Source organism: Nitrospira sp. Nam74, assembly GCF_965152615.1.
In genome coordinates, this window is the sequence record NZ_OZ224220.1 from 4168096 (window position 1) to 4283438 (window position 115343).

Below are 115343 nucleotides of genomic sequence, written 5' to 3' on the forward strand. Positions count from 1 at the left end.
CCTGACAGTCGGACAGCTCTTAAGCGGGCAACGCCTTGCCACGTCTGCGATCGATCTCTCTGATGGCTTATCGGGGGATGTACGGCATATCTGTGAACAGAGCCGTGTTGGGGTGAAGCTGGATATGGACGCCCTACCGATTTCCTCTGCCCTTCGTCGGTACGCAGACACGAACAAAGTCAACTCAGCCGATATCGCGCTACAGGGAGGCGAGGACTATGAACTGTTGTTCACGGTCGCTCCCGCTCGCCGCGGGAAGGTAGAAGAGCTTCGCGGCCAGGTCGACTGTAAGCTGTCGTGCATCGGGATCGTCAAACCGCAAGGATACGGCGTCCGTATCAAAGACCATTCCGGCTCAGTGCATCGATTGCCGATACTTAGCTACCGACATTTCGACTCCAATCCCCATAACCGTCCAGAGGGATCGTGGTCTCGATAGCCCGAATTCGCTCACGGCTTCATGACATTCTACACCTGCACGAATCACCCCATCGTACTGCACTGGCATTCTCCGTCGGTGTGTTAATCGCCTTTTCACCCACGTATGGGCTGCATACGCTGCAAGTGCTGTTCTGCACTTGGGCATTCCGCTTGAATTTTCTAGCACTGATGGCCGGTGCGTTCATTAACAATCCCTGGACCATCGTGCCGATCCTTGGTGCCACCATCTGGACAGGATTTCTCGTGCTGGATATGCCGGAGGCCGCCCCGTTTAACTGGAGCGATCTGAGCTTGATGTCGCTCTACCATCAACTTCTGCCGTATCTTCTCCCCTTTTTCATCGGCGGAGTGATCTTGAGTGTGGGGGGGATGCTCATCGCCTACCCGATTGCCTATTGGCTCATCTCCAAGTATCGCGCGCAGCGATCGTCCGTAGATGAACGATTGCCGACCTGAAGCAACTGAGATAAGATGCGGTCATCCAAACCGGCCCGGCAGATCATGAGATCCCGCACACTTGCCCCACAGGCCTTGTATGATGGATCGGCGCTTATTGCCGATCCAATTCATGAATACATTTCATTCACCGTCCCCTACTCGTCTCCGGACGCGGGGGAGCGGACCGAAAAGGATCTCATCGATTCCACGTGGGTCCAGCGTCTTCGCTATATCTTTCAACTCCAGAGCGCACGGTGGGTGTATCCATCGGCGGAGCACAGCCGGTTCGTCCATTCCTTGGGCACGATGCACGTGGCCGGTCGTTTTGCCCGCCATCTGTACCCGTTTTTAGCAGCACAATTTCCCTACGTCCCCTCCATGAATTATGTGGAAGAACTATTACGCGTTACCGCGTTGCTTCATGATATCGGTCACGGCCCTTTTTGCCATTTCTTCGATGATAATTTCCTGAAGACTTATCAATTGACGCATGAAAAGCTCGGGCAGGTCATCATCCGCGACCATCTGGGCCCCATCATCCAGAAGATTAGGAGAAGTCCGAGCGGACCATTTGCAAAAGGGGAATCGTTAGACCCTGCTCACATCGCGCACCTTATTTTGAAGGAGAAGGGAAAAGACAACTCCCGTATGCCGCCCTGGCTCAATGTGCTGCAGCCGGTGATCTCGGGCAGCTACACCGGGGATAACCTGGATTACGTCTTGCGCGACGCCTATATGTGCGGCGTGGCGGTCGGGCCCGTCGATCTCACTCGACTGATTCATTACACCCTGATCACCGACAAAGGCTTCACGATCCACAAAACCGGCCTCCCGGCCCTGCAAATGTTTCTCACGACGAGGATGTACCTCTATTCGAATGTCTATTACCACCGGACCACTCGAGCCATCGATATTCATCTACGAGAAATATTCGGGGACACGATGCGCCTGGTCTTTCCGGATAATCCGCTCAAGAACATGGACCGCTATCTGACGCTGACGGATTGGTCGTTGCTCGAAGAGGTTCGTAGCTGGAAAACATCACGGCATGCCGGGCGGCGTGCACTTGGCGCCGAGTGGGCTCGGATTCTCAGCCGCGATGTCAAATGGAAAATGGCCTACAACACCGTGCTGAAAGAAAAAGGGCAAGCCCGTGGCATGGGTTTTCCTAGTTCGGTCCATTTTGAAAAACATGTCCGAAAGGAGCTGCCGCCGAGGTTCACGAAGCTGCCGTTCGCCGTTGACATGGCGCCGCTCGATCCCCGTCCGGATCCAAAAGACACCCGTGCCACGCCGCTCTTCGTGTACGACGCAGGAAGCAAGACCGTGTCGACCGAGCCGTTGGAGGAGTTCTTAGATTTGCTGCCGACGCGTCTGGTGCAGTTCAGACTCTATGCCTTAAATCATGACACCGATGCCGAATTGTCCCGGGCTGCGGCTGCCGTCCTTAACGCTGCGCCCTCAAGTATCCATACCAACGTGTAACAGTGATGGAACGGTGGCCCGGAGGGAGGAAGGGTACGGCTGTGAGGGAGAGACTACTGAACGGTTCGAATGGGGCGATCAAACGACAGCCTGATCAAGGACAGCGGGTCCACCCGGGCGCCGTTCAGATTGACTCCCCAATGAAGATGCGGACCGGTCGCCCGTCCTGAGGCGCCCACCTTCCCGATGACCTGGCCTCTCTTGACGGCCTCTCCATCTTTGACGGACACTTCTGAGAGATGGAAATACATCGAATAAAGGCCGAGACCATGATCGACAAAGACGCCCTTGCCTGAGAAGAAGTGATCCGCGGTCAAGCAGACCACCCCGTCATTCATCGCCACCACGTCGGCGCCAAGCGGGGCCGCGATATCTTCTCCATTGTGGGGATTCTTGGCCTGACCATTGATAATTCGCTGACGACCAAACGCGCCGGTGACGGGCCCTTGAACAGGTCGAAGAAAGTCGCTTGCCCACAACCGTCGGTCGGACACGGCCTCCAGCACCGTGCGTACCTGCGCCTGCTCGGCCTTCACGCGAATCAGGCTATCTTCATCTAGGTCCACCTTATCCTTGGGGAGCGTCAGGCGCTGAACCGCCCGCTGCTCTTTGATGACCAGCACGTTATAGCTCAATCGGCGATGGCCCGCAGCCGACACCATATCGAGAACCAGCTCGTGGGTACCGGGGGCGTCTTGTAGATCGACGCCGACCAGACCGACATACGACGGTGCGGAGCTTCCAGACGCATCCTGGAAAAACGGGATCTTGCGATTCAGAAATCGTCCCGTCACTCCCGTGACGCGTTGATCGGCCGGCACGCGCACCACGACGATTTCACCTTGTTTGCCGCTGAACTGACCATCGATGCCGCTTGGCTCGGGCGGCGCGCTGGTGAGCAGGTCAACGGGAAAGATGCTGGTGAGAAGCACCACTGCAATGATGACGAGTCGATCCTTCCTGATACTCAAAACTCGGGTAAACATGCTCATCCTTCAAAGAGAGAATGTTTAAAAAGGTCTCACGCCACCAACCCGCCACAGTCGCGCCAAGACGTCCTCCTTGCCGAGAAGGCCCCAGCAAGCGAAGAGGAAAGGAGTACTCTGAGCATATTGCGCCCCTGAACGAAGCTCGGGAAAAGTGTACGTCTCGGCGTGTATGGACTGGGCGGGTGTAATGTGGCCTTGTTCAGCATTCTGCCTCACCGATAGAAGCGAGGGCCCGCAACCTGCGCCACCAATTCTTCCACGCGCCGGTTCACGGCGCTGAATGGATCCATACAGAGGATCGTTTCTTCCCAATAGCCATTCAGTTTGAGGTACGTCCAGTCCACCGTATACGAACGATTCTTCGCTCGAGCGAAACGGATAAAATCGCCCCGTACTTTGGCTCTCGTCGTCTGAGGAGGGACGGACATGGCACGCTGCACATCCTCCTCCTCGACGATGCGTTCAATTAAGTTTCGACTCTCCATCAGATAGTATAGCCCACGCGTGCGCTTCACGTCGTGATACTGAAGATCCATAAGAAACACGCGTGCGTCGTCCCACCCACAGCCTTTCTTGTCGATGTAGGACTGGATGAGATGCCGCTTGCTGATCCAGTCGATTTCCCGAGTGAGTTGAGCCGGATCTTCCTCCAGACCATCCAGGACTCGGCTCCATTTGGCGAGAACGTCGTCCAGCACCGGGTCGTGCGAATTGAAACTGAGATAGTCGTGGGCTCGGTCCAGATAGACTCGTTGGATTTCGATGGCGGTGAGCTGACGTCCGTCATCTAATCTCACTTTTTTCTTGAGCGTTGGATCGCGGGACACCTCCCGGATAGCCTTCACGGGATCTTCGAGTTCCATTCCGCTCACCGTATAGCCGTCTTCGATCATCGTCAGAACAAGCGCCGCCACGCCGACTTTTAAGTACGTGGCATACTCGGACATGTTGGAATCACCAACGATGATATGCAGGCGGCGATACTTTTCGGCATCGGCATGCGGCTCGTCCCGCGTATTGATAATGCTGCGGGAGGATGTTGTCGAGGAGGAGGTCTTTTCGTGAATATGCTGTGCCCGCTGCGAAATGAAAAATTGCGGTTTGCCGGAGACCTTTAAGACCTTCCCCGCGCCCGAATAAATTTGGCGGGTCACAAAAAATGGGATCAACTGCTCCGTCACTTTCCAAAAATCCACGTCACGGCGCATGAGAAAGTTCTCATGGCACCCATACGTATTCCCCAGTGAATCGGTATTGTTTTTAAAGATATAGATCTCCCCGGATAACCCTTCTTCTCTTAACCGTTCTTCTGCTGCCGGCAGACACGCCTCCAAGAGTCGCTCGCCCGCTTTGTCATGAATCACAAGATCCATAATATTGTCGCACTCGGGAGTCGAGTACTCGGGGTGGCAACCGGTATCCTGGTAAAATCGAGCGCCGTTGATCAGAAAGGCATTCGATGGCCAACTATTGGGAATGAGGCCCTCGAAAATGTATCCGAGCACCTTCTCCATGGGTAAATAGATGCGCCCATTCGGCGAGAAGATAAGCCCGTACTCGTTTTCAAGACCGAAAATGCGTGTTCTCATAGGATAACGGGACGACAAGGACAGGCCTTCAGCATACACCCCACATGTGGGTTCTTCAACTTGACGGGCACAGAAGAGAACGGCTAGGCAAGTACCTGGCGAGATTCTGCAGTTGAGATTCGACGAAACTTGCGTCCGACACGACTCCGGTCGAGTGCAGCAACTTCCAACCCCTCGAGCGGAAGCTTTTGGTTGGTGATGTTTTCAAGTGCCGAGGTGCACAGCGCGAGCGCGGCTTTCAACGATGATTCCTCAGGCTTGTATCGTTCCTTGAGAAATACTTGTAATGCCTCGGAACGCCCGCCGATGACGGCAAATCCCCGTTCATCAAAAATGCTCCCGTCAAAAGAAATCCGATACATCTCATTGGGACGATCGGCCTCTCCGACTTGCACCACCAGGATCTCGACCTCCAATGGTTTCAATTCCTGGCTGAAGATGGTGCCGAGGGTCTGCGAATAGCCGTTTGCCAAGGACCGCGCCGTGACGTCCTCCCGGCTATACATATACCCCTTCAAGTCGGCGTGTCGGATTCCAGCCTTGCGAAGATTTTCGAATTCGCTATATTTTCCGGCCCCAGAAAAGGCAATACTGTCGTAGATTTCTGAAATCTTATAAAGCGACGCACTCGGATTATCGGCGACCAATAGAATGCCGTCTTGATATTCCACCGCAATAATAGACCGGCCCTTGGCGATGCCTTTTTTGGCATACTCCGCCTTGTCCTGCATCATTTGTTCCGGTGACACGTAATAGGGCAGCGGCATGGTCAGCGCTCCTTCTTCCGTTCGGCAATCAATTCGGCATACAACGATGCAATCCGTTGATCATCAACGTCCACGATCCCGGCTTCCGTCACAACCTTGGCCGTCGGGTAAATCCCCCGGATGAGATCAGGTCCTCCGGTACCGACATCCTCTTCCGCCGCATTGTATAGGGACAGCAGCGCGAGTTTCAGCGATTCATCCTCCGATAAACTCTTCCGGTAATGCTCGCGCATGGTGTTGCGAGCATCCTTGCCACCTGACCCGATTGCATGATACTCGGATTCTTCATATCGGCCGCCGGTAATATCGTATTTGAAGATCCGCCCCTCATTCCGCCGGAGATCGTACCCGACATAAATCGGAATTACGATCAGCCCGTGAAAGACCATGGGCAAATTCGCCTTGACCATCTGACCCAGTTTATTGGCCTTCCCCTCATAGGATAACTGGACGCCTTCCAGTTTTTCGTAATGCTCTAACTCCGTCTGAAACAACTTGACCATCTCAATGGCAGGCCCCGCGGTGCCCGCGATGGCCATTGCAGAATATCCGTCGATTTTAAACACCTTTTCCATTTGGCGTCCGGCAATCTGAAATCCCTCCGTCGCGCGGCGGTCCCCGGCAATGACGACGCCATCGCTATATTTGATCGCCAGTACGGTCGTCCCATGTGTGGGTGGCGGGATATGATGCGGGCTATTCAGGTCCAAGAGAGGACTTCCGTCACTGTTCCAGTTCCGCTTGGCCGGCATAAGATCCGGACGGTGGTGCAGTAGGTAATCAAAAAAACTGGAACCATCGTGCTCAGGGAACCTATGAGATGATGACATGCTTCTCCTTAATCAACACCCTGCCGGTGGGGGAGGAATGGACACCGCAATCTGTCGAAAAGCAGAAGCCGGCTCGTGGTGGGCCACATCTATGCGGTGAGCTTGGCAAGCAATGATTCCGCCGAGTCCGATCCTTCCAAGAGCTCACGCGTCAAGGATTCGGTTCCGCGCACGGGGTCCATCAAGGGAATTTTCTTAATGGTCGTATTCCCGACATCGAAGAGGACGGAGGTCCAACTCGCCGCGTAAATCTCGCGACCAAATTTCTTTAAACACTGACCGCGGAAATACGCTCTCGTTCCTGTGGGAGGATGCTGTTCCGCTTTGGCGATGTCACTGTCCTGCAGCAAACGGTCGATAAGATTGCTACGTTCCAATGTATAATAGAGGCCCTTCTCGGGCCGCACATCGTGATACTGCAAATCCATCAGCCTGATGCGCGGATCGTTCCAGTCGCATCCTTTACGCTCCACATAGGAGTAGATCATCTGTCGTTTGGCGACCCAATCAAGATCGCGCACCAACAGCATAGGATCCTGCTCGAGCTTATCCAGAACCTCTTCCCAGCGCACCAAAATATCTTTGGTGACCTGATTCAGCTCGTGACAGGCATAGAAATCGAGTGCCGCCTTTAGATAACTTCGCTGTATCTCGATTGCGGTCGTCACTCTCCCATCGGCGAGTTTCAGACTCTTTTTCATCTCGAGATCGCGCGAGACCTCTTTAATCGCCCGGACAGGATCGTCAAGCTCAATCGTCGGAACGTCAGCCCCCGCTTCCAAGAGATCGAGCACGATTGACGTGGCCCCGAGCTTCAGATAGGTGGAAAGTTCAGCCATGTTTGCATCGCCGACAATCACATGAAAACGACGGTATTTCGACGGCTCTGCGTGCGGCTCGTCGCGCGTGTTGATGATAGGGCGTTTGACCATCGTATTGAGATCGACGAGGCATTCGAAAAAATCAGCACGCTGTGAAAGTTGGTAATTGGCCGGATGGCCTTGGTTTTCCGCACCGACCTTGCCTGAGCCGGCATAGATCTGTCGAGTCACGAAGAAGGGAATCAGCACGCGGACGATCCGATCGAAGGGAACGGACCGTTCCAGGAGATAATTCTCATGATAGCCGTAACTATTGCCCTTGCCGTCGGTGTTGTTCTTGTACAGAACAAACTTTTCCCCGCCACGTGACTGGGCCATGGCACGCAAACACTCTGCGGCGACGCGTTCACCGGCACGCTCGAAGGCGACGACCTCTCGGGCATTGGTGCACTCCGGTGTCGAGTATTCAGGATGGGCCCCGTCCACATACAGACGCCCCCCGTTGGCGAGCACCTTATTCAAGAGACGATTATAGTCGGGCCCGGGACGCTCACGTTCCCCTTCCGCTTCAAAGCCACGAATATCCAGCAGTGGGTTCTCATGCTCATAGTCCCAAAGGGCCTGAGGCGAGGGCAATAGCGGATAATGACCGATGAGTTGAATGGAATTGGAAACCGGATCGATGGACTCGGCATCCCGGGTAGCGATGCCAAACTCCGTTTCCGTCCCCAGTACTCGTTGCGAAATCACTGATCCTCCCGCTGCCGGACCGTATGGTTAGAAATAATGGCCGGTGGTAATCGTCTCGATTTGGCGGGATTCCGTCGATCCCGTCGTGATCGTTCGGACATGAATAATCTTCTCGCCCTTTTTGCCGGCGATTTTCGCCCAATCATCGGGATTGGTCGTGTTAGGAAGATCTTCATGCTCCTTGAATTCCTCTCGAACCGCCCGCACCAGATCCTCGCTACGAAGCCCCTTGCCTTCGTTGGCAATGGCGCGCTTGATCGCATACTTTTTGGCGCGAGAGACAATGCCCTCAATGAGTGCGCCGCTGGCAAAATCCTTAAAATACAAAATCTCCTTTTCACCGTTGGCGTAGGTCACCTCGAGGAATTTATTCTCTTCCGATGTGGCATACATTCCTTCCACGGTCGACTGAATGAAGCGATCCACCATGGCACGGCGATCGCCGGTATGGCGCGTCAACTCTTCATCCGCATAGGGCAATTCCACGGCGAGGTACTTTGAAAAAATTTCACGGGCGGCATTCATGTCCGGGCGGGAAATCTTGATTTTGACATCCAAGCGGCCGGCGCGCAACACAGCCGGATCGATCAAATCCTGGCGATTGCTCGCCCCAATGACGATGACGTTCCGCAATCGCTCGACGCCATCGATTTCAGAGAGAAACTGAGGGACGATCGTCGATTCGATATCCGATGAAATCCCTGTCCCTCGTGTTCGGAACAAGGCATCCATTTCATCGAAAAAGACAATGACGGGATGTCCTTCGGCCGCTCGCTCTTTTGCCTTCTTAAATACCTCTCGCACTTGCCGCTCGGATTCCCCCACGTACTTGTTCAACAGCTCCGGTCCTTTGACATGGAGGAAAAAGCTCCGCATCTCTTTGCCGGCCAGATGTCCAAGTTTCTTAGCAATGGAGTTGGCCACGGCTTTCGCAATCAGCGTCTTTCCACATCCGGGAGGACCGTATAGCAGCACGCCTTTCGGAGCGCTCAACTTGTGTTCGGCGAACAGATCGGGATAGAGGAATGGAAGCTCCACCGCATCCCGCACCTGTTCGATCTCCTTGGACAGGCCGCCAATGTGCTCGTAATCGACATCGGGAACTTCCTCGAGCACCAATTCTTCAGCCTCGGATTTCGGCAATTTCTCGACGACATAGCCTGACCGCGCGTCATACAGCAAATGATCGCCCACGCTCAGCCGCTGGGAAGCCAGCGGCTCGGCCAGTTCAGTCACCTTCTCTTCATCGAAATGCAGGGTGACCAGCGCCCGATTTCCCTCTAATAAGTCTTTCAACCGCACCACTTCGCCCTGCCCATCGAATCCTCGGCTTTCAATGACGTTGAAGGCTTCGTTGAGAATGACTTCCTGCCCCTTCCGCAACTCCTGAGGCTTAATGGAGGGATGCAGGCTGACCTTCATTTTTCGCCCGGACACGTAAATAGTGGCCGTCGAATCATCATTCATGCTTGAAAAAATGGCATAGGTATTCGGCGGGGCGGTCAATTTTTCTACTTCGGCGCGCAAGGCCTGAATCTGCGCTTTCGCTTCCTGTAACGTCGCCGTCAGTTTTTCGTTCTGCTTGTGCGCCTGGTCTAATTGAGACCTCGAGTGATACAGTTGACGCAGTTCCTCCTGCATCGTTTCAATCTGAATCTGGAGTTTTTCAACTTCTCGTGAATGCTCGTCTTTTTTTTGCACGGCTTCTACATCTCCGTCTGACAAGCGTTGAGTGATTTTCTTAACAGATTCACGGAAGGAGCTGAGCCGGCCCTGACTCCGCTTGGAATCGGCCATTGAATCTTCTCCCGATCAATGAGAGCTGATAACGCATGCTCAACGTGAGCAAATCTTATCATCGATTCTCGAAAAGGGTCAACTGCACCACAGCAATCCTTCATCAGTCTAAGCACACGAACCACGATGATTGTAGCATTACTCACTTGCCTGCAAGGCGTTGAGGAGAAGACGTGTGGCGGATTCGACATCTGTCGCCTCGAGGACGGCCGAAATGACGGCCGCGCCGCGTGCGCCTGCTTGCCGCACCTCTTGCACGCGTGGGAGAGAAATCCCGCCGATAGCAAAGATCGGGATGCGACTCTGCTGAGCGGCTTCTTCAAGTGGGTGCAGCCCGATAGGGTCTCCATACGCACGTTTCGATGGCGTGTCATACACAGGACCAAGAACGGCGAAATCCGCCCCATCAGCCTCGGCCTTCAGCACTTCAGCGACGCTATGGACCGACGTCCCGATCAGGCGGTGAGGGCCAAGGACACGACGTGCAGCCCGGATAGGCATGCTATCGGATCGAAGATGGACACCATCGGCGCCAAGAGCACGTACGAGATCGACACGATCATTAATGAAGAGGAGACCGCGATGTTGGCGCGTCAGTGCCAGGACTTCACCTCCCAGCTGAGCGAGAGACCGGATATCGAGATCCTTTTCGCGCAGCTGCACCGCTCTCACGCCGGCGGACAACGCCCGATCAAGAAGCGGAAGAAGCGGCCGCCCTGCAGTCTGATGGCGATCAGTAATCAGGTAGAGAGAAAAATCAACGCGGGACATGAAGGAAAGACATGTGGATTCTCCACTGGAGCCAAAACAGGATGCTCAAAGAGGTCATCCAACAAGGCCGCAGCTGAGGAAAAACCGGAGGCGTAGCCTCTCCGCTACGTTGAGGATTTTTCAGAGGCGAGAACGCCGTTGGGGGACCTTTTTCAGCATCCGACTACAGCATACCTTCGATTGGGCTACTCGCCGTTGCATACAACTTCCTTGCAATGCGGCCGGCCTTATACGCCAACCGTCCCGCCTCAACGGCATATTTCATAGCTTCCGCCATCATGATCGGATCTTTGGCACCCGCAATAGCTGTATTCATCAAGACTGCGTCGGCCCCATACTCCATGGCCAACGCAGCATCGGACGCCGTCCCGACACCGGCATCTACAATAATCGGAACCTTTACGGTCTCGAGAATGATTTTGAGGTTGTAGGGATTGCGGATACCGAGCCCGGATCCTATCGGCGCAGCCAGGGGCATCACGGCTGGACAGCCGATATCCACCAACTTCTTGGCCACAATTGGATCATCGTTGGTGTAGGGAAGCACAATAAATCCCTCTTTGATGAGGATCTTGGCCGCTTCAATCAAGCCCGCGGTATCCGGAAAGAGCGTTCTCTCGTCCCCGATGACTTCCAGTTTCACAAGATCAGACACGCCGGCGGCACGCGCCAATCGGGCATAGCGTACCGCGTCTTCCACGGTGTAACACCCGGCCGTATTCGGCAAAATGATGTACCTCTTCGGATCTAAGTAGTCTAAGAGGTTCTCCTTAGAATGATCGGTGATATTCACGCGGCGCACGGCCACAGTCACCACATCGGCGCCTGAGGCATCAATCGCTTTCTTCGTCTCGACAAAATCCTTGTACTTCCCCGTTCCGACCCACAGCCGAGATTTGAATTCGCGCCCGGCAATCACCAACCGGTCATTTTGTTCATTCATAGGTACACCATTCATGGCTATCCTCGGGGTTACCACTACCAATACCGGGATAGTTGGGGTTGCTCCACTGCGCGCATCGAACGAGCACAGTCTGATGTGCGGGTTCTGAGAGCACAGAGGCCTCCCTAACTATCCCTACTCCATCCACTTCCTCCGCCGATAAAACTGATAATCTCAACACGGTCGCCTTCTTGAAACATCTGTCGGTCAAAACACTGCCGGTCCACGATCTGAAGATTCACTTCAACGGCGACACGGTCAGGGCGAATCTCCAATTGATTCAGCAAGGCGGTGACTGTAGACCCTGAAGCGACTGCCCGAGACTCACCATTGACGTGGATATGAATTGATGTGCCGGGACTCACGCTTGCCAATTCTTCACTCGATTGACGGCTAAATTGAAATGGTCTTTGCTCTCAGCCGCGGCGTACGGTCATCGTATGAGACGGTTCACGCGCTTGTCAACCAGCTGTGATGGTTGAATTGGCTGGAACGGTTACGGCGTCTTCTGTAGCATAACGACGAGGAGAAGAGAAAATGAACGATAGGAATCGAACATTAGCCATCCTGTTTCAATCAATGGCGGAGCAATTGGAAGCAAGAAAAGAGAACCCCCACCGCATCCGAGCGTACCGCCGCGCCGCTGAATCGATCCTACGGCTTAATGACGATATCGCCGTCATTATCGAACGCGGGGAATTAAAGAACATTTCGGGAATCGGGAAAGACCTCGCCGCAAAAGTTCAAGAATTCCTTAAGACAGGCTCTATACAAGCGTACGAGGAACTCAAGCGACCGCTTCCGCCTGAAGTTGCAGCCTGGACCAGGTTGCCGGGATTGACCGACGCCGCAGTCCAACATCTGTACTTCCGTCTCGGGATCTCGACACTCGAAGATCTGGACACCCTGGTGCGCTCCCACTTATTGCGGACGCTGCCGGGCGTGATCGTGACGGAAGAGGAACTGCTATCAGCCATTGTCCGTTTGAAGGCTGAGGCCAAGGTTGAGGCTAGAGGCGAGGTCACACGATAACCTCTCTACTTTCCCAAACCTTCGCCTTAACATGAGCCTGCTTTTTAACTCGGCCTCAGGTCCTTGAAGATCTTCCATGTCTTCAGCAACTCGACCGCCTTTTGAAGTTGCGGATCGTCTTCGATCGAACCTTCGCCCAACGGCTCGTTCAGCGCCCCATTACTTTTTGGCGCCTGCTCATCCGGCTTCGCCGCCGGAGGTGTCTCTTTCGGCTTGGCCGATTTCACCTCAGCGTCCTTTTCTTTGTCTTTATCCTTGTCTTTATCTTTCTCTGCCGCCTTCGCAGCAACCTGTTGGGCTTTGACGACGATGTCGGGCGTGATGCCTGTCGATTGAATGGATCGTCCCTTGGGCGTGTAGTACTTAGCCGTCGTCAATCGCAGCCCGGACCCGTCCCCTAACGGGAGAATCGTCTGGACCGATCCCTTCCCGAAACTTGTGGTTCCGACGATGACCGCCCGACCCCAGTCTTGCATGGCGCCGGCGACGATTTCAGAGGCGCTGGCTGACCCTTCGTTCACTAAAATGATCATGGGATGATCGTCGAGCTGATCTTTAGCGCGTGAAAAATACTCATCCTTTTTCCCATCCCGGCCCTTGATCGAGACAATGAGCTTGCCCGGCGCGACAAACTGCTCCGACACCTCCACGGCAGCGGTCAGCAAGCCGCCGGGATTATTGCGGAGATCGAGCACCATGCCCGTGAGCTTCTGTTCTTTAAATTGCTTAAGGGCCTTGTTGAGGTCCTTCCCGCTCTGTTCCTGAAATTGCGTCAATCGGACATACGCGATGGTATTCTCGATCACCCGGGAGCGAACACTTTCGATCCGGATGGTATCGCGAATCAGCGTGAATTGCAGGGGATCCGGAGCTCCCTCTCGCTGGACCGTGAGATTAACCTTCGACCCTTTCGGGCCGCGCATCTTCTGAACCGCCTCCATGAGGGTGAGGTCCTTGGTTGTCTCGTCGTTGACCTTGATAATAAAGTCGCCGGACTTGATTCCCGCTTTTTGCGCCGGCGTGCCCTCGATCGGGGCGATGACGGCCAAGCGATTGTCTTTAATACCGATTTGAATCCCCACGCCGCCGAACTCTCCCTTGGTCTCGACCTGGATCTCCTTGTACATCTCGGGCGTCATGTACGCCGAGTGAGGATCGAGCGTGGACAGCATGCCACGGATGGCCCCCTGCACCAGCTCTTTGACCTTGGCATCCTCGACGTAATGTTTTTGGATTTGGGTGAGGACTTCAGAAAAGGTCTTCAGTTCCTCATAGGTCTCGGTGGCGTGGACGGTTCGCTCCCATCCCTTGCCGATGAGCACCCCCATGACCACCGCCATCACGATGATGACTGACCCGATGTACCAGGACTTGCGCGGCCGTTCGTATTCCATGACGATTGCGTCCTTTCTCAGTAATGATCCAGCTGCTCAGTATTATCTCGGCGTCTCAGATTTCAGGGGAGCCTCAAAACGGTGATTATAACACCCGCCCGGACCAGGCGCGCCAAGACACGCCCCTTCCCGAAACGAGGCTCGAGGCGAAACAAGCGCCGGAGGTGAGCCTCCGGGGTACCTCGAGGACGCTTGCGAGCCGAGACCGAAGCCCGGGAAAAGCGCGTGTCTTGGCGCGCATGAGGATGGGTGGGTGTAATGAGGCCATTTTCGGCATCTCCTAGCTACCGGCGCTTTGCGAGCCATGTGAGAGGATCCACCGGTTGAGCCCCTTGCCGCAATTCAAAATAGAGGGTGCTATCGCCGGTAAGCCCCGTATCGCCGGTTTCGCCGATCACATACCCCATTGCAACCTGCTCCCCTACCTTGACCAGCAGCTTAGAGGCGTGTGCATACAGCGAGAAAAATCCGTTGGCATGATCCAGGATGACGACCTGCCCATATCCTTTCAACCAGTCCGCGAAAACGACCACACCGGACATCACGGATCGAATGGCACTCCCTTCGTCCGTTCGGATTTCGATTCCCTTTCGCTGAACATAGGTGTTGAAGGTGGGGTGTTTCTGCCGTCCAAAAAAGGAGACGATTTCTCCATCTACGGGCCAGTGCATTCCACCTTTGAGCGGGTGCCCGCCTTTTAAATCTTTCGGGAGTTGGAATGCGGCTGTTTTGCGTCGCGCTTCCAATTCTTTTAACAATCCGTCCACGCGGGTTGCGGACCGCTCCAGTTCCGCTAAGGCATGTTCATACGCTTCCTTTTGCTGCGTGATACTGGCAAGAATCACGTTCTTCTTTCGCTTGAGGCCCTGGATCTCACCCACTTTCCTGTCCGTATGATACTTCATGACGAGCATTTCGTCCCTCGCCACCGCCCGTTGACGCTCCATATGCTGGAGTCGATCGAGGTCCTCGCGATAGCCTTCGATCAAATCATACTCTCGTTGGGAAACTGCAGACAAATATTGTAGGCGCTGTTGAAAGGCCTCATAGTTGTCCGCCGCCAGTAGGGCCCCGAGATGTCTAAACCGTCCTTCCATGTATTGAACCCGAAGGCGAGCTAAAATCGACTGACGTCGATTGGCGATGGTCCTGCGCACGTCGCCCAGGCGATCGTTGATGCGCTCGATCTCCTGGTCTTTTTCTTTCAGTTTCCGATTGATTACCGTCCGTTCCTGCCGTTTTAGGAGCAGTGTGTCATCCAAATCCTGAATCGCCTGCAAGACGGACTCTTTCTTTTTTTCTGTTTCTTGAGCGTGCTTCTTTTTATTCTCGATTTCTTGTTGAAGCTTCTCCAGCGTCCGTCGCTCCCGCTCGATTTTTTCAGCCAGGGGATCCTTCCGATCTTTTCCGGCATAAACGGGGGCGGTAATCATAAGCCCACATACGATCATGACCGCCATTGCGCGACAGGGCATCGTGGTCACGAGTGCGTCCTTTCAAAGGCCAGAAGCGAGACGAAACTGCTCACGGAACCGAGCAAAAATCCCGTCAGCACAATGAGAAGAGACACCTGCCCGGGAAAAAACGTCAATGCGACGCCGCCTCCAAGAAGAGGGCTTTGTGCTCCCAATCGGAGTTTCAAAAACTCAAAGCCTAACTTGAGGAGCGATAATGAGAGCGCTCCGCCCAGGGCGCCGAGAATCGCGCCTTCGATCAGGTAGGGAATGCGAATAAACGTGCCGGTCGCGCCGATGAGACGCATGATCTCGATCTCATGCCGTCGGGCATACAAGGTCAATCGGGTCGTACTGCCGATGATGGTTACCGAAGCCGCGGCCAGAATCGTCCCCACCGCAATTGCAATCCATTCAATATACCGGACTATACCTCCCACGCTCTCAATCCACTCTCGATTGTACTGTACTTGCGCGACGCCCGGCATCGCCTTGAGGCGTTCAGACCAGCGCTTTACCGCTTCAGAGGATCGAGATGCATGGGCCATCGTCACAAGCAACGACGCCGGAAGAGGGTTTTCGCCCAACCCCTGAAGTAAATAACTTTCTGAAGGGAACTGCTCTCGAAATTCTGCTAGGGCTTGCTCTTTCGAGACGTAGGCGACTCCCGCCACTTCTCGGTCGCCTTTGATGTGGGTCAGGAGATCGGTTAACCCCTGCGGAGAGATTCCATCAGTCACATAGACGACCACTTTAATATCATCCTGCAATGAGGTGGTCAGTCCGTGCAGGTTGAGATAAAGAAGGAGAAACACGCCAAAACACGCCATGGTGAAGGCCATGGTGGCCACGGCCACAATGGTCGTCGTCTGATTGAGACGAATAGTGGCGAGCGCTTCTTTCAGAAGATACATGGTCCGTTTCATCGGCCGGCGCCTTCATCAGAAATCATCTTACCCTGGCTCAAAGTCACAACCCGACGCTTGACCTGGTTGGCGACCTGTCGGTTATGGGTAGCAATCACGACCGTCGTCCCACGGGCATTGATGAGTTTAAAGAGGTCAATGATTTCTCCGGCGAGTTGGGAATCCATATTTCCCGTCGGTTCGTCCGCCAACAAGACCATTGGTCCATTGACGACGGCTCGGGCAATGCAAACCCGTTGCTGTTCGCCGGCCGATAGCATGGCCGGCCGACTTTCTTTTCGATGCTCCACTCCGACCGACCTTAACGCTTCCAACACTTTTCGTCGGGTCTCCTGCTGCGAGGCACCCTGTACTAAGAGCGGCATGGCCACATTGTCAAACACAGTTTTTTGGGGCAGCAAACGGAAATCCTGAAAGACGAACCCTATTGTGCGTCTCAAGTAAGGCAGTTCCGACGGTGTCAGGCGCGCAATATTCCGGGATTGAAGAAGAATCTGGCCCTCATCCGGACGGTCTGTGCCGAACAATAACTTCAGTAGTGTGGTCTTGCCGGCTCCGCTTGCCCCCATTAACAAGACAAACTCGCCCTTTTCGATCTGAAGATTGATGCCTGAGAGTGCCAGCCGCCCGCCATAATACTTTGACACGTGGAACAGCTGAATCATCACGCCTCACACTCCATACCGTCCCGTAATAGACAGTGTCCGCTGAGCGTGGGGCTCCCGACGCGCATCCATCGGACACCGGCTTCCCTCACCACTGCAACTGTTCTCCCGGCACATCGAATGCATTCTCGATATGCTCAATAGCTCCCGGGTCAGCAGATTGGCCGGCGCACAGGAGGACGTCGAACCGGCATGCTTGATTCCGCATGCCATGTTGGGCCAGATACTGCGCAGCCAGGCGGATGATGCGGGCCTGTTTCCGGATATCGACGGCATAGGGTGCCCCGCCATAGGAATCCGTCCGTCGTGCTTTTACTTCAACAAAAACCAAGACACCGTCCCGCTCGGCAACCAAATCCAATTCACCATACAGGGAACGCACATTCCGGTCTCGGATACGGTACCCTTGGCCGCGTAGATACTGTTCCGCGGCCGATTCGGCTTGCCGTCCAAATAGCTTGTGTTCCAGGCTCACCCGAACATCTCCCAGCCATCCTCCTCGGCTTCTGCAACGGGCCGAAAATTCTGACGATGGGCAGAACAGGGACCATATCGCGAGAGGAGGCGGCGATGCTCGGGCGTACCGTATCCTTTATGGGAAGCAAAATTATACCGAGGGAAACGCCGGTGATACTCGCGCATCAGACGGTCTCGGGTGACTTTGGCAAGGATGGAGGCCGCCGCAATGGAGACGGAAAAGGCGTCTCCCTTAATGATGGGTCGTTGTGGCACACCAAGAGAGGGCAGGGAGACCGCATCCAGGAGCAAAAAATCGGGGGTGACCGTCAATGCCCCCACGGCTCGACACATGGCCTGCCTGGTGGCTTGAAGAATGTTCAGGGTTTCGATTTCCCGCTCGGTAGCCATGCCAACACCCGTGGCGATGGCCTGCTTGATGATCGCCTGATATAGGCGCTCCCGAACGACTTCGCGCACCTGTTTCGAGTCGTTGAGACCAGGCAAGGCAAAGCGGCGTGGCAAAATCACGATGGCGGCCACAACAGGGCCCGCCAGGGGGCCTCGGCCGGCTTCATCCAGCCCTCCAATAAGCTGATAGCCACACCTCCGCGCTTCTATTTCAAAGAAGTCGGTGGGCTCCACAGTACCTAGGAAGATGAAGGTTGATGTTGAGGCTCAGGTTGAAGATACAGAAGACACGACAAACGAGCGAATGAAAGGCTCAACCTTAACCTCAACCTTAGCCTTCGTTATGTCGCGGCTGGAACCGGCTCGACGACAGTCTCGGCTGATTTTGCCCGCTTGCGATCCGCTGCCAGTTTGGCATCCGGCGAGTACTCGCGTTCGCTGACCTTCGCGTTCTTTCCCTTCTTGGTGCGGAGGTAGTACAGTTTCGCGCGGCGGACCTTGCCTTGACGCACCACATCGACGCGGGCAATCGTCGGTGAGTGAACCGGAAAAATGCGCTCCACCCCGACGCCATAGGACACTTTACGCACGTTGAAGGTTTCGCTGTTGCGCGCGCCCTTGCGGGCGATAACGAGACCTTCATATACCTGAATCCGCTCTTTTTCGCCTTCGACCACTTTGACGTGAACACGGACCGTATCACCGATTTCGAACACCGGCATGGTCTTCTTGGTCAACGATCGTTGGATTCGCTCTAATTGGTTCATGGATCATTCCTCCTCTAGGCACAACGCAGACGGTCTATTCGTTTTTTCCTGCACAATCTCATCCAACAATCGACGGTCCTCTTCGCTGAACAATCGATCCTGCAATAACTCCGGCCGTTTCATATAAGTACTACGGAGCGCTTCTTTTCGCCGCCATCGTCTAATGGCCTCATGATTTCCCGACAGAAGCACATCGGGCACCACCATCCCCCGCACCTCCAGAGGACGCGTATAATGCGGAAAATCCAACGTGGCATCCACGAATGAATCCCGCTGGGCAGAGTCCGGGTCGCCTAGAACGCCGGGAATCAGCCGCACGGCGGCGTCCAGCATAACAAGAGCCGGCAACTCCCCATTGGTGAGCACATAATCCCCGATGGACACTTCTTCCGCATTCAGACCTTCCCGCACGCGCTCATCAAATCCTTCATAATGTCCGCAGACAAAGACGACCCGACGCGGATCACGCTGTAATTCCTCGGCCAGCTGATGCGTGAACGGCCGCCCCTGCGGGGAGGGAATGAGAATACGCATGGACGCATGCTCACCCTCGCCGGATTTCACCCGAAGGGCATCGATGGCGCAAAACACCGGCTCGGCCTTGATGACCATCCCGGCACCTCCGCCATACGGCGTGTCGTCGACAATACGATGGCGGCCCTGCGTGTAATCACGAAGATTATGCACAGTCACTTCGAGCAGGCCTTTTTCTCGGGCACGCTTCAGCATACTCTGACCCAGCACCGGCAGAACCATGTCGGGGAAGAGTGTGATGATGTCACACCGCATGCTCATCCCCCACAATGTCTGCCCGCCGAACCGTCATCGTGCGTTGGGTCACGTCCATAGATGCGATCACCGCCTGTCGCCCGGGGACCAACCACTCACGACCCGATCCACGCACGACAAATACAGGATGGCTGCCCGTTTCCATGATTTCTTCAAGGGTACCTAATGACTGCCCGTGCTCGTCCTTCACGGCCATCCCGATCAATTGGAACTCATAATACTGGCCCTCGGGCAGCACCGGTACCCGTTCCTCTGGAATCTTCAGAAGACTGCCTCGATACAACGCCGCTTCTTCGGGTGAAGACACCGCCTCCAGGCCGATTACATAGGAGTCTAGGTCCTTGCGTACGCGACTGACAACAGTGTCGAAAGTCTTGCCGGACGGCATTTCGATCGTCACTTCCCGCAACCCTTCAAACCGTCCCGGGACGTCACTGAGCGACTTCACGCGAACATCACCCTTGATTCCGAAGGATTTGACGATCTGTCCGATAGCCACAAGCTCAGGCATCTGACCACCCCCGACCAACCGACAGCAGTCGAGCGGCAAGCGCTTATTTTTTCGTGTCGACTTTTTCCTTCGTCAGGAGGCCGGCGCGCCGGAGCACGGTGCGCACCGTCACGGAAGGCTGCGCCCCCTGGCTGAGCCAATATTCAACGCGATCAGACTTCAACTCCGCCAACGGAGGGTTCCTGAGCGCATCATAGGTACCGAGGATCTCCAGATACCGGCCGTCACGCGGCTTTCTGGAATCCGCCGCAACTACGCGATAAAAAGGCCTTTTATGTCGCCCTGCTCGTGTTAACCGCAAATGAACTGCCACGTCGTATCTCCTTCTTCCCGGTCTGTGAAAATGCCCTGCCCTTAGCGCGATTGGAGAAGTTGGGCAAGTTGTCGTCTACCGCCGCCGCCGGCGAGTGCTTTCATCATCTTTCGGGCGGTCAGAAATTGCTTGAGCAATCGATTGACCTCCGGCACGCTGGTTCCACTGCCGCGCGCGATCCGCTTCTTGCGACTGCCGTTAATAAGGGTATGATCCCGGCGTTCTCTGAGCGTCATGGAGTCAATGATGGCCGCCACACGACCGATCTCTTTCTCGGGCACGCCCCCTCCCGCCATTTCTTTCAAGCGCTGCCCACCTGGGAGCATCCCGATAATCTGATCCAGCGAACCTAAACGATTCACTTGCTTGATTTGATCACGGAAATCTTCGAGCGTCAGCGTCTTCGATATGAGCTTTTTCTTGACTTCTTCAGCTTGTTCCGTCGAGTACGCCTGCTGCGCTTTCTCGATCAGGGAGAGCACGTCGCCCATGCCGAGAATGCGGGACGCCATTCGATCGGGATGGAACACTTCCAGCGCATCGAGCTTTTCGCCGACGCCTAAAAACTTGACCGGTTTGCCGGTGGCCGCGCGAATCGAGAGCACGGCACCACCACGGGCGTCGCCTTCCACCTTCGACAGCACGATCCCGGTCAAACCCAAACGCTGATTGAATCGGTCGGCCATGGCGACCGCATCCTGACCGGTCATGGCATCAGCCACCAGCAGGACCTCATGCGGCGTCACCGACTGCTTGACCTCGACTAACTCTTCCATCAACTCTTCGTCGATATGCAAACGCCCACCGGTATCCAGTATCACGACGTCATGACCCTGCTCTTGCCCTCGAGTCACGCCCGCGACACAGGTCCGAACCACATCAGCCTTCGATGTGCCTGGCCGATCCGCCCGGTAAACCGGCACATCCAAGTCGGCGCCGAGACTGATCAACTGTTCCGTAGCGGCGGGACGCCGAGGATCTGCGGCGACTAACAGGACTCGCTTCCCTTGGCTCTTAAACAGCCGCGCCAACTTTCCGGAGGTTGTCGTTTTTCCGGAGCCTTGCAGGCCCACCATCATGATGACCGTCGGTGGGGCAGAGGCCAGGCTCAACCCTGCCTGTCCTTGGCCCATCAACTGGCACAGCTCTTCCCACACCACTTTCACGACTTGGTGACCCGGCGTGAGGCTGTGCAACACTTCCTGGCCGATGGCCCGCTGCCGCACCCGGTCCAGAAAATCCTTCACGATTTTAAAGTTCACGTCCGCTTCCAACAGCGCAAGACGAACTTCCTTCAACGCCTCGGCGATGTTGTCTTCAGTCAGCACCCCGTGCCCGCGAAGCTTCTTTAAAATCTTCTCAAACTTTTCGCTCAATGCATCCAGCAAGGAAATCTCCTAGGTACTAGAAAAAGCTGAAAAAAGAGCAGCGTGGAAGTGTAAACAACGCATCCTTGGAAGTCAAGCCAACAGACGCGATACTACTCCATCACCGTAGAGAGGCTCATCCACATCTCATATTATCGACGCTGGGCGGCCACACGAAGCGCATTGTGGTCATTTTCTTGACTTCCTATGTGTCTTTCGCTAAGGTTCGCCGCAACTTACACGCGGGCCTGCCCCGTAGGCAGGGAGAGGTACTCGTGCGCAAATCCCCATGGTTACTGTTGCTTTTTATCTTGCTCGGAGGATTGCTGGGTGGGATACTAGGTGAAATTTTACGAGTGATGGCCCCAAAAGGGACCATTCAAAATATCTTCACCACGGCGCTCACACCCGGAATCAATCCACCCGTGACACTGGACTTGATCTTGCTGAAATTGACGTTCGGGATCGTGCTGAAAATGAACTTGCTGAGCTTCCTCGGCATGTTTCTTGGTATCTATCTCTACAAGCAAGCGTAGTGCAGATGTTGAAAAAGCCCTCCAGCTTGGTTCTCGCTCGCGCAGACCCTGAAACGTACTTGATATACTACACTCAGCTCTTCGCTTCGCTGACAAGCTATTTGAACGTCTGCAAAGTCTGGAAGGTTCAGGCTTTATATCTGGACGCTCGACCTTAGCCTGGGCCTCAACTTCTTCAGGCTACACACCTACCTCGAGTTCTTTCAGCTTCAGCGCCTTGATTCGATCGCGCAACTGCGCGGCCTTTTCAAACTCCAATAGCTTGGCTGCAGCTTTCATCTCTTCTTCCAATTGCCGAATGGTTGTCTCAAGCGCCTCAGGTCGTTCATAGGCGGCCTGCGCCTCGGCTGCCACAGGAATGGTGAGATAATCCGCTTCGGCCATTTGATACTCCAATGTGCCGATGCTCTTCTGAATGCTCTCGGGTGTGATGCCATGTTTGGCATTGTAGTCGGCCTGAATCTTACGGCGTCGCGCCGTCTCCTCGATCGCCATGCGCATGGAATCCGTTATCGCATCACCGTAGAAAATGACCCGGCCCTCGACATGGCGGGCCGCACGGCCAGCCGTTTGAATCAACGAACGATGGGAGCGCAGATAGCCTTCCTTGTCGGCATCAAGAATCGCCACCAAACAGACCTCTGGAATATCCAACCCTTCGCGGAGGAGATTGATTCCGACGAGGACATCGAATACACCGAGCCGAAGATCTCTGATGATTTCTGCCCGTTCCAAGGTCTTGATATCCGAATGAAGATATCGCACTTTAATGCCGAGATCGTGATAATACTCGGTCAGATCTTCGGCCATCCGTTTGGTCAGGGTCGTGACCAGGACTCGGCCGCCGCGCTGGACCGTCGCTCGCACCTCCCCTAGCAAATGGTCGACTTGGCCTCGTGCCGGCCGCACCTCAATTTCAGGATCCATCAGGCCGGTCGGCCGAATGATCTGTTCAACGATGTGCGAGGCGCCATGTTTCAACTCATACGGTCCCGGTGTCGCCGAGACATATACGACTTGATGCATGAATTGCTTAAACTCCTCGAACCTCAGTGGACGGTTGTCAAAGGCCGACGGCAGCCGGAACCCATAATCGACCAAGGAGCGTTTGCGCGAGTGATCTCCTTCATACATGCCCTGTACTTGTGGAAGACTGGCGTGAGATTCATCGATGACCAGCAAAAAATCCTTGGTGAAATAGTCCATGAGCGTCGGCGGCGGCTCTCCCTCATGACGCCCGCTCAAATGCCGCGAATAATTTTCGATACCATGGCAGTAGCCCATCGCCCGGATCATCTCGAGATCGAACCGGGTTCGCTGTTCGATCCGTTGCGCTTCCAACAATTGGCCCTGCCGCTTGAAATGGGCGATCCGCTGGTCTAACTCGTCCTCAATCCCGTTCAGCGCACGCTCATAGCGATCGGGCGCAATCAAATAGTGTGTGTTCGGATAGATCGGCACTTTAGGCAAGCGCGCCAGGGATTTTCCCGTCAACGGATCGATCTCGTGAATCGCATCGACCGTATCCCCGAATAGTTCAATTCGAACGGAAATGGCATCGGATGAAGCCGGGAAAATCTCGACCACATCGCCCCGGGCGCGGAAAGTGCCCCGGTGAAAATCAGTATCGTTCCGCGAGTACTGAATCTCAACCAACTTCGACAAGATCAGCTCACGCCGAATCTCCATCCCTTCTTCTAGATACAGCAACATGCCGTGATAGACCTCAGGCGATCCCAAACCGTAAATGCATGAGACCGATGAGACGATCACTACATCGTTGCGCTCCAGCAGCGATCGGGTCGCGGAGTGACGCATCTGGTCAATGGCATCATTGATGGACGAATCTTTGGCGATGTACGTATCGCTTTGCGGGATATAGGCTTCCGGCTGGTAATAATCGTAGTAGCTGATGAAATATTCGACCGCATTATGCGGAAAGAACGCTTTGAATTCCTGGTACAGTTGGGCTGCTAACGTCTTATTATGGACCAGCACCAATGTCGGCTTCTGCACGCGCTCGATGAGATTCGCCATCGTAAAGGTCTTGCCCGATCCCGTGACGCCGAGCAAGACCTGATGTTGCAGCCCAGCTTGGACGCCGGCAGCGAGCTTTTCAATCGCCTGGCGCTGATCACCTTTAGGCGTAAATGGCGCTTCGAGTTTAAATGGCGGCATATCCCCTTCCGTGGCGAACGACACATGGTGATCTGTGGCGTGCTCGGCCTTGCCTCTAACCCCGTCTCCTTCGCCTTAGCTCTTACCTCTGTACTTGGCGGTTATCTTACCATAGTCATGCTTGTTGACAGGAAATAGCCAAGGGCGAGATGGTCTCTCGCTGCGTAAATGAAGACCTAAGATAGACATTTTAGAAAAACCAGACCCAAATCCACCTCACATAGGAAAGATTAACACCTAGCTTCTACGAGCGGCATAATTGAGAAACTTTTGCCAAACATTCACCATAATGAGCACTACACTTACCGGTAGCCAAATCCACACCACCTCGCTGATCAGCACGCCAAGACCATAGTGACTCATGAACGGCACGATGCCGATCGGACTGACGAGAACTGGCCGCCACGGAAAGAAATAGCGAATATTATCGAATGGGGCGAAGAAGGCGACGCCGAGACCACCGTCGGTCATGGCGTCGAGCACGCCATGGGAGGCCGTCACGGCGAAGAAGTGCGCGACCAGCAGCCACCACATTGGCGTCCATGTCTGCACGTGTCTAAACGAGAGCTGCACAACGATCAGCCCTAACACGAACGCGAAACTCAACGAATGCGTCAGGCCTCGGTGACCTAATAGGTCGCCATAATCAATGCCGAACGTGAAGCTCAGGACATCGATATCCGGCAAAATCGAACAAAGGATGGACAGCCACCAAAATCTTGGTGGCATCGAGTGAGCTTTCGAAAGCTTGCCGAGCGCCAGTGCGACAACGGCATGTGAGAAAACGGAGGCCATGAGACAAAGCCGCTTACGCTTGGCGCACCAAAACGGGCCGAGTCGTACAGGCGCGGACTAGGTCAACACCGGAGGCGCGCACTGGGCTCTGGAGAACAAAGCCCGGGAAGGGCGAGTGAAATTGGGCCCTTTTCAGCGTCCGGCTAATAGGCGGCAGGACCCGAGAGTGGTTTCTGGGAATAGAGCGGCGCGGCGGTAAGATTATCGAACTCCGCCGTGGCGGCCCCCCGGGTGACAAGGCCGATTTGGCCGGTCCCAAATGTCTTGTCTTCCACTGAGAATACCTGCAAACCGTCAAAGAAGACCTCGATGTACTCCTTGCTAATGATGGTGTTCCGGCGAACACGCAGAAGGTGCCAGGCGACTTTTTTCGGTGGGATGTCGGCGTGCGCCAATGTCGTGGCCTTCCCGTCCTGCACACGAGTGACCTGCATATGCATTCCGGTCGGCTCGACCGTCACAGCATAGTAATTTTGATGGTCGCGAGCCCCAAAAACCACGCCCGCCGAGCCATTGGACTTGCCGCCGGACGTCTCAGCCAACCGCATCCGGACAATGAGATCAAGGTATTCGTACTGTAATGCATCGACAAGCAAGACCTGAAAACAATCTTCGGTACAAGTAGCCGACTGCTTGAGAAGATGGGGAGGTGTCTGCGCCGTAGGATCCTGTACGACTACCCACGTGGGCGCGTCCGCACTCCCGACGCTGAACGAGGAAAACCCTGCGGGCGTCTGTTCAGGTTGCTCCTTGTCGAAGTTCCATGTCTTGAACAGATCAAATGGTACTCGTGATTCAGATGGCGGCTGCTTCGCAGCCATAGATTCACCTGCCCATGCGATTCCCACGTACCCAGGCGCCCCTGAGACAGCCAGCATAACGCCGAAGCACAGGGCACCACACCGAAGAACCCTAGAGCCTAACGACTTCATCAACAGCTCCCATTAAACGACTATGTTGCAGAGTTTTTGTGAACAGGGCGATACCCACAGGCGTTTCAACTGATCGCCTCACTTCCATACACGATACGATATGGCACGGGGAGGTGAACTGGCCCGGCTATTTCGAGGACGGCTTTCTAATCTGCACGATATCCTGGACCCGACGATCACGTGCAGCACGGATTTGTTTCAGCCGCTCACTACGGTTCAAGGTCCACCAGCGGAGACGGTCAAGGAATGACACCTTCGGCGGGGGAACATTGCCGGTTGGAGCCTGCTGAAACTCGTACCCATGTGCGTGCTCGCGAGCTTTAAAAAAAGCACGATATTTGTTCAGATACAGGTTTTCGTCGCTCATCCTCACCCTGTTGCTACCAAGGCACGTTTGCCGCCCGAATAGTACCCGGATCGCGCCGCCGGGTGCAACTGTGCACGCGACAATCTACTCCATAGTTAGGGGCATTGAAAAGCAGGCGGCTGTATACTGTGCCGGTGATCCTCAGGTTCGATTGACATGACGAGCCTGAATCGCGCGACGGACCGAGGCTATGAATGCTTCCCGCTCAATGGGCTTATGAACAAAATCAAAGGCACCAGCTTGAAGTCCGCGATTGACTAATTCCTCTTCTCCATGTCCGGTCATGAGAATGATCGGGATATTGGGCCACCCTGATTGAATCTTCCCTAACAGCCCCAGGCCGTCTAAGTTGGGCATCTTAATGTCGCTGACAACCACGTCATAGTCGGAGATTTTCAAACGCTCGAGTGCCTGCAACCCTGAAAGGCAGGTATCGATCATCAACTCGGGTATGCGCAGCCGTAGCGTTTCCGGAAGCACTTGCAGTAACACCGGATCGTCGTCGACGAGCAGAATGCGAGGCAGCGTCATGCCCCACTCCGTAGATATGACCGGGCTCCCTTCATCTGTAAGCGGTCATCCTACAGCGGTTTACCAAAAGCGGTCAACAATGCCTCGTAGTGCCTAATTATATTAATGTAGGACTTGTGCTTACCAAGCGTCTCTCCGTCTTTTTATCCGTGAATGGAAAAACGCCTACGCCCGGATCCTGATTGACGGGTCTCATACGCAAGCGTAAGGTAAAAGATTATGTCTAATGGTCGCCTGCTTATTATTGACGATGATCCTGCCGTCTTAAGCGCACTCCCCGAAACCATTCGGTTATGGATGCCCGGATCTGTCGTGGATCTTTGCGGCACAGCTCGACTTGCGCTAGATCGCGTTGAAGCCATAGACTACGATGCGATCATTAGCGATATTCGTATGCCGGATACTGATGGATTGACCTTGCTAGAGAGAATCAAAGCGTGCAGGCCGGGCACGCCGGTCCTCTTGATCACGGGGTATGGCGATCAAACCTTGGCGACACAGGCCCTGCGGGGCGGCGCCTTCGATTATATTCTCAAGCCCATCGATCGGGATTACTTTCTGAGCTCGCTCGGTCGAGCACTGCATTTACGACATCTCAGCCGGCAAGCCGAAGAACGTCTGCGGGCAGAAGCGGCCCTTCTTGAAAGCCAACAATCGCTGCATACCCTCCTTGAGACGGTACCGTGTCTGCTCGTAATCACCGATCCAGAAGGACGAATCCTGCTGTTCAACCGTCGCTGCGAAGAACTAACCGCCTATACACGAGAGGAAACGCTTGGCAAATTGATTTTCGATATCGTTATGCCCAAGACCTGGATGGACGAGGTGAGGCAGCGGCTCAATAGTCCGGCCTGCGGCACGCCGCGTCAAATTCCGTGGACGACGAAGGCAGGCGAGGAGCGTCTCATTGAATGGCGATGTGCAGAGATCACTTGGCCGAACTATGCCGATTCGTGTATTCTTGAGGTCGGCATCGACGTCACGGAACGGCGGCACGCAGAAGAAAAGATCGCCTGCCTGCATCGTGAGTTGGATGACCAAGTGATGGCCTACGGCAAAGTGGTGCAGGACCTGGAAGCCTCCAAAACACAATTACAAGAAAAAATCGTCGATTTGGAAATGTTTCAGGATGTCGTAGTCGGACGGGAATTGAAAATGATCGCTCTCGAGAAACAAGTGGCCACGCTCGCGCGTGAATTAGACGCCTTGAAAGCAGGACGGCCGCACGCTTGAGGCCCTGGCTCGGTTGCTGCGGCGTCGTACTGATCGTCTTACTCACCCTTTCGGCTCAATCCCACGAAGAATCAGCAGGTCTCGTTACTGCACTTGAACATGTCTCGACAACAAACCTGATCGCCGATGTGTCGCACCTGAGCGGATCTGATTTTGGAGGCCGATTGACCGGAAGTGCCGAGGACCTCCAATCCGCACATTTCGTCGCGACGCGATTGTCCGCACTCGGCTTGCAATCGTCTCCTTCGCCGCCGGCCTGGATGATGACGACCAGCGTGCAAGCAACCCATATCGCCGACAATCCTCCGCCAGAACTTCTGATGCAGTTCCCAACCTCTTCTCATCTCATTCGCATCGGCCTCGACTATCTCCCGATTCTCGATTCACCTTCCATCAACGTAACCGCCCCTTTGGTCTTTGTCGGATATGGCATTTCCGACACCTCGCATGGGTTCGACGAGTATGCGGGAATCAACGTGCGTGATCGAATCGTTGTCTTTCTCAGGGGAAAACCTGAGTCCTATGTCCACCCCGTCAGCCACGCGGACAAGGTTCGCGCGGCACGTCAGCATGGCGCCTCGGCGTTCCTGACATTCACTGGCCCCCTCATGAATCCCTATGAAACGCGCCGTGGTATGACGCATGCGCCGCTGGCTTTCTATAATCAGACCGGCTCAGATGCACCGTTTCCCGGTGCCTGGATTCACACGGATCTCGCGGAACGCTTCCTGGCGCGTGACTTGTCCCGAATAGGCCGATCATTGCGTGAAGTCCAGCAACAGCTTCAGACTTTGATACCCCAATCGTTTGAAACCGAGACCCCCGTTCGGATGACATGGCACGCTACTCAGGAGAAGGGGACCTTGAACAATGTCCTAGGGCTGTTTCAGGGTAGCGATCCTTCATTAGCTCACGAAACGGTGATCATCGGGGCGCATCGCGATCATTTCGGGCGCCAGGCCGGCCTGCTATTTCCGGGGGCCGATGATAATGCGTCGGGTACGGCGGTCCTGTTAGAGGTGGCCCGCCTCTTCGCCGAATCCGGCTTGTCGCCGAAACGTTCCCTCCTCTTCGTCTCGTTCAGCGGAGAGGAGCAGGGGCTACTGGGCTCACGGCTCTATGTGGAGCAACCGACTCGGCCACTCACGAAGACGGTGGCGATGATCAATATCGATCACGCGGGGGTGGGAAATGGTCGGCTCGCGGTCGGTGTCACGGGATTGGACAAATCGCAAGCGGCACAAGCCGGCGAACATGCCGGCGTACTGAACAACGTGGATCTCTTCGGCTTCTTCCCCGGAGGCGATCATGTGCCGTTTAAGGAAGCTGGGGTTCCGACCGTGACAATCGTCAGTGGCGGACCCCACCCTCATTTCCACCAACCCTCTGATAACTCGGAGACTATCCGTCCTGAGATTTTAGAACTGACTGTCAGGTATGTCGCAGCCTTAACCTGGCAGTTGGCAAACTAGCGATGGGATATTCGAGTCAGGGAAGATTGAGGAGGCTGGATTCAATATCCAACGGCTCGGTGGACCGGCCTACCGGCTGAACGAGAGGAATGGACCGCATCAATCCTGAGGAACCTTGGGCAGGGACAGAAACCGCCGCAACCGGCTGGGTAGGATCTCCAAAGTGCAAGACCGGCGTGATTGGAACGCCGAGGGGATTGACCTGATTCAGGCTAAAGGGCGTCACCAAGTTCGTACTCACATCACGAGGCGGCGGCACCAACACCACCCCCGTCCCGGTCTGGTTAGCGCCTTGAATGATGCCGATCGATAACTGCGGACCGAGCGTCATGATAGCCCCGCTCCAATACTGCCCGGTTGACGGATTGCGAAAGTTGTACGATTCAAAGTTATTGCCGGGTGTATACATGTAGCCCTGAGTACCCTGATTATCCAGATAGAGGTTGCCAGGCCCCACGAGACCGAAGAACGGAGCAACCCCCCCACCGAACGCCCGCACTCCGGACACCGACTGTGCTGCTACGATACCGTGCCATCCGACCATCATGATCGACAGAAGCAGGACTCGCCGCATCATTATCATGATCATGGAATAATCCCCATGCTGAACACTCAGCACCAGATGACAGTCCATCCGAATTCCACTAGTATTATACAGCGATTGCATGCTCTGATCTAGGAGGCCCCATGTATCCTTTATGCGTTCGATTGAGTGGATGGTGTGCCGCGACATTGGCCTTGTGCATGTTCCCCTTATCCCTCGTCGCATCGGCCGCTGAACCGTCTCCCCCCCTGGGCGAGCAGCGCCGCCCCGTCTCTCTGAAAGACGCCGTGCTGGAGGCTCTGGAACGTAATCTCGACATCACCATCAGCCGGCACACGAAGGAAACACGCGTCACAGACATCCTCTTCGAACAAGCAAAGTTCGACCCGACCGTGAGCCTGAATGCACAATACAATCGCCTCGTCTCCCCACTGAACCGTCCGATATTGGGATTTTCCGGCTCAAACGTCACCGCTCCATCTGGGGAGCCCACCAAATTTGATCAGAACACCAGTACCGTAACAGCGGATATGACGCAAAATCTCCTGACCGGTGCCAATTACGACATTAACTATAGTCCGCAACGCACCTTTGTGGGCGGTCCCAACAGCTTTCTATTTAACCCATCGTGGACCGGCGGTTTAGCGTTTACGCTGACCCAGCCGTTGCTGCGCAATGCCGGCGTGGAGGTGAATAAGACCTTCATCCGCATCGCCCAGAACAATGCACAGGTCGAGGAGCAGACCTTTCGCGATCGCGTCCTGACGGTCGTGGCGACGGTCGAGCAGACATTCTGGGAGCTGGTCTTCGCCAACGAGAACATGAAGGTGGGACAATCTGCATTAAAGGCCGCCGAAGAACTTCTGGCGGGGAATCGTGCAAAGGCCAAGGCGGGCGTCATGTCGGCGGTGGAGGTCCTCCAGGCAGAAGCCGGCGTGGCATCGAGAGTGGAACAGATCCTGATCGCTGAGAAGGCGATTTATGATCAAGAGGACCAGCTCCGCCGGCTGCTCAATCCGACTGAACCGGATCTGCGCCAAGACGTTCGCCTGCAGCCGATAGATCAACCGTTGCAAGCGTTGGAACCGATCACGCTCGAAGAAGCCATTGATGTGGCGATCGAACGTCGGCCGGAAATCTTGCAGGCGATGAAAAATATTGAGACGAGCGACCTGAACATGAAATTTGCCAAGAATCAGTTATTGCCTACCCTCTCGGCCCAAGGGACGGTCGGCCTTTCAGGGCTGGGAGCCGGCACCAACGATATGCTCCAACGAAACTTCAGCGGCGATTTTTACAACTATGGCGGCGGATTGGTTTTGAGCTATCCGCTCGGCAACCGCTCGGCCGTCAGCCAATTCAATCGCCGGCAACTCGAAGCTCAAAATGCCCAGGCAACGCTGCAAAGCATGAGGCAACAGGTGATCGTGTCGGTCAAGGAAGCCGTGCGCCGCGTGCGAACGGATTTCAGGCGGATCGAAACAACGCGATCTGCACGAATTCTCGCGGAGAAGCAACTGCAGGCTGAACAAGAGCGATTTAAAGTCGGCTTGAGCACCACGATTTTCGTCCTCCAATTTCAGCGCGACTTGGCCATTGCCCGTGGCAACGAACTCAGGGCCATCGTGGATTACAACAAGTCGCTATCCAATCTCACGCGCAACAAGGCCATTACCTTGGAACGATACAACATGGTCCTTCAGTAGACCATGCCGCAGACGACCCAGCGAGCATTACAGCCGCAGGTCGAACAGTGGTCCGGACTGGCGTTCATTCCCGTGATAGCGACGGCAGGCTACTACGCACTGCCTTCCGGGCTTCAGCAATACGCACCGGTTCAGTTTCTTCCTCAACTCCTCGGCTACCTCTCGCTTGCGCTCTGGGCAGGCAAACATGATGCCATCTCCTTCCGACTGGGGCTCAACTCCTCCAAACTTGTTCAAGGGCTGCAGTGGGGGGTGCCGGTCGGAGTTGCACTGGGAGCGGTCAATGCGATCGTGATTCTTTGGGTCGCGCCTTGGCTGGGAGCCGACATCGAGTTTCTGCACCACACGCCTCATGCGCACGCCCCTGTTGTGCTGATGCTCCCTTGGGCGATTCTGTTCATTGCCATCGGCGTCGAACTGAATTTTCGAGGGTTTCTTCTCGGCCGGCTGCTGGCTTTTTCTCATGATATCCCGCTGCGCGACCATCCGCATCTTGCAAGCGCTACAGCCATCGTTGGCTCGGCTCTCGTATTTTCGTTCGACCCCTTCATGGTGATGACATTCAAACATCTTCATTGGATCGCTGCCTGGGACGGACTCGTGTGGGGTATGATGTGGGTGAGATTGAGAAATCTCTACGCGACCATCACCGCCCACGCGGTTGAAGTTATCGTGATGTACACCGTATTGAAAACGGTTTTTAACACATGAAATTCCAGGGGCGAAGGAGACGTGGCCAGATGCAAGGGCATAGGTGAGACAACACCAGCGGCGTACCATCCATACCGCCCAGCCGTCCAGTTCTTTAGCCATGGAGTACGTTGAGGGACTTTTTCGACTGCAGAACCCCGCAGACGGCCTCGTATCATTCGTGAAGCATGACGCCTTCGTTTTCCAGCTACCTCATCAATGAGCCTTTCGGCGATCCGGGTCTCTACGTCGAAATCAAATGGGCACGCCGGGCGTTGTTATTCGATTTGGGCGAGAACGAGGCCCTAAGCCCAACCCGCCTTCTTCGTGCCACCGATCTGTTCATCTCGCATACGCACATGGATCACTTCATTGGATTTGACCGCGTGCTCCGGATTGCACTCGGCCGGGGGAAGACGCTTCGCCTGTACGGTCCACCGAGCCTCATTGAGAATGTCGGTGGAAAACTGCGAGGGTATACCTGGAATTTGGTGGATGGCTATCCCTTGACCATTGAGGCACACGAATTCCACCCGCATGAGACACGGACGGCCGTGTTCCGGGCCACCGAAGGCTTCCGCTCACGCGAGACCGTCTCTCCCGCGCGCACGCGGCACAGGCCTACGGCTCCATTTCCCGTGCTCGAAGATCCCATGTTTTCCATTACGGCCACTTCGTTGAATCATCGCATTCCATCATTCGCGTACGCCCTACAGGAACAATTTCACATCAACATTAATAAGGAGCGCCTTCATGCGGCAGGGCTGCCGGTGGGATCGTGGCTCAAGGAACTGAAGCAACACATCTGGCAAGACCAGCCGGACGACTTCTCCTTCACCGCGACGCTGTACTTCGAGCACCGAAAAGAGGAACGGACCTTCCGATTAGGCGATGTAAGAAGTCGCTTCGTCACGATCACGCGGGGCCAGAAAATCGCTTACGTAGTTGATGTCCGTTACGATGACGACAATGAAGCCAAGATCGTCGAGTTGGCCCGTGGCGCCGACACCTTCTACTGCGAGGCGCCATATCTCGATCGCGATGCAGATAAGGCCCGGGAGCGATATCACCTCACCGCGCGGCAGGCCGGTCTCATGGCCGGCAAAGCCGGGGTGCGAAATCTCGTTGTCTTTCATTTTTCGCCGCGGTATACCGGGCAAGGACAGGAAATTGTAAAGGAAGCGAGAGAGGCATTTCTGGATAGCCGGTAAAATTGCGGCCATCCGAAGAGGGACGGTGGGGAATCGCCTCGCTCGTTTGAAGAAAAGAGTGACGAGGAGACGAGAAGGAGCGATGAATGAGTGACTTGGTGAAGTACGCATTATATTTCTTGCTGGGCGGCGTCTTGGTCAGCGGCTCGACCTATGTCGGATCAATGGGACGAGGGTTTATCGCAGCGTTCGCCAGCACATTTCCCGCAATCACGGGGATCACGTTCATTCTGATCTATCTCAATGGCGGCACCGATAATACCTTGTCCTATGCCAAACACCTGCTGCTGTTCGTGCCGCCGTGGACAGCCTATGTGCTTTTTATCATCTTTGTGCTCCCACGCTTCGGCTTCTGGCCCGCGATGATCGGCGGCCTTGCCCTCTATATGACGTGTGTGGGCCTGCTCAAGTTGACGCTGCAATAATGTCAACCATTGCAGTTGCAACACCCCGCTTGGTACGATTTTCTGTTTTATCTCCATCTGAAAGGTTTCGTGACACACCCTATCTCCTCTCACGCGGGCGGCGACCTCATCATCGAAGGCGCGCGGCAGCATAACCTCAAGAACATCTCGCTCACGATTCCCCATAATGCCGTCACGGTGATTACCGGGGTATCCGGATCGGGGAAGTCGTCGCTGGCATTCGATACGCTATTTGCGGAGGGGCAGTGGCGGTACGTGGAGTCCCTCTCCACCTATGCCCGCATGTTTTTGGAAAAGGTGGATCGGCCCGACGTCGACCGACTGATCAATATTCGTCCGGCGATTGCGATCGAGCAAAAAAATTCGGTTCGGACCGCGCGCTCGACCGTCGGGACATCGACCGAGATTTCAGATTTTCTCCGACTGCTCTTTGCGAAGATCGGTCGTCCCACCTGTCCGGACTGCCAACAAGAAGCACGCGGCTACCAGCCGGCCGACATCGTCGACGAGTTGCTGAACCGCTTCATGGATAGTCGCGCCATGATCTTGTTTCCCGTGGATGATGCCCGCGGGGACGACGCGGCGCTCGTTCAGTCTCTTTTGACAAGAGGATACATCCGCGTCAAATGTGGCGAGGACCTTATCGATCTGGAGCCTGATCTGGCCTTACCTACGCACAATCTCACGGATCTGTATGTCGTGCTGGATCGGCTGGCGCTCCGTGCTGACAATCGCGGGCGATTGATGGAAGCGGTCGAAAGTGCCTTACACGAAGGCAACGGCACATGCCGCGTGGAGGTGATCGGCCATGGTCCCCACAACTACAGCACTCGGTTCATGTGTCAGCGATGCGAGCGGACGTTTGAACCGATCCGGCCGGTCATGTTCTCCTTCAATCACCCCCTGGGTGCCTGTTCGGAGTGCAAGGGGTTTGGGAATATTCTGCGCTACGACGAGGAGCTGGTCGTCCCGAATCGAACCTTGTCATTGGGCGACGGAGCCATTGAACCCTGGATGAAACCCGGCACTGACTGGTGGCACAAACAGATGCTGACCGCCATGAAACGCCGCCGGATCAGCGTGACGACCCCATACGATCAATTGACCGAACATGAGCGGGCGCTGCTGTGGAAAGGCGACCGTGCCTTTGAAGGGATCGATCAATTCTTCGCGCACCTCGAGCGTAAACGGTACAAGCTTCATGTCCGAGTCTTCCTCAGCCGATACCGCAGTCCGGTTCCCTGTCCGTCCTGCCATGGCTCGCGGCTGAAAGCCGAAGCGCTCCACGTCAAGATCGGGGGACACGATATTCACGGAGTCTCGATGTGGACCATCGAGGAGCTGGGGCGTTGGCTCGGCGAGCTGAAACTGTCCGATTTTGAAGCGCGTATCGCCCATGATATTTTACGGCAACTTTCAATGAAGCTCGGCTTTCTCCGTCGAGTGGGCCTCGGTTATTTGACGCTCGCCCGCCAGACCCGCACACTCTCCGGTGGAGAGGCGCAGCGCATTACCCTCGCCAATCAGCTCGGCTCCCGGTTGGTTGGAACCCTGTACGTCCTGGATGAACCGACCATCGGGCTACATGCCCGCGACACCGCCATGCTGGCTTCCATCATGAGAGAACTGGCCGATGCCGGCAACACGGTGGTCATCGTCGAGCACGACAAACAGATGATGCTTGCCGCCGATCACATTATCGAAATGGGTCCGTTTTCCGGTGAGCGAGGAGGAACGATCGTGGCGGCTGGACGTCGGGATACATTCCTGGCTGATCCGATTTCTCTCACCGCTCGCTATGTCCGGGGAGATGAACGTATCCCGGTGCCTTCGGTGCGTCGTCGCGGCAACGGCAAAGCGCTCATTCTCACGGGCGCGCGGGAACATAACCTGAAAGATGTCACTGCGAGATTTCCGCTCGGCATGCTCATCTGCGTGACAGGAGTCTCCGGCTCGGGTAAGAGCACGCTGGTGCGGGACACGCTGTATTGCGCCGTCGCGCGCGCCTTCCGAGTTGCCACGCTGCCGATGGGTCGTTTTACGGCGATGAAAGGCTTGGAACATCTGTGTGGCGTTCGACTGATCGATCAAGAACCGATTGGGCGAACCCCTCGATCGAACCCCGTCACTTATTTAAAAGCCTTCGACGACATCCGCCGTCTCTTTTCTACGCTGCCGGAGGCGAGGCGACGCGCTCTCACGCCGGCACATTTTTCGTTCAATACAACAGGAGGGCGCTGCGAACGGTGCCAAGGCACCGGTTATGAGAAACTGGAGATGTATTTTTTCGAAGATATGTACGTCACATGCGAAGCGTGCAATGGACACCGTTTTAAGCCGGAGGTCCTTGCCGTACGCTATAAGGGAAAGACGATTCGAGATGTGCTGAACTTGACCGTCAGCGACGCCATGTCGTTTTTCGCGGACTCCCCTCGCCTTGGCGCGAAATTCCATCTGCTGGCGTCCATCGGTCTCGGCTACCTCCGACTAGGCCAGCCGGCGACGAGCCTCTCGGGCGGCGAAGCTCAGCGCCTCAAGATTGCGGCGGAGCTCAAGGACCGCTCATCTCGCGAGACTCTCTATATCTTGGATGAACCCACCACGGGGCTTCACCTGGAGGATATCAAGAAATTGCTCAGCGTCCTTAACAAACTGGTCGATGCCGGACATACCGTCTTGATCGTGGAGCATCATCTCGACGTGATCAAGGCTGCCGATTGGATCATCGATCTTGGCCCCGAAGGCGGTGAGGCAGGGGGCCACATTGTGGCTGAAGGCCGACCCGAACAGGTGGCCGCGGTCAAGACGTCACATACCGGACGTTTTTTGCGATCCGTACTCAGTCAAGAAAAAGCATGAAGCGGAGTCAATGCGGCGGGCAAATAAGAGGCGTTGTCGGTCCGCCCTTAGTTTAAGCTTGGATCGATCGGCATGTCTGCGTACATTTCATACGACTTACCAAGGGATCGAACAATGTCCGGCCAAATGCTGCCTGGATCTTTTTGAAAGACGACGGTGGGATCGGCAGGCAACGTGATCCATGAACCAGTCTTCATTTCCTGCTCGAGCTGACCGGGCCCCCACCCTGAATAGCCTGCATAAGCGCGAAAGGCCTCGGCCCCGGTCGGCGTGGTCAGGACCCGTTCGACGGCGGCCAAGTCCCCACCCAGGTACACTTTGTCAAAAACATGATGCGTCTCGCTCGGCTCCTCCGCTAATCGATACAGAATCAGAACCTGGTTCTGCTGGACCGGGCCTCCCGAAAAAAGCGGATGTCGCTGCCCTTCTAGGATAGGAATTTGGGGCAAGGCTTCGGTAATCGACATGGCCGTTGGACGGTTGACGACGACCCCAAGCGCGCCCTCCGGTCCATGCTCGCACAGCAGGACGACGGTTTGTCTAAAATTCGGATCTCGCAAGGCAGGAGTCGCCACGAGAAAGATGCCTTTTCCAAGCCCTTCGTTCATCAACTCATCCTACCACTGTGTTCCTGTCAGAAGTAAGGCCGAATCGGCGGAGGGCAAGGGCTAGCTTTCGTAGAATTGCGTTCGGCGGCCGCGGAGCAAATCATTGTATGGATTGAGAGACTTATTGCGAGCCTCGTACGGATCGATGTCCAGCACACGGAGACTGTCCTGATCAGACGGTGCACGGGACAGAATTGCGCCCTCTGGACTGACGATTTCGCTCTGGCCGATATAGGTCAGCCGTTTCTTTCCTCCCCGCTCTTCCGATCCTATTCGATTGGCTGTGATGCTGAACACCCGATTCTCCAGAGACCGCGTCACCATGGCCTCCGGGCAGTGGGGCAGAACAAGATTCGACGGATGACAAATGATGTCGGCGCCTCGGAGCGCCAGCGTCCGTGCCGATTCCGGATAGAACCAGTCAAAACACACCATGATCCCGATTCTGGCTGATCCAATGTCCCACACCTGAAAACCTGTGTCGCCCGGAGAAAAAAAGAGGGTTTCCTCATAAAACAGATGTGTCTTGCGGTAACAGCCGAGAAACCCTGACGGCGCGACGATCACCGCTGAATTGTAACAATGCGCCCCATCGCGTTCCGGCAGCCCTCCGACGAGCACCATGTGTCGATCCCGCGCCACCTGGATGAGACGCTGAGTCGTCAAACCGTCCGGCACCGGTTCGGCTAATTCTTCCACTTCTTGTTTTGAAATGAATTGATAGCCTGATGCAAAGAGTTCAGGAAGTACCATGAGATCACAGTGTACCTCGCTCAGACGGTTCGACACCGTGTCGAGATTTCGCTTGACCTCGCCGAAGATTGGATTGAATTGATAGAATCCGACGTTCATGTGCTGACGCGGCAAATAAAAACGGGCAGGGACATCGTCCCTACCCGTTCGTGTTGCGAACCGACCATTACTTCGCTTCAGACAGATGCATGACCGCTCCCTCAGCGGACTTTGTCGCGACATCTGCATGACCCGCCTTGCCATGTTCGACCGCGTCTTTCAATCCCTTCACACCTTCGGCAACATGCGGATTATCTTTCATGTCCTTCTGGGCGGCCTCGGCATGCTTCAATGCCACCTCGGCATGCTTCACCAATACATCTGCATGACCTTTCTTCCCATGCTCAATTGCTTCTTTCGCATGTTCTACGGCTTCGGAGACGTGTTTATTCTCGGCCGCCAAGGCCACACCCGACGAAACCGACACGCTTATAAAACCGGTCGCCACGCTCAGGGCCAATGCACCAAGAAGCCATTTTCTCCGCATGCCGCACCTCCTCATAATCTAGGTTAGAATACAATATCGATGTGACCTTAACACGCGATTTTTCGGGGTGTCAAGCCGAGAGCTAGGAAGGTCGCGGGGCATCCTGATTGATGATTTTATGCAGTAATTTTGCATCGGTTTCAGTGGGTGCGGCAAAATCCCGGCTCCATTCCCACCACGATCCCGGATAATTTCTCACCCGCGGATAGCCGACTACCTTGAGTACGAAATATACCCAGGCAGACCGCACGCCGCCTGTACAATAGCACACGACCTCCTGTCCCTGGTGCAACCCTCGTTCTTCAAGACTTGCCTTGATCGCATTTGCATCTTTCAGCGTGGCATCGGGATTGAGGAACCCGTTCCAGGGCACACTGACCGCCGAGGGAATATGGCCCGGGCGAGGGATGCCCGCGATCTCCTTCCCGACGTATTCTTCGAGGCTACGCGCGTCCAGGAGCATCGTCTCCGGATGGGGACGCTTCACCATTTGCTTGAGTTCATCCTTCACGGCAATACGGTCGGGGCGTGGTGACGCCTTGAACGTGCCTGGTGGCGGGCTATTGACGCCATGTTCATAGCGCCGTTTCTCCGCCACCCACTTCACCCAGCCGCCGTCGAGAATCCGCAGCTTGTCCAGTCCGAGATATTCCAGCATCCAGAACATCCGTCCTTCGTCGCCCCAATTATCAAAAGGATTGGAATAGATCACCACATCGGTGTCCTGACTAATCCCCAACATTCTGATCTTTTGCTCTATGGCAGAAAGATCGGGGTTGAGCAAACCCTTTGCGACCGCGTTGGGATCGCTATAGTCATGCCAGGTGGAATGGACTGCGCCTGGGATATGACCCCCGAATGCGTAAGCGGCTTTGCCTCGCACATCGAGGATCACGAGGCCGGAACGGCCCAGATTCTGCTCAAGTGTTTCCGTGTCGATCAATAATGGATGCTTCATGACAATGCCTCGTCGTCTGCTTATTCAGATGAACTCCCCAACCATGCCCTCCGACCTCATTTACTGAGGCCCGCTCCGGCTCCTTCTATCCGACACCCCCCAAGGACACGCCATGCTCGTTTAGCTTGGCTCGTTCATTCTGTAAAATATGGCACGACAGCCACGTTTTCAAGTACAAGTAGCCGCTATGCCAGCCTAAACTCAGACAATTATGAATCAAGCAAGGCGGACACGTGCCGTTCCACCGACGCGGACAACGCCTGCAGGTTATAGCCGCCCTCCAGGGATGACAGAAGACGACCTTGGCTATGACGCCTGGCGATAGAAACGACCATGCGTGTCAGGTCCGCATAGCCTTCTTCAGTTAACCCCATGCTTGCCAGCGGATCATCTTTGTGCGCATCGAAGCCCGCCGAGACAATAACAAAATCAGGTTGAAAGGCATCGGCGGCAGGGATCAAGAGTTTTTGGAACACCTCACGATACGCATCATCCCCTTGGCCGGCCTTCATGGGCACATTGATCGTCGCTCCCGCCCCGCGGCCGACCCCGGCTTCCGTTCCATGACCCGTCCCTGGATAATAGGGATACTGATGAGTGCTGAAGAAGAGTACCGAGGGATCATCGTCAAACGTGTGTTGCGTGCCGTTTCCGTGATGCACATCCCAATCGACAATTAGGACGCGCGCCATGGCATGGCGCCGCTGAAGATAGCGCGCTGCAATTGCCACATTATTAAACAGACAAAACCCCATCGCGTGATCGCGCTCGGCATGGTGACCGGGTGGCCGCACGGCGCAAAAGACATGCTCGACGGAACCGGCCACGATCGCATCGGCTGCGGCCAACACCCCACCGGCTGCCAAATAGGCAGCGGAGAGCGATCCAGCGGACATCGACGTATCGGGATCGAGGGACACGCGCCCGCTGGTTGGAGCCCGTCGCTTCAAGCTTTCCACATACGACGCCGTATGGACTTGCGTAATCCATTCGTCGGAGGCACGGGACGGCTCGATCCGGACGAGGCGATCGAGCACGCCGGCGTGTGCAAGACGAGAGATGATTGCCCGAAGACGGTCAGGTGATTCGGGATGGCCGGCGCCCATATCATGCTCAAGATACTGCGGATGATAGACAATCCCAGTGCGTCCCATGACCTCTCTCTTCCATTTTTGTGAGTTGTCGGCCACGCCACTAGGAACGGGAGGCTATCGTAACACGGGGTTCAGATGATAGACAATTGTTGGGTGAGCGTGATACGGTCCACGAGATAATCATGCTGTGAGTGGAGCACGAATGGCAAATCCTCGTATTGAGCCTTTGAAAAAAGTATTGGCGATCGATCCGAACGACGAGGTGGCATGGTTCGGCTTGGGAAAAGCCTATATGGAGGATGGGAATTTCGCCGATGCTGCAACTGCACTTGAAAGCTGCATCCGAGCGAAGCCGACCTATTCAGCCGCCTATTACGCCTTGGCCCAATCACTTCAGAAGCTCAGCCGTATCGACCGATGCCGGGAAATCGTCGATCAAGGCATCGAGGTCTCGACCAAGAACGGCGATGCCATGGTGACCAAAAACCTTGAACTGTTAAAGCAGAGCCTGCCGGCCCAATAGTCCCTTCTGAACGGGATCCCGATGCACTATTTCGCGACGTGATGTGATTCCTAGTTTACCCGTGCACTTCCTTCCAGCGATCCGCTGAAACGCAGTGCTAGTTTTCGCGGCCTTTCAGCAACTCGGGATGCTCCCGCGCGAGCTGTTCGTAGAACTCATCTAACCACCGCCCTGCGCAGCTAAGCACTTCGCGAACCAGCGGCTCCGGTTGGCCGGTCTTGGCGATCGTCCATTGACAGACGTATTCAAGTAATGTCTCTCGTTCAAACCGCTGGGTGCTCGTCCCAGCCAGAGCCCCCAGCTCGGCAAAGCCTGTCACGATAATATCCTTCACCAGATCGCGGGCATAGGACGTGCTGGCCGTGACATATTGCACCGCGCGGTCCAGTTCCTGCTCTGTCATCACCCGGTCCTTTCTCTCACGAAACGTTTCACAAACTGCTCCCCCTGCTCACCGCTTGTCGCCGCGACCCGCGACAAAACGCTTAAGGACACCCAGATCTAAGCCATTGAAACATTATGCTGAATTATTTCAATTTCAGAATAGTCCGAATGTTATCATGAAAGGGTATCGAGAGGGAGCAGTTATGAAACGAACGATTACGAAGCGCCAGAGTACGAAAACATCATCTCGCCATATGGAGTCTCAAGCCTTATCGGACCAGTGGGATCTCACTCATTTGCTGACCCAGCCCCAGGAGGAATTTGAGAGGTCAATAAAGAGGTTGGACAGCCAGGTATCAAAATACGAATCGCTGCGAAGCACGTTAAGCCCGGACATGTCGAGCAAGGCCTTTCTCGACATCCTGGGTCTCAATGAAGCCATCGCCCGAGAGTCGGCTAAGCTCAGCGCGTACGCCTACTTATGGTTTTCCGAGAACACGAAAAACCTCGAAGCCAGAGCCTTTAAGACCAAAGTCGAGGAGCGGCTCACCGCGCTTCAGAATCGCATGCTGTTCTTTGACTTATGGTGGCAGACGGTGGATGAAGCCAACGCCGCACGCCTGATGCAGTCTTCCGGAGACGTCCGCTACTTTTTGGAATCGATCCGGCGATACAAGCCGCATACGCTCTCGGAAGCCGAAGAAAAAATCATCAATTTGAAAAATACGACCGGACGGCATGCCGTGAACACCCTGTACGACGTGCTCACGAACGGCCTCACATTCAGCCTCACAGTAAAAGGAAAACGCAAAACCCTCACCCGCGAGCAACTCTCCATCTATGTTCGGAGTCCCGCATCCAATATGCGCGAGACAGCCTACAAGGAGATGTACCGGGTCTTCGCTGGACACCATGACGTGCTCGGCGAGATGTATACGACGCTGGTGAATGATTGGAAGAGCGAGAACATCGAGTTAAGAAAATTCGCTTCGCCGATCGCCGCCAGAAATCTCGGCAATGATGTCCCTGATGAAGCCGTCGACGCGCTTCTGACCGCCTGCTCAAAGAATGCCCCAATCTTTCAGGACTATTTCCGAATCAAGGCGAGAATCTGCAAGATTCGTCCAATGAGTCGGTATCATATTTATGCGCCTCACCGGTCGGAACGAAAACGGTACCGCTATCCCTATGCCGTGCGCATGGTACTGCAGGCCTATCAAACTTTTTCACCGCAGCTGGCAGAACAGGCCAAGCAGGTATTAAGTGAACGTCATGTGGATGCACGTACTTTTCCCGGGAAACTAGGGGGAGCCTACTGCTATAGCGTGCTCCCGGGATCTACCCCTTATGTGCTCTTGAACTATACAGGTGAAGCGAGGGATGTCGCCACCTTAGCTCACGAACTGGGCCATGCAGTCCATGCCATGATGGCCTCCTCCCATTCGGTGTTTACCTTTCATTCCACCTTGCCCTTGGCCGAAACGGCTTCGGTGTTCGGTGAACGGCTGCTGTCCGAAGCCCTCATGGCTCAGGAGTCCAGCAAGGCCATCAAACAAGGGCTGTTACTAGCCCAGCTAGATGATATTTATGCGACCGTGCTCAGGCAGGCGTACTTTATCTTATTTGAAAAGTCAGCCCATCAGATGGTAGCCCAGGGTGGGACGGTCAAAGACTTAGCGGATATCTATTTAGCCGGGCTCAGACAGCAGTTCGGCAAAGCTGTCAAGGTTCCGGATGAATTTCGATGGGAATGGCTGACCATTCCTCATATCTTTGCAAGCCCATTCTATTGCTATGCCTATAGCTTTGGGAACCTCCTCGTCCTAGCCCTATACCACCGTTATAAACAGCAGGGCGCCGCATTCGTCCCTAAATACCTCGATCTCCTGGCCGCAGGCGGATCCAAAAGTCCAGAAGCCATCTTGACTGACGTCGGGGTGGACATGCGATCAGAGGCCTTCTGGCAATCCGGCTTTGATACCATCCGCGACATGGTCCTCGAGTTGGAACGGATGCAAGCCTAGCCGCTTGCATCCGTTCTGAGCCTCTACGCCCCTGTCAGTGGATCCGCTGTCCCATATATTCTTCCTCTAATTTGGCCTTGACAACTGCCGATTCAACGGCTATGATTCCCCTTGTTGAGAACGGTTATCATAATCGTTCCAAACATTCGGCAGTCTGAGTTTCACCACATACTCGATCCAATAAGGAGTTCGTATGTATGTCTGCCTGTGCAAAGGTCTCACGGAATCTGATGTTCAGCAAGCCGCGCGCGCGGGGCAAGTGTGTCCCGAAACGCTTAAGATGTGTTTCGGGTTAGAGGATGATGATTGTTGCGGACGGTGTGCCAAGAATATCTACGAACTGGTCGCTATTGCGAATAGTGCCGGCTCTCTGACGAGCGAGCTTCCTATGCTGCCTCAAAATCACCGTTAGGCGAGTCTATCCGGCCCCGTTGGTCTGGTCCGGATCCTGGCGGTGGGCTACTGTCTCGCCGCCGGCTTCATTCTCCACGTAACCTCCGCTACGCGCTGACCCAGCTCCCTCGCACTCGCCAACTCTTTCTCGTCAATGCCGGGACTATCGCCTTCAGTCGTCGCTGAGGCTCCAAACGCTCCGCCGCCGCTCACGACGATCATCTGATTACCGAGCATGGCGGCTAATATCGAGAGCATGGTCAGTTCCTTACCGCTGGATAGCTGCCCGCCGGTCGTGAAGGCGGCCCCCACCTTGTTCCGCATCTTGAAGTCCGGAAAGACGCCGAACTTGAACTGCCAGTTATCAATGAACGTCTTGACCTCCCCCGCCATATTTGACCAGTAGACGGGCGAGCCGACGACCAGAGCGTCTGCTGAAAACAGCTCGTCCGCCGTCACTTGCCCAACTCGCTTTAACAGCACCTTTGTCCCGGGCACGCCTTTAGCCCCTTCCAATACCCCCTGAGCCATTTTTTCCGTATGGCCGCTCATCGAATGGTAGGCCACGAGCACCATAATAGAGGGCTCCTCGGCCCGTGCCGCCACGAAGCTGAAAAACATCAGCACAATCGAAAGGACGCAGGCAAACATTTTCATACAGCCCTCAACATTAGAGGTGACGCATCATGAGGATGTAGCACGAGGAGACCAAGGGCAGAATTGTGGGAAATGGGCCGGCGGATGAAACAATTGATCGTGAAAAGATGAGCTCAATGGCGAATGGTCACTTCATCCATATGCTCTTCAACCGATACCTCAGTTAGCGTCCCCCGATAGTCGCACTTATGGCAACGGATCCGCCATTCCTCGATCCATTTTTCCTGCACGTACGATTGGCGGCACTGGGGGCACACAAAGACTCCCTTTTTAAACAGCACGCGGCGTTTTTCTTTCATAGAGGCCTCGGGTGAACGATGATATTACCCTCACCATGGCATAGGAACATATTGGATTTCAAGACGGCACCTCGCGTGCCGGAGTCTCCGGTTCATCGGCCTGGCGTTTTTTCATTTCCTCTTCAAGCAACACCCGCCGGAGGACTTTCCCAACGATGGTTTTCGGAAGCGCCGTACGGAACTCGACCTTTTTCGGGATCTTAAACTTGGCTAACTCCTTGCGACAATGATCCAGCAGTTCGGCGGCTCCGGCGCGTTCGCCTTCCGCTAAGACAACGTAGGCCTTGATGAGCTCCCCGCGCATCCCCATCGGAATGCCTACGACGACGGCCTCTTTGACCTTCGGATGTCTGCAGAGCACTTCCTCGACTTCACGGGGGTAGACGTTTTCCCCGCCTGATTTAATCATGTCCTTCTTACGGTCTTCGATGTAAAAAAAGCCGTCGTTGTCCATCCGCGCCATATCGCCGGTATACAACCAGCCGTCGCGAAGGACATGCTGTGTCTCTTCAGGTCGGTTCCAGTAGCCTTGCATGACTTGAGGCCCCCGGATAACAAGCTCTCCCACTTCGCCAATCGGCAGATCGTACTGCCCGCTTTCAATATCCCGGATCGCGACATCGGTGTCCGGCAGAGGCAGTCCAATACTCCGGCGACGCCGCTCGTCCTCACCCGGATGAATGGGATTCACGTGCGTCACAGGAGCCGCTTCGGTCAGTCCGTACCCCTCAACGAGCCGCGCGCCGGTCAACTTTTCGAAACGGTGCTGCACATCGGGATGTAAGGGGCCGGCTCCGCTGATACAAAGCCGAATGGACCCTAAGCTATACCGCTCAAGGTGTTGATAGTTATTGATAGCCGAATACATCGCCGGAATGCCGGGAAACACGGTGATGTGCTCCTGCTCAATGGTCTTCAACACCTCACCGACTTGAAAACGCGGAAGCAAGACCAGGCTGCCGACCACACTGACGGCCAAATTCTGGCACGCGCTCATCCCATACACATGAAAGAAGGGAAGCACGGCGAGAAACTTTTCTTCTCCCTTCCGGAGTGACGGCATCCAATGACGGCACTGTAATGTATTCGCGACGAGGTTTCGATGAGTCAAAACCACGCCCTTTGGGGTTCCCGTCGTTCCACCCGTATACTGCAGCAGCGCGACGTCGTCAGGAGACACATCGAACGGCCGCTTTTTCAGACGATGTTTCATGAACCGAGACCAAGGAATAATCGTTGTCGAGACCGGTAGGCGATCCCGCTGTCGCTCCTTTCGCTTCACCCAGGGATAGAGAAGACGTTTCAACCAGGGAAGGTACTCTTCTGGTCCGGTGACGATCACCCGTTTCAAACATGTCCGACCAACCAGTGGTGCAATGCGGGAATAAAATTGAGGTAAGGCAATGATGGTATCGCAACCTGCATCAGAGACCTGATGCGCAATCTCTTGTTCAACATAAAGAGGATTAATAGGGGTAACGGAAGCCCCGGCCTTGAGACTACCGAAATACGCAACGACGGTTTGCGGAAGGTTCGGCAGCATGATCCCCACGACTCCTCTCGCGTTTTGGCGTAGGTGTGCGAGCGCTTGGGCAAACCGACTGGTGAGGTCATCCAGCTCGATATAGGAGAAGGTCGCGCCGTAGTAGCGGAGGGCGGGACGGTCTGGATACTCGTTGGCGGCTGCTGTGAGGAGATCCGGCACGACAGAGTCCGGATAAGACAATGTCGGCGGCACATCAGGATCATAGTGAGCGGTCCAAATACGCGGCATGGTTGTTCAACTCTTGACGATTGAATTGACGACCGCTAGGATCGGCACATGCTACCCCCCAGCCGATGCGGTCTACTACTGACCTGCCTCATGGCACTCACACTGTCCATTCGCACGCACGCCGCGGCTGGACAAGACGGCCTCATCCAGATTTCGACGCCAAACGGCGCCGTCATCCAGGCAGAAATCGCCGACACGACGGAGAAGCGCGCAAAAGGATTGATGTATCGGGAGTCACTGCCAAAAAACCGTGGAATGCTCTTCACCTTCGCCGAGCCTCAACTGTGGACATTTTGGATGAAGAATACCCGGATCCCGTTGGATATCATTTGGATGGACGGCAAGAAACGAATCGTCCATATCGAGCGCAACGTTCCGACCTGCTCTCGCACTGACGATGGATGCCCACAATATCAACCCAACGACAATGCGATGTACGTTCTGGAGTTGGCGGCAGGCGTAGCCGATGCTCTGAAACTACAACGAGGCCTAGTCCTCAAGTTCCAAGTTCCGTCTTAAGACGTTCACAGCCATACGTGAACCAATCCCGCTCAATCTTACCCATTCACGAATAACATCAGACTATTCAAAACGATCATCGATTACACGACCCCGGCCCAGGCGCACCCCTTCCCCTGGCAAGGCCATACGCGAGGCCAAACCAGAGACGTAGCAATATTTCACCCGCCAATCCTGAGCCGCCAAGACCGGCTCTTGCCCATAGTTACGTTGAGGACTTGGCCCAAGCGAGGATGCCGCTGGTAGCCGTTTTCAGCAGCCTGCATTATCGAACTTGCCAAGAGCGCACCCGCCGTGCCGTAATCACACCATTCACGCGCTCGATCGCTTTGAGCACCCGATCCAAATGCGCCGTATCCTTCACCTCGATCACGAAGTCGAGTTGTGCTTTCTGATCTTCCCGTGTCGTGATTTCCGCGCGACTGATGTTGGCCTCGCTTTCAGAAATAGACGCCGACACATTGGCCAACACCCCTGTCTTGTCCACGGCCAGCACCGAGACTTTCACCCCGTGAATGCTTGAGGTGGTCGTGTCCCATTCCACGTCCACCAATCGCTCCTTATCATAGTCCAAGGCTTCAAGATTGGGGCACCCGACTGAGTGGATGGTGAGCCCGCGGCCGCGTGTAATGTAACCCATGATGCGATCGCCCGGAACCGGATTGCAACACCGAGACAACTGCATCAGGAGGTCGCGCCCACCACTGACCTTGACGCCCTTTTCAACCGTCTTGGGCACAGCCGGTTTTGATACGTCCTCTGTTTCCGGGGTCCGCTCCTCGGTAGGACGAGGAATCAACCGACTGATGACTTGTGCGGTGGGCAATCGTCCATAGCCGACGGCCCCCGCGAGTTCATCCGCGGAGTCACATCCCAGATCGCGGGCCACCAACAATAATCGATCAGATTTAAACAGTTGCGCCGGAGGCAGATCATGGCGCCGGAATTCACGCTCCAATAGCCGACGGCCGATCTCCACGCTGCGCTTTTGCTCTTCGATTTTGAGCCAGTGCTTGATCTTCGTTTTTGCGCGCGACGTGCGGACGAACTTCAGCCAATCCTTGTGAGGAACCTGCGTAGGAGCCGTAAGAATCTCGACGGCATCGCCGCTGCTGAGTTGATACTTGAGCGGCACGATCTTGCCGTTGACCTTCGCGCCGACACAATGATCGCCGACCTCGGTATGGATCGCATAGGCAAAATCCACCGGCGTGGATCCCTTCGGCATCTCTTTGACCAGGCCTTTGGGCGTGAACACATAGACGACATCGTGGAACAGGTCCAGCTTCACGGTGTCCATGAACTGCCGATTGTCGGCCAGGTCCTGATGCCATTCGACGAACTGGCGCAGCCAACTGAAGACCTTGCCGTCCTTGTCGTCGATCTGGCCACGCTCCTTGTATTTCCAATGCGCCGCAATCCCGTAGTCCGCAATGCGATGCATCTCTTCAGTGCGAATTTGAAATTCGACGTGTTCCCCTTTGGGCCCGACAACGGTCGTATGGAGCGATTGATACAGGTTCGATTTCGGAATCGCGATGTAGTCCTTGAAGCGGCCGGGCACCGGTCTCCAGAGTGAATGGATCAATCCCAGGACCGCATAGCAATTCATCTTCGTATCGGTAATCACGCGAATGGCGGTGAGATCGTAGACCTCTTCGAATGAGATGGATTGGCGCTCCATCTTTTGGTAAATGCCGAACAGGTGCTTCGGACGGCCCTGGACTTCGCATGTCAGGCCATTCTCAGCCAGCGCACCCATCACCAGTTGGGCGACCTCTTGAATGTATGCCTGCCGGTCTTCATCGCGCTTGGCAACGCGGAGCTTGAGCATGGCATACGCATCCGGCTTGAGATATTTGAGGCACAGGTCTTCCAACTCATTCTTGATCCACCCGATTCCGAGCCGGTTCGCCAGCGGGGCATAAATCTCCAACGTTTCCTGGGCAATCTGCTGTCGCTTGGTTTCGTGCAAATGTTCCAAGGTGCGCATGTTATGCACGCGGTCGGCCAGCTTGATGAGCACCACGCGGATGTCATCGGCCATCGAGAGAACCATCTTTCGAAAATTCTCGGCTTGTTTTTCCTCGTAATTCCGGAATTGGATCTTCCCGATTTTCGTGACCCCGTCCACCAGGCGAACGACATCCTTGCCGAAGAGCTGTTCCAATTCACTCGTCGTGGCCAGTGTATCTTCGAGCGTGTCGTGGAGTAATCCCGCGACGACGGCCGTCACATCCGACCTCAGAGCCGTCAACAATCCTGCCACTGCCAACGGGTGCTGAAGGTACGGTTCACCTGATTGGCGCATTTGCCCGGCATGGGCCCTCGCAGAAAATTCATACGCCCGCCTAACGAGATCGGCTTCCGCGTCGGGATTATAAGTCTGCAGACGCGAGATCAGCTGATCGATATCGGTAATAGTTTCGTACGGCATATTAGGAAGGGCGACAAGCACGGAGGTCCTTAATCCTCAACTGAATGCGATCGAGGCCGTTCCACCTGTTGAGTTCCGGCATGAACGCCAGATCGATCGGTGCAGACCGCGACAGTCCCCGCTGGGCCAACAATTCCCCCAATCGAAATCCGATGCTTTCAACCGGCGTCGAACCCTGCTGACGGACGACAAGCTTCAAATGGCCTTCACCGACTACCCGCACATCGAGCATCGCCAGATTTCGCACAACGAAGACAGGTTCGGGGTTGCCGGCGCCGAATGGATGGAGACGATCTAATTCACGTATTACGCGAGGACCTACGTCTGTCAGCTTAACCTCAGCATCTACTTGAAGCAAGGGATCGCTATTGTGCCGTTCACCCCACCTCCCAGCGACCTGTTGGAATTGCTCGACAAATTCTGGCAGGCGGGATTCCTCAATGGTCAGACCCGCAGCGGCGGGATGGCCGCCATAGCCTTTCAAGACGTGTCGGCATTCCGACAGGGCTTCGTACAGATCGAACCCGGGAATGCTGCGTGCGGACCCCTTCCCGATACCCTGTTCGTTAATGGCGATCACCACGGCAGGCCGATGATACCGTTCCACCAGCCGAGCTGCCACAATCCCGACCACCCCGAGGTGCCACCCCCGTGACGCGACTACCACCGCAGCGGGAAGATTATCGGGATTCACTGCAGCCAAAGCTTGGACGACGGTCTGCTCTTCGATGGCCTGCCGCTCGCGATTGAGCAGCTCCAGCTGCCCGGCTATCTGATGGGCTTTGGACTCCGATTCGGTAGTCAACAGATCCACGCCCAGGTCGGCATGCGCTAAACGACCGGCCGCATTGATCCGTGGCGCCAGGCGGAAGGCAATGGTGCCGGCTGTACAGGTGCGCTCAACACCCGCGACCGATTTCAATGCCTTGATGCCTGGCCGTATCCCGCGCGAGATTAGATCGAGCCCTTGCCGCACAAAGTATCGATTTTCATCCTGCAACGGGACCACATCCGCGACCGTTGCGAGCGCCACGAGGTCGAGTAACGATTCGAGCGCCATCTGACCTGCACCATATTTTGCATGATACGCCCGCACGACTTTATAGGCCAGGCCCGCCGAGCAGAGGCCTGGAAACGGATAGATCGAATCCTTCCGATATGGATTCATGATGGCAAAGGCCGGCGGAAGCACCTCTTCCCCCTGGTGATGGTCGGTGATGATCACATCGAGCCCGAGACGACAGGCCACTTCGACTTCGCGAAGCGCCGTCGTGCCGCAATCAGACGTCACGAGGAGCGTCACCCCATCGCGGCGCAATTGGGTGATCGCGGACACATTTAACCCATAGCCCTCCCCTATGCGATGAGGGATATACCAGCAGACCTTCGCGCCAAGACCCCTGAAAAATAGTACATACAGGCTCGTGGCGGACATGCCATCTACGTCGTAGTCGCCGTAAAAACACATCCGCTCCCCGGTCTGGACGGCACGATGCAATCGATCAACCGCTTTTTCGAGGTCGGGAATGAGCAATGGATCATGTGTCCCGCCCTGATGAGGGCTCATCCAATGATCCGCCTGTTCTTTTGTCGTGACGCCACGGGCTACAAGGACCGAAGCCGTCATGGGAGAAATGGAGAGAAGAGACGCCAGGGCCATCTGTTCTCGTGAATCGACATGGCGCACAATCCATTGCTTGGAAAGCATGCCGCTCCTTAAAGAAATGAATCGGTGAAACCTGGGCGAATACTAGTCAGCAGAGGCGCCTTTGTCAAACAGATGAAGGTGGCATGAGTGCGGTGAGAAAGCGGAGGGAGAGCGCTGTTAACGGCCAGCAACGATGGAGATGAAAGAGGAAAAGAAAAAAAGGTGAGGCTATTCCCCACCTTTTTGCACATAGTTCTTCACGAACTCTTCCGCATTTTCTTCGAGCACATCGTCGATTTCATCGACGAGTTTATCGATATCTTCTTTCAGCTTCTTTCCAGTTTCGGTGACCTTTGGATTTGGCTTGACCTCTTCCTTGGCCTGCGTGTCCTTTCGAGATTCCGGCCTCCGCTCTTGCTTTTCCATGGGAGTCCTCCTAATGGACAGGCTGTGTTTCCTCAGTTGACTGTACCATACCCCACGGCCCTAGGCTCGTCAAGCAGTCCACGACCGACGCAAGAGTGCCTCATATACCTAGTGTGCAATCAACGAGACAATCAAGAGCGCGACGATATTGATGACCTTGATCATCGGATTGATTGCAGGCCCGGCCGTATCCTTATAAGGGTCGCCGACGGTATCTCCGGTGACAGCCGCCTTGTGAGTCTCGGTCCCTTTCTTGCCTTGCTCTTCAATGTACTTTTTGGCATTGTCCCAGGCCCCGCCGCCACTGGTCATCGAGATCGCGACAAAGAGGCCGGTTACAATGCTGCCGACCAGGACACCGCCTAACGCTTGTGGTCCCAGGATTACCCCGACCACAATAGGGGACAGCACGGGGATCAGTCCGGGAATCATCATCTTTTGAATCGCCGCCTTTGTAACAATATCGACACACGTGGCATAGTCAGGCTTGGCAGTGCCCTCCATGATGCCCTTAATCGTCCGGAACTGACGGCGCACTTCTTCAACGATCAATCCGCCAGCTTGTCCCACGGCTTTCATGCACATGGAGGCGAAGAGAAACGGCAACATCCCGCCGAGAAAGAGCCCGACCAAGACGTAGGGATTGGAAAGATCGAACCCGCCTCCGATCGGATTCGGGCCTGCCACAGCACGGGCGTATTCCGCAAACAAGACGACAGCCGCCAAGCCGGCTGAACCGATGGCATAGCCCTTGGTCACGGCTTTGGTCGTATTACCGACCGCATCGAGGGGATCAGTGATATTGCGTACTTCCTTACCAAGATGGGCCATCTCGGCAATCCCGCCTGCGTTGTCCGTAATTGGTCCAAACGCATCGATCGCGACGACAATGCCGGCCATCGACAACATAGAGACCGCCGCCACCGCGACGCCATACAGACCGGCTGCCCAATGGCTGAGCAGAATCGCCGCGGCGATGACCACGACCGGCCAGGCAGTTGCCTGCATTCCAACGGCTAGCCCGGCAATAATGTTGGTCGCATGGCCGGTTTCACTAGCCTTGGCAATCTCCTTTACCGGCGAGTAACTCTTGGACGTGTAGTAATCGGTGATAAACACCAACGCCAAGGTCACGCCAAGCCCAAGCAACGACGCAAGATAATAATCCAACCCCGTGACTCCGGCAGCGCCGTCCATCATCCTCATGGTGATAGGATAAAAGCCCACGGCCGCCAAGCCACCTGCGACAAATAGCCCTTTGTAGAGCGCCGTCATGATGCCGCCGCCCGGGCCCGCCTTAACAAAAAAGATTCCAATGATGGTTGCGAATACAGACAGAGCGCCCAAGGCTAAGGGATAGAGAATTGGTTCTGCCATGCCATTAAACAGCGTGAACGCCAATACCATCGCCGCTACCGTCGTCACCGCATAGGTTTCGAATAAGTCGGCAGCCATGCCGGCGCAGTCACCGACATTATCACCGACATTGTCGGCGATCACCGCCGGATTGCGTGGATCGTCTTCTGGAATACCGGCTTCGACTTTTCCTACGAGATCAGCTCCGACATCAGCGGCTTTGGTATAGATTCCGCCACCGACACGAGCGAATACCGAAATCAGACTTCCGCCGAACCCGAGGCTCAACAGCGCATGGATTGCCTTTTCCTGACCGACGGAGGCCGAGGCCATCATGTAGAACCCTGTGACAGACAGAAGCGCCAATCCGATCAGCAGCAAGCCCGTGACGGCACCGCCTCGAAACGCCACTTGAAGCGCCGCATTCAATCCTTTGTGCGCCGCTTGTGCCGTCCTGACATTCGCTCGCACGGCGATATTCATCCCGACATACCCGGCGAGCGCGGACGCCGAGGCGCCAACGAGAAATCCGATGGCCGTCACCAATCCGAATTTGTCCGACCACATACCCGCCAGCCACAGCACGAGGAACAGGGCAGCTGCGACCACCCCGACGGTCTTGTACTGGCGGTTTAAGTAGGCTGAAGCCCCTTCTTGGATGGCTTGCGCAATGCTCTGCATCTCCTTATTGCCAGGGTCAAGTTTGATGACCCACATGGTCAGATACAGGCCATACCCGATCCCGGCGACGGCAGCAACAATGGCAAATAGAACAACGGCTGTTGTCACATCCACATTATGCCTCCTGGTCTAGTTCGGTGCCTTTTTAGAGACGCACATCCTTAGGATCGCTATTCCTCTTCACAAGACCTCGGCCCCTCGGGGCAAAAAGCGCAGTCATTCTATCGACCTGAACAACAATGTCAAGGTGAAACGCCTGGTTCTAAAGGACGATCCATGAAACTTGCAGAGGTTTGCGAGCCCCGGAATGATTTGTTATAGTGCTCACGTGAGGAGAAACAAAGAATGAAACCCTCGTACATTGTTGTCGAAGGGAAAACTTTTGAAAAAGAAGAATTGACCCTGGACAACCATGTCTACAAGAACTGCACCATGGACCACTGTAAATTCTATTACAGCGGCGGCCCGTATGAGTTGATCGACACCCACGTCACCAATTCAGAACTGATCCTCAACCAACCGGCCAAAAACATCTACTCCGCGATTCAAATCTTCAAGATGAAGTCGCCGGGATCGGTCATCGTCTCAGACCAGTAGCATCAATCAGACTTGCATAGTGGGCGTCTAGGGAAAAGCTTGAGCTACCTTGCTCAAGAGATGGGATGGGATCTTGTCGTCTTGGGGGTGTCTTGAAGGTACTGAGCGCCATCCAACGAGGGACAACAGGGCGTCTGGAACGGGCTGCGAAAGCCTGGCGTAGGCGCTTCAATTCACCACCAGTAGAGTAGTAACACAAGGCGCCGCTACACTGGCTTTACGATACCGGAACGTTGACTGACTTCTTAAAGATCGGGATCAATTGGAATGCAGGATCCTGACTGCCTTTGGAGGATTCCGCCTCAATCCGTTGGAGGAAGGCTGGTGGGCCGCTCACGGGCGCATAGCCGAGCGCCGCTTCGACATCAAATGTGCGGGTATCCTTCGGCGTAGGAAATGTAAACGTTTCGACGCGGATTTCTTCCGGCTTGAGAACGGTATCCTCAAGCACTTTGGTCGCTGCAAAATCGAAGACGGTTTTCTGCCCTTTCGCATCAGCAAAAACTCGCCCGTATGTTCGTTGGTCCGTGAATACAGTTTTCAAGTTCTTCCCTTTGACATTCAACTCCAGCACAACGCGCGCCCACGCCGGATGTGTAGTCGGCAAGTTATGCGGAACGAGGCTCTGGACCGTGACGGTCACCTTGGTTTGGTCCCCTTTGACTTCAGTTGCGACGTCGAGTTTTGCCGCTTCCTGCCGCAGCTTGCCGATGCGGCCGGGGAACGTGTGATTTGCCACCTTGCGCTTGTTCTCACCGTTGGCCGACTCGCCGACCTGCTCGGGCATATGGCACGTCTGACATTCTTTGCCGGATTTTACCGCCTTGCTGGTGTCCCAACTTCCTAATAGATCATTGCTTTTCCCGAGATTCGCCGCCGCCGGAATAGCGACGTGGCAATTCAGACAAAGGTCCGATTTTCGAAACAGATCCAGTTCCATCGAGTGATGGGCCAAGTTCGTTACCGCATCTTTATACGGTCCATACAACGTTTTACCGGGCTCATACTTGGGTACCGGCGGATTGCTGGTGCGATCGATCTCCTTGATCAGATGGCACTGGGCACATCCAACGCCGTCGATGGTGGGATCACCCGATTGGGCCTGAGTGACGAACGTTTGGACCTGATCGTGAAATAGATTGACATGCGGGGCGTGACACTTGAAACAGAGCGACTTGTCTTTTCCGCCTGAAAAAGAGAGATACTCGTCCAATGCCGCCCGGAAGACCGGCGAGTGAATCGATTTGGAGAGCGGAGAGGTTTCCCATTCTTCAAACGCACGCTCATGGCAACGTTTGCACTTATTTGAGTTGGGGAAGACCTTGTCGAGTGTGGGGGCCTTCGTTTTGGCGTCTTGCGCCTCGCTCCAATGAACGACACCACCCGCGGCAACCGCTGCCATCACCACAACAGTACAGATTAGGCTCATGGCTCTCGTCACGATGCCAAACCCCCTTCTCTCCGTCTCATAAGGCTTTTGTGCGGAACGTCAGGACACGTGGCTGGGTATATTCGTGAATGAGTGTGGTCGCCGTCTCGCGGTCCTTTTCGTTCGGCAGCGTGGCAAGATATTTCGACAGTAACTCCGGCGTCGGATCCGGAATCAAGGAATAGGTCAGCAGCGCTTCGATGGTGACAGGGACGGGTGCGCCGGTCGGCAGCGTCAGACTAAATGGCAGACGCCTGGTCGTGCCGCCTTTAACGAGCGGATCGGGAACCGGGCCTCGGAGAATCTGATCGAACGGCAGACCAACATGCACCACCTCGGATGCCACGGTGATGCCTTGTGCATCCTTGAGTGTGACCGTCAGAAAAAACTGTTTCAAAATTGGATCACCATCGGGAAAGCTGTGCGGTAAACTACCGCTACGCACAAAGACGGTGCCTTCCACCTTGTCGGCCCCTTTCGAAGTCTCCAGATCTACCCGGGGCATCCATTCAGCCTGAAGATTTCGATTCTTGAGCATGATGCCGGGAATGACGACCCCGCGAAACCAGTGGCGCCCGATGGTTCGTGTCATCGAGCCCCGCTTCGATGTAGAACTCCCGGTCGATTGTTCCATATGGCAGTCTTGGCAGACCGTTCCTTGGAGAATCTCACCGGGCAAGTCGGGACGCGTGACATCCTTCACCTTGTCGAAATGGCAAGAGGTGCAGTAATTGGCCCCCTTGAAGAGCAGCGATGGCGTGGACTGATGCACGAGATTTTCTTCGGCATCGGCATACGGCCCGTAGATCATGCTGTCGGGATTAATCTTGAAGGTTGGAGGCGACCCTGCCGTGTCTGCGACACCGCTAATCATGTGGCAGGAAGCGCAGCCAATGCCTTCCACCTGGACTTTGCCCGAGAGCACCTGTTTGTTGATCTTATCGGCATGCTGAGGAAATACCGTGACGGCGGGCGCATGACAGGATAGACACTTCGTTTTCTGCTCTGGGGTGGGATTTGTCTGGAGCCACAACCCGAGGACGGTCTTAAAAATCGGCGATTCAAGTGAGGTGCCGTGAAGGAGCGCAGCATCGACTCGGCCAAACGTCTTCAGATCCGGCGTCTGCTCACGCATGCCCTTCCATTCTTCATAATGACGGTCATGACATTGCTTACAGTCTTCTGACCGAATGAATGTCTTCTCAATTTCATCCACCCAGGCTTCCGGCGCTTGCCCATCGTCCTTCTGTGCAACGGCTCGCCCATCATAGAATGCATCGATGGCGACAACCAATCCAAACAGCAGTAGCCCAATGGAGAGCCTCCGAGTCACAATACTGACTCCTCATACGGTCGACACTCGTTCATCTCAATCCCGTTTGCAACCGACGAAATGAAAATTCATCACGCCGCCCACACCTTGTGTTTCCGGGTCCGCCGGCTCATACGTACCCACCGTAAAGTTGCACGTCGGCATGGCCAGCTTCAATGCTCGACCGAAATCCTTCAAGTTTCTCACTTCCACTTTGTCAATCTCTTTGATGACGGCCCGGACTTTGATGCCGGCCAGGTCGGCTTGCGTCCCGCCGATGACTTCGAACACGACGACCCCTTCGGCTTTCTGCATTTTCAGTTCCCGTTGAATCTCTTCGTCAACAGGCCCCACGATGATGCCGAATTCTTCACCCAATCGTACCGCATCGTCATCCGTCATCTTCCCATTTTCTTGAGAGGGCACGGCATAGCTCTCCGGGACGGCGCCAGAGAAAACCATGAGCAGCGCGAGGACTGCCAGGCTGCCTACGATCTGAATAACATTAAATCGTTCTCGCATCAGTCGCCCCGTGTGATGACCTCCACGACACAACCAGGTCGCGGCGTGCGGACTCCATCACAATTTGACCGGATCGATGGACAGTTGAAACCATGGTGCCACGGCCTTTTGGCCATTGCGCTCCTTATTTTCTCCGTTCCACACGGCAAACGCGATGGTCTGAAGATGTCCGGCTTGCAATCTCGCTTCATTTTCCTGTCCGGCACTCGCCAACGGTCGGCGCATGACGACATGCCACATGCCATCTTTCCATGTCGCTTTCCCCTGCACCCTGCCTTGTTCATCCTTCGTGGTCAGTGTGCTGAAGCCTCCCCCGATCAAATCCTCCACCGAGGATTTCCGTCTCGGGATGACCTCAAAGCGCCGTACCTCGCCTTCAACTTTTTTCTCAGCCGATTTGGCCGATCGACGATCGATATCGCTTTGCCAATCGGCTTTCCAGTGCCAAATATTGATGTAGTGATCCAGTTGACCCATGCAGAAGAAGGCGGGGGCATCTCCTAACGGCAAGCCAATGGCCACGCCGTCTCGAAAGGTACCAGGTGTCAAGCGATCATTCTTGGTGTTGTCCTGCCATTCAAGAAGGAACGCGATGTCAGTGCCATTGTGGATCGATCGAACTGTCAAGGAACGGGCAGCGGGCTCCGGCCATACCGGACGCGTAATGACCTGCCCGCTGAGCGGCAGTATCATGGGAGGAACCTTGCCCCAAGCTTGATCTTCCGGCGCAGCGGGGAGCTCGCCGGGGACATAATGGGCACGAATGAACATGCCCTGTGAGCTGACAATCGGGATACCGAAGGCTCCGATGAGGGCGCTGAGAAAGACGGCGGAGAGGAGAGGAATCAGGGCATGAGGTCTATTCCGAATACGTTGCCATCGCGCCATCTGCACCCCTCGCACGAACCGACCGCCGCTGAAAATCAGTCACAGCTCGCCGTCCCACGACGCCTCCGAGCACGATGGATACCTAACTGGCACACGCCGGCTCCTCGGCGTTGTCTCACCCGCCAACTTCAGACTGTAATGGCAGGGCTTTGCTCGAAGGCTCGCTTCTGCCGAAGCTTACCACAATTTTGCGCGGCGAATCTTGTTCTCCCCACGCTCGCACACGTAGAGTGAACCTTGGGAGTCGAGTGCCAAGCCTACGGGTGAATTCACGACGGCCTCCGTGGATAGCAGACCATCGCCATGCTTAATCATTCCCGCTGATTCTTTCGCAACGAACCGAGCCGCTCCGCAGCCGCCCATATGTTTATCCTCGTACCCGCTATCGCCATTTCCCGCAACAGTCGTCATGATGCCGGTCACCGAATCGACCTTGCGGACTCGGTGGTTCATCGTATCCGAGATATAGGCGTGATTCTCAGTGTCAAAGAGTACCGCTTCAGGCGCGTGCAGCATGGATTTGACGGCCGGCTTTCCATCACCATCAAAGCCAAAACGGCATACCCCGGCTAGCGTCGAAATGACACCGCTCCGTCTATCGATCTTCCGGACACGGTTACTGCCCTTGTCCACGACGCAGATGTTGCCATCGCGGTCGACGGCAATCCCGACAATATCGTATAGCCGCGCTTCAAGGGCGGGCCGTCCATCATCAAGATACATCGAAAGGTCCAGACCATCGGAGCACACCGGCATGAGCCATCCTTGATCGTCGCTGAAGTCAATGCCGATGGCATCGCCTGATAGGACCACCAGATTTCTCGCCACAAGGGGTTGCTCGCGCGCCTCATCCTCGTCAGACCATATCCCGGCGATGGTCGTCACAAGTCTCGTTTTTGGATCATAGCGCCGCACGCGATGAGCCTGGGTATCGGCAATATAAAGAACGTCATCCGCATCGAACGTAATAGCAGCCGGCCAGGTCAAATTGACCTCCAATGCCGGACCATCGCCATTAAAGCCATGCTGTCCTGTGCCGACGACGGTCGTGATGATGCCGGTGTCCCGATCCACTCTGCGGATCCGATTACTGCCGGAGTCACAGATGTACAGATTATTCTGAGAGTCAAAGGCAAGATCGAGTGGGAGGTACAGGCCGGCTTCTGAGCACGGTCCGTCGTCGCCGCTGTAGCAGGTTTCACCAATCCCGGAAAAATTGTGGAGGGTCCCCGCCTTCAAGTCCACGCGTCGGACGCGATCCGATCCCGATTCGGCGAAATACAGATAGCACTCCTCTTTATCGAGCGCGACATGGTGCGGCAGGGGAATGCCGGCTTTGACGGCCAGTTTCCCGTCGCCCGTGCTTCTCGCCTTGCCGTTTCCGGCAAACGTCTCAATATACCCCACGCCTAATTCAACGCCGGTTGCCATGCTGGTCTTCCTTATTCGCTTCTTATGAGTCTCACAACCTTCTAGTCACTTGCGCCAGATGACGCTTACGCTTTTGACGACTGTCCAACGACCTGAGGTTCGGGCATCGACATCTGGACAGGCTGCGTCATGGGTGCGGGTTGCGCGGCGACTTGTTGCGGCATCTGGGGCGCCATCTCCGTCTGGTTTTGACCCTGCGCTTCGGCTTCGATGGCCTCAGCTTCATGTACGGACTTTTTAAATCCTTTGATGGCCTTCCCAAGTCCTTCTCCGAGTTGCGGCAGTTTGCCAGCGCCGAAGATAATTAACACGATGAACAGGATTAGAATCAGCTCTGTGAATCCAATGCTCCCAAACATGGTGCGCTCCTTTTTAAATGTTCGTGTTCGGTTCGCAATTGCGCATCAGGCCTTGCCCGCCTCGCGTGATCGCTTGGTGAAACGATCCTTCAGTTTCTGGCGGGTCTGTTCGGCTTGCTCGAACATCTTGCACTTGTCATACGTGCTGATCAAGTTGTAATAGGCCAACGGCTCATCGGGATTATGATCCACGGCCTCTTCCATCACTTTGATCGCCAGATCCATTTTCTTATGGCTCAACGCGATTTCCATCAGCTTGAAACTGCATTCCAAATGCTTCGGATCGAGCTCGAGCACTTTGAGGTAGCACTGAATCGCCATATCGATCGTATTGTAATCAGACACCGCCGGATTATCGAGTTCCGCATAGATGCCCGCCAAGTTATACCAGGCAATCGGGTCTTCTTGATTGACTTCCACGAGCCGCTCGTAATAGTTCTTGGCTTCCACGAATTGCCGCTTGTCCGAATGCACACGTCCCAAATTAAAGAGCGCAAGAATATCTTCCGGAAAGATTTCGAGCGCTTTCTTAAATTGGGCCTCGGCTTCATCCATCATGCCCTTCGTGCCATAAATCGTACCTAGGTTTGAGTAGTACATGGCCAAGGATCGGTTCATTTCGCTGCGCAAAGCCTCGGCCATCTCAATCGATTTCTTGACCTCAGTCAGCGCATCGTCTAACCGACCTTTGCTGAAGTACAGTTCTCCCAATCGGCAGCGTGCTTGGAAGTCTTCCCCCTCACTCGCGAGAAGCTTTTCCAATTCGGCAATCTCTTCATCGGGCGTCAGCGGCCGCTCCTCTTGATCGGTCACCGCCGCAGTGGCATCACTCGGGTTTGTCATTTTGTGTTCATCCATGGTGGCTATTCCTGTTAAATTCGTTCTCCGATCATCGGTCCAGTCTCTATCGATCGTGGGTCCGCAAAAGACTTGTCCACCGACTCGCTCACCTTGGCTGTGGCCCACCGTCGATCCATATTGAGCAACAGAAGCCCAAAGACCACCATCAAGGTGAGATGGGACAGTTGGAGGGCGTACCCTGCCATAAACATCAAGCCGAGTCCATAACCCGCCAGGCGGCCCATGGTGATTTGCTTGATGACTGTGTAGCTCCAGCAGAATAAACCCGCCACGTACAGCGCAAACGGGAGATAAAAGGTGTAACCCATGCCCATCTGAAAGATCCAGCCGATTCCTTCTCCCGCCTTTCGAACCGATTCCGCAAGGCCTTGGTCATAGAGGCCAAGAAAAAAATCCAGAAATAGAAGTCCCAGGAAGAGGCTTGCCGCAGTGGCCGAGAAGATCACGACGCGACGGCGCTGTCGTTTGTTCGTGGTTCGAAAAGAAATCCCACCATAGGCCCAGAAGACTAATATGCTGGCGAGCACCATCATAGCTTCGCCGAAACGATTCATCTCATGCACTAACGGGGGTGCCGTTAGCCACTGGAAAAATCCGTAGAAGGTGGAGACTGTCTGATAATACAACCATCCGAAAATCCCCAGCAAGAAACAGACCATCATCGCCCGCTGAATACGATCGGTGTGCGTCTTGAGATACTCTATGGACAGCACAGCCAGGACCGCGCATGTGACCACGTTATAAGCCATAGACCCTAACATGGCTGGTGGGACGATCAAGAAGGCAACCGTCAAGATTAGGAGGAGGGAGACAGTAGCCACCAGCAACGTCTCATACGAATTCCGTCCCAGCTCTTTAAGCTTTGAAAAGAGGATCAACGAAAAGGCGAGAAACAGTAGAAGCGAAACGACATTCAGGAGTGTGAAACCGATTGAGGAGAGTCCTTTGAACAGCAAGCGGACGGCTTCATATTTCGCGGCCAACTTGCTAAGGTGCATACCGAGGCGCGAAACCAGACGATACAGGACCAACTCGAAAAAGGCCGCCAGGAGCAACAGCTTGAGCGTATACTCAAACAACATTCCATGCTCATCGACACGCCCCGCTCCTTTTTCCAGCACCGCTCCGCTCGCCATCAAACCGCCTCACTGAGCTATAAACCGGTCGTCTGTTCGACCTGCTGCACCTGAGCTCTCGCGCGGGAAATATACAGCAGTCCGTCGGCCATTGAATAATTAAACGGTAACTCGCACACGACTTCGCTGATCTTTCCGTATACATGCTGGTAGAGTCGCTCGGCTTGCTCGGGCGTCATACCGGATTGGACTTCATAAAAGAAGCCGAGGCTCATATCTTCGGATGCAGGCCTCATAATCCGTCTAATGCCATAGCCACCGGGATCACTCATGATCGGTGCTTCTTTTTCCAGATCGAACAAGCACGGCTGGCATGAAAAGCCATAGGAGGAATGCAGCCTTTCATTATCGACGATGAAATTCATCGTTTCGAGCGCTTCTTCTTCCAGCTCCGTTGGGAAACCGACGATAATATAACAGTGGATGGCAATGCCGAGATCCAAACAATCCTCTGTGATCCGGCGGACGCTCTCCTGCTTAATGCCCTTCTTCATGAAATCCATAACCCGCTGATTAAAGGATTCCAAGCCGAACACGATTTTCAAGCACCCGGCATCCCGCATCTGCACTAAGAGGTCCCGAGACAGGTTCTTTTCAAAACGCATTTCGCAGGTCCACTGCAAATTCAGCTGTCGGTCGATAAGCTGTTGGCACATCCGCTTCGTTGGAGAGAGCGCGAAGCATTCATCTGTAAAGAAAAAGTACGGCGTCTGATATTTCTCCGACAGCATCTGCAAGTCGTCGACAGTCTTGCCGGGGTCTTTCTGCCTGAAGTTTTGGTGGTCGAGTGTCAATGCACAGAAGGCACAATCTTTGTAATAACAGCCCCGTGAGAACTGCACGGGCAACACCGTGTGGGGAGCCAAATACCGCCCGAGCGGGAACCCATCATAATTCGGCGCCGGCAGTTCGTTGATGTTTTCGGAATAGAAGGGCTGATTCACCGTAATTTTGCCGTTCTGGCGATAAATCAGATTCGGCACCTTGCTCATATCGTGTTTGCCGCTCAACTGATTCACCAGTTCCAAGAGCGCGGTTTCCCCTTCAAACACGATAAAGTCATCGGTCAAATCGAACAGACTCGGACAGCGCCGCAGATTATCCACCAGCCTGGTGAAAATGCTTCCACCGATCGTGAGGTGAATATCTGGTCTCGCTTGCTTGATCAGGCGGCAGAGGGTCAGCCCTGGAATAATTTGCGAAGTGGCTGTAATCGAGACCCCGATCAAATCCGGCTGGTCCGCTAAAACCGAAGGAAGAAATTGGCTTCGGAATAATTCAAGATACGGATTCTGTTCTTCGTCGTGGATGGCCCGAACCAAATCCTTGGAGGAGTAAATAGAATAGCTGCTGAACTGATTATCCACGACCGTCATGCGAGTTGGAAAATAGATGGTCGAGATCAACTCCAACCATTTATCGATGAGGAATAAGCTGTCCCGGTACCGCTCGACGTCATAGAATTCCTCACTACGGAGTGTCTCCTTCGCTAACTCGATCCGGTCGATCAAATACGGAAATCGATCCAGCGACTCAACTAATCTCGCGTAATGTTCCTTGCTGTTGGGCCCCGTTTCTCCGCTCTGCCCTTTTTCGAGCTGCTTGACCTTATCAACCAATCGCGCGTAGGTCGCATGGCCATAGGCTGTGGTCAGCATGGTATCAAGCGCTTCAATATTGAGGTCGCGTTGGACCACGTTATTCACACCGGCCTGGTTAAGGAATCCGGTGAGTGACGGCAAGCTCAAATACGGTTGGGAAGGATGCCAACTTGGTGGAAACAACAGGGAGATCTTCACGCTGAAACCTTCCGGATCAAAGGGAATATGATCGCAGGAGACTGTACGTTATACACCGTCCAATCTTTTAGATGCAACCGCCCGCCGGCGTTGGACAACGAGCAAAAAACACGTCTTCGATCCTGAAGTCGTCGCCGGTTGCCGATAAAAAAAGCCCCGAGTCTTCCTGCTCCTACAGCAGGCGACTCGGGGCTTTCTAGCCCTTACTGAGCCAGAAAAATTAGGGCAGCTTCAACGTAAACCAGGTAGAAATGCCCTTCATTCCGTTCCGCTCGACATTGCTGCCGTCCCAGACCGCGAAGGCAACGGGCACCGTCGCACCAGGCTTGAACTGCACATCATTAGGATCATTGGTGGACAAGGAGCGCTTCACCACAATACGCCAGGTTGGCCCGACGCAGCAGCCTCCCTTGATTGAACCCGCTGGTTCCCACAAACCGTTGCCGATCACATCCTGATGTGACTGTGTCGTCAAGGTGCTGAACCCGTTGGCATTGAGATCCTCGACTGCGCTCACGCGCAAGGTCGGATCGGACATGATGTTACCGGACCAAATGCCTGGATTGAAGGGCCCAAGGCTACGACCGATACGATCGGGATAGGTCACCCCACCGGCCGGCTCTTCGAAATAATAATCCCAGAAAATGCCCGGATACTGATCGTCCACATCCCAGAGACCGGCGCTGTCCTTACCGATATCCTTCTGCCATTCCGCATTCCAACGCCAGATGTTGACGGTTCCGCCTGACTGACCCATGCACTGGAATGGCGGGGCTCCTGACGTGTTCACCGGAAACTGAATAGCGGCTTGATCACGGAAATCTTGCGGACCGATGGTCGTATCGTTCTTAGTCTGATCGGACCAGTCCAAGCGGAATCCAAGTTCTTTCCCGTTTGATACCGCCTTGACGAAGACAGATTTCACGGCAATGTTTGGATGCATCGGTGTTGTAATCGTTTGCCCGCTCAAGGGAACGACCACACCCGGTACACCTTCCCAGATCGGATTTGCCCCATCCATTGGAATGGGTCCCTTGATGGCCTTCACCGGGATGGTCACCGGCTGACTGACCGCAAGGGGCACCTGCCCAAGAGTCAGCATCACGCCGACCATTAGTGCAGAGAGGAGAATGCCGAACACCAGTTTTTTATTACGTGTCTGCACCACTCTCATAAAAATATACCCTCCCCCTTAAGGATTAAAGAACTGCGTGACATTATAGAATCCGACCGACAATGTACTACTATATATTAAGCGTTCCCGAAAGGCCCCTGCTCCGAATCATCCTTTTCTTTATCTTTGCGGTCCATGAAAGATTGAGCGCCGACTTCATCAAGCAGCATGCTTAACTCATTTCCCTGATCCTGAGCGCCGCATTCATACGTCTGTCCTTCCGGGGCGTTAAACGTCGCCGGGCGGTAATCGGCCTCTGAATAAGGCTGAGGGTTGACGCCCAGGTACGCCGCATCAAAGTCCATCCACTCCGAGGTAAAGTCGGCAATGTAGTGGAAAAACCCTGACTCAGCCTTCTTGGTCAACATTCTGGAGAAGAGCGGCACCCACCGACCAATATGCTCTTTCACAAATTTCTTTTGCGCGTCAACCACGATTTGTGTCTTATCGGCTCCATCATGGCAGCGGGCATAGGACTCTTTGTAAGCGAGAAAATGCATAAATTCCAGTTCGACGCTCAAGTGATCCATGCGCTCATGGATATCCCTCGAAAGCTCTACGCCGAACGCCTTGTAAAATCCAGCGATATCACCCATGACATGGGCTTGACCGAATACGTGATCGTTTCCAAAGAGAGTTTCGTAGGGAGGGCAGTCAAGCGTGATGACATTGCTGAATACGCGGCGGTGCTCAGACTGCAAATCGGCGAGTTGCCAGTTGACACATTCGGAGGAAACCCATTCTTCAATTCGATCGAAGAGCTTCGAGACGGCGGCCAGTTTCTTTTTGGCTCGCTCTCCACCGATATTGTCGAGCGATTGCATCAAACTGTCGATGGCTGAACGCCCGTCTTCGACAAACTCACCACTTTGTAAATAATCGAGAAATTCATCGTCTTCCGGATAGAGCATGCTCCAAGAGATGAGCAGATACAGCTTGCTTCGGCTAAGCGCTCTTTCTACGGCGGGAGAATCCTTAATCGCGGTTGGAACGGGGGCTAATCCGGCCATCCCTGCTGTGCCTCGTTGACTTTCCATGGTACCCATGTTTCCTCTCTTTTACATTCGACGGTAAATCCGTTTTCGGCTTTTACTCATCGACCTGCGAGGGCAACGGCTCGCGTATCATAGGCAAAGCTCAAAGTGATGTCAAGCACCAACTCAGCTCGCTTAAGCTTATGAATTTCATCAATTCGTCGAGGCGAACCGCCCTCTCATATTAAAAAATTTAGCTCCTAACAACCTGACAAATCCTCCTCTGTACAGTGAATGAGCCGCGCCGGCTTCACGGTGATGGCTACCCGGTCATTCACGCTTTTACATGTATATTCGCAGATTCCGCATCCAACGCATTGATCTCCTGAAACCATGATGCGAAGAACGTCGAAATCCATTGACAGCGCATGCGTAGGACATTGTGACACGCATGCATTACACCCTTGCTCAGCTGTGCAGGCTTTCGGTGAAACACTCGCCAAGCCCATGCGAATATCTTCAATGCTTTCCACGGCAACCAAGGCGTCAGTGCCACAGGCTGCAATACAAGGCAAATCTTCGCACAGATAACAGGGTGTCTGATCAGGGAAGAGTATTGGGAAACCTTCGCGAGGGTGAACTGAAATCGCGCCATACGGGCATGCTTTGACACAATCACTGCATCGCGTACATCGATCGAGAAACATCGATTCCGAGGCTGCGCCGGGGGGACGCAACCAGTCCTCCCGTACCCGAGCAGCAGGTTCTTCAGCGGGCGCATCGCGATGCTTGGCAAATTCATGAGCCGTTTTGACGACAGAGACAAGAGAGTCTTTAAGAAAATGTCGACGGCCGTATTCGTATTGAGGATCACTGGCCATAGAGAACTTCTCTCGTACTAGACGACGCCTTCGGAACGCAACCGGTAGACTTCGACACACCGGTCACAGGCGCCGTATTCGGTATCCCAGCCGGGATGGTTTTCACGGATGAAATCCAAAACATGCTGTTCCACCTTGTTCTCGAGATCTTCCACCCAAGAATACGTGGGAAATCGACACAGCGGACATGGGAACCCGGGCATCAAGATGACCTTATTCAGGGTCGCAGGAACATCACCGCCTTCGACCTCGATGGCCCGATCCATCACACGTAGGGTGTCGCTCGCCATTTCGGTCAGTTCGGCATGGGTCAGGAAGTCGGCCTGCCACAATCCTTCGAAGACGGATTTGAGTTGCGCCGGAGGAATCTTGCGGTACCAGGATCGGAACTCTTTGAACCGATCTTCGCGGCTCAACATCGGATCTTTTCCTGCGCGGACTAATCGACTATCGATGTTCATGCACCACAAAATCCTGTATCGATGCAAAATCAGCGTCTCTTCACCGGGATTTTGGCCGACCTTGGTGTCTGGGTCGTAGTCGAAGGTCGGATCGAGCATATCGGCAATGTGCGTCAACTCGTGGCGACAGTAACGACTCAGAGCAGGATCGTAAAAGCGGCGAGGGATCAGCTTGATGCCCACTCCTTTCAGCCCCTTCTCTTCAAACTGCCGGGCCATGTCCTGCTCGACCGATCCCCATTTTCGCAGGACATCGACGCCTTCCTGATCCTCTTTCAGCACACCTTTGATCAAAACAATCCCGACTTTTTCTTTCAATGCGGGAAATTCATCGAAAGCATTCCGGACGATGTCGGAGAATCCCCAGATGCCGAACAGGTACTGGTAGAGCTTTTTAAATTCAGATTCGCGGTCGTCGAGCGAATACTTTTCATAGATCGGATCCGCCAGCTCATGAAATTCCTTGTAATAGGTTGGATCCCCTTCCCGCTCCGTTTTTTCAATGAACGAATCGATGACTTCTTGGAGCAGCGCGGGTTGAAATCGAATATCCATCGTGTGCGGCGTCTGCTGCGGAGTGTGTGATTGTATGGCCATGGTAAGGCGAGCCCCTTTCAACATTCGGTTGCCTTGACTTACTGGAGACCCATCTCATAAGATGGCTTCACCAAAAGGGAGTTTCAATTATAGCGACCGCTTACGGGCTTTTGCAAACGATGAAACCGATGAACAATGAGGATGGTACCGGCGGTGAAGTGAGGATTGTATGGTAGATCCATCGACAAGCCAATCCATAGGGGCTGGATCATCCGGTCTCGCGGAAGAAACAGCAGTACAGCCACCGCGCGACTTTTTGGAGTACTGGAAGGCCGGCCCTCGGGAGATCCGAACGTTCCGCGGGCATTCACACGGTGTCTGGACCGTCGCGATATCTCCGGATAATTCGACCGTGGCCAGTGGCGGAGTTGACCGTCTGATCCGCTTGTGGGACGTCGAGACCGGACGGCTCTTACGATCTCTGCGAGGACACACGCACGACATTCGTGCGGCGCTCTTTACCCCTGATGGACAGACCCTGATCACGGGGTCCGAAGATCGGACCATTCGGATGTGGAATCCTAAAACCGGCGAGCCGACAAAATTGCTCTTCAGCCGGTACGACCATAACGTCTGCAGCCTGTCCCTCTCACCGGACGGTCTGATGCTGGCGCGGGGTAGCCACAATAAGGATATCAAGATTTGGGAAGTGACGACCGGAACCGAGCTCATGACCCTACTCGGCAAAGATCAGTACGATCACCATTGGTCCGTGTGTGTGGCGTTTTCCCCGGACGGAATGCACATGGCGAGCGCCAGTGATATCGGCAAACTGAGGCTATGGGAAGTACTTCCCAGCGGCGAGGAAAAACTCTTGGTAAACGGACATTGGCGCGAGCACGAGGACGACGAGCAAACGGAGTCGCGCGGGTTTTTTGTTGAAGACGACGGGGGCTTTCAGAAAGCCATGGAAACGTGGATCGGTGCGTTGACCTATACGCCGGACGGAAAGCTTCTCATTTCAGGAAGTCGCGATACCACAATCAAATTTTTCGAGATGCCGTCTTTGACGGAAGTCCGTACGCTCAAGGGACATGGCAAGTGGATCCGTGCACTGGCCGTCTCGCCCGATGGCAAAGTGCTGGTCAGCGCCAGCGATGACGAGACCGTCAAGTTCTGGGACATTGAATCGGGCCGCCACTTTAAAACGTTGCGGGCGCACAACGGTGCCGTTCGCGGTCTTGCCTTCTCACAAGACGGGCGTCGGCTGGCTACAGCCGGATGGGATCGTCTGGTGAAATTGTGGGAAGGTGGGGCGGACTAATTCAGAGCGCCTCGTCGGATTCATTCTTCTCAGAAGAGATACCATAACGTTTGCACTTCTCCCAGAGGGCTTTTCGCGACAGCCCCAATACGCGCGAGGCGACTGTCTTGCTTCCCTCGACTCGGTCTAAGACGGCCACGATATATTGCCGTTCAAACGCCTCTCGAGCCGCTGACAGTGAGTCCACCTCGGCCGACGACGCCCCCGTGACATGGCCGGTCAGTCCTTCGCTACAAAACCCGCACGTATCCTGCGGCCTGCCACCTAGATAGGGGCAGGATCGGTTGCCGCACAGCGTGGCCGCCTGAATTTCTTCGTTCGGCTGTCCCAGCGCGACCGCGCGTTCAATGAGATTCTCAAGTTCCCGAATATTTCCCGGAAATGAATAGCGCAACAGCAACTCTTGGGCGCCCTGTGAAAATCCCTTCAGCGGCTTGTTGGTGCGCTCACATCGAGTCCGCAACATATGCTCGGCAATGAGCATCACGTCTTCGCGCCGTTCTCGCAGCGGCGGCAACACCACCGGCACAACGTTCAATCGGTAATACAGATCTTCCCGAAACCGTCCCTGCTGCACTTCCTTCTTGAGGTCCTTTTGGGTCGCGCAGACCAACCGGACGTCCACCTCAATGGTCTCATTGCCGCCCACTCGTTCGAATTGGCGCTCCTGCAAGACGCGTAACAGCTTGACCTGGACGACCGGTGAAATTTCCCCGATCTCATCCAAAAACAGCGTGCCCTTATGCGCCAATTCAAAACGGCCGCGACGTTGCCGCAGTGCGCCGGTAAACGCTCCTTTTTCATGACCGAATAATTCCGCTTCGAGTAATGATTCGGGGAGCGCCGCGCAACTGATTTTGACCAAGGCGTGATCTTGCCTCGGACTGTTCCGATGAATCGCATTCGCGATCAGCTCTTTGCCGGTTCCACTTTCCCCTACGACCAACACTGTCGAATCCGTGGCGGAGATGAGCTGGACTCTTTCCAGCACATCCCGCATGCGATGATTCTTGCCCAGTATCCCTTCGAAATTGAACTTGCCTTCCAAAGCCTCACGAAGCTCAACATTTTCAGCCCGAAGCGCCAAGACCTTGCTCAAACGATCGACGATCAGCAGGAGCTCATCCATGGCGAATGGCTTCGTGATAAAGTCGTACGCCCCTCGCTTCATCGCTTCGACGGCGGTCTCAACGGAGCCATGCGCCGTGATAACGATGACCTCTGTGCGTGGTGATCGCTGTTTACAGGCTTGCAACAGTTGTAACCCGTCGGCCCCGGGAAGACGAAAATCCGTAATGACGATGTCAAAGACGGCCTGGCTCAGCAGGTCCATGCCCTCCTGTCCCGTCGCCGCCGCACGGACGTCATACCCCACCGCTCTGAGCGCATCCGTCATCGACAGCCGCATCAAGGGTTCGTCATCGATGAGCAAGACGGATGGAGCTTTCATAACACCTTTCCAGCGTGGGCCCGGTCACTCGTCATCGGTAGCCAGACTGTGACAATCGAGCCTTTGCCGACTTCACTGTCGACCTGAATTGTGCCCCCATGGCGTTCAATAATGCCAAGACTGACGGATAATCCCAGACCTGTTCCTTCACCTGTCCCTTTCGTCGTAAAAAAGGGATCAAAGATCCGGGGCAGGACACTCGTCGGAATCCCGCATCCGGTATCTTTCACACGGATGCTACAGCGGTCTTCCAACACCTCGGTGCGGATCGTAATATCACCTTCGCCCCTGATAGCCTGCACGGCGTTCAAGATCACATTCATGAATACTTGTTCGAGCATGTGCCGATCGACCATCAGAGGCGGCAAATCGGCGTGCAGATACTTGTGTAAACGAATCCGATGCGCCGTAAAAACGTGATTAGTGAGCACCAAGACCCGCTCGATGACTTCATTTACCCCCGTCGGCGATAGTTCGGGTTCATGCTGCTGTGAGAATTCTAAGAGCTGCCGGACGATTTTCTGAACGCGTCGCAACCCGTCTTCCATGGAGAAGAGATATTCTGCCTGGCGCTCGGGAGAAAGGGTGCCCTGCCGGAGGTTGTAGAGACAATTCAGAATACCGCCCAGCGGATTATTGATCTCATGGGCCACACCGGCTGCAAGCTGACCCACCGAAGCGAGTTTTTCTGAATTTAAGATCTGCTGCTCCAACTTTTTCGTAACGGTAATATCCCGCGCAATTCCGAGGACGCCAAGAATTTTTCCATCGGGGTCTGAGAGCGGCGACACGCTGACGGTCACCATCCGCACGTCACCGGCTTTTGTGACGACTTCGACTTCATAGACTTGTTTCGCGCCGATGTCCAATGTGCTTTTGAGGCGACGACCGCGGTGTCGTTTCGACAAGAGTGACAAATAGGGCCGACCGAGCATATCGTCCTTTCGGTATCCCCAGATTTCAATCTTATTGTTGACGTAGGTAAAGCGCTGGTCGGCGTCCAGCGTATAAATGACGTCATTCGCATTTTCGAGGAGATTCTCCAGATACTGCTTCGTGGCTTCGATCTCGCGAGTGCGCTCACGGACCTTTTCTTCCAGTTCTTCGCTGTAGCGATGCAATTGCTGCTCGAGCCGTTTTCGCTCTGTAATGTCATGCAACTGAATCATCATCGCGGGGTTGATGCCGTCCAGGACGCGAATCACGTCCATTTCGACAGGCCGTACAGACCCTCCCTGCGTCACCACTGCGATCTCGTGCGTCGGAACCTGGCGTTCCCCCTTCACCACCTTGTCGATGAGCGAGGTGGTCACGCCTTGATGAGCGTCCGGCACGAAGTCAAGAAATTGCCGGCCGACCGCTTCCGATTCCGAATACCCCAGGTCTTCTTCCTCACGTTTATTGACACCGATCACGCGGCCGTCATCGGATACCATGAAAATCGAATCGGCCGCCAGATCGAACAGGGCTTTATATTGCTTTTGCGATTCGGACAATTGCTGCGTTCGTTCAGCAACTTCTTGTTCCAGTTGGGTGGTATAGCGATGCACTTCCTGCTCAAGCAATTTGCGCTGTGTGATATCCCGGACGAAGGCACGGGAGTACAGCAGTCCGCCGCCTTCGATATCAAACAGGGCAGTGGAATGAACCTCTACATCGATTGCCTTCCCTTGCTTGGTCAGAAAGATCGTCTCCATGGTGCCACGGCCTGAGGTCATAAGGCGTTCGAGATACTCCAAAATATCGGCCTCTCGGCCTTTCGGCACGATGTCCCAGAGATGCATCGCCAGCATCTCTTCAAGGCTATACCCCAGTTTGTGAAGCTCTGTCTGATTGGCGTGAACGAATTTCCCCGCTTTATCGACCTGATGAATCATCTCGGGGGAATTCTCGATCAAATCACGATACTTCTCCTCCAATCCTCGAATCTCGGCCATGCGTTGCTCGAGCTGGCCGAACGACTGCCTGAGATTGACGGCCATATGGTTGAATGCCCCGGCCAACTGCTCGATTTCATCGCCCGTCTTGATATTGAGCTGATGATCCAGAGCGCCCGTTCCAATCCGTTGGGCTCCTTCATGAAGCAGCCGGATCGGCCGAACTAACCGTCTGGCGACTAAAATTCCGGTGGCCCATAACCCGGCAAAGACGAGCGCGCCATAGGCCGCGACCTGCCAGAGCAGCTGTGTCAGCGGCGCATAGGTCTCAGCCGGGTCTTGGCGGACGAAGGTCACCCATCGCTTTCCCCCCAAGCTATTTGGCGCCAGCTGATGACTAAAACGAACGGGGGCAAATCCGACGATTGAATTATGCCCGCCATGAGTGTCGTCATTCGCCACGATCCATCCGGCATGCGCCTGGTCAATGTGCTTCACCAGATCCGGACGTACGAGGTGCTCTTCAGGAGACAACACGGGACACATCAATGGCGCGCCGTCAGCCGCCATCAGCATGGCATGGCCGGTGGCACCGATTGCGACATCCGAAATGGAATGGAAAAGAGAATCGCGCCGTAGAATGACGCTGACCGTCCCGATCACGCGGCCCTGCTCATCATCGACAATCGGCAACGATACATTCAACGCATGCGTGCCGAAGGAGGGATCGAAATAGATATCGCTGACATAGATCTGGCCGCGCCCCATATTAAAAGCGGCTTGCCACCAGACGGTCTTTCCATAGTAGTAATCGACTTGTGGGATAGAACTGACAACGAGCGCCCCTCGATTGTCCGTGACGAAAATGGCGATGTAGTCGGATTTGCGGATCTCGTGCCACCGGATCAGATAATTGGTCACAATCCGGTTAATGAATAGCGGAAAGTCTTGCTTTTTCTCCCGGCCGCGCCACTTCCGCTGCCAGTCACCAATCATCGCCTGAACATCTTTCTCAGTCTTGCCGTCATAGCTACGATTGGATTCGGTCACAGCGGTCTTCAAAAATGGAGTCGTCGCGAGCTGCTGTGCTTCGTTGATCCCTCGCGTGACCTGCATTTCTATGCGGCGCGCCGCCTCCACCGCAATTTCCTTAAAATTGCTGCCAATCGTTTCGCGGAGCGCGCGTTGTTCCTCGATGTAGGTCAGAATAAGAGAGATCGTGAGGGGAAGCAGGCCAACCATCACGATGGCCGTGATGACCTTTTGTTGAAGACTCTGCGGAGATTTCAAGAGTTTCATTTCAGTAACATGCGTTGCAAGCCTAGGCGTCCATTGTGATTTACGGTCCTCCCCTATGTCAAGAAACGGTAACACTTAGTGAAACGGCACAAAAGCCACGCCACACGTGCCCATCCAGTTACTCTGAAGCACACCGCTCAGGCTTTGTTCTGGCATCGGTTGAATGCTTCGAGCAACACCTGTAAATTGGCCGCGTCGCCGTGCTCCGGACAGCGCAATAAACTATTATTTGGCGTGGGATCCTGCTGCCTCACCACCTTACGGGCGGGACTGCAAGCCGCGTGGTGGTTGTCGGCGTGATCGCAAACTTGGCAAAAATGTTCGCCGGGTTTGCTACGTTCGTTTGAATAGCCGGCCGTCGCTAGTCGGCCAAAGGGTCAATAATGGGCTTGCTACAAAGATTGAGGAATAGGTTCCAATGATTACGCCCCATAAGAGCGCCAATGAGAAGTCGTGGAGGACTTCCCCGCCACCCACGGTCAAGGGGATTAGAACAAGCACCACTGTTAAACTCGTGACAATGGTTCGGCTGAGCACTTGGTTAATGGCGGTGTTAATGACAGTGGCAATTTGATCGCGCCGGCGCGTCTTTAAATTCTCTCGGATGCGATCGAACACCACCACCGTATCGGTCAATGAATAGCCCGCCAGCGTCAACAGCGCCGTCACGACCAAAAGTGTGATTTCCTTGTCCAGAATATAGAGAGTCCCAAGGACGGCAAGGACATCGTGGAATGTCGAAACGGCGGCCGCCACACCAAATCGAAGTTCAAACCGTGCCGCAATGTAGAGGATGATTCCAACGAATGAAATGAGGACCGCAATCAGCGCATCCTGCTGCAATTTCTGCCCAATCGTTGGACCGATCTCAGTGGTGGACTCAATGACAAAGCTATTATCAGGGAAGTCTTTCCGAAATGCCGTGACGATGCGATCCGCAACTTTTTCCTCGATTGTTGTACCCGCTTTCACCCGGATCAAGAGTTTATTGTCATTGACGAACTCTTGAATCTCCGCATTGACCAGCCCATGAGACTCCAACGTCGTTCTGGCCTCCTCAATCCGCATCGGCTTGTCGAACTTCAACTGCACCGCGGTGCCGCCGGCGAAGTCAATCCCGAGATTCGCATGGCCGCGACTAATTTGCACCACCGCAACAATGCCTAGTAAGACCATAATGCCGGAAAACAGAAACGCAAGATGCCGCTTGCCGATGAAATCGATATTCGTTTTCCCCAGGATTTCAAGCATGATTCTCCTAGAAAGAGTGAAGAGCGTTCACGGCTTCATCAGATACTGAGTTCGCTGATCTTTCGCCGCTGATTGATCCAGTCAAACACGGTCTTTGTGCCCATTAAGGCCGTGAAGAGATTAATAGTAATGCCGAGACACAGCGTGACGGCAAACCCCTTGATCGGTCCCGTGCCAAATAAAAACAGGGCAAGTCCTGTGATCAAGGTCGTGACGTGCGAATCGACGATCGTCAGAAACGCCTTATCATATCCGCTATCGACCGCCAGCCGAACCGGCTTGCCTTGGCGAAGCTCTTCTCGGATACGCTCGAAGATGAGCACGTTGGAATCGACTCCCATCCCGATCGTCAAGATGATGCCGGCGATGCCGGGCAATGTGAGTGTCGCGTTCAGCGCCGCCAATGCGCCAATTAGACAGATCAAGTTGAGTACCAAGGCGAAGTCTGCAATCACTCCCGACATCTTGTAATAGACCATCATGAAGAGGACGACCAAGATCCCGGCAAACAGCGTGGCGTGGACGCCCTTTTGGATGGAATCCTGTCCGAGGGTCGGACCGACCGTCAGATCCTGGATGATTTTGAGCGGCGCCGGGAGCGCGCCGGCCCTGAGCACAATGGCAAGATCGTTGGCCTCCTGGGTCGTAAAGGTGCCGGTGATTTGAGCGCGGCCTCCGCTGATCCGTTCATTGATGACCGGAGCGGAATAGATCGTATTGTCCAGCACGATGGCCATGCGCTTCTTCACATTCTCCCCGGTAATTCGATCGAATTCCCGGGCGCCTTTGGCATCGAACGTCACCGACACATAGGGTTCATTGAATTGACCGATGGAGACCCGCGCATCACTAAGCACATCGCCCGTCAGCATCACGCGCTTCTTCACCAGATACGGAATGCGAGACTCGCGTCCGGTGTCCTTTTCAACCACCTTTTCGAATAAAATCTGGTCGCCTTCGGGAAGCTTGCCTTCAAACTGTTTCACAACTTCTTCTTCTTTTCCCTTGGGAACACGCTGAGGAAGGTCCATTGCGAGTTTGCTGGCTTCGTCGAGAAGCTTGAATTCCAGGAGAGCCGTTTCCTTGATGAGATCCTTCGCCCGCTTCGGTTCTCTGATACCAGGAAGCTGGACCACGATCTGTTTCAAGCCTTGCCGTTGAATGAGCGGCTCGGCGACGCCGAACTGGTCGATGCGGTTGCGAATGGTTTCTAAAGCCTGGTTAATGGCCGAATCTTTAATGCGCTTGATTTCCGCCTCTTTAAGCTCATAGACACTCGTCGTAGATGTTCCCTGCGATTCCACCTCGATCAATGATGGAAAGTCCTCCATCACCTTCTGTATCTGGGCCTTTAATTCGGCGTTTTGGAAGGTCAGCGTGACCTGGGCAGATGCGGTCCGCTTCACCGACTCGACCGGGATCTTCTTCTCGATCAACAGATCTTGAATCGCATTGACCGATCGATCCACCGCAATTTCGACGGCCCGCTCTTCTTCCACTTCAAGCACGAGGTGAATGCCGCCTTGTAAGTCCAAGCCCAGCGTAATCCCTTTGTTCGGCAGCACCGACTTCAACCAACCCGGCAGCGGTTGATAAAGGGCAGGGACCGAAGGAATAAAAAATACGAGCGAGACGACGATGACCAGGCCCAATAACGCAAACCGCCCCCCGACTTTTTTCATCCTTGCTTCAACCTTTCTCCATCCCTATAGCTTCCGAATGACTTGCATTCTGGTACGGGGACGACTGGGTTGCCCTCACTGCCCGCATGCAGCGAGCACATTCTTATCGTGCGCGCTCTGCGAGCATAGGGACGGTCCAGTCGTGCCCCTCCCTCCCTACTCTTCTTCATCGCCGCGCACTCGCGAAATGTGGTCCCGCTGAACTTTGACTTTTGTATTATCCGCGATCTGCACCGTCACGGTGTCTTTTCCCAAATTCGTGATGGTCCCCCAAATACCGGATGAGGTGACGACCTTGTCGCCTTTTTTAAGCGCCTCCAGCATGGCCTTGAGCTTTTTCTGCCGTTTCTGTTGCGGCAAGATTAACAAGAAATAAAAAATGACGAAGATCAGGATGAACGGAAGGAAAGAAAGGAGAGTGCTCCCGCTGCTTCCCGAACCTGCCCCTTGCGCCCACGCAACCGACATGATGGTCATCACAACCGAACCTCCTCGGATCTGGCCTGCAGCAAAGCTGAGGCCTCCTTCTCATCTGCATTGTTCATTCGGCGAGCATAAAAGGCCGACCGGAAGTCGGCAAACGTCCCCTCCGCAATCGCCGCCCGGATGCCCCTCATCAGCTCGGCAAAATAATACAAGTTGTGCAAGGTATTGAGTCGCACTCCCAGCATTTCCTTGCTGAGAAAAAGATGGTGGAGATAGGCGCGGGAGTACCGTGCACACACCCGACAGGCACAAGAAGGATCGATCGGTTGTTCATTTCGAGCATATTGCGCATGCTTGATGACAAGCCGCCCCGTAGACGTAAATAAGGAGCCCGTTCGGCCATGCCGGGTCGGGACGACGCAATCAAACATATCGACACCCCGCGCCACGCCTTCCACTAAATCCTCCGGCATCCCGACTCCCATCAAATAGTGGGGTCGCTCGCTCGGCAAAAGGGGAACGCTGGCATCCAACATGCCGTACATGACCGATTTCTCTTCCCCGACCGATAAACCGCCGATCGCATAGCCGTCAAATCCAATGTCGACGATCCCGGCTGCAGCTTGCGCGCGTAGTGCAGCATCATGCCCGCCTTGGACAATGCCAAAGAGAGCCTGATCGGTTCGGCGTCTTGCCGCCTGACACCGAACCGCCCACCGCTGCGTGCGCTCCAGGGCATCCTCGATCCGTTCACGGGAGGAGGGGAGCGCCACGCATTCGTCGAAGGCCATCATGATGTCAGCCCCGAGCGCTTCCTGGATCTCAATGGCTCGTTCCGGGGTAATATGATGCAACGATCCATCCAGATGAGATTGGAAGGTCACACCTTCGTCGGTCACCTTGCACAACTTCGACAAACTGAAGACTTGAAATCCACCACTGTCCGTCAGAATGGCGCCAGGCCATGACGTGAAGGTATGCAAGCCGCCCATAGTCGCCACAACCTCGTGGCCGGGCCGCAAATAGAGGTGATAGGCATTGTTTAAGATCAATCCATAGCCAAGACCACGCAAATCATCTGCTTCGATGCCTTTCACCGCCCCCAGAGAGCCGACCGGCATAAACGCCGGCGTCTCAATTGTGCCGTGGGCTGTTGTCAGCGTACCTAATCGCGCCGCGCCACCCAGATCCGTCTTTCGAACGATAAATTCGATCATCGCGTCTCGTTACATACGATCGGGAGCCGAAATTCCCAATAACCTTAACCCGTTCCTAATGACCTGTTGCACCTGCCGCATCATCACCAACCGCGCAGCTGTCAGTTCCGGCGTGATGGACTCTCGCTGTTTGACGACCCGCTCGCCGGCCGACACAAATTGCTCGTCAACCACTTCACTCTCACCCATCACGGGCATAATACGGTGCTTGTAATAAAATGTATGCAGCAATCCCGCAAGCTCTTGCAAATAGAACGTGACTCGATGCGGCTCGAGTGCCGCCGCGCTGCCACGAACAACCGACGGATAATCAGAAAGCTTACGGATAAGGCTGAGTTCATCCGGATCCGTCAGCAGGTCAAGACTGGCTTCCTGTGGCTGGGGCACCGGAATCCCACGTTCCTCGGCAATCCGAAAGACGCTCGAGAGACGCGCATGCGCATACTGCACATAGTAAACTGGATTTTCAGCTGACTGCCGCTTAGCCAGATCCAAATCAAAATCAAGATGGCTATCGGACCGGCGCATGAGAAAGAAAAACTTCGCAGCATCAGCCCCTACTTCGTCCATCACCTCTCGCATGGTAATGAATTCGCCGGCTCGCTTGGACATTTCCACTTTGTTGCCGCCTCGCAGCAAATTCACCATCTGAACCAAGACGACCCGCAGCCGCTCCTTGGGATGCCCGTAGGCTTGGACAGACGCCTCCATTCGACCGATATACCCATGATGGTCGGCACCCCACACATCGACGAGCAGGTCATAGCCGCGCATGAGCTTGTCACGATGATAGGCAATGTCAGAGGCGAGGTATGTCCACTCTCCTTCTTGTTTGCGAACGACGCGATCCTTATCATCGCCAAATGCCGACGAGCGAAACCACAAGGCGCCTTCTTCTTCAAACAACAATCCGCGCGTACGGAGTTCGTCCAGCACTCGTTCCACCAATCCTGTATTCACCAGCGAGGCTTCACTGAACCATGAGTCCAAGGTCACCCCGAATCGTGCGAGGTCCTCTCGGATCAGCTGTAACAAGTTCTCGCCGGCCAGCTCGCGACACCGCTCCTCGGCCTGTTCTGTCGGCAGATCAAGCAAGGCCGGGCCCAGTTGCTCTTGTATACGCTCGGCTACTTGTACGATATAGGATCCGCGATACCCGTCTTCCGGGAATGTCACGGTACGTCCATGCCGTTCCAGGTATCGCGCATACACTGAGACACCGAGCAGTTTCATCTGCCGCCCCGCATCGTTGACATAGTATTCCGTCACCACGTCATAGCCGGCTACCCGAAGCAAATTTGAAAGCGCCTGTCCGACTGCAGCGCCTCGTCCATGTCCCACATGCAGAGGCCCGGTCGGGTTGGCACTGACGTATTCCACCAGTACCCGGCGACCTTGTCCAAGATCACATCGACCATAGGCCTCACCCTGTACAGCGATCTCCATGAGGACTTGGAGCCATAGATCCTGCTTGATCGTCATATTCAAAAAGCCGGGACGTGCAATCTCGACTCGTTCGAAAATGGCAGTGTGTGGGCGTAGGTGGTCGAGAATGATTTGTGCCACATCATAGGGCGGACGCTTTTCAGCCGAAGCCAGGGTCATCGCCACCGTCGTGGCAAGGTCGCCCCATTCAGATCGCTTCGGTAAGTCCAATGACACGGTGGGGAAAGGCTCAATTGTCAGTTGACCCTTTTGTTTCGCTCGTTGCAGGGCATCCTGGATTGCTCCCGCCACCTTTTCTCGGACTAAATCCTGAGCCACCAATCTCTCCTAACTCCTTAAGATGCCATCGAAAAATAGCAGGGGACTTTAGCACAACTCCGCGTGGGAGAACAAGACAAGCAGGCTCAAGAGGCTGCTGGTTGTATACCACTCCGGCACATCGGAGGGCAGGCTGAAAGGACCTGTTCAAGAGTGATCTGTAGGCAGAGTTTTTCAGCACATCCGCGGACTGCCTCCCATCCTTGACAATGACACGATGCTCCGGTCACTACGGTGACATGAGACCCGCGTGGAGCCCACCGAATTGGATCGGTCGGCCCAAACAGCGCCACCGTAGGCACTTGAAGGCAGGCGGCCAGATGAGTCAGCCCGGAATCATGCCCAATGAAACAATCCGCATGAGCGATGACGCCGGCCATCCTGACAAGATCGAGATTGTGCATCACCCGAAATGGTTCACAACAACTGCGGCGAAGGGCGGTCACCTGATCCACGTCCGCGGGTCCACCGACAACCAGAGGCAGAATTCCATTGCTGCGGTACTGTCTATAAAGATCTGTCAACAACTGTGGGTCTACGCATTTGTGGCGGCTTCCACTGCCAGGATGAATAATCACCAACGGCCGAGAGGGCAACATTCGAATGGAGGTTAACCGCGTGGCCGCATCCTGAATCGTATCGGGAGGCAGTTGGACAGTTGTGCTGTGAGAATGCAGCGAGACCACCGATTTGATGGTCTCTAGAAAGCGATCAACTTGATGTACCGACCGGTATTCGACCGCGTGCGGTGAACTCACAAGAATATGAGCGATCCGGAATTGACGGAGTGCTGCTTCGAGATCGTGGCCTGGGTCTGCAACCCACGCCGCCGCCACATCACAGCTAAGAAGCCATTGTTTTATCTCGGGATCAATTGAGCCCACGCCAGCGAACATATTCGCCAACGACGGACCTTCAAGCGCAAAGGCCTTGTGCACTTCTCCTGTGGTCAAGAGCAGTCGGCTGACCTCCACTTGTGCCATGAGACCCAAGACATGATCAGGAAACGAGGCACGGAAAGCCCGGATGGCTGGAAGAGCGAGTAACACGTCGCCTAGCGAACCAGGATGGAGAATAAATAGTGTCCGCGGCATACTATCAAGAGTCCTCACCCTGCCTTACACCGTGCTCGACAAGGATCCTGGCCAGCTCCACATCCTCCGGGGTATTCAGGTTCAGAAAGGACAAGAGCTGCGCATCAAACGTTGTCAAAACTTCCTCCGGCACTAATTGAATCCTTAGTTCGTGACTTTCGAGCACTCCCTGGATGGACAGGTTGTTCATCAACATCATTCGCTTAAAATAAGGGAGACACGCTTTCGAGTACACGGCATGCATCGGCTGTAACCCGCTCGCGAGTTTGGGCATGATCACATCGTCATCACAACACTGAAGTAAATGGTCGATGACTGTTGGATTCAGAAAGGGCATGTCACAGGCCGCCGCGAAGATTCGTGGATAACTCGCTACAGACAGTCCCGTATAGAGTCCACCAAGAGTGGCACAGTTTGGGATCAAATCCGTAACGATGGGATGCCCGATATCACCCAGTTCCGGGATCGGCTCCGCGACAACGACGATGATCTCAGAAAAGAGGCGTTCGTAGACTGAGAGGGCTCTCCGAAGTAACGTTTCGCCTCGCAATTTGAGAAAACGCTTATCGGTGCCCATCCGACGACTCTTGCCGCCGGCCAACAAGACGCCCGTCACATTATCGATATGCTTGCGTGTAGAATCCATGTGTTCCAACAAAGAAAAAGGGGGAGTGGGAACCCCCCACTCCCCCCTTTTCGTCAACGCGAACGACGCTCAGCGAATAGTAGATTTTTGCTTTCTCTTATTCGCCCGGCGCGTCAACACCCACCCTTCCAAGATCACGATTCCAACCGCAATCAACGTTGGATAGATGTAGGTCTCTTTCGGAATCGGCGGTTCCAGGATGGTGTAATAGAACGCCGAGACGGACATCTTTCGACCGATGTCGCCATTGTGCCCATCCCATGCGAAGAACACCGTGGGGATATATTTCCCTACTTCAAAATAGGCGTCTTCATCGTAGTCGCCCTTCCTCGGTCGGCTGACCATCAATGTCCAGCGACCGTCCTTCCATTCTGACTTCAGAACCTTCATCTTCTCGGTGAAGTCATCACGGTCCTCAAAGTCCTTATCCCATCCCGTCCCGGTGAAGGCCCGTATGGAACCATCGGCCTCCCATTTCATAATATCGACCGGGTACTTTTCATCACCCCAGAAGTAACGTGGCTTCTCCGGCGGAGGAAGCTCCTGCCACTTGACCGGGAACTGAATAGCAAGCGCATCATTGTAGACGTTATACTTCATTTGATTGGCCGCAATGGAGCCCTCCTCACCGGTCTTTGGATCCTGCTCCTTTACGCCATACGCTTCCAGATTCACTTCCGTCGGCTGGAATTTTGGCTTCTCAGTGGCCACGCTCTTCGACCGATCGTCCCACTGGATCATAAAGACAATTTCTTTCTCGTTGTAGAGAGACTTCACCCAGAGGTCATCGATCCGTGTGACGAAATTACGTGGCTTATGCGTGATTTGGCCACCGAGTGCGACGATACGACGCTCACGCTTTTGCCACATTTCATTTTCGGGGTCGTCCGAAATATCCCCTTCGACGGGGCCTGACCGCATTACGAAATTAATCTTCGGCTTGTCCGTCAGCGGGTCAATCGGAAGTGGTTCACCATTTGCGTCCCGCTCACACAGTGAATTCACGAAATTGGCGATATGCCAACGTTCTTCAATGGTGGTATTGTCGGCAAACGACGGCATGGGAGTTCCGTTGACGCCCGTTGAGAAGGTGCGGAAGATGTTCTTTACATTATACGGATCTCGACGGCTGCCTCTGAAATTCCAACACTTGTGCCAATTGGCCGGCTGGATCGGAAATCCCCAATCGTCTTTCAGATTGAAAGCGTTTCCATCGCCGCGGCCATTCACACCGTGGCACTCAATACACTTTTTATCGACAATCAGTTGAGCGCCCTTTTCGAGACTCTCCTTGCTAGCAGCAATCGGCTTGATGGTATCAAGCTGGAGAATGGTCTGCGTTTCAGTCGCCTTGTCATCAAACTTTCGTTCCTTGACCAACTGCGTCGTCACGAACGCAAGAACTTGCAGCCGTTGCTCATCCGTGAGGATACCGTCCCACGAAGGCATCGCTGATCCCGGCAATCCGTGGGTGACGGTCTCGAAGAGATCGTTCTGGCCAGGAATCGGCTTCTTCGCATCGAAGAGCGGCAGTTCACCACTCGCCGTGTGTCGAATTTTGAACGTGCCTTGGTTAAAGTTTCTTGGCCTTGGCCAGAGACGATCGGCCGCTGGACCGTCACCAGCTCCCTCCACGCCATGGCACCAGACGCACTTTGTAAAATACACCCGCTTCCCAGCCTCGATCATATCGGCTGGAGGCAGCGGGGATAGTTCACCCTTTTTGAATCCTTCCGGGACAGCTTCCTGCGCAAAGATCGAAACCCCTGCGCTTCCGGAGATCATGACGACCCCCAAAGCGACCGCTGGAAGGATCATTACTTTACTCATAAACCGAAGTTGCCTCATAGGTGTACCCCTTGACCCAACATAGATGTCCTGTGAGATTAGTCCCAAGTCCTTGGATAATATCCGGTGTGCCAATATTCGAATAAGATGACTTTCCAGATTTCATCGGTCGTGAGATGCTGCTCCCAGGGCGGCATGACTGAAGCCCACGGGAACCCTTCACGAGGTAACCCAATGCCCCCCTTCGAGACTCGCCAAAAAATGAACGTCTCCTGCAACTGAGCTATAGTTCCCGGATCGGTAAAATTCGCTGGAATTGGATTAAAAGCAAAAGCATGAAGCCCGCGACCATTCAGGTTGTCTCCGTGGCAGAAGTGACAATTCTGAAAGAAGATCTCGCCACCTTCTCGCACATACTTGAGATACCCAGAAGCTTTTTCATCCCAGGGATTCGCTTCGGGCTTCATGAGACGGCCCATGCCCTGCTCTACGATGTTCGCATTCGAATATTCCTGATCGTACTTACCTTCAGGATTGACACGGTATGGGTTCTGCGAGGTCTGAAGCACAAAGGTTTTACCGTGAACCTTAGTGCTTGCCGGCGGGGCAGGGTGCACCGTCCGCAACTCAATGGGCTCATCGAGGTTCGGCAGGAACGAGGTATATGCAAAACCCCAGAAAATGATCGGCAACAAAACAAGGTATGCCACACGCAGAAACTTGTGAAACGGCGTGACGGCGTCCAGCACATTCATGATCGGCTGCTTAAATTTCCGCCAATCTTCCTCGTTGCTGGACATCCACATGAAGACAGCAATGAGCGAGACAGTCCCATACATCGCACGCACGCTAAATGGGATCGGCGGATAAATTCTGTACTTCAGATACAGAAGAATGAAGACCCAAAACAAAATGCCCTGCCAGAATCGGGGCAGCGCAATTCCGCTTTTACTCAGCAGATAACTAAGGCCCGCGAAAACTGCCACGCAGAGAGCAAGCTCAAAGAGCATCTGCATGGGCATAAAACCTTCAACTAACTTCAGGGATGTCATGTCTGAACTCTCCTTGTTATTGCGTATCGACTCCCTAAACTGGCGTCAGATCTTGGGTGGTGCCTTCCCCTCTTCCACTTGAGAGAGGTAATCCACGATCTTATTGAGAGCACCGGCGCTTAGCTTTTGTCCAAAGATCTTCGGCATCGTGTTATCCGGAAACCCTTTGACGACGTATGCGCTCGGTGAGATCACTGATTCGGTAATATATTCACGAACAGATTTTGCAGCGCCCTTATAAGCTGGATCCTTCAGACGTCCAGGTGCGTTTGTCTTTTCCACTAACTTTGGCCCAATGGTACCTATCGCGCCGGCAATGCCGGGAATGTTGTGGCACGCAACGCATTGCGCCTTTTGGAAGATCTGATCGACTGGCTCCGATCCATCCGCCAACAGGTCTCCACCACCAGCCTTTTTCTTCCCATCATCCTCAGCCTGTTTTGGCCGATCTGATTCAGGAATGAATTTTTCGTAAGACTTGATGATTTCCTCATAGGATGGCGCTTCTTTCCCCTCGCGGACATACATCCAGGTATCAACAGCAGCCAACTCACCAAGCGCTAACGATATCGGTGGCTTATGAATCGCCGGCATGGGACTTTGCTTATCATTGGTGCCCTTCACGCCAAAGCCATCAACGACAAAGCAACTGGGACATGCATGAGATTCAGCGATGTATTCCTGCCCGTTCTCCGCGGTCCCTGACCCTGGAAATGCTTCCTTCTGCTCTGTATCTCGATCGCCGGCCTTACCCTTGTGATACCTGGGCTCATCAAGCCTGGTCTTGGCCCTATCGGGAATGCCGAACAGATTTGGTGCACGCTCACTTAGAAAGCCCTGGTTAAAACCATGACACAACGGACACTGGCCTTTTCCGATGGCTCCCTGCACGGCACTTTGCCCAACCCCGCCGAAGATGATCTTTTCACCCTCGTCCGCCAACTGCTGTGGCGACATGGTTCCGAACTCAAGTTTGACTTCAGGAGGCGGGAAGCCACCTTCGACTTGCGGCAACCAATTCCCGTATCCCGAAAGCCCTGCCGCCACCAAGAACATAAAGCCGCCGATTTTGAAGAGCGCACTGACGTTGGCAAAATATAACGCCATCAAAAAAGACAAGGCCGTCACCAAAGCCAGAGACACCGGCAAAAGGCGAGAGTTCGCAAAGAAGTTGATCTTATAATTGGCGATAGCCACGAGAAGCATGAACAGGGCGATCATGCCGATAAAGGTCTTAAAAACCCGCTGACGCTTTAAGACCGGATCTGGCGTGCTGACTTGGAAGTAGATAAGGAATCCAGCCAACAATGCCAGCGCTGGCCATCCAAGGTCTAACGCTGCACCTATTAATTCCCCCACGTGAAGACCCTCCTGAGCCGCATCGCGCTCCCGCGATGCGGCCCGTTAATCAAGATGACTAAATGTTAGTGTCCTGCGGCCGGCGCCGGAGCACCTCCAGGAACCGGGACTTTCGCTCCCACAGGCGCCTTTTTCGCACCAAGCGTACCGAGCCAGAAGACAAACATGATGCTGATCCAGAAGAAGAGCACGTTAAAGGAAATCATGTTGGCGGCGAAACCCACGGTATGCGTATAGGCCCATGGTGAGTTATCGCGCATGATCTCATTGACGTGCCAGAACAAGCGAACAGAGGACCGGATATAGCCCATCAATCCCATCATCCAGGTGAACGCTGTCGCAAGCATGATGATGGCATACTGGGATCGCACAGAAATCTTTCCCCACATAATTGGGCCGATTTCCTTTGCACCCTTCAACATGCTGAGATTAAGCGCCGTCATGAAGAACAGACAGGATAGCGTTGTCGCCACCTGTGGAACGGAAAGCCCTACACGTACGTTAGCAGGTATGTAATACCCATATATCGCCAGCCAGATAATGTTGACGTAAGCCAGGAAAAAGAAACAGCCCATGAAGATATTCCCGAACTTGGCCCACGACACCGCCGGAATCTTGTTACCGCGCTGATACCAAATAAAGGTCAGCACGGTCGTCGTAATAATGACGTTGATACCGCCATTCTTGGCTGACATGACCCCGTAATTTCCTAGCACCGGGTGTTGCTGACCGCCCATTGCCTTCAATTCCGCCGGCGTCATCACCATCGTATGCGGGGTGATGAAGATCAAGAATCCACACACGAGGATGAACACGAAGTACTTGATGTACCTCTGGAAACGCTCGGCTCCACTCATACGGCCCAGCGCTTGCCACAGGTAATAATTGGTACTGAGGAAGAGGATCCCGATCATGGTTGCCTGAATAATGAAGAGCCAGGCAAGAAGTCCACCCATGAGGGTAATGCCCATTTGCTGACGATACGCATACACTTCCCGCATCAGCCAGTAGCCTGCAAAGGGAAGGGGGATCAAGAAGGCCACACCGAGCGACATGGCGATATAGCCCATCCAATCGTAGTGGGCACGCTCTTCATCGGTCTTTGCGGACAAGAACCGATACGCCGCATACGCCGCGACCACACCACCCCCGAACGCCATGTTGCCGAGGATCCGGTGCACATTCAAGGGATTCCAGAGCGCGGTGTGGAGAACATGCCAGATATTTCCCAAGTACCGGCCCTGCTCATCGACACCGGCCGGCGACATCATGAACCCGATCCACGAGTTGGCGAGAAACATCAACAACGTACCAATCACGTTCAAGATAACTGACATGCTTAAGTGAATCCACTTGAGCAAGCCCTCCTTCATCTTGTCCCACCCGTAGTAATAGATGTAGAGGGTGCCGCTCTCCGCGACGAACGTCAACGCGTAGATATGCATCACGGGACGGAAGATGCTGGACAGATAACCGAAGAAGGCCGGATAGAGGGTCAAGAAAGTGAAGATCAGAATACCACCGAGGATAGCCGTCAAGGAGTATGCGGTTAAGCTGATCTTGATGAAGTCATAAGCGAGTTGGTCATACTTCTTGGCCATCGCCTTATCCTTGGTCACGACTCCGATGAATTCGATGACCATACAGAAGATGGGCACGGCCAGAACGAAGCTTCCGTAATAGAGATGCTGCTGATTGGCAAACCAGAGAAGGACACGGCTCTCGAAATTGTAACGGGGATAGTCCTTCGGACCATCAGTCGTCTTCGGTGCCGGCGCTCCAACGACAACGCCTTCTGTTTTGTAATAGACGTCGCGGGCCTTCTCGACTTTCTTTTCTGGCTCCGCGCCATCCTTCTTGACGGCATCAGGTGGAGGGCCACCCGCACTCTCTCCGCCGCCGCTGGCTAGCGCTGGAATGGACATGACAATCGGCAACAAAAGAAGACCGATCATCGCGCTCAACGCGAGAATTGACAGCGCCTTCTTTCGGGTTACACTACCCATAACAACCTCCATAATGGTCGCGAGATGGTTCACAAGGATGCATTATTTCCTGAAGAGGTACCAATAATCGAGACCCTGCATATCCATCAAGAAATGGTTAACGAGCGTAAAGTAGGCCAGCGAAATGACCATCGAAACGACGACGTATATAATTGTCTTTCCCATCTTTACTCCTCTTTACGAATGACTGCGCGGCCGGTCGGATTACTATTCACCAGGATCAGCACGGACACTGAATACCGGCAAACCAATAAAAAAACCAGAGACTCACCGCACAGGTGACGTAAAAAATCATCTTCCCGATTTTCGTCTGCATATCATTTTGAGCTGGTGAATGGGCTACAGATTCCATCTGATCTCCCTTTGTTTGTTCAAAATATTTCGAGGGCGTGCAATCCTTGACAGGTTTTAAGAGCCTATGTTAATCCTTCAGTCACGTCGTGATTTTCTTGCCAAAGAGGTAAAAAATATGAAGAAAAACTCAAAAGTGTTCGACATTATAGTTTTGGCCGGAATGGTTGTCAATATAATTTTGGCCGTGTTTTTGATCTTGTACTATTTTGATTTCCTATGATTTTCCCTTTACTGACGCGCCTGTTCATTGCCACTGACAAGTCCACTTGACGCACACCGAAAGCCTATCGTTTCATCGCGAAAATCAGGGACCATTTTGCTACGGCTCGTAATACGCACATCGCTTCCGGTGCTCGTATACGCGCCGCCTCGCATTACTTTAAACAGGCCGTGTTCCGGCCCCTTGGGATTAGCCTCCACCGGCTCCCGATAGCTATCCTCGGCATACCAGTCCGCAACCCATTCCATGACATTTCCGGCTCCATCTAAGATGCCGAATGGACTCACGTCACGCTTCAATGACCCAACCGGGGCGGTGGCTTCGAACCCATCGTCCACACGCGCCCAATTGGCCGCATTGAGATCTTGACCATTCCCCCACGGCCAGAGTCGGCCGTCAGTTCCACGCATGGCCTTTTCCCATTCCGCTTCAGTCGGCAAACGCTTGCCCTTCCATCGACAATACGCGTCGGCGTCCTCCCATGACACGTACACCACGGGCTGGTTAAGGCCACGCATCCGTACCATATTCTTGGCATATCGCGACGGAGGACCTGGATGGCGATGGTTCGTCGCAGAGACAAAGGCCTGATAATGGCCATTCGTGACCTCATAGCGATCGATTGAAAAGGCATCGAGGTGAATCGTTCGCTCCGGCTGCTCGTCGAACCCCCCCGCATTGGTACCTTGCACAAATGAGCCGGCTGGTATTAGAACCATCTCTTCTGGGACGGCCTGTTCATTCGAGGAACTGGGAGCCGCAAAGTCTGAAGTCGGGCCCTCTTCTTGACTCGAGGCCGGAGGATCTTTTTCAAACGGGGTGAGTTTCGTACCTCGTAGAATGCCCATGATGGGCAAGCTTGCCATAAATAACACGGTCAGCCACATGGCCACTTTGAATTTGGTTTCGAGCATGTCACATTCCTATACTCATGCTCTTCGCGTTCGCCTCAGAGCGCTGGGTGTCAATTAGAATCCGCTCCGGCTGATTCTTCCGAGCTTTTGGCGCATCGAATGCCGATGGTGCTGTCAGTCCGCCACATTTTCGCTTGGAACCGCTTCGAAAGCCGTGCATTATGCTCAGTCTCTCGCCATGACCCTCCACGGATCACTTTATGCTGCCCATCATCGGGACCAAGAGGATTCCGGTACGGCGTTTTTTGATAATAGTCTTCTTTATAGGTGTCAGCGACCCATTCCGCCACGTTACCTGTCATGTCATAGACACCGTAGGGACTCCGACCCGATTCAAAAGATGCTGGAGGCGCCAGATACTTAAACCCATCCTCTTCGCCATCGACATTCGCGTTTCCTGCCCCGAATTGGTCGCCCCACGGATACCGGCGGCGCCCCTCGCCACGCCCGGCTTTTTCCCATTCGGCTTCAGTTGGTAACCGCTTTCCGGCCCAACGACAATAAGCATCAGCATCAGTCCAGGACATGCCGATCGCGGGCAACTCAGGCTTCAAAATCTTGGATTGATCATCTTCAAAGACCGGGATGAACGGCTTGCCTCGTTTGGTGGCCCTGACAAAGCGATCATACTCTCCCTGGGTGACTTCCTTTTTATCGATGTAGTAGGTCGAGAGGTACGCTTGATGCTCGGGCGCCTCGTCGGGATCTCCGTCCTTGCTCCCCATGACAAAAGGGCCTTCCGGAATCTGCACCATTTCACGCTCGTCGTCGCCGACCAGCGTTTTATAAATTGAAAAATCCCGAGGGGCAACGACCTGAGTCGGTAGGCTTTCCGTTTTGATGGACGCGGCAAGTTCGCGCAGCTGCTTCGCTTTATACGACTCATAGACCAGCCCGACAATCGTCAAAATGAAAGAAGCGAACACGAAGACGATCGAACCGATCAATACACCCTTATTTTCCATGTGCCTCTATTCCTGAGAATCCTTCTGGCTAGCCGTCCGTCTATGTTCGGCCCAGAGATCTAACAACATCGATGATTGAACCCCGAGAAATCCTCCCATCGCAGCGCCAGCGCCCGCACCGAAGGAGATTTTGTCCGTCCCGGCCACAACCCAGGCCAGCCCGCCCCCTGCCATCGTACCAAGTAAAATGCTCAGTAAAAATCGTCGACCGCCGAATATTCCAATCACGGTCCCCATCGCTACACCGACGGCAACCGCGACCGCGATCAATTGATCGCCCATCAAGATGCCGATCAACGCGCCAACCGTTCCCATTACCACGGCGCCCAGCAGGATATCGATGAGCTTACGAGGCGAGGCCAGGGCTGAAGAAGGTGGTGTCATCGGTGCGCTCAACACATCACTGAGCCGAGACCGCAATCGGACCAAAATCGACGTCAACGCCTGGACTCGCGAAAAGAGAAATGCCCCAGGCTTTTTCCGCCGGCTCATGCTTGTGGATACGTTTAAAATCCTCGTACACATTCACGCGCTCTTCAACCCATTCGGTTGCGGTGACGCCGCTCTGAACCACGATCTCAGAGCCGCTGAACATCCCGCCCTCAGTCACGGTTCCTTCGGGTTTCGTGCCGCTCCAGATATATTTCGTGAACACCGGAATGAATACGAGATCGGTATCCAACGCGACATAAATCACGGCAATCGGATCTGTCCCGGTCGGCGCTTTGTGTAGACGCCAACGCCATGTCAGAACAGGATTTTTTTTCGGATCCCATTCGATCTTCTTTTTCTTAATTCGCTGATCGGCATTCCGCACCGCGAGAAACCCGCGGTCCTGCTCGGCCTGCACCTTATAGGCTTCGCGCGCCCTCGCTTCATTGCGACCATTTTCATTTTGCCAATTCACTGGAAATCCGTCGGTCTGTTTGGCATTAAAATCCTCGAGCACCATATGGCCCTCAGCGGCCATCACCCGCGCCGTTATACCACCGCAGAGTACGGCAGTGATTCCAATGCCGATGAACGCCCATGTTGCCACAATCTGTTTCCCCACATTCACGACGGCTGAACCTCCTCTGAAGATGAACCAAGTAATGCTCGATCGACCGCGGCACGCTCCATCAACGGAACACGTCGCTCGCCTCGGCTGCTGAGCCAGAATAGAAAAAGAGCGGTCAACCAGAAGACGACCATATTGAGCGTCACCATTTTAGCGGCAAAGCCTAGTGACGGCGTAAACGCCCATGGTGAGACGTCCGGCATGATGTCGCTCACATGCCAGGACAATCGACCGGATGACCGGATATACCCCATGAGCCCCATGACCCACGTGAACGCCGCGGCAAGTCCGAACAGAGTGACCATGCCGCGAACTGAAATCTTTCCCCATTGAATCGGCCCATGCACCAACGCCCCGCGCATCATCCGCCGATTGAGAAGCAAGCCCACGAGCAGCAGGGTGAACGTCGTGGCGGCTTGTGGCGACGACAATCCGACCCGCACGCTGGCCGGCAGATAAAAACCATACACCGAGAGCCAGACGATATTGAGGATGCCCACGCCAAATACGGTTCCGAGAACGACGTTCCCCGTTCGCGTCCATGACACCGTCATCGTGCGGTTCGCTCGCCGGTAGAAGATGTAACTCAGCGTGGTCAGACAAATCATTACGTTGATGGCGCCATTCTTGGCCGACATCACGCCGTAATTGCCGATCACAGGATGCTGAGCACCACCCATGGCGCGGACTTCGCTGGCCGACATCAACATCGTATGAGGAGTAAACCATACTACTAGGCACGCAAACAGCGCATAGACCAAGTACTTGAGATAGACTTGATACCGCTCTCCCCCCTGCAACCGTCCCATGCTTTGCCAGAGATAGTAATTAATGCCCAGAAACAGGATGCCGACGAGCAAGGCCTGCACGACGAACAGCCAGGTCAATAGACCGCCCATCATCGTAACACCCATACTTTGGCTAAACGAATAGACCGATCTCATCAGCCAATACCCCGCGATGGGCATCGGCAACAGCGCACACACGGTCACGAACAGGAATACATAGCCGACCCAGTCGAAATAAGCGCGTTCTTCATGGGATTTGCTGGTCAGGAAGCGATAAGCTGAATAGGCGATCACGACCGCTCCACCGGACATGATATCTGCCAGGAATCGATGTACGTTGAGCGGATTCCACAGCGCCGAATGCAGAAGATGCCAGACGTTGCCGAGATAGTGCCCCTTCTCATCGACACCCGCCGGAGACATCATGAACGCAATCCAGGCATTGGCCAGAAACAAGAGCGCGGTTCCCATGGCATTGGCCAGCACCCCAAGGGTGGCATGTACCCATTTGCCGGTACCGTCACAAAGGCGATCCCAACTATAGTAATAGACGATGAGTAAGATCGATTCCGCCATGAAGACAAAGGCATAGATGGGCATCATGGACTTGAACGTCCCGCCCATGTAGCTCATGAAACTCGGATAGAGCGCAATGAATAGGGTCAGCATGATGCTGCCGACAACAGCGGTCAGGGAAAGGGCAAGTAAGGCAACCTTCAAAAAGTGCCGTGCCATTTGGTCATAGCGCAAGGCCGTCGATCGGTCGCGAACCATGAGACCGGCAAACTCCATAATGACGCAAAACATCGGCAGTGCCAGCACAAAACCACCGAAATAGGTATGTTGCTGCGTGACAAACCAGACTAAGAGGCGACTATCAAATGAGCCATACCGGGGATAGACGATTGCCTCCGAGGTGGGAGCCGGAGGCCCCATGGGAACCCCGTCAGTCTTGTAGTAGACATCCTTTGAGCTGAGGAGATCCTCTGCCGCCGCCATGTTCGCTGTAATGAGAAGGAGCAGGACGAACACCAGTCCAGCGAATCGAATAGTTGTTGATAGCTTCGCCATCGTTCCTTAGCCTTGCTGCCGGGATTCACCGAGAATCGGCTCAGACAACGTCAGGGCCGTCTCTGGAGAATGCGGCGTCTTTTTCGACAATAACCCCATTACGAATGGACACCGTAAGAGGGACGGTGGGACAACCTGATGGATCCGGTCTTCCTGGTAGCGACGGCCACCGAGAAAGTAGCTGTAGACCGACATCAACACGGCGACCAAGCCTGCCGTAAGGCCCTGCAACCATACGGTCTCCGTCTCCCAACGCAACACGAAGGTCACGATCCCGGATATGACCAGATAATACGTCGCCGCGAAGGCCAGACCTGGCCACCACCAAAATCGGAATAACTCCGCCCACCCCACCACCGACAAACGGGCTTGCCACCCGCCTGGGCGCTGTTCTCCGGCCATGTACGCCAGAATAGTCACTGTACCGGCCACGAGCGTGACAATTGCGAATTGAACGACCTCGATCTGGCCCATGGGAACGCGCGTCGCAGCCACCGCCACAGTGACGCAGGTCACGGCACCCAACACTGCCCACCGAAGAACCTGATAGGGCTGCTCTCGAAGATAGCGGCGGAAGATTTCTCCATCAGGAAACGTCAGAATCGGCTTTCCATCCTGTTGCAGCCGTCGGACATAGCCGATCTCAAAGGCATCGCGTGCCACTGACGTACACGCAATAATGATGGCCATCATCGCAGGGCCGTCGGGATGATGAAGAAAATCATAGTGCGCCAGAATTTTGAGGAGGGCCAGAACCAACAGGGACAGTTGCACGCCGTAGGTGAAACCGATCCAGCCGACAAGCCACACGAATCGTCCGATGCCATCTTCGCGCCACACTGATGCAAGCGAACGAGCTCGGCCGACCCGATATGCCCAGACAGCTGTGACGGCCGAGACAAGACCGCTCATGGCAAGGAGGACCAGCGGATCGGAAAGCGGCACGAGCCACTTCGCCGCTCGGTAGACGACAAAGGCAACGAGCCCCGGCGCCATCATCACCCAACGCTTTCGCTTTCGAACCGGCTCCTCCGTCACGGCAACCGTCAGACTCGGGAGCAAGCGTAATGCAAGACGATGCAGCATCTTAATCAGTGGTGAGTGCTGGTCAAAAGGATAAAACGTAGAGCGGGCATTCCATTACTCACGATTGACTTCCTTTGAACATGCCGAAATACCGCCCCTTGACCTCTTCCATGAGAGCTATGGTGACCTTCGACTGCCCTTTGTCCAGAGCGGTTCGCTCAAGTTCCTGCCGCGCCATCGTGCGCACCGGCGCAGGCACCTTTTCGAGTCGCTGTTCAGCCTCACTGTCCCAGGCGATCTCCGCGCCATTTCGAGCCTGGCCAAGCAGCGTCAACGTCATCACTCTCTGCTGCCGACGTCGGGCAAATGTCTCGGCATCCGGCTTCACCAGGCATTGAACATAGGGAGGCAGACGGTCTAATGCATGACGAGCGTCATCGCTCCACATGAATCGATCGACCAGCTTGACGGCTTCGTCCGGTTTTCCAACCGCACCAATATGCATGGCGCAGCGCCGGCATTCCAATCGGACCATCCACTCGGACGCTCCGCCCTCGTTCCAATGCTCATCAACACCTTCCGTATGCATCCAATTGCCGCACCCACACACCAGCATTGGAATACTCCCACCAGGATGTTCAAAAAAGGTCAACCAACAAGGCCGCAGCTGCAGCAAGCACCGCAGGACTCAGCCCTGCGCCGGCGAAGGCCGGCTCTTTCCCAAGGGCACGTTGAGGATGTTTGCAAACCAAGAACGTACCTTGGGAGAGGCACCTCTCGGGGTGGCAGGGATAGGGCGGGCGCAGTAGTGCCGTTTTCAACATCCTGTTCAACCGATCTTTCCCGGATAGAGAATGTACAGCATGATATACGTTGCGCTGCCCGTGACAAACAGCACGCAGTACACGATCATCGTAAACGTCCCGAGCGCGCGGTGACGTTTCCCCCCATCAGGCCAAATGCGTTGGATGCCCATTTCAAGTAGGTAGACAAAGGCCACGATCACGAGGAGCGAGACCCACACGACCAACTTGCCCATCCCGAAACGATCGAACGCAACAAGAGAGAGGAGATATACGGCAATCAGGCCTGCCAGCACCCCGAGAACTGTCAGTGCCTTACCCCAGCTGGTCTGTAACACTTTGGTTCTCAGAATACGCTTTCCACCCTCGATCGCCTGAGCACGAAATCCCAGTACGATCATATAGACCGCCATGATGAGCCCGATCACCACCAAGGTGATATGAACGATCAGGAGGGGAACAAAGACGTTTCTGTACAGCGCTTCCGAGCCGCCAAATCCTTCTTTGCCCTCAAATGCCAACACACCCAAACTCCGAAACAGGTAGTAGCTGGTGAAGAATGCCAACATCGCAATCATGCCACCGAACATGAGCCAGTGATGCGCCGTTCCCCGATGTTGCTTGGCCTGAACCCAGCCAAAAATAAATAAGCCTGTAAAAAGGGCGGCCATGAGCTGACTGACATCCGCCCCCATCGTTGCGTGTGTGCCGACGAATCCCGGCTGTCTCAACCACTCATACATCTGTGCTGACCCTATTCATGCTTGAACCCTTGCACCACGGCGGTGCGTTCAACCTCGGAGACCGATTGAAATCCTGCCTTCGTCATCCAATCGAGGGCTTCGGAAACTTTAAAACAGCGGCCCTGTTCCGTGTTCACGAGAATGTGCACCGCGAAGGCCGTGGCCCATGCCGGACTGGTACCTGATTCGTCGAGAAACCGATCCTTGATAATCAGACGGCCACCAGGCCGTAGATGAAGAAAGGCTTGCTTCACCAAATGGGTGTTCGCTTCGAGCCCTTGATAGTGAAGAATGTCCGACATCAATATGGCCTCGTATGGACCTCCCCATTCATCGCGATTGAAATTCCCTGGTCTCAGACCAATACGGGACTCAAGTCCCGCTTCCCTGACTCGCCTCTCGGCCACTTTCAGCGTGTCAGGAAGATCAAAGACCGTGGCGTTGAGGGCCGGATACGCCTGGCAGAAGGCAATGGCGTTCGTGGCCGCTCCACCCCCTAAATCGAGCAAGGTGGTCAAGCTATCTAGTTTGAGTCGCCTGGCTAACTCGGGTCCGCTATGTTGTCCGATCCGATCGAGAACCGAAAGGACGTTGACGCCGAGCCCTGGATTGGTTTCGAAGAGATGGCGAGCGACCGGGGCTCGTCCTGTCCGGATCGTCTCTTCCAAGCGCCCCCAGTTGTCCCACTCGGCATCTTGGAGCACCAATAAATGTCCCACATACTGAGTGGCCGTTTTCACCAGATAAGTTTGGGCGACTGGGGTATTGGCAAATCGGTCCCCCTGTTTCATCAATACACGCATGGCGACCAAGGCATTCATCAAGAGTTGAAGTCGCTCGGCATCTGCCTGGATGCGATGCGCGATCTCTCCCGCGCTCAACTCCTTCCCGTCCAGCATGGTAAATAATTCGAGTTTGACTCCCGTCAGGAGAATCTTCGTTTCCCAGTAATACCCAAGCTGAAAGATTTCAGCGAGTGAAAGGTCTCGTGACACACTGCCCTCATACATCAATGACTTGGCATCGAAATTTTGCATCTTACTCAGTTCGCTCGTGGAAACGCAAGACGACACGGAGAGAGGCATCTAACGCAACCGCGCGCTCAAAATGGTCATCCGCAAGGTCACAGACGAGACGAACCCGAAGACGTACCAGCAATTTCACCCGTCCCCCCTTGAGCCTGCCAAGATAGACTCTTTGTCGTCGGACTCGCTCCTCCCGTACGATACGTTGAGGTTCGGGATGAGTCGAGAACGATGCCCAGGCAGGGACGCGTCTTGGCGCGCCTGGGTGGACGAGGAAGTGTGTCCTTTTTCGGCACGCTCAAAAAGAAAAGGGCGGCGGTCCGTGAGGACCACCGCCCTTTGGCCACGAAGAAGCTGGTGTCTCGTTACTTCTTCACTTCAAACTTCGCCTGAACCGTTCCGCCCTCGGGCACATCGACTTCAGCCTCCACCTTTCCTGCGAATGGATGCCAGGCGAGGATCTTGTGCTTGCCGGCTGGAACATCCTTAATCTCGAACGTGCCGTCTTCCTTCGCAACGGCATTGTACGGATTCCACACCGGCAGGTAGAAGCCCTGCATGAACTCGTGCTGGTCACACTGCAAGCGGTAGGTCGAGCCGGTCTTCTCCTGTCCGCCCTTGAACTTCACCGGCTTCTCCAACTTCGAGCCCTTCTCCGCCAGACCGATATTGAAGTCGGTTGATGAGCTCGCTCCCTTCACGAAGAAGCTGTGCGGATTGTGCAGCACACCCTTGACCGACTTGGGATCGTCCGGGTCGGCATCATGATTCTCGACGCGGAATGATTTCTGAGCTACGACCACGCCGGTGAACGGGAGGAACTCGCAGAATTCAGCGATGACATCGGTACCCTTGTAGCCATCCACAAACGCCTTGTCTTCAATGTCCTGCACGGCAACAACGGCATTCTTCAATCCGCCGTCCTTGCCAACTTCAATCGTCTTGAGGAAGCGCTTATCGCCATCCATCAATTGCTTGTTTGGATTCTTGGGGCAAAACTTTGGATTCGGGAACTTCGAGAAGAGGAACTCTTTCTGCTCCGGCTTGCCGCTATAGGTGACCTTGCCGGTGACGGTTCCTCCTGCGAAGGAGGAGAGAGGCATCATTAAGAATGCCCCCATGATAGCTCCTGATATGACTCCTACACTCTTCTTCATGAGACTGCCTCCTTGTGATAGAAACGCTACGTTAGTATATCGCAAACACACCCCGGTAAGGGGCGTACAGGTTCGATCCGCAACTCACTGGCACCCATTGGTTCGACCGCACTGGAGGGCCGTCCGAGCGGGTTTAGAAGTACAAAGGCATTTTGTATACTCCTATTCCGTCAAACGTGTCAAGCACGGTCCATTACTTAACCACATTCTTTTTGTCAGCTGAATCTTTTTGCACATGTGAAAGAATTCGACCCAAGGCTCCACCTGCCGTCGCCCGCACCGCCTCGTCCTGATCGCGAAGCACTCGTTTCAAAACAGAGATTTCAGCTATGCCACCGGATTGCCCTAGCGCTCGAACGGCTGCGATGCGCGGACGAGGCAAGGGGTCTTCCAAAAACGACTCTAATGCAAGAATTGCTTCACGAGTCTTTCCCTTGGACAAAGCTCTGGCGATCGCCGATCGCACCCCAGGATCGACATTTTGCGCTAGTTCATGCACCGTCGCAGAGACTTCTTCGTACGGCACGCCAAGATGTAACAGGGAGGACACCGCTGCGGCTCGCAAGGGAAGATTCACATCGTGCAGAGCCTCCCGAATGGCATTGACTGAATCAGTCGCTCCCAACTCCCCAAGGCTCACGATTGCGGCGGCCCGCACCGCGGGCAGCCGGTCGCGGATCGCCTCCAGCAAAAAAGGAACGGCCTCCATCGCGTTGAGATCACCCATCGCTGCAGCGGCAGCGCCACGCACGGACGGTTGCGTATCCGTCAAGGCCTCCTTCAAAATTGGCAGACCCCGGCGATCTTTTATCTCCCCTAACATCCGAAGGGCCGTGGCTCGCTCCTCGGGATTAGGAACGGTGGTTGATTGACGGACGCGATCCCAGCCTTCGCCATGCTTTAATTTCGCCAACACACCGGCGGCCGTGATCCGAACAACAGCCTGCTCGTCGTTCAAAGCGCGTTCGATCTTACCGAGCGCAGCGGAATCACCGGAGCGGCCGACCACCTTGACCGCTGCCGCCCGAACCATGCCGGCCTGATCCTCCAACGCCTTGTTCAACGTGGCGGATCGTCGCCCCGCTGGCAATCGTCCCAACCCTTCCACGGCCAAAGCCCTGATCAATCCCGACCCATCGCTAATGCCATCTTCAAAATACGGTATGCTGTCGTCCGAATCCAGTTCCTTTAAGGCCGTATACGCGGCTCCGCGCATCTGCTCCCGCATATCCTTGAGCATGGGCGCGATGAAGGCAATCGCCACGTCGCGCAACAGCGGTCGATCATCCTGTTTCAGCTGGTCGTACAAGTATTCGTATTCGCTCAACGCATCGGCAGGACGCGCCAGGCGAATCAGGCTTTTGATCTTGAGGCGACGAGCGTCGGTCGCGACGATGGGTTCTTTCAACAGGGGCTCAACGGCCGTCAGCGTTTGATCATACTGCTTCTGATCAAAGGCGTGACGCGCTTCCCGCAACTGGCGTTCAAATGAAGACGCCGCAAAGGCAATGCCCGGACTCTCCATACATGAGAGGAACACGACAAGGACGGCACCGATGAGCCGCCTGCTGCCCGAGGAGAACAAGAGAGAATCAAGCAACCCCTGCTTAGACTTCGATAGGTTTATCACGATATGGTTAATGGTCAGCGCTGACGTTCGACAAAGGGATCGATATTGACCGGCCGACCCAAGGCTTCGGGGCCGAAGCGTGCCGGCTCCATCACCTCGTACGCCGTTCGGCGTCCGATCGGGGCAGGGAGAGAGAGATTCACCCGGCTAAGCGCGTTCGCATCCACCGTGACGGTGCGTTCCTCGAGCGTTCCGATAGAAGGATGCCACGCAATCAAACGATAGGTGCCTGGCGGAACATGCTCGATGGCATACGCGCCGCTCTTATCGGTGATCTCGTAATACGGGTTGGTCACCGCCACGGCCCAGCTCTCCATATAGGCATGAAACCCACATTGCATGACAAAAAAACGTCGACCCTTGCTAAGCTGGATTTTTTCAAGCATGGACCGTCCCGGCTGGTGTCCATGGTCCGCGTGCACGTTTCCCCGCTGATGGTGGGCATTCATCGGTAACGGCGAATTAAACAGCACTCGGGTCCCCAACTGCCGCGAGGTCTCGTACGCCTGGACATCATGCATCACCGGGTCCATGTTGACGACTTCGACGGCGTGCCGGTCCCGCACAACGGTGACGAAGGGCGCAAACTGGCAATCCTTGGCTTCTACGCGCGGTACTGAGAGATCAAACGCTTTTCCCGCGTCGATGTCTTCGAGAAACACCACGACGTCTTTGAGGCCATAGAGCCCGCTTTCTTCGTCGACTCGGAAGTCATGAAGCAATCGCCATCCATGCCCGTTTGAGATGCGTCCACAATATTCCGGGTCTGGAAAGGTCACAAGGTTAAACGCCTTCGGCGTCGGAATTGCGCCCTGCAACGTCACCACGCCCGTAATCGTCCCCCCATTTTCCACTTCCACAACATCGTAGGCTTGGATAACGGTACTGAAACATGAGAGCCACACAAAAACCGCAACGCTCATGGCAATGTGCCAACGTAATGATGTGCTCACCCTACCCTCTAATAACAGGCCTATGGAGAGCTGTTTCCAGCTCCGGTGCCGCCCATTTGATGGGGCCAGCGGTCTAAACCTCATATCAATGCACGATGTTCAAAAAGTCCACAGTGCGGCCGCAGCGAAGCGCCGAGGCGTACTATTCATCCCCTCTGCCCCGCGCTTGCCAAGACAGGCTCTTTACCCACGTGCGTAGTACGTTGAGGCGAGCGAGAACAGAGCCCGGGAAAGGGCGCGTCTTGGTGCTTTTGGGGTAGGGCGAGTGTAATATGGCGTTTTTTAACATCGTGCTCGTTCTTACGGCGTTTGTTGTTTCAACGTGGGCAAAATCGCCAAGGGCTTGCCTAACGACTCAATTCCGTAGTGCGGATTCTCTACCATCTCATGGGCACTTCGACGGCCGGTCGGGGATCTGAACTCAAAATCTGCCGTCACGGATTCTTTGGCCTGCACCGAGACTTTCTGCTCCAGCATGGGGCCGGTTTCCGGATGCCAGGCTACGAGAACATATTCTCCCGGGGGAACATCCCCAATTCTGAAGGCCCCATCCTGATCGGTAATTGCATGATAGGGATTCTCCACTGCAATGCCCCAGCTCAGCATGTAGGCGTGAAAGCCACACTGCATGACGAAAATACGGCGCCCTTTGGTCAGATGGACAGGCTCCGTCATCGGTTCGCCCGCCAAGTGTTCATGGGAATGCGCGCCCACCTCACGTTTATGGTGTGGATTCATGGGGAGAGGCGTATTAAACAGCACGCGGGGCCCCAACTGCGAGGTCTCATAGGCCTGAATGTCATGCATCACCGGATCCATGTTGACCACTACGACATCCTCGTGGTTCTTGACGGTAGTCACGAAGGGTAGGAATCGACAGTCTTTTGCTTCAATCGTTGGCGGCCTAAAGCTGAAAGGTTTTCCCTTGGGAACTTCAGCCAGCCAGACGACCACATCTTTCAGACCTCCGTCAGGAGACGTGTTGAATTCCTCCAGCAACCGCCAACCCGTTCCGGTTGAAATTCGACCGCAGTAGACCGGATCCGGGAATGTGACCAAATTAAAGGCCTTCGGAGTCGGCTTCCCGCCAAGCATCGATACTTTCCCAGTGATGGCGCCTCCATTAGTCACCTCGATTTCCTCATACGACCATGCAGGGACCGCCCCTAACATGATCGCGATACTGGCAACGGTTATGAACAGTCGCATTGATTCCTCCGACAGAGATAGCGTGAGTAGGTTTTGCATATCTTACCGGCCCGAGAGCCCAAAAAAAAGGGGGAGCCGCGTGGCTCCCCCTTCGACCGCAATGACAGTCGTCTTACTTGGAGGCCACCGGTATGCCTCTCACCTCCGATGGTTCCCCGGCGTCAGCCTTCTTTGCCCCAGCAACTGCACCGCTTAGCGGCAGCAACCGCTGATCGCCTGCAGGCAGGACGCGCAGATAGCCCCACTGACCGGACTGTGAGTATGGCAACCGCTGGTTGCTCCAGACGTAGTCGCCGGCCAACCGATACACACCACCTGCCGATGGGATAAAGGCATCGATCGTTTCCGAGCCGGAGAACTCGACCACGCTGATTTGGTCGGCTCCCCGCATAAACGGCTCGATAGGCCACTCATGTTTCTCGACGCTGAACATCTGATTCTGCTCATTGTTCGCGCCGAACACATGGATCCGAACCGGGTCACCCGCGTGTACTTCAATAATCGGCGTCACAGGATCCTCCGGCTTATCCGCCGTGCACGGTTGGAACATTTTACCCAGCGAACACCCGACTTCTTCACGATACTTGTACGGCTCGGACCGATAATTGACCCCGGTTAATCCGGCCACGTTCTGTACGTACGGCATGAAGCTGGTGCCGATGATATTGTCTTCGTCCTGGAAGAAGAGTGCAGCATCACGATAGTTCGACCGCATCTCGTTCCCCGCTACGGACCGATCAATAATCACATCAGCGACCCAGCTATTCTTATTCGAGATATCGGCACCGGTCTTGGGATCCCGATACTTCGATCCCTTTGGTCCGATCACGATCGCGCCGAAGAGACCGTTACGAGGATTCACCATAACGTTGCCCCAATCCCACACCAACGAAGCGTTTTCCCCAAGGAACGGGTCCGCATAGTAGGTGTAGGTACGGCTTCCTCCTGGAGCCACCGTCTGCTCGCCGCCGTTCTTCCCGACATTGGCGCCTAACGAATCCTTGGGGTCGAAGGCCAGACCAATGGCTGAGAAGGAGGCTTTGCTTTCCTTCATTTTGTTCTTCAAATTAACTTTGATGCAGTCGCCGACGTTCGCGCGAAGCGTCAACGGCATCGGATGCATCCCCTCCGCCACCTTGGCCACATCTTCCTCCAAGGCATAGATCTTGGCATTGGGATTCGAAATTTGGATCGTCCGCTCAAAGTCGACTTCAATTGTTTCGGGCGCTTTTGGATTGAACTTCATTGACGGGAAGTCCTGCGCCACGACGTTGAAGGTCTTCACAGGCGCCCCTTCCGGACAAATCGGCTGCGCCTTTGGCAATTCATTACGCGCCGAATACCCGGCCGGCAGCTTTTGCAAGTCTGGCTGTTCCTTGTCGTACACCCGAACGATCCCCCAGCCGCCTTCCGAGAACTTGGAAGACCGCCCGTTGAAATGGATGTAGTCACCGGGCTGTAGCCGTGGCCCGCCCGCTTGAGGAACGACCAAGTCATACCGTTCGGCGATACCGATATGAATCGAGTTCTTTCGGTTCGCATCGCCCGCATAGCGCTCGGTCAAGAAGGTATGACCGGACAGGGTCCACGTCATCGTTTCATTCATGAGCGTATGCAGCAGTCGGAATACCATTGTGTCACCGAGGTAGGCCCGCAACAGCGGCGTATCGGGATCACCATGGATCTCGCTATTAAAGATTTGCGATGCATCCGGATTGCTGGCCAACCGCTGGGCAATCGGCTCAGCGCGGAAATTCAACCCGCTTCCCGTTGTGTGCGTCCCCCCGTTTAGGAACGGCATCGGGGACATATACAACTTCTCCGGCATCATGAACGAGACGGTTTTGCCGGCCTCCAAGGCGACCTCGACAGGCTGACCGGGCGGATTGCCGGCCGTCACGATGTTGACGGTATGGGGCACGGTATCATGCACCTGCACCATCAACTCGCGGAAACTGCCGTTCACGCCATAGCCCACCGGCTCGGAGGTTCGGATGTCGGCGATGGGGCCGCTTCGGATCTCTTTTCCCGACTTTGGATCATGATACGTGGATCCAACCGGCTCGACGATGAGTGTGCCGAACCCGCCATGCGGCCATGTGGTGGCCCCAAACGCATGGTCATGCCAGAACACGGTCCCGACATCGGCATCAGCCCAGAGCCGTTGCCGTACGAATTCCACCGTGACGATGTCATTTTTCGGATGATCGAACCGCAAGGGCTTCACGAGCGTGATGGTATTGCCCTTGATCTCTTTTATCCGCTGAATCTCGTTTCCCTTCACATTATCCGCACCGATCAGTAATTCGGTATTCGGATGGTACTGGGCTGCGTTCTTGACTTGAAGTGTCCGCGAACCTTTCTTCGCCTCCCCAGTGACAACCGTGTTCATCGGTGCCGGAAGACCCTTCTTGGTCTTCTTCTCCAACATCGTGAACGGGCGGACCGACTGCTCATAGGAGAAGCCGGTGATCACCCCGTCCGATGCCTGGTTGTCGAACTGCAAGAAATGCGGGTGAATATTGATCTTCGATGACTGGAAATTCGTATAGTCATCGTCGTCCCATTCGCTCGTCAATGTCCAATCGACGCAATCATAAATATTCGCCCGATACACCAGCGGATATTTCAGATCATCGTTAGCCCGAACAGCCGCCTCTTCTTCATGGAGCACGTAGATCAGACCAGTCGGGTCTACGACGGGGGGTTCATTGCCCTGCTTTTTAGACAGGGTAATGGGAAGCTTAATGAAGTGAATATTGTAGTACTTCCGTCCGGCATTTTCCGGACAGAGACTCCAGCGTCCATTTTCACCGGGCTTCGCATTATCAGCCGTCCGCTCGCCGTTCTCATCGACGTGGATGGGTTCCAGCCATGGCGCACCGACGTGACCCGGTGAGAACATGACTCGTTTCCCGAAATGGGGAGTTAAATGCGGCCACGCGACCTTCCCAGTCGTCGGCTCGAATGTGATCGGCCGACGCTGTCCAGGGGTCTTCGACTTGTACTTTGGATTGTCAATGGTGCTTTCCTTTTCGGACATGGCGCGGTTGCCGTTCCAGGTCCAGTCGAGCACCGTCGCATCGTAAGAGACGATTTGCCCCTTTTCATCATCCTTGTGTCCGGGCTTGCCTTGAGTCGGCAACTGCATCTCCACCCAATCCTTAATGTTCACGATCGCAGGATTGGCTTTCCAATTCGTTTTGCCCTTATCGATGATCTGGAACGTCTTCCCGAACCAATCGACCGTCTTGCCGATCAACTGGTCGGACGTCACAGGACCCTTGATCCGGCCCTGCCGGTCTGGCAACTCGCGCAGGTCAGGCATGACATCGTTGCGCATATCCCCCTGCTGGAGAGTGTTGTAGACGCGCCAGTAGCCCCACATGCCGGCCACATAGTGATGCGCGACGTGGCAATGGAACAAAAAGTCGCCGGCTAACTGCTGGCACAGACCTGAACCGCACTCCGTCTCGAGATCCAGCGCTTCCGACGGTCCGATCACTTCGACGTCAACACGATCAGTCTTCGCACGAATCACCGGATATTTGACCGGGCCATTCTTTGCCGCATGCCACATCGGCATTTCATCGATCGCCCGCGGGCTTCGCGGCCAGCGGATCGTCCCGCCATGCGGATGATGCGAGTGGAAGACTTCCGATCCGCCGTGCACCAGGCGGAACTTCGCCGGATCGCCCATATAGGAACGAGGAATCGTCGGGGATGGATCGCCGAAGGTATATGAGCTATACCCCATCGATTCATCCTCGAAGCCGAAGTACTCGTGCTGCACGTGCATATTATTGATGCCGAACGGCTCACTGCGATAGTTAATCGCGCGGCCGCCCGGTCGATACGCGTCCGTCAGCGGATCGCGCTGCGGGAGGAATTCGCCCTTCTTATTGACCGGGCGGAATGCTTCATCACCGACCTCGTGATACATCAACACAAACTCACGAAAGTCGGGACCGGTTCCATTCTTAATGATGGTCTGCCAGCCACTGCGCTGCACCGTGGCGTCGCCAGTCCCGAGCGGTTCGTAATATTCGGATCCTTTCGGCTCGACGACAAAAGTGCCGAACAATCCCATGACGGTCAGCTCACGATCATTGCTGTAGCTATGGAATTGACGAGCGCCTTCCTGCGTCGTTGGGTGGATGTACCACTCCAACTCAGAGCTTTTATCCTTCGCCACGATGGAGTCGGAATTGGTCGTCGTCGCGGGTTTACCCGTCGAAGTGACAACCATGTTCGAGCCGTGAATGTGCAGGCTCACATCCTCCCCGCCTTCAAGGGCATTTTGAAGCTTGATCTTGATGCAGTCGCCCTGGTTCCCGCGAATCACGAGCGGTTGAATCCACTGCGCTTGCACACCGGGGATCACGGCGCCTGGATCGAATCCTTCTTTCTCGCGCGCGGCCTTGTTCTTTGCCTCTTCTTCCCGGACTTTTTCCAGGTCTTCCGTCAAGGTGTACATGTAGCCGGGATAGAAATCCAACCATTGATTGAGTGTGATTTCGACGTTGATCGCCGACACGTTGTACTGCCGCACGGGAGCATTCGCGGGGCAGCGCCCACCCTGGGACACCGGCTCCGTCCGCGGGTCGGACATTAACAGCATGTCCTGGTTGCCTGCTCCATACTGGTGGAGCATGGACATGGAGTTGTACATCCCCGTGCTGATTTGTTGAGCCTGTGGATCGTTCGCCATCTGATGCATGATGCGCTCATGCTGCTGCTCGACCATCGCTGCGCGATTGGGGTGCCCTTCCATCGCGTCTTCGACGACCGTTTGTCCCTTGAGCTTTTCAGCCCATTCGGGCGTTTGGTGCCCCATTGAGGTATGCTGAGCATGCGGCTCCGGGGACGCGGCAGAAACTGCCAGCGGAGCGCAGAAGAGGGCTCCGCCGGCTATGACGCCGGGGAGCCAATTGCGAACACGACACTTACCGTTGAGGTGAAACATGGACCGGCCTCCTTACCATGGAATGGATGGATGAACGACTGATGAAGTGAACCGCGTACTAACACTGGCAGGTAAAATCTAACCTTCACTTGGGTCTCTTTGAATATCTTAGAACCGAGACATATTTATTTTCTGGCGGATACCAAGCGAAAAGAGGCCTAACGATACTCAAGTGGATTTGCTGTGTCAACCCCTGTGGTTATTGTAGTCAAGCTCTTTAGGCCAAAAACTTTTACCGGATGCAGAACGGACGATGAGCATAAACGGCGCTCGCAAAGTGGCGATCGTAAGACATCAGCTGGTTAGGGCAATGCCTTCCACAACGAGGCTAGACTATGCCGAGAAGTTGACTGATCGATGGAGTGCGATGGGTTTAGTGGGCGTTTGCTTTCTATCTAATGGACACGGACGTCCTGTCACTCCGCTACTTCAGATCTGGCGACCCCTGGTGAGATCGGACGTGAAGGTCGCCGAGGTGGCAATAGATTCAACATGGCGATGGCTATGGCCCCGCCAGTCAGGAACCATGTCACGGCTTGTAGCCCCCGCGTCCCTTCATCCCGAAGATCCTTCGCGACATCGGTGACCGTTTCCAGCAACCGATCGAGCGCCAAGGTGACTTGAATAAGTTTAGGCCCCGCGTTATCGGCTGCATGTAGTTCCGCCGCATGTCGCAACGCCACTCCCATGGCCGGAGTTTCGGCGTTCCAACTTTGGATCAGGAGTGTAATCGTCTTGCTTGCGGACGAAAAGTAGGCATCCAGACTCTGCTGAACCGCCTGTAAATCCTCCGGTTCACTGCGTCCACTTCGCGATACGCGTAAACTTGCGGCCGCGTATCGATCCACCGCATGCTGAATGCGGGCGCGCCGATCGGCCAGAGGCATGGTCAGCTGCTCGAACTCCTTTTTCGTCGAGCATTCTATGGCCTGGAGGATGGTCACACGGTATCTGAGCACCTCTGCTGAGATATGCGCCAAATCCACGGCGGCGAGCGTGTATTCGCGATACATAATTTGAAGATCGGCATCAATTTGGCTGAGGGCATGGGCGCTGATGAATCCAAGCCCTGCAATGAGCGCACTGATCATCACTTCAATCCACGTGAGCCGCCTCAAGGGTGGAATCTTCAATGGTCTATTCAATGGTCTAACTGGGGTGAGACAACATGACGAGATTCAACAAGAGGTTTCATGTGCCTACAACGACCGCGTATCGCCGCATCCCCATTGAAGGTGAGCTGCAATAAAAAGAGGCACGGGGCAGAAGCCCACCGGCTCCTGCCCCGTGAGTCGTTACTGGCGCGGGACTACAGCCAGGTCACGCGTTCGGCCGGCCGAATGTAGATCGGCTCTTCGACCTGGATGCGCGCCACTTCCTTGCCCGACTTGTTGAACCCCAGCACGGTATCGTTGTACATCTCAAACCGCTTCCCGTGGATCTGGGTCTCAAACACCTTCGGCCCCGGAATGACGTCGTACCGGAAGACGATCTGCTGGCTGGCGCGCCACAGCTGCAGCACCGCCAACAGCTCCCGGCTCGGTACCAGATACTTCTCGATGGCGTTGTCCACGCCCGGCCCGAACATCTGCCGCGCATACCCCCGCGGGCTGTGCCGCGGCGGAATGTAGAAGCCGTTGGGCTCGGTGCCCCACTGTGGATACAAGGGCAGGGCCACCTGCTCCACCCGAATGGTGAAGTACAGGGGATGCCAGCGATCCTCCGCCCACAGGCCGTCTTCGCCGATCCGCACCAGGCTCTGCATGCGGATCTTCCCCACGCAGGCGCTCATGCAGCGCGTTTCCATCGGCTCGCCGCCCGTCAGCGGATCCTTCCCTTCGATCCGGGGATAGCAGGCAATGCACTTCTCGCTCACCCGCGTGGTGCCCCGGTACATCGGCTTCTTAAACGGACACTGCTCCACACACTTCTTGTACCCGCGGCACCGGTTCTGGTCGATCAGCACGATCCCGTCCTCCGGCCGCTTGTAGATGGCCTTGCGGGGACACGCTGCCAGACACCCCGGATACGTGCAGTGGTTACAGATCCGCTGGAGATAGAAGAAGAACGTTTCATGCTCCGGCAGACTGCTGCCCTGCAGCTTCCACGGTTCATCCCGCGAGAAGCCGGTCTTGTCGATGCCTTCGACGAGGGCTCGCATCGACGTGGCCGTATCCTCGTAGATGTTCACGAACCGCCACTCTTGGTCCGTCGGAATGTAGCCGATCGCCGCCTGACCGATCTTGGCCCCGGCGTCGAAAATGGTCATCCCTTCGAACACCCCGTACGGCGCATGGTGTTTGCGGCCCACCCGCACGTTCCACACCTGTCCGCCCGGGTTCACTTGCTCGATCAACTGCGTGATCTTCACGTCGTAGAACTGGGGGTACCCGCCGTAGGGCTTGGTCTCCACGTTGTTCCACCACATGTACTCCTGTCCCTTGGAAAACAGCCACGTGGACTTGTCCGCCATCGAGCAGGTCTGGCAGGCCAGACACCGATTGATGTTAAACACGAAGGCGAACTGCCACTTGGGATGCCGCTCCTCATAGGGATAGAGCATCTTCCGTCCCAGTTGCCAGTTATAGACTTCCGGCATTGTCTTCCTCCTTCACATCCCAGGACTGAGGTGCGGGGACTGAGGACTGTGGTTGATGCTCAGCCCTCCATCCTCCTCACTCATCCTGATTTCTGATTGAATACTCAGGACTCAGCACTCGGCCCTCAACACTGATGGTTATACCTTGATCTTAATGTGTTCCCCTTTGAGCCACTTGATCATGAACTCGTTCTCCTGGCCTGGAGTGAACCCGGTCCGCACCGGCTCCCATGGGCCACGGGCCCCGATGCCGCCGTCTTCCGCCTTCGTGATGCGAATGAGACATTCTTTCGGCACGGTGTTGACCCCGTGGTGATCGATCTGGAAGCCCCACTTGAACTTCCACGCCACCGCGTGCTTGCCCGGCAAGCTGTCGGTCATGTGCATCGGCATCAGCCAGCTCCGCGTAAACGACTGCTGGGCCCCATACCGGAAGTTGGACTGATAGCCGGTATCCACGGCAATCGCGCGTCCGTCCGGCCGCGTCTCGTGCCCTTTGACCGACTTCGCCGTCGCCACGTACGGGGCGTGCTTGGCCATCGTTACGTGGTACGGATACGACGGGTTGTACTTCGCCCGGATCATCAACCGCGCCACCTTGTAGTACGGATCCGAGGGCTTCCAGCCGCGGTACGGCCGGTCCACCGGGTTGCCGTCCACATAGACGTAGTCGCCGTCGTTGATGCCGCGGTCTTTGGCCGCCTGCGGGTTGATGTGCAACTGGTGCTCGCCGACGCCCGGCGTCCGCTTGTCCATCCGGTACGGATCGCCAAAGTTGCTCTCATAAATCTGCACCCAGTCGTTCACCGACCACTGGCTGTGCACCCGATGCCGGGTCTTGGGCGTCACGCAGTAGAACTGGTAGCCCTTCTCCCAGAGCGGATTGCTCTGCCGCCTGATCTCCTGCCACGGCAGCTTCAAGTTCCGCACGTGCTTGTCGTCATGGTGCTGCGCGGTGATCGGAATGCCGTAGTCATCCGGCCGGATGTATGGATTCGTCGAGAAGATCGCGTTGGGCAGGTAGGGTGTCGCCTCAGGCCCTTCGCGATGGACGACGAAGTTTTCGCCGTACTCGATCGCTTCCGGCTCGATCCGGTAGGATTCCAAGCGGCCCGACCGCGTCCACTGCGGCTTGCTCTCGTTCGTCTCCTCCCACAGCGGATGCCGCGGATAGGTCCGGACCATCATCATCCAGCCCTTCTCCGACTTGAGCATCGTGTCTGCGCTGTAACCGTACGTCGTGGTGCTGGCATCGAGCATGCGTTGCGCATACACATCGACGCGATTCTGATAGACAAAATTAAAGTAGTCTCTCAGGCGCCGATCGCCGGTGATCTCCGTTAGCTTCGCCGCGACCCCGGCACACGTATCGAGATCATTGCGCGTGTCGTACAGCGGTCGAATGCCCCCTTTCCAGATCTGAATCCACGGATTCGACACCGTGATGGTCATTTCCGGATAGGTGAATTCCATCCATGAATTGACGGCGAATGCCACGTCCGCATGGTTTACATCCGAGGTCATCTCAATGTCCTGTGTGATGAGCATTTCGATATTCGGATCGACGTTCTTCACCATGTCGTAATGGTGCTTGGCGTTGTTCAGCACGTTGACGTTGGCGACCCATCGAGTCTTGCTGGGCGTCGGCATGTGCGTCTTGCCCGTGAAGACTTTGCGGCCGTACTTCGGCGTGTTCACGATCAACGCGGTGTCGCCATGGTTCCAGAAGCCCACGTCCTCGCCATAGTAGTAGGACTTGGTCTTGACTTCTTTCCCGTGCGCCTTCGCGTCCAAATTGATGTTGAACGGATCTTCCCCGGTATGGACAGCCAAGCCCGCGCCCGACCATGGGGTCGCCGTCCAGGCACCGGCTTTATAGTTGCCGGCCCAGGTGTGGCAGCCCGTCCCGAACTTTCCAATATTCCCAGTCAGCATGAGGACCAGCGCGGCTGCCCGGCCGTTCTCGGTCATATGGAAATAGTGACAGACACCTTCGCCATTGTGGATTGCGGCCGGCTTCACAGTGCCGCTGTCCCGCGCCCATCGAACCAGGAGGTCTTTCGGAGTCCGCGTGATTTGATGCGCCGTATCGAGGTCGTAGTCCTGTAAGTGCACTTGGTACATCTGATAGATCGGCGCGACGTCGACTTCCCGGCCATTGAGCAGCTTCACGCGATACGTCCCGGTGAGGGCCGCATCGATGCCGCTCTGCTGATAGTGCCACCCGACCTGCTCGCGGTGCAGCGGCACCGGCTGGTTCTTCGCCAGGTCCCAGACCATCATGCCGCCGAGCCGTTGCACCTGCTCCGGCTTGAGCGACTGCACCATCCCCGAATAGGACTTCGAGAAGTCCGGGAAGGCATAATCCTTGACCACATCTCGCGGATCCAGATACTGCAACGTATCCGTCCGGACCAGGATGGGCATGTCGGTGTAGCCCTTGATGTAATCGATGTCCTGCATGTTCTCGTCGAGAATGAGTTTACAGGCATTTAAAAAGATGGTCGCATCGGACTGCGGACGCAATGGCATCCAGTAATCCGCGCGGTACGCAGTAGGATTGTATTCGGGCGTAATGACGACCACGCGCGCGCCGCGCTCGATACATTCCAATTTCCAATGCGCTTCCGGCATCTTGTTTTCGACGAAGTTCTTGCCCCAGCTTGTATTCAATTTACTGAAGCGCATGTCGGACAAATCGATGTCGCAGTTCTGCGTACCGTTCCACCATGGCTGCGACGGGTCTTGATCACCATGCCACGTGTAGTTGGTCCAATACCGTCCGCCTTGTGCCTGATCGGGCCCGACTTTTCGAATCCAGGCATCGAGCACAGCCATCGCGCCGTTCATACGCGTGATCGCCATCTTACCGACAATGCCGAGCACCGGCATTCCGGATCGAAATTTCATGCACCGCGTGCCGGCGCCCTTCATCATCTCGATCATCTCCGGTGGATAGCCTTGCTCACGGAGACGCCGAGCGCCGGCTTCACCGCTGTAGCGGGTGGCAATAATCACCATGGCTTTCGCCACATACGTGAAGGCCGTATCCCACGACACACGCAGCATGTCGTCGAGAAATCGTGAATCAAATTTGTATTTGCGCTTTACATCGGGGGTCAGCTCAGGCGAACCGGCATCCATCCACTCTTTCCACCCTCGCCGCATCAACGGCCCCTTGAGCCGATACGGTCCATACACGCGCCGATGGAATGTATACCCCTTCAAACACATCCGCGGATTATGCGCGAACGTGCCGCGATTGCCGTAGAGATCTTCATACGTCTGGTGATCGTAATTCTGCTCCACCCGCATGACCACGCCGTTGCGGACGAAGGCGCGGATCCGGCAACCGTGCGTGTCGTTGGGTGAGCAGCACCACGTAAACGAGGAATCATAGCGATACTGATCATGGTAGACGCGCTCCCACGATCGGTCGGGATAGTCCCCAAGTGGATTACCGACCTCAATGACAGGCTGTAAGGCAGTCAGGGCCAGCGCGTTGTCCGCAATGGCTGCCGCCGCCACCGTGCCGGCTGAGACTTTAAGAAATTGACGACGTGAAAGAAACATTGCCACGACCTCCTTTGAAGAAGACTTGCTCAGGATTACATCGAACCGACTGACTGGTATCCCTCCTTTCCATGTAAAGACAGTCGCACCACCCGTCGACTGAGCAAGAGGAAGGCCACGGAAGAGAGATTGGCTAAAGGAGTCCCAACGATGTTAGAAGCCTTTGATGAAATTCACTAAAAACATGACACTTCCAAAGACCACTGCTTAGTAGAATGAACCAAGAAGAAAGTACATGCATAAGGGAATATGCAAGTATTCCCAAGGCGAGTAAAGGCATGGCGAATTATCAGTAAGTTACACGACTGCATAGATTGTTATGCGGCGGAAAATAAGGCGGTTATGAGGTCCTAATACGAGGAACGCAGGCAGGCCAAATCAAAAAATGATTGTCGTGTCCCGGTATGGTAACAGCGTAGATATCGAAAGAAATGTCGTGCGCAAGATGATGACGCACCGGTTACCTGGAGGAAACCACGTCGTCTTAGGTGTCCGTCTCTAAGTATCGCTTTATCAATAGCGAAAAGTGCTGGCGAGGAATGCCGCTATCTTCGGCCGCCTTGGAAATATGGCCATCATGCAGTGCTAATTTTGATTTGACATACGCGGTGGTGAATTCGGCCAGGATCTTCCGCTTGGCTTTCATGTACGGTTCAGACGTATATGACGGCATGGCTCCAGATGACACCGATCGTCCAGACGGAAGAAGGCTCCTAATCTCCTCAACCGGAATGGTGTCCTGTGTGGAGAGCATCACCGCTCGCTCGATGACATTTCGTAACTCACGAGCGTTTCCAGGCCATCGATAGTCGGCGAGTTCCGCCATTGCTGACGGCTCTAAGTGGAGATGAGGTTTTCCCATTTCCCGACCGAAACGTGCGAGCATGTGACGAGCAATCACCGGAATATCATCCCTTCGCTCCCTTAGCGGCGGGACTCGGATGACCACCGCCGCCAGCCGGTAAAAGAGGTCTTTCCGGAACGCGCCGGTGCGGACTTTCTCTTCAAGGTCCTGGTTTGTTGCCGCAACGAACCGCATGTCCACCCGCTTGACACGCGTTCCCCCCACTGGACGGACTTCATTTTCTTCGAGGACACGCAGCAACTTCGACTGCATGGCCAACGGTAATTCTCCGATTTCATCCAAAAATGCCGTGCCTCCGTTGGCTAATTCGAAGAGCCCCGGCTTATCGGAAATGGCGCCGGTAAATGCACCTCGGACATGACCAAAGAGCTCGCTTTCCACCATGCCTTCAGGGACGGTCGTACAGTCGATGACCTGGTACGGCTTTTCACGCTCTCGGCTTTGCTCGTGAATTGCCTTCGCAATGAGGCCCTTACCGGTTCCGGTTTCGCCCATAATCAGCACCGTCGCTCGTCCCTGTGCGGCCTCCCGGACTCGACGCATCGTATCCTGAAACGTGAGACTGATGCCGACGAGACTGT

At 54.9% G+C, this 115343-nt stretch carries 101 protein-coding genes (2 of these 101 only partly in view); 17 read left to right on the top strand and 84 right to left on the bottom strand.

From position 1 onward, the window contains the following. The 3 genes in view from thiL to ACWHYZ_RS19680 are tightly spaced (at most 15 nt apart) and all read left to right on the top strand, a layout consistent with a single transcriptional unit that may run on beyond the window. Window positions 1-439, top strand: partial view of a thiamine-phosphate kinase gene (thiL, locus tag ACWHYZ_RS19670; RefSeq protein WP_447984361.1) — the 3' portion only. Its footprint begins 644 nt before the window's first position; the window shows 439 of its 1083 coding nt (coding positions 645-1083); its start codon lies off the left edge, out of view; the stop codon is at window positions 437-439. Beyond that, complete coding sequence (locus ACWHYZ_RS19675) at window positions 427-897, top strand: DUF2062 domain-containing protein (protein ID WP_447984362.1); 471 nt, start codon at window positions 427-429, stop codon at window positions 895-897. The genes thiL and ACWHYZ_RS19675 overlap by 13 nt, the downstream gene beginning before the upstream one ends. 15 nt (window positions 898-912) lie before the next feature. Further along, window positions 913-2364, top strand: coding sequence for an HD domain-containing protein (locus ACWHYZ_RS19680; RefSeq protein ID WP_447984363.1), 1452 nt, complete (start codon window positions 913-915; stop codon window positions 2362-2364). 53 nt (window positions 2365-2417) lie between these two features. Here the strand turns inward: ACWHYZ_RS19680 and ACWHYZ_RS19685 are convergent, their stop codons facing one another. The 9 genes from ACWHYZ_RS19685 to thiS all read right to left on the bottom strand — a co-directional run bounded on the left by ACWHYZ_RS19685 (window position 2418) and on the right by thiS (window position 11986). Continuing rightward, window positions 2418-3350 (bottom strand): M23 family metallopeptidase, encoded by a 933-nt coding sequence (locus ACWHYZ_RS19685; RefSeq protein WP_447984364.1) that lies wholly within the window; start codon window positions 3348-3350, stop codon window positions 2418-2420. 215 nt (window positions 3351-3565) lie between these two features. Continuing rightward, the gene (gene pafA / locus ACWHYZ_RS19690) at window positions 3566-4942 is read right to left on the bottom strand and encodes a Pup--protein ligase (protein ID WP_447984365.1); all 1377 of its coding nucleotides are present in this window, start codon (window positions 4940-4942) and stop codon (window positions 3566-3568) included. An 83-nt stretch (window positions 4943-5025) separates the two neighbouring features. Further along, the gene (gene prcA, locus ACWHYZ_RS19695; RefSeq protein ID WP_447984366.1) at window positions 5026-5709 is read right to left on the bottom strand and encodes a proteasome subunit alpha; all 684 of its coding nucleotides are present in this window, start codon (window positions 5707-5709) and stop codon (window positions 5026-5028) included. 2 nt (window positions 5710-5711) lie between these two features. After that, window positions 5712-6539: a proteasome subunit beta gene (gene prcB, locus ACWHYZ_RS19700; protein ID WP_447984367.1), complete on the bottom strand. Its 828-nt coding sequence runs from the start codon at window positions 6537-6539 to the stop codon at window positions 5712-5714. Between the two features lie 89 nt (window positions 6540-6628). After that, entirely contained in the window at window positions 6629-8110 is a 1482-nt protein-coding gene (dop, locus tag ACWHYZ_RS19705; RefSeq protein ID WP_447984368.1) for a depupylase/deamidase Dop, read from the bottom strand. Window positions 8111-8137: 27 nt separating this feature from the next. After that, window positions 8138-9907: a proteasome ATPase gene (gene arc / locus ACWHYZ_RS19710; protein ID WP_447984369.1), complete on the bottom strand. Its 1770-nt coding sequence runs from the start codon at window positions 9905-9907 to the stop codon at window positions 8138-8140. A gap of 138 nt (window positions 9908-10045) precedes the next feature. Further along, complete coding sequence (gene thiE, locus ACWHYZ_RS19715; RefSeq protein ID WP_447984370.1) at window positions 10046-10678, bottom strand: thiamine phosphate synthase; 633 nt, start codon at window positions 10676-10678, stop codon at window positions 10046-10048. A 163-nt stretch (window positions 10679-10841) separates the two neighbouring features. Next, window positions 10842-11621 carry a thiazole synthase gene (locus ACWHYZ_RS19720; RefSeq protein WP_447984371.1) on the bottom strand — a complete coding sequence of 260 codons (780 nt, stop codon included), beginning with the start codon at window positions 11619-11621 and terminating at the stop codon, window positions 10842-10844. Between the two features lie 125 nt (window positions 11622-11746). Further along, window positions 11747-11986, bottom strand: a complete 240-nt coding sequence (gene thiS / locus ACWHYZ_RS19725) for a sulfur carrier protein ThiS (RefSeq protein WP_447984372.1) — start codon at window positions 11984-11986, stop codon at window positions 11747-11749. Window positions 11987-12158: 172 nt separating this feature from the next. On the opposite strand from thiS, the gene ACWHYZ_RS19730 reads away from it, so the two are divergent. Then, the gene (locus ACWHYZ_RS19730) at window positions 12159-12653 is read left to right on the top strand and encodes a histidinol-phosphatase (protein ID WP_447984373.1); all 495 of its coding nucleotides are present in this window, start codon (window positions 12159-12161) and stop codon (window positions 12651-12653) included. Window positions 12654-12697: 44 nt separating this feature from the next. On the opposite strand, the gene ACWHYZ_RS19735 is transcribed toward ACWHYZ_RS19730, so the two are convergent. The 11 genes from ACWHYZ_RS19735 to ffh form a co-directional block, all read right to left on the bottom strand. Then, window positions 12698-14047 carry a S41 family peptidase gene (locus tag ACWHYZ_RS19735; RefSeq protein WP_447984374.1) on the bottom strand — a complete coding sequence of 450 codons (1350 nt, stop codon included), beginning with the start codon at window positions 14045-14047 and terminating at the stop codon, window positions 12698-12700. A gap of 284 nt (window positions 14048-14331) precedes the next feature. Further along, on the bottom strand, window positions 14332-15522 hold the full coding sequence (locus tag ACWHYZ_RS19740; RefSeq protein WP_447987620.1) for a murein hydrolase activator EnvC family protein: 1191 nt from the start codon (window positions 15520-15522) through the stop codon (window positions 14332-14334). 5 nt (window positions 15523-15527) lie between these two features. Then, window positions 15528-16427, bottom strand: coding sequence for a cell division protein FtsX (locus tag ACWHYZ_RS19745; protein ID WP_447984375.1), 900 nt, complete (start codon window positions 16425-16427; stop codon window positions 15528-15530). Next, window positions 16424-17092 carry a cell division ATP-binding protein FtsE gene (gene ftsE / locus ACWHYZ_RS19750; RefSeq protein WP_447984376.1) on the bottom strand — a complete coding sequence of 223 codons (669 nt, stop codon included), beginning with the start codon at window positions 17090-17092 and terminating at the stop codon, window positions 16424-16426. Before ftsE ends, ACWHYZ_RS19745 begins: the two co-directional genes overlap by 4 nt. Window positions 17093-17180: 88 nt before the next feature. Further along, window positions 17181-17567, bottom strand: a complete 387-nt coding sequence (locus ACWHYZ_RS19755) for a YraN family protein (protein ID WP_447984377.1) — start codon at window positions 17565-17567, stop codon at window positions 17181-17183. Continuing rightward, window positions 17564-18193: a ribonuclease HII gene (locus ACWHYZ_RS19760; RefSeq protein ID WP_447984378.1), complete on the bottom strand. Its 630-nt coding sequence runs from the start codon at window positions 18191-18193 to the stop codon at window positions 17564-17566. The genes ACWHYZ_RS19755 and ACWHYZ_RS19760 overlap by 4 nt, the downstream gene beginning before the upstream one ends. Before the next feature lie 107 nt (window positions 18194-18300). Continuing rightward, window positions 18301-18726: a 50S ribosomal protein L19 gene (gene rplS, locus ACWHYZ_RS19765; RefSeq protein ID WP_447984379.1), complete on the bottom strand. Its 426-nt coding sequence runs from the start codon at window positions 18724-18726 to the stop codon at window positions 18301-18303. 3 nt (window positions 18727-18729) lie between these two features. After that, the gene (gene trmD / locus ACWHYZ_RS19770; protein WP_447984380.1) at window positions 18730-19515 is read right to left on the bottom strand and encodes a tRNA (guanosine(37)-N1)-methyltransferase TrmD; all 786 of its coding nucleotides are present in this window, start codon (window positions 19513-19515) and stop codon (window positions 18730-18732) included. Then, window positions 19505-20026 (bottom strand): ribosome maturation factor RimM, encoded by a 522-nt coding sequence (rimM, locus tag ACWHYZ_RS19775; protein WP_447984381.1) that lies wholly within the window; start codon window positions 20024-20026, stop codon window positions 19505-19507. Before rimM ends, trmD begins: the two co-directional genes overlap by 11 nt. Window positions 20027-20069: 43 nt before the next feature. Next, a complete protein-coding gene (gene rpsP / locus ACWHYZ_RS19780) occupies window positions 20070-20339 on the bottom strand; it encodes a 30S ribosomal protein S16 (protein WP_447984382.1) in 270 nt (89 codons plus the stop codon). Between the two features lie 41 nt (window positions 20340-20380). Beyond that, a complete protein-coding gene (ffh, locus tag ACWHYZ_RS19785; protein ID WP_447984383.1) occupies window positions 20381-21727 on the bottom strand; it encodes a signal recognition particle protein in 1347 nt (448 codons plus the stop codon). Between the two features lie 254 nt (window positions 21728-21981). Here ffh and ACWHYZ_RS19790 point away from each other — a divergent pair, with 254 nt between their 5' ends. Next, entirely contained in the window at window positions 21982-22242 is a 261-nt protein-coding gene (locus ACWHYZ_RS19790) for a DUF4321 domain-containing protein (RefSeq protein WP_447984384.1), read from the top strand. A gap of 180 nt (window positions 22243-22422) precedes the next feature. Here the strand turns inward: ACWHYZ_RS19790 and uvrB are convergent, their stop codons facing one another. The 5 genes from uvrB to ACWHYZ_RS19815 all read right to left on the bottom strand — a co-directional run bounded on the left by uvrB (window position 22423) and on the right by ACWHYZ_RS19815 (window position 27045). Continuing rightward, window positions 22423-24420 carry an excinuclease ABC subunit UvrB gene (gene uvrB, locus ACWHYZ_RS19795; RefSeq protein ID WP_447984385.1) on the bottom strand — a complete coding sequence of 666 codons (1998 nt, stop codon included), beginning with the start codon at window positions 24418-24420 and terminating at the stop codon, window positions 22423-22425. 237 nt (window positions 24421-24657) lie between these two features. Beyond that, entirely contained in the window at window positions 24658-25215 is a 558-nt protein-coding gene (locus ACWHYZ_RS19800) for a metal-dependent hydrolase (protein WP_447984386.1), read from the bottom strand. Window positions 25216-25358: 143 nt separating this feature from the next. After that, window positions 25359-26036 carry a hypothetical protein gene (locus ACWHYZ_RS19805; RefSeq protein WP_447984387.1) on the bottom strand — a complete coding sequence of 226 codons (678 nt, stop codon included), beginning with the start codon at window positions 26034-26036 and terminating at the stop codon, window positions 25359-25361. Between the two features lie 238 nt (window positions 26037-26274). Further along, a complete protein-coding gene (locus tag ACWHYZ_RS19810) occupies window positions 26275-26514 on the bottom strand; it encodes a hypothetical protein (protein WP_447984388.1) in 240 nt (79 codons plus the stop codon). Window positions 26515-26655: 141 nt separating this feature from the next. Continuing rightward, window positions 26656-27045, bottom strand: a complete 390-nt coding sequence (locus ACWHYZ_RS19815) for a response regulator (protein ID WP_447984389.1) — start codon at window positions 27043-27045, stop codon at window positions 26656-26658. 219 nt (window positions 27046-27264) lie between these two features. On the opposite strand from ACWHYZ_RS19815, the gene ACWHYZ_RS19820 reads away from it, so the two are divergent. Further along, complete coding sequence (locus tag ACWHYZ_RS19820) at window positions 27265-28278, top strand: response regulator (protein ID WP_447984390.1); 1014 nt, start codon at window positions 27265-27267, stop codon at window positions 28276-28278. Further along, window positions 28275-29750, top strand: coding sequence for a M20/M25/M40 family metallo-hydrolase (locus tag ACWHYZ_RS19825; RefSeq protein WP_447984391.1), 1476 nt, complete (start codon window positions 28275-28277; stop codon window positions 29748-29750). Before ACWHYZ_RS19820 ends, ACWHYZ_RS19825 begins: the two co-directional genes overlap by 4 nt. Before the next feature lie 16 nt (window positions 29751-29766). On the opposite strand, the gene ACWHYZ_RS19830 is transcribed toward ACWHYZ_RS19825, so the two are convergent. Beyond that, window positions 29767-30339, bottom strand: a complete 573-nt coding sequence (locus ACWHYZ_RS19830; RefSeq protein ID WP_447984392.1) for a hypothetical protein — start codon at window positions 30337-30339, stop codon at window positions 29767-29769. A gap of 98 nt (window positions 30340-30437) precedes the next feature. On the opposite strand from ACWHYZ_RS19830, the gene ACWHYZ_RS19835 reads away from it, so the two are divergent. From ACWHYZ_RS19835 to uvrA, 5 genes are all read left to right on the top strand, one after another. Then, the gene (locus ACWHYZ_RS19835) at window positions 30438-32000 is read left to right on the top strand and encodes a TolC family protein (protein WP_447984393.1); all 1563 of its coding nucleotides are present in this window, start codon (window positions 30438-30440) and stop codon (window positions 31998-32000) included. Between the two features lie 3 nt (window positions 32001-32003). Continuing rightward, entirely contained in the window at window positions 32004-32711 is a 708-nt protein-coding gene (locus ACWHYZ_RS19840; protein WP_447984394.1) for a CPBP family glutamic-type intramembrane protease, read from the top strand. 167 nt (window positions 32712-32878) lie between these two features. Further along, window positions 32879-33901 carry a ribonuclease Z gene (locus ACWHYZ_RS19845; protein ID WP_447984395.1) on the top strand — a complete coding sequence of 341 codons (1023 nt, stop codon included), beginning with the start codon at window positions 32879-32881 and terminating at the stop codon, window positions 33899-33901. 86 nt (window positions 33902-33987) lie between these two features. Then, the gene (locus tag ACWHYZ_RS19850; protein ID WP_447984396.1) at window positions 33988-34326 is read left to right on the top strand and encodes a DUF3147 domain-containing protein; all 339 of its coding nucleotides are present in this window, start codon (window positions 33988-33990) and stop codon (window positions 34324-34326) included. 69 nt (window positions 34327-34395) lie between these two features. Then, window positions 34396-37185, top strand: coding sequence for an excinuclease ABC subunit UvrA (uvrA, locus tag ACWHYZ_RS19855; protein WP_447984397.1), 2790 nt, complete (start codon window positions 34396-34398; stop codon window positions 37183-37185). Between the two features lie 47 nt (window positions 37186-37232). Here uvrA and ACWHYZ_RS19860 read toward each other — a convergent pair whose 3' ends face one another. From ACWHYZ_RS19860 to ACWHYZ_RS19880, 5 genes are all read right to left on the bottom strand, one after another. Continuing rightward, complete coding sequence (locus ACWHYZ_RS19860) at window positions 37233-37793, bottom strand: YqgE/AlgH family protein (RefSeq protein WP_447984398.1); 561 nt, start codon at window positions 37791-37793, stop codon at window positions 37233-37235. A 60-nt stretch (window positions 37794-37853) separates the two neighbouring features. Further along, window positions 37854-38645 (bottom strand): nitrilase-related carbon-nitrogen hydrolase, encoded by a 792-nt coding sequence (locus tag ACWHYZ_RS19865; RefSeq protein ID WP_447984399.1) that lies wholly within the window; start codon window positions 38643-38645, stop codon window positions 37854-37856. Between the two features lie 67 nt (window positions 38646-38712). Continuing rightward, complete coding sequence (gene smbP, locus ACWHYZ_RS19870; RefSeq protein ID WP_447984400.1) at window positions 38713-39072, bottom strand: small metal-binding protein SmbP; 360 nt, start codon at window positions 39070-39072, stop codon at window positions 38713-38715. Window positions 39073-39154: 82 nt separating this feature from the next. After that, a complete protein-coding gene (locus ACWHYZ_RS19875) occupies window positions 39155-40030 on the bottom strand; it encodes a sulfurtransferase (RefSeq protein ID WP_447984401.1) in 876 nt (291 codons plus the stop codon). A gap of 209 nt (window positions 40031-40239) precedes the next feature. Continuing rightward, window positions 40240-41184: a histone deacetylase family protein gene (locus ACWHYZ_RS19880; protein ID WP_447984402.1), complete on the bottom strand. Its 945-nt coding sequence runs from the start codon at window positions 41182-41184 to the stop codon at window positions 40240-40242. Between the two features lie 142 nt (window positions 41185-41326). On the opposite strand from ACWHYZ_RS19880, the gene ACWHYZ_RS19885 reads away from it, so the two are divergent. Beyond that, window positions 41327-41647, top strand: coding sequence for a tetratricopeptide repeat protein (locus ACWHYZ_RS19885; RefSeq protein ID WP_447984403.1), 321 nt, complete (start codon window positions 41327-41329; stop codon window positions 41645-41647). A 97-nt stretch (window positions 41648-41744) separates the two neighbouring features. On the opposite strand, the gene ACWHYZ_RS19890 is transcribed toward ACWHYZ_RS19885, so the two are convergent. Further along, complete coding sequence (locus tag ACWHYZ_RS19890; protein WP_447984404.1) at window positions 41745-42050, bottom strand: hypothetical protein; 306 nt, start codon at window positions 42048-42050, stop codon at window positions 41745-41747. 184 nt (window positions 42051-42234) lie between these two features. On the opposite strand from ACWHYZ_RS19890, the gene ACWHYZ_RS19895 reads away from it, so the two are divergent. Next, the gene (locus ACWHYZ_RS19895; protein ID WP_447984405.1) at window positions 42235-44055 is read left to right on the top strand and encodes a M3 family oligoendopeptidase; all 1821 of its coding nucleotides are present in this window, start codon (window positions 42235-42237) and stop codon (window positions 44053-44055) included. Window positions 44056-44514: 459 nt separating this feature from the next. On the opposite strand, the gene ACWHYZ_RS19900 is transcribed toward ACWHYZ_RS19895, so the two are convergent. The 3 genes from ACWHYZ_RS19900 to ACWHYZ_RS19910 all read right to left on the bottom strand — a co-directional run bounded on the left by ACWHYZ_RS19900 (window position 44515) and on the right by ACWHYZ_RS19910 (window position 47178). Further along, complete coding sequence (locus tag ACWHYZ_RS19900) at window positions 44515-45105, bottom strand: flavodoxin family protein (RefSeq protein WP_447984406.1); 591 nt, start codon at window positions 45103-45105, stop codon at window positions 44515-44517. Window positions 45106-45218: 113 nt separating this feature from the next. Then, window positions 45219-45404 carry a hypothetical protein gene (locus ACWHYZ_RS19905; protein WP_447984407.1) on the bottom strand — a complete coding sequence of 62 codons (186 nt, stop codon included), beginning with the start codon at window positions 45402-45404 and terminating at the stop codon, window positions 45219-45221. A 58-nt stretch (window positions 45405-45462) separates the two neighbouring features. Continuing rightward, on the bottom strand, window positions 45463-47178 hold the full coding sequence (locus ACWHYZ_RS19910; protein WP_447984408.1) for a long-chain-fatty-acid--CoA ligase: 1716 nt from the start codon (window positions 47176-47178) through the stop codon (window positions 45463-45465). 48 nt (window positions 47179-47226) lie between these two features. Between ACWHYZ_RS19910 and ACWHYZ_RS19915 the strand changes: the two genes are divergently transcribed. After that, complete coding sequence (locus tag ACWHYZ_RS19915) at window positions 47227-47697, top strand: DUF192 domain-containing protein (protein WP_447984409.1); 471 nt, start codon at window positions 47227-47229, stop codon at window positions 47695-47697. 265 nt (window positions 47698-47962) lie between these two features. Here ACWHYZ_RS19915 and ACWHYZ_RS19920 read toward each other — a convergent pair whose 3' ends face one another. The 4 genes from ACWHYZ_RS19920 to ACWHYZ_RS19935 all read right to left on the bottom strand — a co-directional run bounded on the left by ACWHYZ_RS19920 (window position 47963) and on the right by ACWHYZ_RS19935 (window position 54353). Next, entirely contained in the window at window positions 47963-50155 is a 2193-nt protein-coding gene (locus tag ACWHYZ_RS19920) for a RelA/SpoT family protein (protein ID WP_447984410.1), read from the bottom strand. Beyond that, the gene (gene recJ / locus ACWHYZ_RS19925; protein ID WP_447984411.1) at window positions 50136-51842 is read right to left on the bottom strand and encodes a single-stranded-DNA-specific exonuclease RecJ; all 1707 of its coding nucleotides are present in this window, start codon (window positions 51840-51842) and stop codon (window positions 50136-50138) included. The genes ACWHYZ_RS19920 and recJ overlap by 20 nt, the downstream gene beginning before the upstream one ends. A 168-nt stretch (window positions 51843-52010) precedes the next feature. Then, window positions 52011-52208: a ubiquitin-like protein Pup gene (locus tag ACWHYZ_RS19930; protein WP_447984412.1), complete on the bottom strand. Its 198-nt coding sequence runs from the start codon at window positions 52206-52208 to the stop codon at window positions 52011-52013. Between the two features lie 108 nt (window positions 52209-52316). Further along, a complete protein-coding gene (locus ACWHYZ_RS19935) occupies window positions 52317-54353 on the bottom strand; it encodes a sodium-translocating pyrophosphatase (protein ID WP_447987621.1) in 2037 nt (678 codons plus the stop codon). A 237-nt stretch (window positions 54354-54590) separates the two neighbouring features. On the opposite strand from ACWHYZ_RS19935, the gene ACWHYZ_RS19940 reads away from it, so the two are divergent. Then, complete coding sequence (locus tag ACWHYZ_RS19940) at window positions 54591-54842, top strand: hypothetical protein (protein WP_447984413.1); 252 nt, start codon at window positions 54591-54593, stop codon at window positions 54840-54842. A 217-nt stretch (window positions 54843-55059) separates the two neighbouring features. Here ACWHYZ_RS19940 and ACWHYZ_RS19945 read toward each other — a convergent pair whose 3' ends face one another. The 13 genes from ACWHYZ_RS19945 to ACWHYZ_RS20005 form a co-directional block, all read right to left on the bottom strand. Next, window positions 55060-56271 carry a multiheme c-type cytochrome gene (locus ACWHYZ_RS19945; protein WP_447984414.1) on the bottom strand — a complete coding sequence of 404 codons (1212 nt, stop codon included), beginning with the start codon at window positions 56269-56271 and terminating at the stop codon, window positions 55060-55062. A gap of 37 nt (window positions 56272-56308) precedes the next feature. Then, on the bottom strand, window positions 56309-57604 hold the full coding sequence (locus tag ACWHYZ_RS19950; RefSeq protein WP_447984415.1) for a multiheme c-type cytochrome: 1296 nt from the start codon (window positions 57602-57604) through the stop codon (window positions 56309-56311). Window positions 57605-57640: 36 nt separating this feature from the next. Beyond that, a complete protein-coding gene (locus tag ACWHYZ_RS19955) occupies window positions 57641-58105 on the bottom strand; it encodes a hypothetical protein (RefSeq protein WP_447984416.1) in 465 nt (154 codons plus the stop codon). 57 nt (window positions 58106-58162) lie between these two features. After that, a complete protein-coding gene (locus tag ACWHYZ_RS19960) occupies window positions 58163-58993 on the bottom strand; it encodes an ethylbenzene dehydrogenase-related protein (protein WP_447984417.1) in 831 nt (276 codons plus the stop codon). A gap of 177 nt (window positions 58994-59170) precedes the next feature. Beyond that, window positions 59171-60424, bottom strand: a complete 1254-nt coding sequence (locus ACWHYZ_RS19965) for a hypothetical protein (protein WP_447984418.1) — start codon at window positions 60422-60424, stop codon at window positions 59171-59173. Window positions 60425-60489: 65 nt separating this feature from the next. Beyond that, window positions 60490-60783 carry a twin-arginine translocase TatA/TatE family subunit gene (gene tatA / locus ACWHYZ_RS19970; RefSeq protein ID WP_447984419.1) on the bottom strand — a complete coding sequence of 98 codons (294 nt, stop codon included), beginning with the start codon at window positions 60781-60783 and terminating at the stop codon, window positions 60490-60492. Between the two features lie 45 nt (window positions 60784-60828). Then, on the bottom strand, window positions 60829-61641 hold the full coding sequence (locus tag ACWHYZ_RS19975) for a tetratricopeptide repeat protein (RefSeq protein ID WP_447984420.1): 813 nt from the start codon (window positions 61639-61641) through the stop codon (window positions 60829-60831). Window positions 61642-61655: 14 nt separating this feature from the next. Continuing rightward, window positions 61656-62780 carry a hypothetical protein gene (locus tag ACWHYZ_RS19980; RefSeq protein ID WP_447984421.1) on the bottom strand — a complete coding sequence of 375 codons (1125 nt, stop codon included), beginning with the start codon at window positions 62778-62780 and terminating at the stop codon, window positions 61656-61658. Window positions 62781-62797: 17 nt separating this feature from the next. Continuing rightward, on the bottom strand, window positions 62798-64579 hold the full coding sequence (locus ACWHYZ_RS19985; protein WP_447984422.1) for a B12-binding domain-containing radical SAM protein: 1782 nt from the start codon (window positions 64577-64579) through the stop codon (window positions 62798-62800). 220 nt (window positions 64580-64799) lie between these two features. Then, window positions 64800-65744 carry an ethylbenzene dehydrogenase-related protein gene (locus ACWHYZ_RS19990; protein WP_447984423.1) on the bottom strand — a complete coding sequence of 315 codons (945 nt, stop codon included), beginning with the start codon at window positions 65742-65744 and terminating at the stop codon, window positions 64800-64802. Between the two features lie 86 nt (window positions 65745-65830). Beyond that, window positions 65831-66799, bottom strand: coding sequence for a TorD/DmsD family molecular chaperone (locus ACWHYZ_RS19995; protein WP_447984424.1), 969 nt, complete (start codon window positions 66797-66799; stop codon window positions 65831-65833). Between the two features lie 188 nt (window positions 66800-66987). Beyond that, complete coding sequence (locus tag ACWHYZ_RS20000; RefSeq protein WP_447984425.1) at window positions 66988-67608, bottom strand: 4Fe-4S dicluster domain-containing protein; 621 nt, start codon at window positions 67606-67608, stop codon at window positions 66988-66990. 17 nt (window positions 67609-67625) lie between these two features. After that, window positions 67626-68666 carry a hypothetical protein gene (locus ACWHYZ_RS20005; RefSeq protein WP_447984426.1) on the bottom strand — a complete coding sequence of 347 codons (1041 nt, stop codon included), beginning with the start codon at window positions 68664-68666 and terminating at the stop codon, window positions 67626-67628. A 169-nt stretch (window positions 68667-68835) separates the two neighbouring features. Between ACWHYZ_RS20005 and ACWHYZ_RS20010 the strand changes: the two genes are divergently transcribed. Further along, on the top strand, window positions 68836-69930 hold the full coding sequence (locus ACWHYZ_RS20010) for a WD40 repeat domain-containing protein (RefSeq protein ID WP_447984427.1): 1095 nt from the start codon (window positions 68836-68838) through the stop codon (window positions 69928-69930). A gap of 1 nt (window position 69931) precedes the next feature. Here ACWHYZ_RS20010 and ACWHYZ_RS20015 read toward each other — a convergent pair whose 3' ends face one another. The 32 genes from ACWHYZ_RS20015 to ACWHYZ_RS20170 all read right to left on the bottom strand — a co-directional run. After that, a complete protein-coding gene (locus ACWHYZ_RS20015; protein ID WP_447984428.1) occupies window positions 69932-71380 on the bottom strand; it encodes a sigma-54-dependent transcriptional regulator in 1449 nt (482 codons plus the stop codon). After that, a complete protein-coding gene (locus tag ACWHYZ_RS20020) occupies window positions 71377-74556 on the bottom strand; it encodes a PAS domain S-box protein (RefSeq protein WP_447984429.1) in 3180 nt (1059 codons plus the stop codon). The genes ACWHYZ_RS20015 and ACWHYZ_RS20020 overlap by 4 nt, the downstream gene beginning before the upstream one ends. A gap of 333 nt (window positions 74557-74889) precedes the next feature. Then, window positions 74890-75807, bottom strand: coding sequence for a protein translocase subunit SecF (secF, locus tag ACWHYZ_RS20025; RefSeq protein ID WP_447984430.1), 918 nt, complete (start codon window positions 75805-75807; stop codon window positions 74890-74892). A 38-nt stretch (window positions 75808-75845) separates the two neighbouring features. Continuing rightward, window positions 75846-77489, bottom strand: coding sequence for a protein translocase subunit SecD (gene secD, locus ACWHYZ_RS20030; protein WP_447984431.1), 1644 nt, complete (start codon window positions 77487-77489; stop codon window positions 75846-75848). Between the two features lie 156 nt (window positions 77490-77645). After that, window positions 77646-77966 (bottom strand): preprotein translocase subunit YajC, encoded by a 321-nt coding sequence (gene yajC, locus ACWHYZ_RS20035; RefSeq protein ID WP_447987622.1) that lies wholly within the window; start codon window positions 77964-77966, stop codon window positions 77646-77648. Next, complete coding sequence (tgt, locus tag ACWHYZ_RS20040) at window positions 77966-79132, bottom strand: tRNA guanosine(34) transglycosylase Tgt (protein ID WP_447984432.1); 1167 nt, start codon at window positions 79130-79132, stop codon at window positions 77966-77968. Before tgt ends, yajC begins: the two co-directional genes overlap by 1 nt. A 9-nt stretch (window positions 79133-79141) precedes the next feature. Further along, window positions 79142-80896, bottom strand: coding sequence for an arginine--tRNA ligase (gene argS, locus ACWHYZ_RS20045; protein ID WP_447984433.1), 1755 nt, complete (start codon window positions 80894-80896; stop codon window positions 79142-79144). 86 nt (window positions 80897-80982) lie between these two features. Next, window positions 80983-81990, bottom strand: coding sequence for a glycosyltransferase family 9 protein (locus ACWHYZ_RS20050; RefSeq protein ID WP_447984434.1), 1008 nt, complete (start codon window positions 81988-81990; stop codon window positions 80983-80985). 4 nt (window positions 81991-81994) lie between these two features. Further along, window positions 81995-82636: a molybdenum cofactor guanylyltransferase gene (mobA, locus tag ACWHYZ_RS20055; protein ID WP_447984435.1), complete on the bottom strand. Its 642-nt coding sequence runs from the start codon at window positions 82634-82636 to the stop codon at window positions 81995-81997. A 69-nt stretch (window positions 82637-82705) separates the two neighbouring features. Then, complete coding sequence (locus tag ACWHYZ_RS20060) at window positions 82706-84466, bottom strand: c-type cytochrome (RefSeq protein WP_447984436.1); 1761 nt, start codon at window positions 84464-84466, stop codon at window positions 82706-82708. A gap of 56 nt (window positions 84467-84522) precedes the next feature. After that, the gene (locus ACWHYZ_RS20065; protein ID WP_447984437.1) at window positions 84523-85476 is read right to left on the bottom strand and encodes a c-type cytochrome; all 954 of its coding nucleotides are present in this window, start codon (window positions 85474-85476) and stop codon (window positions 84523-84525) included. 45 nt (window positions 85477-85521) lie between these two features. Then, window positions 85522-86835, bottom strand: a complete 1314-nt coding sequence (locus ACWHYZ_RS20070) for a nitric oxide reductase (protein WP_447984438.1) — start codon at window positions 86833-86835, stop codon at window positions 85522-85524. 65 nt (window positions 86836-86900) lie between these two features. Continuing rightward, window positions 86901-88841 carry a cytochrome ubiquinol oxidase subunit I gene (locus ACWHYZ_RS20075; RefSeq protein ID WP_447984439.1) on the bottom strand — a complete coding sequence of 647 codons (1941 nt, stop codon included), beginning with the start codon at window positions 88839-88841 and terminating at the stop codon, window positions 86901-86903. A gap of 42 nt (window positions 88842-88883) precedes the next feature. Beyond that, window positions 88884-89006 carry a hypothetical protein gene (locus tag ACWHYZ_RS20080; protein ID WP_447984440.1) on the bottom strand — a complete coding sequence of 41 codons (123 nt, stop codon included), beginning with the start codon at window positions 89004-89006 and terminating at the stop codon, window positions 88884-88886. A gap of 417 nt (window positions 89007-89423) precedes the next feature. Beyond that, window positions 89424-90329: a formylglycine-generating enzyme family protein gene (locus ACWHYZ_RS20085; protein ID WP_447984441.1), complete on the bottom strand. Its 906-nt coding sequence runs from the start codon at window positions 90327-90329 to the stop codon at window positions 89424-89426. A 50-nt stretch (window positions 90330-90379) separates the two neighbouring features. After that, window positions 90380-91294: a formylglycine-generating enzyme family protein gene (locus ACWHYZ_RS20090; protein ID WP_447984442.1), complete on the bottom strand. Its 915-nt coding sequence runs from the start codon at window positions 91292-91294 to the stop codon at window positions 90380-90382. A gap of 6 nt (window positions 91295-91300) precedes the next feature. Beyond that, window positions 91301-91678: a hypothetical protein gene (locus ACWHYZ_RS20095; RefSeq protein WP_447984443.1), complete on the bottom strand. Its 378-nt coding sequence runs from the start codon at window positions 91676-91678 to the stop codon at window positions 91301-91303. 16 nt (window positions 91679-91694) lie between these two features. Then, a complete protein-coding gene (locus tag ACWHYZ_RS20100; RefSeq protein ID WP_447984444.1) occupies window positions 91695-92354 on the bottom strand; it encodes a DUF3047 domain-containing protein in 660 nt (219 codons plus the stop codon). Beyond that, window positions 92351-94213, bottom strand: coding sequence for a cytochrome ubiquinol oxidase subunit I (locus ACWHYZ_RS20105; protein ID WP_447984445.1), 1863 nt, complete (start codon window positions 94211-94213; stop codon window positions 92351-92353). Before ACWHYZ_RS20105 ends, ACWHYZ_RS20100 begins: the two co-directional genes overlap by 4 nt. Before the next feature lie 6 nt (window positions 94214-94219). Further along, window positions 94220-95299 carry a hypothetical protein gene (locus ACWHYZ_RS20110; RefSeq protein WP_447984446.1) on the bottom strand — a complete coding sequence of 360 codons (1080 nt, stop codon included), beginning with the start codon at window positions 95297-95299 and terminating at the stop codon, window positions 94220-94222. Between the two features lie 58 nt (window positions 95300-95357). After that, entirely contained in the window at window positions 95358-95855 is a 498-nt protein-coding gene (locus ACWHYZ_RS20115; protein ID WP_447984447.1) for a PCP reductase family protein, read from the bottom strand. A gap of 213 nt (window positions 95856-96068) precedes the next feature. Then, entirely contained in the window at window positions 96069-96785 is a 717-nt protein-coding gene (locus ACWHYZ_RS20120; protein ID WP_447984448.1) for a DUF420 domain-containing protein, read from the bottom strand. A gap of 11 nt (window positions 96786-96796) precedes the next feature. Next, window positions 96797-97780 carry a methyltransferase gene (locus tag ACWHYZ_RS20125; RefSeq protein ID WP_447984449.1) on the bottom strand — a complete coding sequence of 328 codons (984 nt, stop codon included), beginning with the start codon at window positions 97778-97780 and terminating at the stop codon, window positions 96797-96799. Window positions 97781-98175: 395 nt separating this feature from the next. Next, entirely contained in the window at window positions 98176-98967 is a 792-nt protein-coding gene (locus ACWHYZ_RS20130) for a carboxypeptidase-like regulatory domain-containing protein (protein WP_447984450.1), read from the bottom strand. A 193-nt stretch (window positions 98968-99160) separates the two neighbouring features. Next, window positions 99161-100567, bottom strand: coding sequence for a HEAT repeat domain-containing protein (locus ACWHYZ_RS20135; protein ID WP_447984451.1), 1407 nt, complete (start codon window positions 100565-100567; stop codon window positions 99161-99163). Window positions 100568-100611: 44 nt separating this feature from the next. After that, entirely contained in the window at window positions 100612-101550 is a 939-nt protein-coding gene (locus ACWHYZ_RS20140; protein WP_447984452.1) for a carboxypeptidase-like regulatory domain-containing protein, read from the bottom strand. A gap of 300 nt (window positions 101551-101850) precedes the next feature. Then, window positions 101851-102759: a carboxypeptidase-like regulatory domain-containing protein gene (locus tag ACWHYZ_RS20145; RefSeq protein WP_447984453.1), complete on the bottom strand. Its 909-nt coding sequence runs from the start codon at window positions 102757-102759 to the stop codon at window positions 101851-101853. 112 nt (window positions 102760-102871) lie between these two features. Further along, window positions 102872-107725 carry a multicopper oxidase domain-containing protein gene (locus ACWHYZ_RS20150; RefSeq protein WP_447984454.1) on the bottom strand — a complete coding sequence of 1618 codons (4854 nt, stop codon included), beginning with the start codon at window positions 107723-107725 and terminating at the stop codon, window positions 102872-102874. A 416-nt stretch (window positions 107726-108141) separates the two neighbouring features. Further along, complete coding sequence (locus ACWHYZ_RS20155) at window positions 108142-108816, bottom strand: MCP four helix bundle domain-containing protein (RefSeq protein ID WP_447984455.1); 675 nt, start codon at window positions 108814-108816, stop codon at window positions 108142-108144. A gap of 218 nt (window positions 108817-109034) precedes the next feature. Continuing rightward, entirely contained in the window at window positions 109035-110324 is a 1290-nt protein-coding gene (locus ACWHYZ_RS20160; RefSeq protein WP_447984456.1) for a 4Fe-4S dicluster domain-containing protein, read from the bottom strand. Window positions 110325-110462: 138 nt separating this feature from the next. Further along, window positions 110463-113897: a molybdopterin-dependent oxidoreductase gene (locus ACWHYZ_RS20165; protein WP_447984457.1), complete on the bottom strand. Its 3435-nt coding sequence runs from the start codon at window positions 113895-113897 to the stop codon at window positions 110463-110465. Window positions 113898-114381: 484 nt separating this feature from the next. After that, window positions 114382-115343: the 3' portion of a sigma-54-dependent transcriptional regulator gene (locus tag ACWHYZ_RS20170; RefSeq protein WP_447984458.1), read on the bottom strand. It continues 493 nt past the right edge of the window; the window shows 962 of its 1455 coding nt (coding positions 494-1455); the start codon falls outside the window, past its right edge; its stop codon occupies window positions 114382-114384.

Coding starts and splice junctions, on each gene's coding strand:
- ACWHYZ_RS19680 (WP_447984363.1), top strand. CDS start 913: ATGCGGTCATCCAAACCGGCCCGGCAGATCATGAGATCCCGCACACTT.
- ACWHYZ_RS19685 (WP_447984364.1), bottom strand. CDS start 3,350: ATGTTTACCCGAGTTTTGAGTATCAGGAAGGATCGACTCGTCATCATT.
- pafA (WP_447984365.1), bottom strand. CDS start 4,942: ATGAGAACACGCATTTTCGGTCTTGAAAACGAGTACGGGCTTATCTTC.
- prcA (WP_447984366.1), bottom strand. CDS start 5,709: ATGCCGCTGCCCTATTACGTGTCACCGGAACAAATGATGCAGGACAAG.
- prcB (WP_447984367.1), bottom strand. CDS start 6,539: ATGTCATCATCTCATAGGTTCCCTGAGCACGATGGTTCCAGTTTTTTT.
- arc (WP_447984369.1), bottom strand. CDS start 9,907: ATGGCCGATTCCAAGCGGAGTCAGGGCCGGCTCAGCTCCTTCCGTGAA.
- thiE (WP_447984370.1), bottom strand. CDS start 10,678: ATGTCCCGCGTTGATTTTTCTCTCTACCTGATTACTGATCGCCATCAG.
- ACWHYZ_RS19720 (WP_447984371.1), bottom strand. CDS start 11,621: ATGAATGAACAAAATGACCGGTTGGTGATTGCCGGGCGCGAATTCAAA.
- ACWHYZ_RS19730 (WP_447984373.1), top strand. CDS start 12,159: ATGAACGATAGGAATCGAACATTAGCCATCCTGTTTCAATCAATGGCG.
- ACWHYZ_RS19735 (WP_447984374.1), bottom strand. CDS start 14,047: ATGGAATACGAACGGCCGCGCAAGTCCTGGTACATCGGGTCAGTCATC.
- ACWHYZ_RS19740 (WP_447987620.1), bottom strand. CDS start 15,522: ATGCCCTGTCGCGCAATGGCGGTCATGATCGTATGTGGGCTTATGATT.
- ACWHYZ_RS19745 (WP_447984375.1), bottom strand. CDS start 16,427: ATGAAACGGACCATGTATCTTCTGAAAGAAGCGCTCGCCACTATTCGT.
- ftsE (WP_447984376.1), bottom strand. CDS start 17,092: ATGATTCAGCTGTTCCACGTGTCAAAGTATTATGGCGGGCGGCTGGCA.
- rplS (WP_447984379.1), bottom strand. CDS start 18,726: ATGAACCAATTAGAGCGAATCCAACGATCGTTGACCAAGAAGACCATG.
- trmD (WP_447984380.1), bottom strand. CDS start 19,515: ATGCGGTGTGACATCATCACACTCTTCCCCGACATGGTTCTGCCGGTG.
- rimM (WP_447984381.1), bottom strand. CDS start 20,026: ATGCCTGAGCTTGTGGCTATCGGACAGATCGTCAAATCCTTCGGAATC.
- uvrB (WP_447984385.1), bottom strand. CDS start 24,420: ATGCCGCCATTTAAACTCGAAGCGCCATTTACGCCTAAAGGTGATCAG.
- ACWHYZ_RS19800 (WP_447984386.1), bottom strand. CDS start 25,215: ATGGCCTCCGTTTTCTCACATGCCGTTGTCGCACTGGCGCTCGGCAAG.
- ACWHYZ_RS19805 (WP_447984387.1), bottom strand. CDS start 26,036: ATGGCTGCGAAGCAGCCGCCATCTGAATCACGAGTACCATTTGATCTG.
- ACWHYZ_RS19810 (WP_447984388.1), bottom strand. CDS start 26,514: ATGAGCGACGAAAACCTGTATCTGAACAAATATCGTGCTTTTTTTAAA.
- ACWHYZ_RS19815 (WP_447984389.1), bottom strand. CDS start 27,045: ATGACGCTGCCTCGCATTCTGCTCGTCGACGACGATCCGGTGTTACTG.
- ACWHYZ_RS19820 (WP_447984390.1), top strand. CDS start 27,265: ATGTCTAATGGTCGCCTGCTTATTATTGACGATGATCCTGCCGTCTTA.
- ACWHYZ_RS19830 (WP_447984392.1), bottom strand. CDS start 30,339: ATGATCATGATAATGATGCGGCGAGTCCTGCTTCTGTCGATCATGATG.
- ACWHYZ_RS19835 (WP_447984393.1), top strand. CDS start 30,438: ATGTATCCTTTATGCGTTCGATTGAGTGGATGGTGTGCCGCGACATTG.
- ACWHYZ_RS19840 (WP_447984394.1), top strand. CDS start 32,004: ATGCCGCAGACGACCCAGCGAGCATTACAGCCGCAGGTCGAACAGTGG.
- ACWHYZ_RS19845 (WP_447984395.1), top strand. CDS start 32,879: ATGACGCCTTCGTTTTCCAGCTACCTCATCAATGAGCCTTTCGGCGAT.
- ACWHYZ_RS19850 (WP_447984396.1), top strand. CDS start 33,988: ATGAGTGACTTGGTGAAGTACGCATTATATTTCTTGCTGGGCGGCGTC.
- ACWHYZ_RS19860 (WP_447984398.1), bottom strand. CDS start 37,793: ATGAACGAAGGGCTTGGAAAAGGCATCTTTCTCGTGGCGACTCCTGCC.
- ACWHYZ_RS19865 (WP_447984399.1), bottom strand. CDS start 38,645: ATGAACGTCGGATTCTATCAATTCAATCCAATCTTCGGCGAGGTCAAG.
- smbP (WP_447984400.1), bottom strand. CDS start 39,072: ATGCGGAGAAAATGGCTTCTTGGTGCATTGGCCCTGAGCGTGGCGACC.
- ACWHYZ_RS19875 (WP_447984401.1), bottom strand. CDS start 40,030: ATGAAGCATCCATTATTGATCGACACGGAAACACTTGAGCAGAATCTG.
- ACWHYZ_RS19880 (WP_447984402.1), bottom strand. CDS start 41,184: ATGGGACGCACTGGGATTGTCTATCATCCGCAGTATCTTGAGCATGAT.
- ACWHYZ_RS19885 (WP_447984403.1), top strand. CDS start 41,327: ATGGCAAATCCTCGTATTGAGCCTTTGAAAAAAGTATTGGCGATCGAT.
- ACWHYZ_RS19890 (WP_447984404.1), bottom strand. CDS start 42,050: ATGACAGAGCAGGAACTGGACCGCGCGGTGCAATATGTCACGGCCAGC.
- ACWHYZ_RS19895 (WP_447984405.1), top strand. CDS start 42,235: ATGAAACGAACGATTACGAAGCGCCAGAGTACGAAAACATCATCTCGC.
- ACWHYZ_RS19900 (WP_447984406.1), bottom strand. CDS start 45,105: ATGAAAATGTTTGCCTGCGTCCTTTCGATTGTGCTGATGTTTTTCAGC.
- ACWHYZ_RS19905 (WP_447984407.1), bottom strand. CDS start 45,404: ATGAAAGAAAAACGCCGCGTGCTGTTTAAAAAGGGAGTCTTTGTGTGC.
- ACWHYZ_RS19910 (WP_447984408.1), bottom strand. CDS start 47,178: ATGCCGCGTATTTGGACCGCTCACTATGATCCTGATGTGCCGCCGACA.
- ACWHYZ_RS19915 (WP_447984409.1), top strand. CDS start 47,227: ATGCTACCCCCCAGCCGATGCGGTCTACTACTGACCTGCCTCATGGCA.
- recJ (WP_447984411.1), bottom strand. CDS start 51,842: ATGCTTTCCAAGCAATGGATTGTGCGCCATGTCGATTCACGAGAACAG.
- ACWHYZ_RS19930 (WP_447984412.1), bottom strand. CDS start 52,208: ATGGAAAAGCAAGAGCGGAGGCCGGAATCTCGAAAGGACACGCAGGCC.
- ACWHYZ_RS19940 (WP_447984413.1), top strand. CDS start 54,591: ATGAAACCCTCGTACATTGTTGTCGAAGGGAAAACTTTTGAAAAAGAA.
- ACWHYZ_RS19945 (WP_447984414.1), bottom strand. CDS start 56,271: ATGAGCCTAATCTGTACTGTTGTGGTGATGGCAGCGGTTGCCGCGGGT.
- ACWHYZ_RS19955 (WP_447984416.1), bottom strand. CDS start 58,105: ATGCGAGAACGATTTAATGTTATTCAGATCGTAGGCAGCCTGGCAGTC.
- ACWHYZ_RS19960 (WP_447984417.1), bottom strand. CDS start 58,993: ATGGCGCGATGGCAACGTATTCGGAATAGACCTCATGCCCTGATTCCT.
- ACWHYZ_RS19965 (WP_447984418.1), bottom strand. CDS start 60,424: ATGGCAACCGGCGTTGAATTAGGCGTGGGGTATATTGAGACGTTTGCC.
- tatA (WP_447984419.1), bottom strand. CDS start 60,783: ATGTTTGGGAGCATTGGATTCACAGAGCTGATTCTAATCCTGTTCATC.
- ACWHYZ_RS19975 (WP_447984420.1), bottom strand. CDS start 61,641: ATGGATGAACACAAAATGACAAACCCGAGTGATGCCACTGCGGCGGTG.
- ACWHYZ_RS19980 (WP_447984421.1), bottom strand. CDS start 62,780: ATGGCGAGCGGAGCGGTGCTGGAAAAAGGAGCGGGGCGTGTCGATGAG.
- ACWHYZ_RS19995 (WP_447984424.1), bottom strand. CDS start 66,799: ATGGGTACCATGGAAAGTCAACGAGGCACAGCAGGGATGGCCGGATTA.
- ACWHYZ_RS20000 (WP_447984425.1), bottom strand. CDS start 67,608: ATGGCCAGTGATCCTCAATACGAATACGGCCGTCGACATTTTCTTAAA.
- ACWHYZ_RS20005 (WP_447984426.1), bottom strand. CDS start 68,666: ATGGCCATACAATCACACACTCCGCAGCAGACGCCGCACACGATGGAT.
- ACWHYZ_RS20010 (WP_447984427.1), top strand. CDS start 68,836: ATGGTAGATCCATCGACAAGCCAATCCATAGGGGCTGGATCATCCGGT.
- ACWHYZ_RS20015 (WP_447984428.1), bottom strand. CDS start 71,380: ATGAAAGCTCCATCCGTCTTGCTCATCGATGACGAACCCTTGATGCGG.
- ACWHYZ_RS20020 (WP_447984429.1), bottom strand. CDS start 74,556: ATGAAACTCTTGAAATCTCCGCAGAGTCTTCAACAAAAGGTCATCACG.
- secF (WP_447984430.1), bottom strand. CDS start 75,807: ATGCTTGAAATCCTGGGGAAAACGAATATCGATTTCATCGGCAAGCGG.
- secD (WP_447984431.1), bottom strand. CDS start 77,489: ATGAAAAAAGTCGGGGGGCGGTTTGCGTTATTGGGCCTGGTCATCGTC.
- yajC (WP_447987622.1), bottom strand. CDS start 77,966: ATGACCATCATGTCGGTTGCGTGGGCGCAAGGGGCAGGTTCGGGAAGC.
- tgt (WP_447984432.1), bottom strand. CDS start 79,132: ATGATCGAATTTATCGTTCGAAAGACGGATCTGGGTGGCGCGGCGCGA.
- ACWHYZ_RS20050 (WP_447984434.1), bottom strand. CDS start 81,990: ATGCCGCGGACACTATTTATTCTCCATCCTGGTTCGCTAGGCGACGTG.
- mobA (WP_447984435.1), bottom strand. CDS start 82,636: ATGGATTCTACACGCAAGCATATCGATAATGTGACGGGCGTCTTGTTG.
- ACWHYZ_RS20060 (WP_447984436.1), bottom strand. CDS start 84,466: ATGAGTAAAGTAATGATCCTTCCAGCGGTCGCTTTGGGGGTCGTCATG.
- ACWHYZ_RS20065 (WP_447984437.1), bottom strand. CDS start 85,476: ATGACATCCCTGAAGTTAGTTGAAGGTTTTATGCCCATGCAGATGCTC.
- ACWHYZ_RS20075 (WP_447984439.1), bottom strand. CDS start 88,841: ATGGGTAGTGTAACCCGAAAGAAGGCGCTGTCAATTCTCGCGTTGAGC.
- ACWHYZ_RS20080 (WP_447984440.1), bottom strand. CDS start 89,006: ATGGGAAAGACAATTATATACGTCGTCGTTTCGATGGTCATTTCGCTG.
- ACWHYZ_RS20085 (WP_447984441.1), bottom strand. CDS start 90,329: ATGCTCGAAACCAAATTCAAAGTGGCCATGTGGCTGACCGTGTTATTT.
- ACWHYZ_RS20090 (WP_447984442.1), bottom strand. CDS start 91,294: ATGGAAAATAAGGGTGTATTGATCGGTTCGATCGTCTTCGTGTTCGCT.
- ACWHYZ_RS20095 (WP_447984443.1), bottom strand. CDS start 91,678: ATGACACCACCTTCTTCAGCCCTGGCCTCGCCTCGTAAGCTCATCGAT.
- ACWHYZ_RS20105 (WP_447984445.1), bottom strand. CDS start 94,213: ATGGCGAAGCTATCAACAACTATTCGATTCGCTGGACTGGTGTTCGTC.
- ACWHYZ_RS20110 (WP_447984446.1), bottom strand. CDS start 95,299: ATGCTGCATCGTCTTGCATTACGCTTGCTCCCGAGTCTGACGGTTGCC.
- ACWHYZ_RS20115 (WP_447984447.1), bottom strand. CDS start 95,855: ATGCTGGTGTGTGGGTGCGGCAATTGGATGCATACGGAAGGTGTTGAT.
- ACWHYZ_RS20120 (WP_447984448.1), bottom strand. CDS start 96,785: ATGTATGAGTGGTTGAGACAGCCGGGATTCGTCGGCACACACGCAACG.
- ACWHYZ_RS20130 (WP_447984450.1), bottom strand. CDS start 98,967: ATGAAGAAGAGTGTAGGAGTCATATCAGGAGCTATCATGGGGGCATTC.
- ACWHYZ_RS20145 (WP_447984453.1), bottom strand. CDS start 102,759: ATGCGACTGTTCATAACCGTTGCCAGTATCGCGATCATGTTAGGGGCG.
- ACWHYZ_RS20150 (WP_447984454.1), bottom strand. CDS start 107,725: ATGTTTCACCTCAACGGTAAGTGTCGTGTTCGCAATTGGCTCCCCGGC.
- ACWHYZ_RS20155 (WP_447984455.1), bottom strand. CDS start 108,816: ATGATCAGTGCGCTCATTGCAGGGCTTGGATTCATCAGCGCCCATGCC.
- ACWHYZ_RS20160 (WP_447984456.1), bottom strand. CDS start 110,324: ATGCCGGAAGTCTATAACTGGCAACTGGGACGGAAGATGCTCTATCCC.
- ACWHYZ_RS20165 (WP_447984457.1), bottom strand. CDS start 113,897: ATGTTTCTTTCACGTCGTCAATTTCTTAAAGTCTCAGCCGGCACGGTG.